Source organism: Stappia sediminis, from assembly GCF_009826895.1.
Classification (GTDB): domain Bacteria; phylum Pseudomonadota; class Alphaproteobacteria; order Rhizobiales; family Stappiaceae; genus Hongsoonwoonella; species Hongsoonwoonella sediminis.
The window spans coordinates 866,008-981,350 of the sequence record NZ_WUMV01000003.1 but is presented as its reverse complement, the minus strand read 5'-3'; the positions used below and the strand labels follow the sequence as shown (position 1 = coordinate 981,350).

General features: G+C 61.3%; 95 protein-coding genes, 1 tRNA gene, 2 pseudogenes and 1 riboswitch (2 of these 99 only partly in view). Of the genes and pseudogenes, 49 read left to right on the top strand and 49 right to left on the bottom strand.

The features are described 5' to 3' along the window. The 6 genes from GR183_RS11390 to GR183_RS11365 all read left to right on the top strand — a co-directional run. Positions 1–684 carry the final stretch of an ABC transporter substrate-binding protein gene (locus GR183_RS11390; RefSeq protein ID WP_244313669.1) on the top strand. It extends 1,227 nt beyond the left edge of the window, so the window shows 684 of its 1,911 coding nt (coding positions 1,228–1,911); its start codon lies off the left edge, out of view; the stop codon is at positions 682–684. Positions 685–777: 93 nt separating this feature from the next. Then, positions 778–1,845 (top strand): ABC transporter ATP-binding protein, encoded by a 1,068-nt coding sequence (locus GR183_RS11385; RefSeq protein ID WP_160775680.1) that lies wholly within the window; start codon positions 778–780, stop codon positions 1,843–1,845. Positions 1,846–1,862: 17 nt separating this feature from the next. After that, positions 1,863–2,930: an ABC transporter ATP-binding protein gene (locus GR183_RS11380; RefSeq protein WP_160775679.1), complete on the top strand. Its 1,068-nt coding sequence runs from the start codon at positions 1,863–1,865 to the stop codon at positions 2,928–2,930. 10 nt (positions 2,931–2,940) lie between these two features. Next, positions 2,941–3,807, top strand: coding sequence for a carbohydrate ABC transporter permease (locus GR183_RS11375; protein WP_160775678.1), 867 nt, complete (start codon positions 2,941–2,943; stop codon positions 3,805–3,807). After that, on the top strand, positions 3,807–4,607 hold the full coding sequence (locus tag GR183_RS11370) for a carbohydrate ABC transporter permease (RefSeq protein ID WP_160775677.1): 801 nt from the start codon (positions 3,807–3,809) through the stop codon (positions 4,605–4,607). Before GR183_RS11375 ends, GR183_RS11370 begins: the two co-directional genes overlap by 1 nt. A 21-nt stretch (positions 4,608–4,628) precedes the next feature. After that, on the top strand, positions 4,629–4,910 hold the full coding sequence (locus tag GR183_RS11365) for a DUF2160 domain-containing protein (RefSeq protein ID WP_160775676.1): 282 nt from the start codon (positions 4,629–4,631) through the stop codon (positions 4,908–4,910). 175 nt (positions 4,911–5,085) lie between these two features. Here GR183_RS11365 and GR183_RS11360 read toward each other — a convergent pair whose 3' ends face one another. Then, positions 5,086–6,072, bottom strand: coding sequence for a zinc ABC transporter substrate-binding protein (locus GR183_RS11360; protein WP_160775675.1), 987 nt, complete (start codon positions 6,070–6,072; stop codon positions 5,086–5,088). A 131-nt stretch (positions 6,073–6,203) separates the two neighbouring features. Between GR183_RS11360 and GR183_RS11355 the strand changes: the two genes are divergently transcribed. The 5 genes from GR183_RS11355 to GR183_RS11335 all read left to right on the top strand — a co-directional run bounded on the left by GR183_RS11355 (position 6,204) and on the right by GR183_RS11335 (position 10,966). Then, positions 6,204–7,034 (top strand): ATP-binding cassette domain-containing protein, encoded by an 831-nt coding sequence (locus GR183_RS11355; RefSeq protein WP_160775674.1) that lies wholly within the window; start codon positions 6,204–6,206, stop codon positions 7,032–7,034. 10 nt (positions 7,035–7,044) lie between these two features. After that, complete coding sequence (locus GR183_RS11350; RefSeq protein WP_160775673.1) at positions 7,045–7,875, top strand: metal ABC transporter permease; 831 nt, start codon at positions 7,045–7,047, stop codon at positions 7,873–7,875. Continuing rightward, on the top strand, positions 7,872–8,279 hold the full coding sequence (locus tag GR183_RS11345; RefSeq protein ID WP_160775672.1) for a Fur family transcriptional regulator: 408 nt from the start codon (positions 7,872–7,874) through the stop codon (positions 8,277–8,279). The genes GR183_RS11350 and GR183_RS11345 overlap by 4 nt, the downstream gene beginning before the upstream one ends. 394 nt (positions 8,280–8,673) lie before the next feature. Further along, positions 8,674–10,332: a glucose-6-phosphate isomerase gene (gene pgi / locus GR183_RS11340; RefSeq protein WP_260513640.1), complete on the top strand. Its 1,659-nt coding sequence runs from the start codon at positions 8,674–8,676 to the stop codon at positions 10,330–10,332. 4 nt (positions 10,333–10,336) lie between these two features. Next, positions 10,337–10,966, top strand: a complete 630-nt coding sequence (locus GR183_RS11335; protein WP_160775670.1) for a bifunctional 4-hydroxy-2-oxoglutarate aldolase/2-dehydro-3-deoxy-phosphogluconate aldolase — start codon at positions 10,337–10,339, stop codon at positions 10,964–10,966. 7 nt (positions 10,967–10,973) lie between these two features. On the opposite strand, the gene GR183_RS11330 is transcribed toward GR183_RS11335, so the two are convergent. From GR183_RS11330 to GR183_RS11310, 5 genes are all read right to left on the bottom strand, one after another. Then, positions 10,974–12,266 carry an amidohydrolase family protein gene (locus GR183_RS11330; protein WP_160775669.1) on the bottom strand — a complete coding sequence of 431 codons (1,293 nt, stop codon included), beginning with the start codon at positions 12,264–12,266 and terminating at the stop codon, positions 10,974–10,976. Between the two features lie 180 nt (positions 12,267–12,446). Beyond that, positions 12,447–12,980 carry a hypothetical protein gene (locus GR183_RS11325; RefSeq protein ID WP_160775668.1) on the bottom strand — a complete coding sequence of 178 codons (534 nt, stop codon included), beginning with the start codon at positions 12,978–12,980 and terminating at the stop codon, positions 12,447–12,449. 32 nt (positions 12,981–13,012) lie between these two features. Beyond that, on the bottom strand, positions 13,013–14,851 hold the full coding sequence (locus tag GR183_RS11320; RefSeq protein WP_160775667.1) for a DUF294 nucleotidyltransferase-like domain-containing protein: 1,839 nt from the start codon (positions 14,849–14,851) through the stop codon (positions 13,013–13,015). Between the two features lie 76 nt (positions 14,852–14,927). Then, positions 14,928–16,703, bottom strand: coding sequence for a sodium:solute symporter family protein (locus tag GR183_RS11315; protein ID WP_160775666.1), 1,776 nt, complete (start codon positions 16,701–16,703; stop codon positions 14,928–14,930). Positions 16,704–16,719: 16 nt separating this feature from the next. After that, on the bottom strand, positions 16,720–16,983 hold the full coding sequence (locus tag GR183_RS11310) for a DUF4212 domain-containing protein (RefSeq protein WP_160775665.1): 264 nt from the start codon (positions 16,981–16,983) through the stop codon (positions 16,720–16,722). A 468-nt stretch (positions 16,984–17,451) separates the two neighbouring features. Here GR183_RS11310 and hutC point away from each other — a divergent pair, with 468 nt between their 5' ends. From hutC to GR183_RS11265, 9 genes are all read left to right on the top strand, one after another. Further along, on the top strand, positions 17,452–18,213 hold the full coding sequence (gene hutC, locus GR183_RS11305) for a histidine utilization transcriptional repressor HutC (protein WP_160775664.1): 762 nt from the start codon (positions 17,452–17,454) through the stop codon (positions 18,211–18,213). Positions 18,214–18,369: 156 nt separating this feature from the next. Then, positions 18,370–20,481 carry a methyl-accepting chemotaxis protein gene (locus GR183_RS11300; protein WP_208999817.1) on the top strand — a complete coding sequence of 704 codons (2,112 nt, stop codon included), beginning with the start codon at positions 18,370–18,372 and terminating at the stop codon, positions 20,479–20,481. A gap of 251 nt (positions 20,482–20,732) precedes the next feature. Beyond that, positions 20,733–21,743 (top strand): BMP family protein, encoded by a 1,011-nt coding sequence (locus GR183_RS11295; RefSeq protein WP_160775663.1) that lies wholly within the window; start codon positions 20,733–20,735, stop codon positions 21,741–21,743. Positions 21,744–21,837: 94 nt separating this feature from the next. After that, positions 21,838–23,382 (top strand): ABC transporter ATP-binding protein, encoded by a 1,545-nt coding sequence (locus tag GR183_RS11290; RefSeq protein WP_160775662.1) that lies wholly within the window; start codon positions 21,838–21,840, stop codon positions 23,380–23,382. After that, on the top strand, positions 23,379–24,449 hold the full coding sequence (locus GR183_RS11285) for an ABC transporter permease (RefSeq protein ID WP_160775661.1): 1,071 nt from the start codon (positions 23,379–23,381) through the stop codon (positions 24,447–24,449). The genes GR183_RS11290 and GR183_RS11285 overlap by 4 nt, the downstream gene beginning before the upstream one ends. Before the next feature lie 14 nt (positions 24,450–24,463). Beyond that, positions 24,464–25,408, top strand: a complete 945-nt coding sequence (locus GR183_RS11280) for an ABC transporter permease (protein ID WP_202395994.1) — start codon at positions 24,464–24,466, stop codon at positions 25,406–25,408. A gap of 459 nt (positions 25,409–25,867) precedes the next feature. Beyond that, positions 25,868–26,263 carry a response regulator gene (locus GR183_RS11275; RefSeq protein WP_160775660.1) on the top strand — a complete coding sequence of 132 codons (396 nt, stop codon included), beginning with the start codon at positions 25,868–25,870 and terminating at the stop codon, positions 26,261–26,263. Next, positions 26,256–28,433, top strand: coding sequence for a 3'-5' exonuclease (locus GR183_RS11270; protein WP_160775659.1), 2,178 nt, complete (start codon positions 26,256–26,258; stop codon positions 28,431–28,433). Before GR183_RS11275 ends, GR183_RS11270 begins: the two co-directional genes overlap by 8 nt. 146 nt (positions 28,434–28,579) lie before the next feature. Continuing rightward, entirely contained in the window at positions 28,580–29,371 is a 792-nt protein-coding gene (locus tag GR183_RS11265; RefSeq protein WP_160775658.1) for a DeoR/GlpR family DNA-binding transcription regulator, read from the top strand. A 1-nt stretch (position 29,372) separates the two neighbouring features. Here the strand turns inward: GR183_RS11265 and GR183_RS11260 are convergent, their stop codons facing one another. After that, positions 29,373–29,813 carry a MarR family winged helix-turn-helix transcriptional regulator gene (locus GR183_RS11260; protein WP_160775657.1) on the bottom strand — a complete coding sequence of 147 codons (441 nt, stop codon included), beginning with the start codon at positions 29,811–29,813 and terminating at the stop codon, positions 29,373–29,375. A gap of 11 nt (positions 29,814–29,824) precedes the next feature. Then, positions 29,825–30,310, bottom strand: a complete 486-nt coding sequence (locus GR183_RS11255; RefSeq protein ID WP_202395992.1) for a flavin reductase family protein — start codon at positions 30,308–30,310, stop codon at positions 29,825–29,827. Positions 30,311–30,490: 180 nt separating this feature from the next. On the opposite strand from GR183_RS11255, the gene GR183_RS11250 reads away from it, so the two are divergent. The 7 genes from GR183_RS11250 (at position 30,491) to GR183_RS11220 (ending at position 38,055) form a co-directional block, all read left to right on the top strand. Next, on the top strand, positions 30,491–31,537 hold the full coding sequence (locus GR183_RS11250) for a 2,5-dihydroxypyridine 5,6-dioxygenase NicX family protein (RefSeq protein WP_160775655.1): 1,047 nt from the start codon (positions 30,491–30,493) through the stop codon (positions 31,535–31,537). Beyond that, on the top strand, positions 31,534–32,322 hold the full coding sequence (locus GR183_RS11245) for an alpha/beta fold hydrolase (RefSeq protein WP_160775654.1): 789 nt from the start codon (positions 31,534–31,536) through the stop codon (positions 32,320–32,322). The genes GR183_RS11250 and GR183_RS11245 overlap by 4 nt, the downstream gene beginning before the upstream one ends. Further along, entirely contained in the window at positions 32,319–33,590 is a 1,272-nt protein-coding gene (locus GR183_RS11240; RefSeq protein ID WP_160775653.1) for an acyl-CoA dehydrogenase family protein, read from the top strand. Before GR183_RS11245 ends, GR183_RS11240 begins: the two co-directional genes overlap by 4 nt. 26 nt (positions 33,591–33,616) lie before the next feature. Further along, positions 33,617–35,155, top strand: a complete 1,539-nt coding sequence (locus GR183_RS11235; protein WP_160775652.1) for a class I adenylate-forming enzyme family protein — start codon at positions 33,617–33,619, stop codon at positions 35,153–35,155. Positions 35,156–35,227: 72 nt separating this feature from the next. Then, entirely contained in the window at positions 35,228–36,250 is a 1,023-nt protein-coding gene (locus GR183_RS11230) for a TRAP transporter substrate-binding protein (protein ID WP_160775651.1), read from the top strand. Next, positions 36,250–36,747: a TRAP transporter small permease gene (locus GR183_RS11225; protein ID WP_160775650.1), complete on the top strand. Its 498-nt coding sequence runs from the start codon at positions 36,250–36,252 to the stop codon at positions 36,745–36,747. The genes GR183_RS11230 and GR183_RS11225 overlap by 1 nt, the downstream gene beginning before the upstream one ends. 15 nt (positions 36,748–36,762) lie before the next feature. After that, the gene (locus GR183_RS11220; protein ID WP_160775649.1) at positions 36,763–38,055 is read left to right on the top strand and encodes a TRAP transporter large permease; all 1,293 of its coding nucleotides are present in this window, start codon (positions 36,763–36,765) and stop codon (positions 38,053–38,055) included. A gap of 15 nt (positions 38,056–38,070) precedes the next feature. On the opposite strand, the gene GR183_RS11215 is transcribed toward GR183_RS11220, so the two are convergent. After that, a complete protein-coding gene (locus tag GR183_RS11215; RefSeq protein WP_160775648.1) occupies positions 38,071–39,087 on the bottom strand; it encodes a zinc-dependent alcohol dehydrogenase family protein in 1,017 nt (338 codons plus the stop codon). 230 nt (positions 39,088–39,317) lie between these two features. On the opposite strand from GR183_RS11215, the gene GR183_RS11210 reads away from it, so the two are divergent. Further along, complete coding sequence (locus GR183_RS11210; RefSeq protein ID WP_160775647.1) at positions 39,318–41,246, top strand: CHASE2 domain-containing protein; 1,929 nt, start codon at positions 39,318–39,320, stop codon at positions 41,244–41,246. 35 nt (positions 41,247–41,281) lie between these two features. Here GR183_RS11210 and GR183_RS11205 read toward each other — a convergent pair whose 3' ends face one another. The 7 genes from GR183_RS11205 to hutI all read right to left on the bottom strand — a co-directional run bounded on the left by GR183_RS11205 (position 41,282) and on the right by hutI (position 50,243). Beyond that, entirely contained in the window at positions 41,282–42,835 is a 1,554-nt protein-coding gene (locus tag GR183_RS11205; protein ID WP_160775646.1) for a TRAP transporter large permease, read from the bottom strand. Then, the gene (locus tag GR183_RS11200) at positions 42,832–43,341 is read right to left on the bottom strand and encodes a TRAP transporter small permease subunit (RefSeq protein ID WP_160775645.1); all 510 of its coding nucleotides are present in this window, start codon (positions 43,339–43,341) and stop codon (positions 42,832–42,834) included. The genes GR183_RS11205 and GR183_RS11200 overlap by 4 nt, the downstream gene beginning before the upstream one ends. A 549-nt stretch (positions 43,342–43,890) precedes the next feature. Further along, positions 43,891–44,991, bottom strand: coding sequence for a TRAP transporter substrate-binding protein (locus tag GR183_RS11195; RefSeq protein WP_160775644.1), 1,101 nt, complete (start codon positions 44,989–44,991; stop codon positions 43,891–43,893). Between the two features lie 46 nt (positions 44,992–45,037). Further along, positions 45,038–46,711: a urocanate hydratase gene (gene hutU / locus GR183_RS11190; RefSeq protein WP_160775643.1), complete on the bottom strand. Its 1,674-nt coding sequence runs from the start codon at positions 46,709–46,711 to the stop codon at positions 45,038–45,040. A 12-nt stretch (positions 46,712–46,723) separates the two neighbouring features. Beyond that, positions 46,724–47,530 carry an N-formylglutamate deformylase gene (gene hutG, locus GR183_RS11185; protein WP_160775642.1) on the bottom strand — a complete coding sequence of 269 codons (807 nt, stop codon included), beginning with the start codon at positions 47,528–47,530 and terminating at the stop codon, positions 46,724–46,726. Continuing rightward, the gene (gene hutH / locus GR183_RS11180; protein WP_160775641.1) at positions 47,527–49,074 is read right to left on the bottom strand and encodes a histidine ammonia-lyase; all 1,548 of its coding nucleotides are present in this window, start codon (positions 49,072–49,074) and stop codon (positions 47,527–47,529) included. Before hutH ends, hutG begins: the two co-directional genes overlap by 4 nt. After that, on the bottom strand, positions 49,074–50,243 hold the full coding sequence (gene hutI, locus GR183_RS11175; RefSeq protein WP_244313714.1) for an imidazolonepropionase: 1,170 nt from the start codon (positions 50,241–50,243) through the stop codon (positions 49,074–49,076). Before hutI ends, hutH begins: the two co-directional genes overlap by 1 nt. Before the next feature lie 156 nt (positions 50,244–50,399). Here hutI and GR183_RS11170 point away from each other — a divergent pair, with 156 nt between their 5' ends. Continuing rightward, entirely contained in the window at positions 50,400–51,764 is a 1,365-nt protein-coding gene (locus tag GR183_RS11170) for a formimidoylglutamate deiminase (RefSeq protein WP_160775639.1), read from the top strand. A 72-nt stretch (positions 51,765–51,836) separates the two neighbouring features. Further along, positions 51,837–53,084 (top strand): CaiB/BaiF CoA transferase family protein, encoded by a 1,248-nt coding sequence (locus GR183_RS11165; RefSeq protein WP_160775638.1) that lies wholly within the window; start codon positions 51,837–51,839, stop codon positions 53,082–53,084. 14 nt (positions 53,085–53,098) lie between these two features. Here GR183_RS11165 and GR183_RS11160 read toward each other — a convergent pair whose 3' ends face one another. The 15 genes from GR183_RS11160 to GR183_RS11090 all read right to left on the bottom strand — a co-directional run bounded on the left by GR183_RS11160 (position 53,099) and on the right by GR183_RS11090 (position 69,593). Further along, positions 53,099–53,440, bottom strand: coding sequence for a helix-turn-helix domain-containing protein (locus GR183_RS11160; protein WP_202395990.1), 342 nt, complete (start codon positions 53,438–53,440; stop codon positions 53,099–53,101). Beyond that, a complete protein-coding gene (locus tag GR183_RS11155; protein ID WP_202395989.1) occupies positions 53,437–53,817 on the bottom strand; it encodes a type II toxin-antitoxin system RelE/ParE family toxin in 381 nt (126 codons plus the stop codon). Before GR183_RS11155 ends, GR183_RS11160 begins: the two co-directional genes overlap by 4 nt. A 113-nt stretch (positions 53,818–53,930) precedes the next feature. Further along, positions 53,931–55,268, bottom strand: coding sequence for an aspartate aminotransferase family protein (locus tag GR183_RS11150; protein ID WP_160775637.1), 1,338 nt, complete (start codon positions 55,266–55,268; stop codon positions 53,931–53,933). 395 nt (positions 55,269–55,663) lie between these two features. Continuing rightward, positions 55,664–58,087, bottom strand: a complete 2,424-nt coding sequence (locus GR183_RS11145; RefSeq protein ID WP_160775636.1) for a Tex family protein — start codon at positions 58,085–58,087, stop codon at positions 55,664–55,666. A 126-nt stretch (positions 58,088–58,213) separates the two neighbouring features. Continuing rightward, a complete protein-coding gene (locus GR183_RS11140; protein WP_160775635.1) occupies positions 58,214–59,326 on the bottom strand; it encodes an ATP-dependent DNA helicase in 1,113 nt (370 codons plus the stop codon). An 82-nt stretch (positions 59,327–59,408) separates the two neighbouring features. Continuing rightward, positions 59,409–60,446, bottom strand: a complete 1,038-nt coding sequence (locus GR183_RS11135; RefSeq protein WP_160775634.1) for a 4-hydroxyproline epimerase — start codon at positions 60,444–60,446, stop codon at positions 59,409–59,411. A 16-nt stretch (positions 60,447–60,462) separates the two neighbouring features. Then, on the bottom strand, positions 60,463–61,704 hold the full coding sequence (locus tag GR183_RS11130; protein ID WP_160775633.1) for an NAD(P)/FAD-dependent oxidoreductase: 1,242 nt from the start codon (positions 61,702–61,704) through the stop codon (positions 60,463–60,465). A 315-nt stretch (positions 61,705–62,019) separates the two neighbouring features. Next, complete coding sequence (arsB, locus tag GR183_RS11125) at positions 62,020–63,063, bottom strand: ACR3 family arsenite efflux transporter (protein WP_160775632.1); 1,044 nt, start codon at positions 63,061–63,063, stop codon at positions 62,020–62,022. Positions 63,064–63,133: 70 nt separating this feature from the next. Then, positions 63,134–63,631, bottom strand: a complete 498-nt coding sequence (locus GR183_RS11120) for an arsenate reductase ArsC (protein WP_160775631.1) — start codon at positions 63,629–63,631, stop codon at positions 63,134–63,136. Further along, the gene (locus tag GR183_RS11115) at positions 63,628–63,984 is read right to left on the bottom strand and encodes an ArsR/SmtB family transcription factor (RefSeq protein WP_160775630.1); all 357 of its coding nucleotides are present in this window, start codon (positions 63,982–63,984) and stop codon (positions 63,628–63,630) included. Before GR183_RS11115 ends, GR183_RS11120 begins: the two co-directional genes overlap by 4 nt. A gap of 121 nt (positions 63,985–64,105) precedes the next feature. Continuing rightward, positions 64,106–64,936, bottom strand: coding sequence for a dipeptide ABC transporter ATP-binding protein (locus GR183_RS11110; protein ID WP_160775629.1), 831 nt, complete (start codon positions 64,934–64,936; stop codon positions 64,106–64,108). Beyond that, the gene (locus GR183_RS11105) at positions 64,933–65,790 is read right to left on the bottom strand and encodes an ABC transporter ATP-binding protein (RefSeq protein WP_160775628.1); all 858 of its coding nucleotides are present in this window, start codon (positions 65,788–65,790) and stop codon (positions 64,933–64,935) included. Before GR183_RS11105 ends, GR183_RS11110 begins: the two co-directional genes overlap by 4 nt. Positions 65,791–65,794: 4 nt before the next feature. Next, on the bottom strand, positions 65,795–66,649 hold the full coding sequence (locus GR183_RS11100) for an ABC transporter permease subunit (RefSeq protein ID WP_244313713.1): 855 nt from the start codon (positions 66,647–66,649) through the stop codon (positions 65,795–65,797). Positions 66,650–66,753: 104 nt separating this feature from the next. After that, the gene (locus tag GR183_RS11095; protein ID WP_160775626.1) at positions 66,754–67,761 is read right to left on the bottom strand and encodes an ABC transporter permease subunit; all 1,008 of its coding nucleotides are present in this window, start codon (positions 67,759–67,761) and stop codon (positions 66,754–66,756) included. 227 nt (positions 67,762–67,988) lie between these two features. Next, a complete protein-coding gene (locus tag GR183_RS11090; protein WP_160775625.1) occupies positions 67,989–69,593 on the bottom strand; it encodes an ABC transporter substrate-binding protein in 1,605 nt (534 codons plus the stop codon). Between the two features lie 395 nt (positions 69,594–69,988). On the opposite strand from GR183_RS11090, the gene GR183_RS11085 reads away from it, so the two are divergent. After that, positions 69,989–71,065, top strand: coding sequence for a DUF2336 domain-containing protein (locus GR183_RS11085; RefSeq protein WP_160775624.1), 1,077 nt, complete (start codon positions 69,989–69,991; stop codon positions 71,063–71,065). A gap of 16 nt (positions 71,066–71,081) precedes the next feature. Here GR183_RS11085 and GR183_RS11080 read toward each other — a convergent pair whose 3' ends face one another. The 3 genes from GR183_RS11080 to fliI form a co-directional block, all read right to left on the bottom strand. Then, positions 71,082–71,516, bottom strand: a complete 435-nt coding sequence (locus tag GR183_RS11080) for a paraquat-inducible protein A (protein ID WP_160775623.1) — start codon at positions 71,514–71,516, stop codon at positions 71,082–71,084. A 298-nt stretch (positions 71,517–71,814) separates the two neighbouring features. Beyond that, positions 71,815–72,228 carry a flagellar export protein FliJ gene (gene fliJ, locus GR183_RS11075; RefSeq protein WP_160775622.1) on the bottom strand — a complete coding sequence of 138 codons (414 nt, stop codon included), beginning with the start codon at positions 72,226–72,228 and terminating at the stop codon, positions 71,815–71,817. 29 nt (positions 72,229–72,257) lie between these two features. Then, positions 72,258–73,583, bottom strand: coding sequence for a flagellar protein export ATPase FliI (gene fliI / locus GR183_RS11070; RefSeq protein WP_160775621.1), 1,326 nt, complete (start codon positions 73,581–73,583; stop codon positions 72,258–72,260). A gap of 372 nt (positions 73,584–73,955) precedes the next feature. On the opposite strand from fliI, the gene ctrA reads away from it, so the two are divergent. After that, positions 73,956–74,645 carry a response regulator transcription factor CtrA gene (ctrA, locus tag GR183_RS11065; protein ID WP_160775620.1) on the top strand — a complete coding sequence of 230 codons (690 nt, stop codon included), beginning with the start codon at positions 73,956–73,958 and terminating at the stop codon, positions 74,643–74,645. A 185-nt stretch (positions 74,646–74,830) separates the two neighbouring features. Here the strand turns inward: ctrA and GR183_RS11060 are convergent, their stop codons facing one another. The 7 genes from GR183_RS11060 to GR183_RS11030 form a co-directional block, all read right to left on the bottom strand. Next, positions 74,831–75,703: a CheR family methyltransferase gene (locus tag GR183_RS11060; RefSeq protein WP_160775619.1), complete on the bottom strand. Its 873-nt coding sequence runs from the start codon at positions 75,701–75,703 to the stop codon at positions 74,831–74,833. Then, on the bottom strand, positions 75,700–76,905 hold the full coding sequence (locus GR183_RS11055; RefSeq protein WP_202395986.1) for a protein-glutamate methylesterase/protein-glutamine glutaminase: 1,206 nt from the start codon (positions 76,903–76,905) through the stop codon (positions 75,700–75,702). Before GR183_RS11055 ends, GR183_RS11060 begins: the two co-directional genes overlap by 4 nt. 14 nt (positions 76,906–76,919) lie before the next feature. After that, positions 76,920–77,285 carry a response regulator gene (locus tag GR183_RS11050; RefSeq protein ID WP_160775618.1) on the bottom strand — a complete coding sequence of 122 codons (366 nt, stop codon included), beginning with the start codon at positions 77,283–77,285 and terminating at the stop codon, positions 76,920–76,922. Positions 77,286–77,332: 47 nt separating this feature from the next. Beyond that, a complete protein-coding gene (locus GR183_RS11045; protein WP_160775617.1) occupies positions 77,333–77,806 on the bottom strand; it encodes a chemotaxis protein CheW in 474 nt (157 codons plus the stop codon). Beyond that, a complete protein-coding gene (locus tag GR183_RS11040; protein WP_160775616.1) occupies positions 77,803–80,571 on the bottom strand; it encodes a hybrid sensor histidine kinase/response regulator in 2,769 nt (922 codons plus the stop codon). The genes GR183_RS11045 and GR183_RS11040 overlap by 4 nt, the downstream gene beginning before the upstream one ends. A 129-nt stretch (positions 80,572–80,700) precedes the next feature. After that, entirely contained in the window at positions 80,701–81,345 is a 645-nt protein-coding gene (gene chpT, locus GR183_RS11035) for a histidine phosphotransferase ChpT (protein WP_160775615.1), read from the bottom strand. Positions 81,346–81,473: 128 nt separating this feature from the next. After that, positions 81,474–81,995 carry a YHS domain-containing (seleno)protein gene (locus tag GR183_RS11030; protein ID WP_208999816.1) on the bottom strand — a complete coding sequence of 174 codons (522 nt, stop codon included), beginning with the start codon at positions 81,993–81,995 and terminating at the stop codon, positions 81,474–81,476. A gap of 156 nt (positions 81,996–82,151) precedes the next feature. On the opposite strand from GR183_RS11030, the gene GR183_RS11025 reads away from it, so the two are divergent. From GR183_RS11025 to GR183_RS11015, 3 genes are all read left to right on the top strand, one after another. Then, entirely contained in the window at positions 82,152–82,742 is a 591-nt protein-coding gene (locus tag GR183_RS11025; protein ID WP_160775614.1) for a DUF1134 domain-containing protein, read from the top strand. Positions 82,743–82,884: 142 nt separating this feature from the next. Beyond that, entirely contained in the window at positions 82,885–84,030 is a 1,146-nt protein-coding gene (locus GR183_RS11020; RefSeq protein WP_160775613.1) for a coiled-coil domain-containing protein, read from the top strand. A gap of 214 nt (positions 84,031–84,244) precedes the next feature. Continuing rightward, positions 84,245–85,366 (top strand): HD-GYP domain-containing protein, encoded by a 1,122-nt coding sequence (locus GR183_RS11015; protein ID WP_160775612.1) that lies wholly within the window; start codon positions 84,245–84,247, stop codon positions 85,364–85,366. A 145-nt stretch (positions 85,367–85,511) separates the two neighbouring features. Here GR183_RS11015 and GR183_RS11010 read toward each other — a convergent pair whose 3' ends face one another. After that, complete coding sequence (locus GR183_RS11010) at positions 85,512–86,096, bottom strand: TetR/AcrR family transcriptional regulator (protein ID WP_160775611.1); 585 nt, start codon at positions 86,094–86,096, stop codon at positions 85,512–85,514. A 99-nt stretch (positions 86,097–86,195) separates the two neighbouring features. On the opposite strand from GR183_RS11010, the gene GR183_RS11005 reads away from it, so the two are divergent. The 9 genes and pseudogenes from GR183_RS11005 (at position 86,196) to GR183_RS10960 (ending at position 101,080) form a co-directional block, all read left to right on the top strand. After that, the gene (locus tag GR183_RS11005; protein ID WP_160775610.1) at positions 86,196–86,657 is read left to right on the top strand and encodes an MAPEG family protein; all 462 of its coding nucleotides are present in this window, start codon (positions 86,196–86,198) and stop codon (positions 86,655–86,657) included. A gap of 161 nt (positions 86,658–86,818) precedes the next feature. Beyond that, positions 86,819–87,657: pseudogene (locus tag GR183_RS11000) on the top strand (IS3 family transposase); the annotation flags it as partial. A 150-nt stretch (positions 87,658–87,807) separates the two neighbouring features. Then, positions 87,808–90,237, top strand: coding sequence for a glycogen/starch/alpha-glucan phosphorylase (locus GR183_RS10990; RefSeq protein WP_160775608.1), 2,430 nt, complete (start codon positions 87,808–87,810; stop codon positions 90,235–90,237). Then, complete coding sequence (gene glgB, locus GR183_RS10985) at positions 90,234–92,423, top strand: 1,4-alpha-glucan branching protein GlgB (protein WP_160775607.1); 2,190 nt, start codon at positions 90,234–90,236, stop codon at positions 92,421–92,423. Before GR183_RS10990 ends, glgB begins: the two co-directional genes overlap by 4 nt. Before the next feature lie 54 nt (positions 92,424–92,477). After that, entirely contained in the window at positions 92,478–93,737 is a 1,260-nt protein-coding gene (gene glgC, locus GR183_RS10980) for a glucose-1-phosphate adenylyltransferase (RefSeq protein WP_160775606.1), read from the top strand. Between the two features lie 3 nt (positions 93,738–93,740). Continuing rightward, the gene (gene glgA, locus GR183_RS10975; protein WP_160775605.1) at positions 93,741–95,189 is read left to right on the top strand and encodes a glycogen synthase GlgA; all 1,449 of its coding nucleotides are present in this window, start codon (positions 93,741–93,743) and stop codon (positions 95,187–95,189) included. Between the two features lie 4 nt (positions 95,190–95,193). Beyond that, positions 95,194–97,296, top strand: a complete 2,103-nt coding sequence (gene glgX, locus GR183_RS10970; protein WP_160775604.1) for a glycogen debranching protein GlgX — start codon at positions 95,194–95,196, stop codon at positions 97,294–97,296. Further along, a complete protein-coding gene (malQ, locus tag GR183_RS10965; RefSeq protein WP_160775603.1) occupies positions 97,293–99,377 on the top strand; it encodes a 4-alpha-glucanotransferase in 2,085 nt (694 codons plus the stop codon). Before glgX ends, malQ begins: the two co-directional genes overlap by 4 nt. 74 nt (positions 99,378–99,451) lie before the next feature. Further along, a complete protein-coding gene (locus GR183_RS10960; RefSeq protein WP_160775602.1) occupies positions 99,452–101,080 on the top strand; it encodes an alpha-D-glucose phosphate-specific phosphoglucomutase in 1,629 nt (542 codons plus the stop codon). Positions 101,081–101,809: 729 nt separating this feature from the next. On the opposite strand, the gene GR183_RS10955 is transcribed toward GR183_RS10960, so the two are convergent. Continuing rightward, positions 101,810–102,148: a transposase gene (locus tag GR183_RS10955; protein WP_160775601.1), complete on the bottom strand. Its 339-nt coding sequence runs from the start codon at positions 102,146–102,148 to the stop codon at positions 101,810–101,812. 439 nt (positions 102,149–102,587) lie between these two features. Here GR183_RS10955 and GR183_RS10950 point away from each other — a divergent pair, with 439 nt between their 5' ends. Both GR183_RS10950 and GR183_RS21960 read left to right on the top strand, forming a co-directional pair. Then, on the top strand, positions 102,588–103,796 hold the full coding sequence (locus tag GR183_RS10950; RefSeq protein WP_160775600.1) for a mandelate racemase/muconate lactonizing enzyme family protein: 1,209 nt from the start codon (positions 102,588–102,590) through the stop codon (positions 103,794–103,796). A gap of 224 nt (positions 103,797–104,020) precedes the next feature. After that, a pseudogene (locus GR183_RS21960) lies at positions 104,021–104,131 on the top strand (IS5/IS1182 family transposase); the annotation flags it as partial. A gap of 193 nt (positions 104,132–104,324) precedes the next feature. Here the strand turns inward: GR183_RS21960 and GR183_RS10945 are convergent. Beyond that, a tRNA-Glu gene (locus GR183_RS10945) sits at positions 104,325–104,400 on the bottom strand. 126 nt (positions 104,401–104,526) lie between these two features. After that, positions 104,527–104,883, bottom strand: coding sequence for a DUF6476 family protein (locus GR183_RS10940; RefSeq protein WP_160775599.1), 357 nt, complete (start codon positions 104,881–104,883; stop codon positions 104,527–104,529). A gap of 58 nt (positions 104,884–104,941) precedes the next feature. On the opposite strand from GR183_RS10940, the gene GR183_RS10935 reads away from it, so the two are divergent. The 3 genes from GR183_RS10935 (at position 104,942) to GR183_RS10925 (ending at position 109,324) form a co-directional block, all read left to right on the top strand. Continuing rightward, a complete protein-coding gene (locus GR183_RS10935; protein WP_202396056.1) occupies positions 104,942–105,928 on the top strand; it encodes an RluA family pseudouridine synthase in 987 nt (328 codons plus the stop codon). Positions 105,929–106,097: 169 nt separating this feature from the next. Then, the gene (gene rpoH, locus GR183_RS10930; protein WP_160775598.1) at positions 106,098–106,991 is read left to right on the top strand and encodes an RNA polymerase sigma factor RpoH; all 894 of its coding nucleotides are present in this window, start codon (positions 106,098–106,100) and stop codon (positions 106,989–106,991) included. A 122-nt stretch (positions 106,992–107,113) separates the two neighbouring features. Next, a complete protein-coding gene (locus GR183_RS10925) occupies positions 107,114–109,324 on the top strand; it encodes a CHASE2 domain-containing protein (protein ID WP_160775597.1) in 2,211 nt (736 codons plus the stop codon). Positions 109,325–109,358: 34 nt separating this feature from the next. Here GR183_RS10925 and GR183_RS10920 read toward each other — a convergent pair whose 3' ends face one another. The 4 genes from GR183_RS10920 to GR183_RS10905 all read right to left on the bottom strand — a co-directional run. Next, positions 109,359–110,297: an ABC transporter substrate-binding protein gene (locus GR183_RS10920; RefSeq protein ID WP_160775596.1), complete on the bottom strand. Its 939-nt coding sequence runs from the start codon at positions 110,295–110,297 to the stop codon at positions 109,359–109,361. Between the two features lie 300 nt (positions 110,298–110,597). After that, the gene (locus GR183_RS10915) at positions 110,598–111,314 is read right to left on the bottom strand and encodes an ABC transporter permease (protein WP_160775829.1); all 717 of its coding nucleotides are present in this window, start codon (positions 111,312–111,314) and stop codon (positions 110,598–110,600) included. Positions 111,315–111,482: 168 nt separating this feature from the next. Next, positions 111,483–111,638, bottom strand: a riboswitch (TPP riboswitch). Between the two features lie 442 nt (positions 111,639–112,080). Then, positions 112,081–113,229: an IS4 family transposase gene (locus GR183_RS10910; protein ID WP_160775595.1), complete on the bottom strand. Its 1,149-nt coding sequence runs from the start codon at positions 113,227–113,229 to the stop codon at positions 112,081–112,083. 362 nt (positions 113,230–113,591) lie between these two features. Then, a protein-coding gene (locus GR183_RS10905; protein ID WP_160775594.1) for a hypothetical protein crosses the window boundary here: on the bottom strand, positions 113,592–115,343 show its 3' portion. Its footprint extends 24 nt past the window's final position; the window shows 1,752 of its 1,776 coding nt (coding positions 25–1,776); its start codon lies beyond the right edge, outside the window — the gene reads right to left on this strand; it ends in the stop codon at positions 113,592–113,594.

Genomic DNA, 115,343 nt, shown 5'->3' with positions numbered 1-115,343 from the left:
GACCGCGCGAAGGCTGCCTGGCTCTACGCCCAGTTCGTCGTCTCCAAGACGGTTGACGTGAAAAAGAGCCATGTCGGTCTCACCTTCATCCGCGACAGCTCGATCCGTCACGAAAGCTTCACCGAGCGCGCTCCGAAGCTTGGCGGTCTCGTCGAATTCTACCGCTCGCCCGACCGCGTGCTGTGGACCCCGACGGGCGTCAACGTTCCGGATTATCCGAAGCTTGCCCAGCTGTGGTGGCAGAACATCGGTGACGTGAACTCCGGTGCCTTCACGCCACAGGAAGCCATGGACCGTCTCGCAGGTGAAATGGACAACGTCATGGCCCGCATGCAGCGCGCCGACGAGGCCAACAACACCTACGGCGGCTGCGGCCCGCGCCTGAACGAAGAAAAGGATGCTTCGGAATGGCTCGGCCACGGCGGCGCCAAGGCGAAGCTCGACAACGAGAAGCCGCGGGGCACACCCACCGCCTCCGACGACCCCGCCAAGGGTGGGCCACCCAACTGCCCTGAACCGACCACCGTTCCCCGGCGCCCCCGCCCCGCCGGGAAATTCCATTATGCCGCGGCTGAACGCGCGACCCGCTTTCCCCGAGACTTCAGGGCTGGTCGTCCGCCGCGATACGCGCCGGAGCGTGGCCGGACCGAACTTGGTCCCCGCCGGCATGAATTGTCCGAGTGAACCACTGGAAAGGCGACCGCCGCCGGGTTATGTCCGGCAGGCTGCGCTGGCCCGCAGGCGGACGAACGAAATACGACAGGCTGTGGCGACGTGATGACCCTCGAACTCAAAGATGTGTCGCTCCGTTTCGGCGCGGATACGCATATCTACCCGACGAGCCTGACGCTCGATCCGGGCTCCTTCAATATCCTGCTGGGCACCACGCTCGCCGGCAAAACCACGCTTATGAAGCTGATGGCGGGGCTTGAGAAGCCGACCAGGGGCGAAGTCTGGTTTTCAGGCAGGAACGTGACCGGCGTCTCCGTGCGCTCGCGCAACGTGTCCATGGTCTACCAGCAGTTCATCAACTACCCGAACCTGACCGTTTACGAGAACATCGCCTCGCCGCTGCGTGTGGCGCGCATTGCAGAAGCCGAAATCAGGAAAAAGGTCGAGTCCCTGGCCGAGCTCCTGAAGCTGTCGCCGATGCTTGAGCGCAGGCCCGGAGAACTTTCGGGCGGTCAGCAGCAGAGAACGGCGCTTGCCCGCGCGCTTGCCAAGGATTCCGACCTCGTTCTCCTCGATGAACCGCTCGCGAACCTCGATTTCAAGCTGCGCGAAGAGCTGCGCGACGAACTGCCCCGCCTTTTCGCCGACCGCGACTGCATCGTCGTCTATGCGACGACGGAGCCGACGGAAGCGCTTCTCTTCGGCGGAAATACCGCCTGCCTCCACGAAGGACGCATCGCGCAGTTCGGCCCGACGGGCGAGATTTACCGCGCGCCGAAGGATCTGGTGAGCGCGCAGGTTTTCTCCGATCCGCCGATCAACACGGTGACCGTCACCAAACGCGGGGGCGAATTCCGCCTCGCCGACATGGCGGCATGGGCAGCGATCGGCGAATTCGCGAATATCGCCGATGGCGACTACACGCTCGGCGTTCGCCCGCATCATGTCAGCCCGCTCGCCCGCGGAGAAAATCCGGTGGGTATCGACGGCAAGGTGCTGGTGGCGGAACTTTCGGGCTCCGAAAGCATCATCCACTTCACCATGCATGGCGCGACCTGGGTCTCGCAGTCGCACGGCATTCACCCCTTCGAGGTCGGAAGCCAGGCGAAACTCTATGCCGATATGTCGAGGGCGATGCTTTTCGACAAGAACGGCACACGCGTGGCGGCGTGAGCGGGAGGGGCTGAACAATGGCAAAGATCACACTTGAAAACCTCGGCCACTCCTACATGGAGAGCCCGCAGAGCGAGGCCGACTGGGCACTGAAAAAGCTCAACATCGACTGGGAAGACGGCGGCGCATATGCGCTCCTCGGCCCGTCCGGTTGCGGCAAGACCACGCTGCTGAGCATCATTTCCGGACTTCTGCACCCAAGCGCCGGCCGGGTACTGTTCGACGACAAGGACGTGACGGACCTGCCGCCGGACCAGCGCCACATCGCGCAGGTGTTCCAGTTTCCGGTCGTCTACGACACGATGACGGTCTACGACAACCTCGCCTTTCCCTTGCGCAACCGGCACGTTCCAGAGGCGGATGTCGACAAACGCGTGCGCGAAATCGCCGAAATGATCGACCTTACCGACACGCTCGGCAGCCGCGCCAAGGGGCTGACGGCGGACGGCAAGCAGAAGATCTCGCTCGGCCGCGGGCTCGTTCGTTCCGACGTGAACGTGATCATGTTCGACGAACCGCTTACCGTCATCGACCCGCACCTGAAGTGGCTTCTTCGCTCCAAGCTGAAGGAGCTGCACCAGCGGGTGAAGACGACGATGATCTACGTCACCCACGACCAGACGGAAGCACTCACCTTCGCCGACAAGGTGGTGGTGATGAACCTCGGCGAGGTGGTGCAGATCGGCACTCCGGTCGACCTGTTCGAGCGGCCGCAACACACATTCGTCGGCCATTTCATCGGCTCGCCAGGCATGAACGTTCTCCCTTGCGCGGTGGAAGACGGAAAACCGCATTTCGCCGGAACCGAAATCGACACCGCATCGGACAAAAACCTCAACGATATCAAGGGCACGCTGCAGATCGGCGTGCGCCCGGAGTTCGTGCAGTTCGCGGACAAGGGCGTGCCTGCAAAGGTCGTCAAGGTGAGCGATGCCGGCAGGTTCCGGATCGTCGAAACGCACGCCGACGACACCTCGATCAAGCTGCTGGTGCCGGAAGGCCAGGGCATCCCGGCGGACGACGCCTACCTCGCCTTCGACCGCAACCACACGCAGGTCTATCGCGACGGCTGGATCGTGGCCTGAGGGGGAAGCAATGAACAACAAGACGATCAATCACGCCGCCTGGATCTTCGTCCTTCCTGTCGTTGCGCTCGTGGCCTTCAACGCCATCATCCCGCTGATGACGGTGGTGAACTACTCCGTCCAGGAAACCTTCGGCGACAACACCTTCTTCTGGGCCGGCGTCATCTGGTTCGAGGAAGTGCTGCATTCCTCCCGCTTCCATGACGCGCTTTTACGCCAGCTCGCCTTCACCTTCACGATCCTGGCGATCGAGGTGCCGCTTGGTGTCGCGATCGCGCTCGCCATGCCGCGCAAGGGGGCCTGGGTTTCCGTGTGCCTGGTGACGATGGCGCTGCCGCTCCTGATCCCGTGGAACGTGGTTGGCGCGATGTGGAACATTTTCGCGCTGCCGGATATCGGCCTTCTCGGCCGCGGGCTCAACGCGCTCGGCTTCGACTACAACTTCACGCGCCAGCCGGGCGATGCCTGGTTCACGCTGATCCTCATGGACGTCTGGCACTGGACGTCTCTTGTGGTGCTGCTCGCCTATGCCGGTCTCGTGTCGATCCCCGACGCCTACTATCAGGCGGCGAAGATCGACGGCGCAGGCTCTTTCGCGATCTTCCGCTTCATCCAGCTTCCGAAGCTGAAGCGCGTGCTGACGATCGCCGTCCTGCTGCGGTTCATGGACAGCTTCATGATCTATACCGAGCCATTCGTCCTTACCGGCGGCGGGCCCGGCAACTCGACCACCCTTCTTTCCATCGACCTTGTGAAGATCGCGCTCGGCCAGTTCGACCTCGGCCCGGCGGCGGCGATGTCGCTGATCTACTTCCTGATCATCCTGCTTCTGAGCTGGGTCTTCTACACCTTGATGATGCGCAGCGAGGCCCAGTGATGCGACGCTATTCCTGGCTTGTGCCGACCCTTTACATCCTGTTCCTGATGCTGCCGATCTACTGGCTGTTGAACATGTCGTTCAAGACGACCAACGAGATCCTCGGCACCTTCACGCTGTGGCCTCAGGAATTCACGCTGGAGAATTACCGCGTCATCTTCACCGACCCGACGTGGTACAACGGCTATATCAACTCGCTCATCTACGTGACGCTGAACACGGTTCTGTCCGTGGCGGTGGCACTTCCCGCGGCCTACGCCTTTTCGCGCTACCGCTTCCTGGGCGACAAGCACCTGTTCTTCTGGCTCCTGACCAACCGCATGGCACCGCCCGCCGTTTTCGCGCTGCCCTTCTTCCAGCTTTATTCGGCGGTGGGGCTGTTCGACACGCATCTGGCCGTCGCGCTGGCCCATACGCTGTTCAACATTCCGCTTGCCGTCTGGATCCTGGAAGGCTTCATGTCCGGCGTGCCGAAGGAACTCGATGAAACCGCGTATGTGGACGGGCATTCCTTCTGGTCGTTCTTCCTGAAGATCTTCGTGCCGACGATCGCCGCCGGCATCGGCGTCGCCGCCTTCTTCTGCTTCATGTTCTCCTGGGTGGAACTGCTGCTAGCCAAGACGCTGACAGCAGTGGATGCAAAGCCGATCGCGGCTACGATGACGCGAACGGCCTCCACATCCGGCTATGAACTGGGGCTTCTGGCGGCGGCGGGTTCGCTTACGATCGTGCCGGGCGCCTTCGTCATCTACTTCGTGCGCAACTACATCGCCAAGGGCTTCGCCCTCGGCCGCGTGTAAGAACGATAAGGAGCTGAATCCATGGGTCTTACCTGGATGGCCTGGACGTGGCCGACCGCAGCCTTTTTCGCCTTCATCGCGCTATGCCTGGTGACGATGAGCGTGTGGGAATTCAAGTCCCCCGGCGGGGGACCGCGCCACGGAATCCTCGGCCTCGACACAACGCGCGGCGACCGGCTGTTCATCTCGCTGCTGGGCTCGGCGTTCATTTTCCTCGCCTGGCTCGCGCTCATGGGGCCGCCGCTCTGGGGGCCGCTTATCATCGCGCTCGTCTACGCCTTTTGCGTGTTCAAGTGGGTGTAAAAGCGCTTTTGAAACAAGCTGCTAGACAATACCGGGACGGCGGGGAAACATCTCCGCCGTCCTTTTTATTCTCGCTGCTTCCCCGCGTCCTAATATGTCCTCTACCACTTCAAGTACCGACAGGACGGAAACCAGCGATGAAAAAAGGCCCAGATTTCGAAGTCGTCACGAATTCTCAGCCTTCGCCGGCGAGGCATTCGGCAAGCGATTCCGCCAGATTTCGCATGAGTTCGAAATACTGGTCCGGCCCGTCGGCAAGACCGGCACCCAACGGATCGAGAACGCCGGATCGGGCGTCGCTTCCTTCTGCGATCACTGCGACCAGACGCGGTTCGAACTGCGGCTCGGAAAAGACGCAAACCGCGCCCAGTTCCTTCACTTTGCCTTGCATTTCCGTAACGCGCTGAGCGCCGGGGATCGCCTCGGGGCTCACCGAGATCGAGCCAATAGCATTCAAACCATAGTGTTTTTCAAAGTACTGATAGCCGTCGTGAAAGACGACGTAAGGCTTCCCGGCAACAGGGGCCAAAATGCCCCGAATTTCCGCATCGAGCTTGTAGAGTTCTTCTTCCAGCCGCTCCGCATTCTTCGCGTAAAGATCGGCATTTCCGGCATCGATTTTCGACAGAGCCTCCTCGATTTCGCGCACCATCGCCCTGGCATTCAGCGGATAAAGCCAGAAGTGCATGTCCGCGCCTTGATGTTCGAGATCGTGATCATCGTCTTCATGGTCATGCGCCTCGAATTCTCCGCCTTCGCGCGGGGGCAGCAGTTTCAGGCCGTGCGCCTCGCTTAGCGCGACAACTTTCGCGTTGCGGCCCAGAACGTCGATCGGGCTTTCGAGGAAAGCCTCAAGGTCCGGCCCGGCCCAGAAGACAAGATCCGCGCTTTCCAACTCCGCGGCATCCGAAGGCTTCAGGCTGTAGCTGTGCGGCGAACCGGCACCCTCGACAATCAGGCCGGGTGCGCCCACGCCCTGCATTACCCCGGCGACAAGCGAATGCAGCGGCTTGATCGATGCGACCACCTTCGGCGCACTCCCTGCCTGAACTGTTGCGGCGAGGAAAATTCCAAACGCGGCAAACACGAGGCTTTTGGAGGCAAACAAGGTTCTTCTCGCGGATTTCGCTTCCCAGACAAGCGGCAACAGCGGCGAGTTCATGAGGCGGATCTCCAGTGATCGGCTTCGGGAGAATATGTAACTTTATAACGTTTATTGCGTTATGCTATAACGTGTGCCATACCCCTTGCCAAGACCCCGCATCGGGAAAATTCGGAGCCGCCGGAGCGGACATGCTTCACGCCAGCCAAAGCTCGCCGAACCGCCTCATCGACATGAAGAACGTCGGCGTGCGCCGCGCCGGACGCTGGCTCGTGCGCGGGATCGACCTTTGCGTGAATGCCGGGGAAATCGTCACGCTGATCGGGCCGAACGGATCGGGAAAATCGACGACGGCGAGGGCAGCACTTGGCGTGTTGAAACCCGATGAAGGCAGCGTTTCGCGAAAGGCGGACCTCAAGGTCGGCTATGTTCCGCAGAAACTTGCGATCGACTGGACGTTGCCGCTCAACGTCGAGCGGCTGATGACGCTGACGGAAAACCATCCGGCAGGGAAGATCGACGAAGCGCTGGAGGCGGTCGGCATTTCGCATCTGAAACGCGCGGAAGTGCAGCATCTTTCGGGCGGCGAATTCCAGCGCGCGCTGCTGGCCCGCGCGATCATCCGCAAGCCCGACCTGCTGGTGCTGGACGAGCCGGTGCAGGGTGTGGACTTCACGGGGCAAGTGGCGCTCTACCGGCTGATCAAGGACATCCGCGACAAGACGGGCTGCGGTATCCTGCTGATTTCGCACGATCTTCACGTCGTGATGGCGGATACCGATACGGTCGTCTGCCTCAATGGTCACGTCTGCTGCCGGGGAACGCCGCAGTCGGTCGCCTCAAGTGCGGAATACCTGAAGCTTTTCGGCACGCGGGCGGCGGAAACGCTGGCACTTTACAGCCACCACCACGACCACACGCACCTGCCGGACGGGCGCGTGAAATTCGCCGATGGAACCATTGCCGAGACCTGTTCCGACCAGGATCACGATCATGTCGAGAGCGGAACGCACAGCCATTAAGGGCAATTGAATGTTCGACGATTTCTTCACCCGCGCAGTCGTTGCCGGCATCGGCCTTGCGCTGACGGCAGGCCCGCTCGGCTGTTTCATCATCTGGCGGCGGATGGCCTATTTCGGCGACACCATGGCGCATTCGGCATTGCTCGGCGTCGCGCTTGCGTTCCTCTTCGAGATCAACCTGACGGTCGGGGTCTTCATTGTCGCAGCCCTCGTTTCCGTCGCGCTGCTCGCCTTGCAGAAGAAGGGCGGACTTTCGACGGACGCGCTGCTTGGCATCCTGTCGCATTCGACCCTTGCCATCGGCCTCGTCATGGTCGCCTTCATGACGTGGATCCGCATCGACCTGTTGAGTTTCCTCTTCGGCGACATCCTTGCCGTGACGACGGGCGATATTGCGATCATCTATGCCGGGGGCGCATTGGTGCTCGGCTCGCTCTGTTTCCTCTGGCGCCCGCTTCTCGCCTCGACCGTCAGCACGGAACTGGCGGAATCCGAAGGCCTGAAGCCTGACCTTTCGCTATTCGCCTTCAAGCTCCTGATGGCTCTCGTCATCGCGATCGCCATGAAGCTCGTCGGCATCCTCCTTATCACCTCGCTCCTGATCATTCCGGCGGCAACGGCAAGGCGTTTCGCGGCAACGCCCGAACAGATGGCGCTGACGGCCTCGCTGCTCGGAGCCGGTGCCGTCACGCTCGGTCTCTTCGGCTCGCTTGAATATGATACGCCGTCGGGGCCATCCATCGTTGTCGCGGCCCTGATCCTGTTTATTCTCTCGCTCGCGCCCCTTCGCCTCAGAAAAAGCGATCAGCAGACAAGCGAAACCCGGGAACACGCCTCATGACCGCTGCCCCGAGCCTGACCCGCAACCAGTCGCTCGTCTTCGATGCGCTGTCGCGCGCGGACCAGCCCATGAGCGCCTATTCGATCCTCGACCAGCTTCGCGAGGATGGTTTCCGCGCGCCGCTTCAGGTCTACCGGGCGCTCGACAAGCTGATCGACTACGGGCTGATCCACCGGCTGGAATGCATGAACGCCTTCGTCGCCTGCGCTCATCCGCAGTGCCACAAGGCGGGCATCATCGCCTTCGCGATCTGCGAAACATGCGGCCAGGTGGACGAGTTTTCCGACGACGTGGTCAGCGAACGGCTTGCCGCCTGGGCGGACGGGCACCGCTTTTCGCCGTCGAAGACGACGATAGAAATCCGCGGGCATTGCGCGGGATGCGCGACGCAGGCGGGGGCGTGAGTGTGTTCGGGTGCTGCCGCAAGATATTTTAGCCCCCCTCACCCGGCGCGTTCCGCGCCGACCTCTCCCGCCGGGGGAGAGGTAACGGTGCGTGTGGCTAGTGCTCGGCAAAATCGCCAAGATCGCGCGGAACCGAACGGCGGCTGATTTACAGCGCGGCTCCCGCCCTTCCTCTGTTGTTACGGTAGGACAGCGCAGCAAGCTAACTGATATGCTGGAGCATCCAGCGATGTGGATTGGATCCCCGATCAACCCCGGCGATGACGACGGAGACAAAATCCCCGGAGGAACAGTTCGCGCAACCCTACACCGCTTTTTGAGGAACGTACATCAGGTCTTTTCCTCGTCACGGAATTTTGCGACAAGGACGCGATTTCAGAATAAGGAGGCGACGTTGGCCGGAACACCGCAAGACGCAAGGCAGGCCGCACTCAGCGATGCGTGGAGCCTTGTCCACGGGGAGGCAAGCCGCCTGCGTCCCATACATCTTTCCGGCCTTTTCGCCGAGGATGACAAACGTTTCGAGCGGTTGTCCGCCACGCTCGACGATCTCCTGATCGACTACTCGAAGGAGAAGCTCGACGAGGCCGCGCTCGACGCGCTCATCGCCCTCGCACAGGCCGCCGATGTCGAGGTGCGGCGCGAGGCGATGTTCTCAGGCGAACCCATCAACCTGACGGAAGGGCGCGCCGTCCTGCATACGGCACTGCGCGCCGGGGCGGATGCGAAGGTCATGGTCGACGGCGAAGACGTGATGCCCAAGGTGCGCGAAACGCTGGACCGGTTTCTCGCCTTCGCCGAGGACGTGCGCAGCGGCAAATATGCGGCGGCCGACGGAAAGCCCTTTACCGATGTCGTCAACATCGGCATTGGCGGATCGGACCTCGGACCCGCGATGGCGGTGCGCGCCCTTGCGCCCGATGCCGACGGCCCGCGCCTGCATTTCGTCTCCAACGTGGACGGCGCGCATCTGGCCGATACGGTGAAGACGCTGGACCCCGCCCGCACGCTCTTTATCGTCGCGTCCAAGACCTTCACCACGCTTGAGACCATGACCAACGCGCGCTCCGCGCGCGCCTGGGTGGAGGCGAAGCTCGGCCAGGATGCCGGCAAGCATTTCGCCGCCGTATCCACCAACCTTGATGCGACCGCCGATTTCGGCATCGACGAGGCCCGCGTCTTCGGCTTTTGGGACTGGGTCGGCGGGCGATATTCCATCTGGTCTTCGATCGGCCTGCCGCTTGCGATCGCCATCGGCGCGGAGGGATTCCGCAAGTTCCTTGCAGGCGCGGAAGCGATGGACCGGCACTTCCGTGAAGCGCCCTTGAGCGAAAACCTGCCCGTGCTGCTGGCGCTTGTCGGCATATGGCGGCGCAACGCGCTGGACCTTCCGACGGTGGCACTTATCCCCTACGACCAGCGGCTCGACCGTTTCGCGGCCTATGTCCAGCAGCTCGACATGGAAAGCAACGGCAAGCGGGTGACGCACGAGGGCGAGCCGCCGCATAGCGAGACCGGCCCGATCATCTGGGGCGAACCCGGCACCAACGCCCAGCATTCCTTCTTCCAGCTTCTGCACCAGGGAACGGACGTCATCCCCGTCGATTTTATGGCCGCCGTGAACGCACGAAACGGGATGGAGGGCCACCACAACCTGCTGCTCGCCAACTGCCTTGCACAGGCGCGCGCGCTCGCCTTCGGACGTTCGGAAGAAGACGTGCGCGCGGCAATGGCCAAGAAAGGCGCTAGCGCGGAAGAGATCGACAAGCTTGCGCCCCATCGCACCTTCCCCGGCGACCGGCCCTCGACCGTTATCCTCTACGACCGGCTGGACCCTTACACGCTTGGGCGGCTGATTGCGCTTTTCGAGCACAAGGTCTTCGTGCAGGGCGCGATCTGGAACGTGAACTCCTACGACCAGTGGGGCGTGGAACTGGGCAAGGAACTTGCCGGCCAGCTTGCGCCGCTCGTTTCCGGCGAGGCCACGAATACCGCCGGCCTCGACGCCTCCACGAAGGGACTTCTTTCCCGGCTAACCAAAGACAGGAAGTGATTTTATGACATCCGTTTCGGAAATCTGCGCCGCCGCCCCGATGATCCCCGTGATCGTGATCAAGCGGCTGGAAGATGCCGTACCGCTGGCGAAAGCGCTCGTGGAAGGCGGGTTGCCGGTGCTGGAGATCACATTGCGGACGCCGGTTGCGCTCGACGCGATCCGCGCGATCAAGGACGCCTGCCCGGACGCAATCGTCGGCGCGGGCACACTGCGCGGGGCTCACGATGTGGAAGCGACGATGGAGGCAGGCTCCGTCTTCGGCGTCAGCCCCGGTTCTCCGGCGGAGCTGATCGAAGCCGTGAAGCGGGCGAACCTGCCCTTCCTGCCCGGTTCCGCCACGCCAACGGAGGCGATGGAACTGGCCGATCAGGGCTTCGAGGTGCTGAAGTTCTTCCCCGCCGAGGCGGCGGGCGGCGTGCCGATGCTGAAATCCATGTCGAGCCCGCTTCCGGACGTGAAATTCTGCCCGACCGGCGGGGTCTCGCTCGACAATGCGCGCAACTATCTCGCACTTCCCAATGTGGTGACCGTCGGCGGGTCATGGGTTGCGCCCGACAAGCTGGTGGAGGCGGGCGACTTCGCCGCGATCACCAAGCTTGCCAAGGAAGCCGTCGCAGCGCTGAAAGGCTGATGAGAGATCAGCTTCCGGCGGGCGTATAGTCCGCCGGATCGACCGTTTCGGGCCGCCCCTCGAGCGAGAGCCTTGCGAGTTGCGCAGGCGTTTCGGAAATGACCCGGCCCGACTTCACCACCGCAAGGCGGCGGGCCTTGAGCCTTATCGCCTCTATCGGATCGGCCGCCTGCAGGAGTACCATATCGGCCTTACAGCCGACTTTGAGGCCGTAGCCCTCAAGCCCCATGATCTTCGCCGGATTTTTCGTCACGCAATCGAAGACGTAACGTATCGCCTCGCGCGAGGTCATATGGGCGACGTGCAGACCCATGGAGGCGACCTCCAGCATGTCCGCGGAGCCCAGCGAATACCAGGGATCCATTACGCAGTCGTGGCCGAAAGCGACGTTGATGCCCTGCGAGCGCATTTCCGGCACGCGCGTCTGGCCGCGCCGCTTCGGGTAGGTGTCGTGGCGGCCTTGTATCGTGATGTTGATCAGCGGATTGGCGATGGCCGAAACCCCGGCCTCGGCGATCAGCGGCAGCAGCTTCGAAACGTAATAATTGTCCATGGAATGCATGGACGTGAGATGCGAGCCGGCGACACGACCCTGAAGGCCCAAGCGCTGTGTCTCATAGGCCAGGGTCTCGATATGACGCGACATCGGATCGTCCGTCTCGTCGCAGTGCATATCGACCATCAGCCCACGCTCGGCGGCGATTTCGCAAAGGGCGGAAACACTTCTCGCTCCGTCAGCCATCGTGCGCTCGAAATGCGGGATGCCGCCGACGATATCGACGCCCATGTCAAGCGCGCGGATGAGGTTCTTTTCCGCGTTCGGCGAGCGGTAGAACCCGTCCTGCGGGAAGGCGACGAGCTGCAGGTCGATGTAGGGCGCGATCCGCTTTTTCACTTCCAGAAGCGCTTCGACCGCAAGAAGCCTGTCGTCGCAGATATCGACGTGGGTGCGGATCGCAAGGAGCCCCTGCGAGACGGCGAGATCGCAATATCTGAGCGCGCGCTCCATCACCGCTTCATGGGTGAGAAGCGGCTTCAATTCGCCCCAGAGCGCGATGCCTTCCAGAAGGGTGCCGCTCTCGTTCATGCGCGGCAGGCCGAGCGAAAGCGTCGCGTCCATGTGAAAATGGCTGTCGACGAAAGGCGGTGAGACGAGACGCCCGTTCGCCTCGATCATGCGGGCGGCTTCACCCGCGATGGCGCGCTCTACCGCCGCGATGCGCCCGCCCGCGCAGGCGATGTCCATGCCCTTTCGCCCGTCCGGCAGGGTGGCGTTTTTGATCAGGAGATCGAAGGTCATGGGTGCGGCTCCAAAATCGACTCAAATTCGGTGAGGGCGATATTGGCACTGATTCAATGGTTGCGTCATGCCCTCAATCGATGTCGATAAAGCGGCTGAATTCCGTGGATACTGGTTGCCCGCCTTCGCGGGCATGACAGGAAAGAGGTTTTGGCGCGCGCTCTCGGATCGAAACGCTTCTCAACCCGAGGCGAGCGGTGTGGTGCAGACCTTCTCAAGCAGCGGGTCGTTCGCCGGAAGCACCTGCCAGTTCGGGGTCTTCGGCAGGCCGTCCTCGTTGAACTCGGTATCCTCGCCAAGGACCATGCGGCGGGGCTCGTTACAGTCGAACAGCTGGCGCGTGGTGCCCGTGGGGGCAAAGCGCGTGACGAGATGGACCTGCGCGAGACGATAGCCCGGCGCTTTTTCATTCGTGCGCACCGAACCGAGATCCACCGCCGAGAAGCGGTCGATCCGGGGAAAGACGAGGGTCCACGGCTGGATTGCGTTCTTAACGGTGTAGGTCTGGCCGACCTGAACGTCGGGCGGCAATTGCGAGGCCGTGCGGGCGAACCACGTATATTCGTTCCAGGCGTGAAAGACGATCATGCCAAGACCGGCACCCACGGGGATGATCCATTTCGGCAACCGGCGGCCCGAAAGCCGGTAAAGCGCGGTAAGAACGCCGCCGATAGCGATGCCGAGGACGAGAGTGCCGACGAGACCAAGAAGCATGAAATGACCCAGTACTTTCGTGCGGCGAGCACTCAGGCCGCCCGCGAGGAAAGCGCCGACTGCATGGTCTTCACCACGCCGAAGGCATCCTTCAGGTGATTGCGTTCGAGCGCCGAAAGGGCATTCGGGGCCATGAAGTTATCCGGCTTTTTGCCTTCGCGCACCTGCCGCGCCTGATGTTCCAGGCGAATGCCGGCAATGAGATCGTAAGCGTCGATCAGATCGTCCGCTCCCGACGTGCTCAAGGAACCCGCCTCGCGCGCCGCGACCAGCCGCTCGCGCGTGTTCACCGGCTCTATCGCCGCATCGAGCGCGTAAACGCGGGCGAGATCGACGATCGGCACGACGCCGGAGTGCTTCAGGTCCACCGTATCCTTGTGCTCGCCGGAGCGGATCAGCGCAAAACCCCGGAAGAGCGACAAGGGGGGCGTGTGCTTCAGCGAATTGGCGATCAGATGCGCGCGGAAAATGGAGTTGGCCCGCGCCGTCTCCAGCGTTTCCCGGTGCATGCCGGCATAAAGAGTCTCGTCGCCCACGATGGGGCGAAGATCGAACATGACGGACGACAGCATCTGCGCCATCGGGTCTGGCCTGGCGATCCAGCCGCTGAAGTAGTTTCGCCAGACCTTGACCGGCTGGCGCCACTTCGGATTGGTCGCCATCATCTCGCCGGGGCAATAGTAATAGCCGCAGGCATCCAGCCCGTCGGAGACGAACTTCGCGAGATCCGTGAAATAGGCGCCGTGGTCGGCCTCCGAATAATCGTCATGCAGGATCAGGCAATTGTCCTGGTCCGAAACGCCGGTCTGTTCGCGCCGCCCTTGCGAGCCGCAGGCAAGCCAGAGATAGGGGACCGGCGGCGGGCCGAAACGATCCTCGCCGAGTTTCAAAAGCCTTCGCGTCAGCGCATCGGCAATGCTGGTGATCAAATGGCCGACCTTGTGCGCCTCGACGCCCGAGCCCACGAGCTGGGCGAGAAGTTGCGGGATTTGGGAGACGATACCCTTCAGATCCTCAAGCGCCGAAAGCCGGCCGATGTCGGAAATCATGAAGACTGCCGATACCGACTGACGGCGGATGAGGTCCGTCTTCGTAAGGATGCCGACGGGCCGCCCGCCGTCGACCACCGGAAGATGGCCGATGTGGCGCCCGCTCATCTCTATCATCGCGTCGAAGACGAGCGCGTCCGGTGCGAAGGAAAGCGGATCCTTCGTCATGACATCCGAGACGGGACGCGAGGGATCGAGCCCCTTCGCCAGAACGCGCGACGTCAGATCGCCCGTGGTCAGGATGCCGTCGAGGCGGTGATCGGAACCGACGAGGACGCAGGAAATGCCCTTTTGTCCCAGAACCTCCGCCGCTTCGCGGATCGTGGCGTCCGGCGCGATGACGATCGGGTCCGTCGTCATGACCTCGCGCAAGGGCGCGGAAATCAGGGCGTTCGTCGTGTCGACGGCCGCGCTCGGCCGCCTGCCCTGCTGCTTCAGCCGCTCGAAAAAGGCGCCGAAGGCGGGAAAGGCTTTCAGATAATCCTCAAAAAGCTTGCGCGGGAACGCAAGTGCCTGCGTATCGCGTACTGCGACGGCCCGCAGGGCGGCGATGCCGTCCCGCAGGAGCGTGCGCGCGCCGAAGGCCTCGCCCGGACGGAAATGGGAAATCACGTCGCCTTCCGGCGAAACAAGCTCGACCTCGCCCGCAAGCACGACGTAAAGCGCCTCCAGCCGGTGGCCGACGTCATAGAAGGCATCGCCCGCCTGCACATCTTCAAGACTGCCGGATTGGCCGAGGCGGTCCAGCGCGTCTTCGGGAAGAACGTCGAACGGGTGATAGCGGGCGAGAAAGGTGCGAACTTCCGTATGGTCCGGCGTCATGCGATGGTCCCCGACATCTCGGACAAAAAGGACCCCGCCGTGGCGGGGTCCGGTTGTTTTAGCACATCGCCAAGGATCAGTGGCCCGTGGCGGCACCCGCACCGCGCGGAATGCGGATGCTTTCGACAAGCTGCTGGATCTCTTCCGGCGGCTCTTCGGTCGCGTTCGACACGAAGTAGGCGACCGCGAAGTTCAGGATTGCGCCCACCGAACCGATGGAGAGCGGCGAAATGCCGAACACCCATGCATCCGGCGTATCCGGGGCGAAGTTGGTGCCCGGAATGAAGAGCCACCCCTTGTACCAGAAGATGTAGACGATGGTGAAGATGAGGCCCGAGAGCATGCCGGCGACCGCGCCCTTGTTGTTGATGCGCTTCACGAAGATGCCCATCATCAAGGCCGGGAAGATCGACGCCGCCGCAAGACCGAAGGCGAGCGCCACCGTCTGGGCCGCAAAGCCCGGAGGATTGAGCCCGAGATAGGTCGCAACGCCGATCGCCACCGCCATGGAGATACGGGCTGCGAGCAGCTCTCCCTTTTCCGATATGTTCGGATTGTAGGCCCCCTTGATCAGGTCGTGCGACACCGCCGAGGAGATGGCCAGCAGAAGGCCGGCCGCCGTCGACAATGCAGCCGCAAGACCGCCGGCGGCGACCAGCGCGATCACCCAGTTCGGAAGCTGCGCGATTTCCGGATTGGCAAGCACCAGGATGTCGCGGTTCACGTCCAGCTCGTTGCCCTTCCAGCCGAATTCCTCGGCCTTGGTGGCAAAGCTTTGCGAAGCGTCATTATAGTACTGGATGCGGCCGTCGCCATTCTTGTCCTCGAACGTGAGAAGACCCGTGGTCTCCCAGTTCTTGAACCAGTCCGGACGGTCGTCATAGGCAAGGTTGCCTTCCGGCGAACCGACTTCGCCGATCTGGATCGTATCGACGAGGTTGAGGCGAGCCATCGCGCCGACCGCAGGCGCAACCGTGTAGAGAAGCGCGATGAAGACGAGCGCCCAGCCCGCCGACCAGCGCGCGTCCGCAACCTTCGGCACCGTGAAGAAGCGGATGATGACGTGCGGAAGGCCCGCCGTACCGATCATCAGCGACAGGGTGAACAACACCATGTTGAGCGTGTTCGAATGGTGCCCGGTATAGGAGGCGAATCCGAGATCGCCGATCACCTCGTTCAGCTTGGTGAGAAGCGGGATGCCGTCCGCAAGCGTGTTGGAGAACAGGCCGATTTGCGGGAAGGCTGCGCCGGTAAGCTGCAGCGAGATGAAGATTGCGGGAATCGTGTAGGCCAGGATCAGCACGCAATACTGGGCCACCTGGGTATAGGTGATGCCTTTCATGCCGCCCAGAACCGCATAGGCGAAGACGATCGCCGCGCCAATGAACAGGCCGACGTCCGCCCGCACGTTGAGGAAGCGGGAGAAGGCGACGCCAACGCCCGTCATCTGGCCGATGACGTATGTCAGCGAAGCGACGATCAGGCAGACCACCGCGACGAAGCGCGCGGTCGGGCTGTAGAACCGGTCGCCGATGAACTCAGGCACCGTAAACTTGCCGAACTTGCGCAGATAAGGCGCAAGCAGCATGGCGAGCAGCACGTAGCCGCCGGTCCAGCCCATGAGGAACGTCGAGTTGTCATAACCGACGAAGGCAATGAGGCCCGCCATGGAGATGAAGGAGGCAGCCGACATCCAGTCCGCCGCCGTTGCCATGCCGTTGGTGACAGGATGAACGCCGCGGCCCGCGGCGTAGAACTCGCCCGTGGTGCCGGCCCGCGCCCAGATGGCGATACCGATGTAAAGCGCGAAGGTCGCGCCGACGACGAGATATGTAAGCGTTTGAAGATCCATCGTTATTTCCCCGCGCTCACTCTTCGTCGACGCCGAACTTCTTGTCCAGCGCGTTCATGCGCCAGGCATAGAAGAAGATCAGGATGAGAAAGACGTAGATCGATCCCTGCTGGGCAAACCAGAAGCCGAGATCGGTTCCCCCGATCTTGATGCCGGAAAGCAACGGCCGCAGCACGATACCGAAACCGAAAGAAACGATCGCCCAGATAACCAGGCTCCATTTGACGAGCGACAGGTTCGCCTTCCAGTAGGCGATGCCCGATTCCTTGTCGTTGTCCATTTAAGTCCTCCGCATAAGGCAAATCCGCCGGCCTCATACCCCCACCGGACGGACGATGCCGGACAACTCTAGCTGATTCCCTAGAGATATCTCAGCATTTCGGGCGCGAATATATGTTGAAGGCCGATGCTGACGAAGCGAGACAATGGATTAATACACTTTGGTCGAAAGGCATGCCCGAATGAGGCCTTTCAAAACACCTCCGATTGACATCATTGATGAATTCGCAACTACAGGATAGCCAAAATCACTTATATACGCAACGTAAGGTTGAATTTTTATGTATAGACATTTTACCTGCTATGACCGAGAAAGAAGACTAGGGTCTGGACCCTAGAGCATATCCCGCAAAATCCGAATTGGATTTCGCAACAAGGATATGCTCAACGTATTGATTCTGGAGCGATTTCTTATCACGAAAGCGATCCCGCTTTCAGGACAAGCGCTCTGGACGGCGACCCGCCCGCAATGCAAAGGGCAAAAGGGAGAAGACCTATTCGCGCGCGTACACTGAGTGCGGATGAAAACGGCGAGCCACTCTACAAGCGCATCAAGGCCGATATCCTGGCCCAGGTGCGCTCCGGCAAGCTGAGGCCCGGCACGACGATCCCCGGCGAGGTGGAGCTTGCCGAAAGCTACGGCTGCGCGCGCATGACAGTGAACCGCGCGGTGCGGGAACTTGCCGCCGAAGGCGTGCTGGAGCGCCGCAAGCGCGCGGGAACGCGCGTCACGCCCTTTTCCGGCCATTCCGCCCTGCTCGACATTCCACGCATCGACCAGGAAATCGCGAACCTTGGCTGCAAGGTCGGATACCGGCTGATCCGAAGGCGCGAGGAAGGCGCGCGCGGCGAAATCGCGAGCGCGCTCGAAGTTGCGGAAGGTGCGCGCGTGCTTGCCATCGTATGCCTGCATCTGGCCGACGGCACCCCGTTTCAGCTTGAAAAACGCTGGATCAACCTTGCCGCGGCGCCAGCGGCGCGCGGCGAGCCTTTCGAGCGGCAGGGGCCGAACCAGTGGCTTCTCGACAATGTTCCATGGTCGTCGGTCGAGCACGAGGTTGCCGCCATCGCCGCCGAAGCGGCGGACGCACGGGCGCTCGGCCTTTCCCCCGGCGCGCCCGTCTTGCAGATAACCCGCGTCACGCGCGACGGCGCCCGCGCTATCACGCTTGCCAAGCTCCTGCACCCCGGCGAAAGCTACCGCCTGCAGGCCCGCGCAAGCGCCGTCTGAAACTTCCCTTACGGCAACTATCCCGTTAATTAATCTTTGGAATTTTTCGGAAATACTCCCCCGCCAAACGAGCCGTGCCGCTTTCCAAACAGCGACTTCGATCGCGCAAACGACACAGGCAAAAAAAGCGGCAAAACGAGCTGGGGAACCATAAAAATGCTGCGGAACAAGCTTTCCACCAAACTGGCACTGATGTTCTTTGCGGGCGCGGCCCTTATGTGCGCCGCCATCGTCATCGCCACCTCGCAACTTGCCAGCGGTGTCGCCAACACCCAGGCCGACAAGGCGCTGACGAGCGCGACCCTGGGCAAGCGCAAGGCGATGGAACTGACACTGCAACAGGTCAACGACAGTGCACGTTTCTTCGCCACGCTCCCAAGCGCCAAGGACAGCATCATGAAGATGCGCGCCGGCTGGAAGAACCTGAAGGAAAACCAGACCGAGCAGCTTTTGCGCGTTTTCGTGGAGAACAACCCGAACGCCGCCGACCAGCGCCACCTCCTGGTGGAGCCGGGCGACGACAGCTACTACGCCACGAACCACAAGGTGATCCACACCGCATTCCAGGAAATGGTGGGACAGGGCGTCTTCTCCGACGTCGCGCTTTCCGACCCGGACGGCAATATCGTCTACAGCTACCGCAAGGGCGACGAGTTCGCCCGCAACGTCGATGCCGAAGAGCTTTCCGGCAACCCCGTGCAAATGGCGCTGAAGCCGCTGATCGACGCTTCCAGGGCCGAAAAGCTGAAGGCGGGCGACGTTTTCTTCTCCGGCTTCACGCTGAACGATCGGGGATCGGTCACAGCCGTCGTCTCGACGCCGGTATTCTATCTCGACTCCTTCTTCGGCGCGGTGGCCTTTACCATCGACATGCAAGGCACGGCGAGCGTGCTGAACGGCAAGACGGGCATCGGGAAAAGCGAGCTTTCCATGCTTGTTGCCAGCAACACGCTGGTGCGGCTGGCCGATGACGGCACAACGGCGGCATCCTTCCCCATGGACAAGGTCAAGACGTCCGACGACACGCTGACGCTCGGCGGCGAAGACTATCGCTTCAGCCAGGCGGCCGGCGAGTTCCTTTCAAGGCCCTTCCAGGTGGTGGAAGCGGTCGAGCAATCGGAACTTTCCGCCGCCGCCAGCACGATCATCCTCGGCGTGATCCTTGCCGGCGGGCTTTGCCTCATCCCCTTCGCCGGCGTCCAGTGGTGGCTGACGAACCGCATGTTCAAGCCGCTTGGCGCCCTGTCGGACACGTCCCGCACCATTGCCGACGGCAATCTGGACGTGACTGTGGAAGGCGCCGGCCGCGCCGACGAGATCGGCGAAATGGCGCGCTGCATCGAAGTCTTCAAGGAAAACGCCGTCGAGCGCGAGCGCCTCGCCGCCGAACGCAAGGTCGGCCATATCGCCCGCGAGAAGCGGCAGGAGGCGATCGACCGCATGATCGCTTCCTTCCGTAGCGAAATGCAGACCATGCTGGAAGCGGTGGAAAAGAACCTCGAGCACGTGGAGACACTGTCCGGCGGGCTGACGGACCTTTCCGCGACCGCCGCGGGCCGTGGCGGCGAGGCCGCAGAGCAGTCGAGCCGCGCCTCGGCCAATGTGCAGGCGGTGGCAAGCGCGACGGAGGAACTGAACGCCTCAATCGAGGAAATTGCCCGCCAGGTCGCCACCACGGCGCAGATCGTGGAACAGACCACGGCAAACGCCAATGCCTCCAACCAGAAGATCGGCGGACTGGCGGAAGCCGCCAACAGGATCGGCGATGTCGTCTCGCTGATTTCCGAGATCGCGGAGCAGACGAACCTTCTCGCGCTCAACGCCACGATCGAGGCCGCGCGCGCGGGCGAAGCCGGCAAGGGATTTGCCGTCGTCGCCAGCGAGGTGAAGTCGCTCGCCGGGCAGACCGCCAAGGCGACGGAAGAGATATCGGCGCAGATTTCGGCGATCCAGGCCTCGACGGCGGACGCCGTCGACCAGATCGCGACCGTCACGGGATCGGTCGAAGAGGTGAACCGCTACACGGCCTCCATCGCCGCGGCGGTCCGTCAGCAAGGCGGCGCGACCAGCGAAATCTCCTCGAACGTCGCCGAGGCGGCGGAAGGAACGCGCACGGTCTCCGAAGCGATATCGTCCTTGAGCGAAAGCGTCGGCGAAAGCTCCGAATCCGCGAGCGTCATGCGCGCCGCCACGCTGGAGATGAAGGACCACGCAACGCGGCTGCGCTCGGCAATCGACAGCTTCCTCGACGAGGTCGCGGCGGCCTGAGCGGCACCTGCCGGGGGAATCAGATGAAAAAAGGGCGGGGCCTGTGACCTGCCCTTTTTGTTTTCAATCGAACGCCCGTTCTCGGATCCCGCCCATTCCCGCGGCAGGCCCGAGCCCAAAGGAACGCTATTCGCCCAAATTTTTTCCATTCGTTGGAAATCCGGACGGGTGCCCCCTGCACAGATTGTGAGCGGGCCTGATCTATGCTCATATCCCCTTGCAGCACCAGAACAATTGACAAGGGGGTCCAGATGGCTATCGCAAGTGGGATTTCTTGGACACGGCGGACTATCCTGTCCGCCGCCGCGGGCATTCTTTGCGCCGCCGCCGTCCTCGGCGGGCCGGCCATGGCGCAGGAAGAGAAGCTCAAGGTCGCCGCGATCTATACCGTCCCGGTCGAGCAGCAGTGGGTGAGCCGCATCCACAAGGCGCTCAATGCCGCGCAGGAGCGCGGCGACATCACCTACACCTTCTCCGAAAACGTCGCCAATACCGACTATGAACGCGTCATGCGCGAATATGCCGAAGGCGGCATGGACCTGATCGTCGGCGAAGCCTTCGCGGTGGAGCGCGCCGCGCGCAACGTCGCCAAGGAATACCCAGACACCGCCTTCCTGATGGGTTCCTCCTTCGGCCCGGCGAAGCCCAATTTCGCCGTCTTCGACAACTGGATCCACGAGCCGAGCTACCTGACCGGCATGATCGCGGGCAAGGCGACGAAATCCAACGTGATCGGAATGGTCGGCGGCTATGCGATCCCCGAGGTCAACCGACTGATGAACGCCTTCATCGAGGGCGCGCGCGAGGTCAACCCGGATGTGAAGTTCCTCGTGACCTTCATCAACTCCTGGTACGACCCGCCCAAGGCCAAGGAAGCCGCCTTCGCCATGATCGACAAGGGGGCGGACATCCTCTACGCGGAGCGCTTCGGCGTGTCGGACGCCGCCAAGGAAAAGGGAATCCTCGCCATCGGCAACGTGATCGACACGGCCGGCGACTACCCCGGAACGATCCTTTCGAGCGCGCTCTGGCACATGGAGCCGACGATCGACAAGGTGATCGATGACGTGGCGAGCGGCAACTTCGAGCCGGCGGACTACGGCCCCTACAGCTATATGGCCCATGGCGGCGGCAGCTTCGTCGTCGACGAGACCCTGGCCGATCCCGAAGCCGTGAAGGCGGCGAAGGAAAAGGAACAGGAGATCCTCGACGGCCTCTTCCGCGTCAACGTCAACGACGAGGAGCCGAAGTCGACCCTTTGAGGCCGGGCCATGGGCCCGCATCCCGCGGCGGCCCTCCGCCGCGGGAAACCAGGGATCGATCAAACGTGCGACAAACGGGATTATCGGGGGCCCCATGTCCGATGCGCCGGCCGAACAGGCCGCTGTCCTGAAACTTACCGGCATCACCAAGCGCTTCGGCGCGCTGCTGGCCAATCACGCCATCAACCTCGAGCTTTATCCGGGCGAGATCGTCGCGCTTCTCGGCGAAAACGGCGCGGGCAAGACGACGCTCATGAACATTCTCTTCGGCCATTACGTCGCCGACGAGGGAACCGTGCAGATCGCAACGGCCGACGGGGGTCTGCGACCGCTTGCGCAAGGCTCGCCGCAGGCAGCGTTGAAGGCCGGCATCGGCATGGTGCACCAGCATTTCACGCTGGCCGAGAACCTGACGGGCATCGACAATATCCTGCTCGGCACGCGCTCGCTCTTGTCGCCCATTGCCTCGAAGCGCAGCGCGCGCACGCGGCTTGACAAGATCATGCGGGAGTCCGGCCTGACCGTCGATCTCGACACACGCGTCTCCCGCCTTTCCGTGGGCGAGCAGCAGCGCATCGAAATCCTCAAGGCGCTTTACCGCGACGCCCGCGTTCTCGTCCTCGACGAGCCGACGGCCGTTCTGACGCCGCAGGAATCGGAAAACCTCTTCCAGACCCTGCGCTCGTTAGCCGACGAAGGGCTTTCCATCGTCTTCATCTCCCACAAGATGGCGGAGGTGCTTTCAGCTTCCGACCGGATCGCGGTGCTGCGCCACGGCGAACTTGTCGCCGACCTGCCGAGCGAACTCTGCGACCGGAACATGCTGGCCGACATCATGGTGGGCCGGCATCTGGAGCCGGAAGCCCGCAGCGAAGTCGAGAAAGGCCCGGCGCTGCTTAAACTCTCCGGCATCTCGACCGGACACGGGCGCGACGCGCTGCACAACGTCTCGCTGCAGGTGCACGGGGGCGAGATCGTCGGCCTTGCGGGCGTTTCCGGCAACGGACAGGGAGCGCTGGCGCGCATCATCTCAGGCCTCGAACTGCCGCGCTCGGGGAGTATGGAAATCGACGGGCGGCGGCTGAAGCCCGCCCCGCGCGCCGTGATGCGCGAGGGACTGGTGCGCATTCCCGAAGACCGCCACCGCGACGGCATCGTCGGCGAAATGACGGTTGCCGAGAACCTAGTCATCGAGGATGTGCGCTCCAGGGCGTTTCAGTCGTTCGGTTTTCTCGACTTTGCCGCGATAGACAAGCGCGCCGGGGACGCCATCGATGCCTATGACATCCGCTGTCCGGGCGGAGATGCGGTGGCACGGCTGCTTTCGGGCGGGAATATCCAGAAGATCATCCTGGCGCGCACGCTCGACAAGGAGCCGAAGGTGGTGCTCGCCGCCCAGCCGACACGCGGGCTCGATATCGGCGCGACGGAAGACGTGCACCGGCGCCTGTTCGAGGCGCGCGCGAGGGGGGCCGCTATTCTTCTCATCTCGGAGGACCTCGACGAGTTGTTCCAGATGTCGGACCGCATCGCCGTCATCCATCGCGGCAAGGTGACGCTGCCGCAGGAGACGGCCACGCTCAACCGCTCGCAGGTCGGCCTGATGATGGCCGGGCAGGAGAGCGAGGACGCCGCATGATACGCTTCGAGCCGCGCGAAAACGTCTCCACCCGCCGCGCCGTCGGCGCGCCGGTCTTCGCCGCGCTGATCGCGCTGTCGCTTGCCGCCATTCCGATCTGGGCAGCGGGCGCCGATATCGCCACCGCCTACATCCTGATGGTGAACGGGGCGATGGGCTCCGTCTTCGCGATTTCCGAACTGCTGGCGCGCGCGACGCCGCTGATCCTCACCGGCCTTGCAGCCGCCGTCGCCTTTCGCGCGAAGCTCTGGAACATCGGCGGCGAAGGCCAGCTTTACGCAGGCGCACTCGCGGCGGTGGCGGTGGGGTCCGGCGGTTTCGCCCTGCCCCCTTACGCGCTGATCCCCGCCGTGCTCGTCGCAGGGGCGCTGGCCGGTGCGCTCGTCATGCTGGTGCCCACGCTGTTGAAGGTGAAACTCGGCGCGGACGAGGTCGTCACCACGCTTCTTTTGAACTTCGTCATCCTGCTTTTCGTGCAGATGATGCTGGAAGGGCCGATGCAGGACCCGATGGGCATGGGCTGGCCGCAATCCGAGCCGGTGCTGGAAGAGGCTATGCTGCCGCAGCTGATCGCGCGCATGCGCGTCCACGCCGGGCTGATCGTCGCACTCGTCGCGGCCATCTTCGCCGCGATCCTGATGCGGCGCACGGTCTGGGGCTTCGAAATCCGCGCGGTCGGCGCGAATCCATCCGCCGCGCGCCATGCCGGCATTCCCGTGACCGCGACCTTCGTGCGCGTCGGGCTTTTGTCAGGCGCCTTCGCAGGCCTTGCGGGTGTGGGCGAAGTGGCGGGGCTGAAGGGATATCTGACGGCCGATCTTTCGCCCGGCTTCGGGTATGCGGGCATCGTCGTCGCCATGCTCGCCGGCCTTTCGCCGCTCGGTGTCGTCATCGCCGCAATCTTCGTCGCCGGCGTCTTCGTGGGAGCAGATTCCATGAGCCGGGCGCTTGGCGTCTCAAGCTATCTTGCCGATCTGGTGGTCGCCATGTCGCTCCTTTGCGTTCTCATCTCCGGGCTTTTCGTGCGCTTTCATGTGCGCATCGGCGGCTCTCGGCTAACGGATTGACGGGATATGAGACCATGATCGAAATCCTCGACATCCTCGTCAATCCGAACTTCTGGGCCGCCGCGATCCGCATCGCCACGCCGCTCATCTTCGGCGTGCTTGGCGCGCTGATCTGCGAGCGGTCCGGCGTTCTCAACCTCGGCATCGAGGGCATTTTCACCGCAGGCGCCATGGCTGGCTGGATGGCGGTCTGGCTCGGCGCGGACCTTTGGACCGGTGTTGCGGTGGCGGCTGCCGTCGGCGGGGCCTTCGGCCTGTTGCACGCGGTCCTGACCGTACCCTTCGGCCTGTCGCAGCATGTTTCGGGCATCGGTGTCACGCTCTTTGCCACGAGCCTCAGCTATTTCGCCTATCGAACCGCCCTGCCTGACGTCTCTTCTCCGCCCCGTATCACGCCGTTCCAGCCGCTGAAGATCGAGGGATTGTCCGACCTGCCGTTCATCGGCACTGCTCTGTTCCAGCAAACGCCGCTGACGTTCCTTGCGCTTTTCCTCGTTCTTGCCGTCGCCTTCATCCTCAACCGCACACCGCTCGGCTTCGCGATACGCGCCGTCGGCGACAATCCGGCGGCGGTGGAAGCGCAAGGCCTTTCCGTCTTCGGCTTGCGGGTGGGAGCGGTGATCGTCGGCTCCGCGTTGATGGCCATCGGCGGGGCGTTCCTCACCATGTCGGCGTTCGACGCCTTCTTCTTCGGCATGGTGAACGGGCGCGGCTGGATCTGCATCGCGCTCGTCGTCTTCGCCTCATGGCGGCCGGGAAAGGCGCTGCTCGGCGCGCTCCTCTTCGGTGCGTTCGACGCATTCCAGGTGCGCCTGCAGACGGAAGTGGGCGCTTTCGTTCCCGGCCAGATCTTCCTGATGCTGCCGTACCTCCTGTCGATCTTCGCGCTCGTCGTCGCCGCCCGCAAGGCGGACTACCCAAGGGCGCTGCTGAAGCCCTATTTCAAGGGGCAGAGGTAGCAACGGGTTGCCGGGTCAAGCCACTGCTTTCGGGTTATCCGCAGGCATGGCGAATAAGCCGAGGCCAACCGGCTTGCACGACACCTCTCCCCAGCGAAGTCGGATGTTTCCGACTTCGCCATCTCTCTTCCAAACTCGGGAACACCCGAGTTTGATGGGAGAGGTCGGTGCGAAGCGCCGGGTGAGGGGGAAGTATCAACGGCCTGACATAGGGATCAGTTCACCCTCACCCTAACCCTCTCCCTTCAAGGGAGAGGGGACCAGCCCGTAGCGGACGCTCCAAATCGGAACAAACGTGGGACCATGCGGCCCGAGGATCGACGAAGAGCGTTGAAATTACCGGGCATAAGCAGGTAAAAGCGAAGAAAGGCCCCTCCTCCTCAAACCTTCGTCTTAAGCCGAAGTGCGTCTGGCGCGTATATGACCTCTCGGCGATACTTGTCGGCGGAGGAAACGGCCATGACCAACAAGAAGCTCATCGTCGCAGACGAACAACCCGTGATCGCGCGCTGCCTGAAGGGTCTTCTTACCCATGAGGGCTATGACGTCGAGACAACGGCGAATGCCGACAAGCTCCTTGAAATCGTGCGCGGCGGCGGAGCCGACCTCATCCTCATCGATGCCGACCTGCCACGGCAAAACGGCATTTCCGTCTGCCAGGCGCTGAAGGCGAACCCCGCGACGCGCGATCTTCCCGTGGTCGTCATGAGCGCTTCGGCGCGCGCGATCGAGGCGGAAAAGGCGAAGGCGCTGGGGGCCGACGCGGTGTTGCGCAAGCCGTTTACGCTCGACGATCTGAAAGGCGCGCTCGGCAAGCTTCGCACAAGCGAAGACCGCCCTCTCCTCCATGCTTGAAAAGGCCGCCGAGCGGTGGAGCCTGAGGCTCCGGATCTTCCTGTTCTTCGCCTTGATAGCGTCGGGAACAGCCGCGATCCTTTCCGCTGCGTTCATCCTGCTCGGCCGTGAACTTCCGCCATCCGCCATAAGCCACCTTGCGCTTTACGGCGGTGGCGCGGGATTTGCGATCATCGGCCTCGTGCTCTGGGTCTGGATCAAGTTCGACGATCACATCGCAAGGCCTGTCGAAACGCTTGCCCGGGATCTGCACGCCGCCGTGCACGCGGGTTCGGAGAAACTGCCCGACGCCGCGCGCGCGCGCTATCTCGGCCAGCTTGCCCCCGGCATCGCCGAAGCTTCGCAAGCGCTGCAGGAAGCGCGCGAGCGCATCGACACCGCGATTTCCAACGCCACGGCCCGCGCGGAACGGCAGAAGAAACGGCTTGAAACGGTGCTGCGCGACCTTCAGCAGGGCGTCATCATCTGCCGGCTCGACCATACGGTGCTGCTCTATAACCGCGCCGCCCAGCATTTCGTGGCCCATGCGGCGGCGGGTGCAGGCTCCGCCCCCGGCGGGGAACTGGGCCTGGGACGCAAGCTGACGAGCCTGATCGCGCGCCAGCCGCTGCGCCACACGCTGGACAGGCTGACCCGGCGCTTCGAAGGCGGGCGGCACCTTGCCCACCATGACGGGCTGATGGCCCCTTTCCTCGCCGCGACCGCCACGGGCCACGAGACGATGAAAGGGCGCATGTCGCTGGTGCTCGACGAGGACGACGCGAGCCCGATCGGCTATGTCGTCACCTTCGACCGGGTGACGGAAGAGCTGGCCGCGGGCATCTGGCGCGAGCGCCTGCTGCAGGACGTGGCGCAGGACGTGCGCAACCACATCACCAACCTGACGATGGCCGGCGAACTTCTGTTGAGCGGCCAGCCGCTGACGGACGAGGAAAAGGAACACACGCGCGCGACGATTCGCAACGAACCGCGCATCCTGGGCGAAAGGCTCGACCGGCTGGACCAGGTCGCGAACGACATCTTCGCCGCCGCATGGCCGGTAGCGCCCGTATTTTCGCCAACGCTTTTCGACAGTGCCGCGACACGCCGCTCAGAAGACCGGGCGCTTACTGTAGAGCAGCGCGGCACGCCGGTCTGGATCACCTGCGATTCGGCAAGCGTCAGCGAACTCATCGACCGGATCATGAACCGCGCGGCCGTATGGGACCACGTGCGGGACTTCCGACTGGAGACGGAGCGGAACGGCGAACGCGTCTATGTCGACATCGCCTGGAAGGGGCAGGTGGTGCCCGAAAGCCTTGTCGAGGAGTGGCTGCGCGAGCCGCTCGATGAATCTCTCGGCGCGATGACCGGGCGCGACGTGCTGACCCACCACAAGACGGACCTTTGGTGCGAGACGGTGCCCGAGAGCGACGGCGAAGTTCGTATTCGCCTTCCGCTGGCGATCTCCTCCGAGCTGGAGGACCGGCCCGCCAAATCGAGCGTGGCCATCCCCGAACGACCCGAGTTCTACGACTTCGACCTATTCACCCGCCACCCGCCGGGAGCCCTCGACGACATGCCGCTGAAGGCGCTTTCCTATGTCGTCTTCGACACCGAGACGACGGGGCTTGAGCCTTCGCGCGGCGACGAAATGGTGTCGATAGCAGGGGTGAGGATCGTCAACGGACGGGTGCTGAGGGGCGAGATTTTCTCGACTTTCATCAACCCGGGCCGACGCATTCCCGCAGGTGCCGCCAAGATCCACGGCATTACCGACGCCATGGTCGCCGAGGCGCCGGCAGCCGATGCCGTGCTGCCCCGCTTCCACGACTTCGTCGGCGACGGCGTGCTTGTCGCCCACAATGCGCCGTTCGACATGGCCTTCCTGAAGAAACGCCAGGCCGATGCAGGGCTTGCCTTCGACCAGCCGGTGCTCGACACGGTCCTGCTTGCCGCCCATGTCTTCGGGCGCGCCGACAGCCTGACGCTCGACGCGCTTTGCGAGCGCTTCAACATCGTCATTCCGCCCGAAGACCGGCATACCGCGCTGGGAGACGCGCTGGCGACCGCCGACGTTCTCATGAAGCTTTTCGACCTACTGGAGCCGCTCGGCGTTTCGACGCTCGGGGACGCCATCCGCGCGGCGGACCGACAAGCCGCGATCCGGCGCAAGCAATCCGCCTATTGAACGCCGTAAGCTTGTCAAAGCGATGCGATTGCTGAATTTTTGAGTCGACATTCTTCCCCAAACGCACTGTCATGTCGCTTTCATATGAACGTCGCGCAGTGTTCATGTGAGCATGCTATGCTGCGATCAGGAGGAATTCGGGAGGGATGCGCGCGTCGATGGACATTTCCGAACGACAGGCGGAAATCGCCGAACTGGTTCAGGCACAAGGATTCCTGTCCGTGGAATCGCTTGCCGAACGCTTCGGCGTAACGACGCAAACGATCCGCCGCGACGTGAACGGGCTTTGCGAACTCGGCATCCTGCGCCGCACCCACGGCGGCGTCGAGCCGCCGCCCGCCATGCACAACATCCACTACCGCACGCGGCAGATCCTGAACCTGCCGGCCAAGCAGCTTATCGCCGCCACCGTTGCCGAATATGTGCCGAACGACGTGTCGCTCGCCTTTTCCATCGGCACCACGCCCGAGATCGTCATGCAGGCGCTGATGAACCATGAAGCGCTGCGCGTCTACACGAACAACCTGAATGTCGCCATGGCGGCCTCGGCCAACCCGGGCTTCGACGTCACGATCGTCGGCGGAAGGCTGCGCCACGGCGACCGCGATATCCTTGGGCCGGCGACACAGTCTTTCTTCGACAGCTACAAGTTCGACATCGGCATATTCGGCGTGGCCGGCGTAGACGAGGACGGCACGCTGCTCGACTTTCACGAGGACGAGGTGCTGTCGCGCCAGGCGATCCGCGAAAACAGCCGCCGGTCCTTCCTCGTGCTCGACCACACGAAGTTCACCCGCCCCGCGCATGTGCGCGGCGGGCATATCGGCGACGTCAGCCACGTCTTCTGCGACCGCAGGCCGCCGGAGGCGATCCTGAAAATGCTGAAGTCGAGCAATACGACAGTGGTCATTTGCGGCGAGGAAGGGGAAGCGGATTAGATCACCCCTCGCCCGAGCGCTCGATGACCCTGTGAAGCGCGGCTATCAGCGTTTCGGTTTCATGCGCGCCGATCGCCTCGACCAGCCGTTGCTGATGCGCTCTTGCCGCCTCGATCAGTTCATCGACGGCGCGCTCGCCGTCTTCGGAAAGATTGACGTTGACACGGCGGCGATCGTTACTGTCCGCCCGCCTTTCAACGAGGCCCTGGCGCACCAGCCGCTCGACCGTCTTGCTCATCGCCGGCTGGTTGGCAAGGCATATGGTGGCAAGCTCCCCGACCGTCTGCCCGCCCGATCCCTTGAGCGCCGCAAGCACGCGCCAGTTCGACACGTTGTAGCCGCGGCGGCGAACCTCCTCGTGAAACTCCGCGCTCGCGACGCTTGAAGCGCGTGCAAGAAGGTAAAGCAGGTAACCGTCGATAAAACGCGGGCTGTCGGCCATTTGCTGAAACATTATCCCGAGAGCCCGGCACGGGGAATGGTGTAACGCCCGGCGTGAAAGATCAGCGGCTCCTTCTCGTCATGCGCGAAGGAGACCACCTTGCCGAGAAAGACCACGTGATCGCCGGCGGGAACGCGGGTGTCGTTCTCGCACTCGAAAACCGCCGTCGTGCCTGAAATCAGCGGGACGCCGCCGATCCCCTCTTCCCACTCGACATCGGCGAAGCGATCCTCCACGGGCCTGGCGAACCGGTCCGACAGGTGGCGCTGGTCGGCGGCGAGAATGTTGATCGCATAATGGCTGGCGTCGCAAAAGGCGCCGAGATTGCGCGAGCGCGTGGCAAGGCTCCACAAAACCATCGGCGGATCAAGGGAAACGGAGTTGAACGAATTGGCGGTAAGCCCCACCGGCCTGCCGGCACCATCGAGCGCGGTGACGATCGTAACGCCCGTCGCGAAACGTCCCAAAGCTTCGCAAAACTGGTGAGGGTCTATCATCATCGCTCCCGTCCCCATTCATTCAGGCCTAAAAATATTCCTTTTCATATAATAACAAAATTGCTACGATCCACCAAGTTGTTTTCATTCCTTGCGCGACGCCGGCAAAATAACACAAGAAGAGCCGGAGCTTAGACGCACGAGAGGGACACGGACCGGCCGGGTCAGGGAGGAAGAAGCATGCTGGCGGACCGCATCGAGGGGAAATGGATCGATGCCTTCGAGGCAGTCTTCAGGCTCTGCAAGGTCGCGACCGGCGAAACGGTGGCGATCCTTTCCGAAACGCAGTCGCGGACGCTGAACGTCCATATCGCCGAACTCGCGCTCGACCGGATGGCGGCCAACTGGTTCCACGTCACCGTGCCAACCCCGCGCCAGGACGCACCGGTACCGGTGCGCTCCACCGGAGCTTCCGCAGCGCTGACCGGGCAGAATGCAGCCGTTGCGGCACTTAAAGAAAGCGGGCTCGTCGTCGACCTTACCGTCGAAGGCCTGCTGCACGCGCCGGAACTGCCCGAAATCATCTCCGGCGGTGCGCGCATCCTGATGATTTCCAACGAACACCCGGAGGCACTGGAACGCCTGCTGCCGCAAACCCGCGACGAACCGCGCGTGAAGGCCGCCGTCAAACGCTGCCGGGCGGCAAAACGCATGACGGTGACATCGACTGCGGGCACCGACCTGACGGTCGACATGGAAGGCGCATCCAGCGTCGGGGTCTGGGGCTGGTGCGACAGGCCGGGCACCGTCGCCCATTGGCCGGCGGGCCTTGTCGTCAGCTTTCCGAAGGCGGGTTCGGTCAACGGAACCCTGGTGCTGGACGCGGGCGACGTGAACCTCACCTTCAAGCGCTACCTCGAGCGCCCGGTCACGCTCACCATCGTCGACGACTTTGTGACGGAGATCGAGGGCGAAGGCACGGATGCGGAACTCATGCGCCGCTATCTTGCCGCATGGGGCGACAAGGAGGCCTATGCGGTCGCTCACGTCGGCTTCGGCATGAACGAGGGCGCGCGCTACGAAGCGCTTGCCATGTACGACCAGCGCGAGACGAACGGAACGGAAGTGCGCGCCTTCGCCGGCAATTTCCTTTTCTCCACCGGTGCGAATGAATTCGCCGGGCGCTACACCAAGGGCCATTTCGACATTCCGGTGCGCGGCTGCACCATCTCGCTCGACGGCGAGGCGGTGGTAACGGACGGCGAACTGGCGGAGGCCTTCAAATGAGGGTTCCGACTTATCAAAAGCGCGGCGATGCTCGGGAAACCCTGATCCTGCTTCACGGCATGGGCGCGGGCGCAGAAATGTTCGCCCCCCAGATCGACGGACTTTCGGATCGTTTCACCGTGATCGCCTGGAACATGCCGGGATACGGCGAAACGCCGCTTGACGGAGAGATGACCTTCGAAGGGCTCTCCGACGCCCTGTTGACGCTGGTCGACCATCTCGGCATCGACAAGGCGAACCTTCTTGGCCATTCGATCGGCGGCATGGTGGCGCAGGAGTTTTACGCCAGACATCCGAAACGCGTGCGCTCGCTCATCCTTTCGGGCACCACATCGGCATTCGGCAGCCAGGACGGGGAGTTTCAGAAGAAGTTCGTTTCCGACCGGCTGGCCCCGCTCGATGCGGGAAAGACGATCCCCGAACTTGCGGCGGCCTTCGTGCCGGGCCTCGTCGGCTCCGCCTCCAAACCGTCGGCGATAGAAATCGCGCGCGCGGGCATGAGCAAGCTTCCGCCCGAGACCTATCGCGCGGCGATCCGCTGTCTCGCGACCTTCGACCGGCGCGAGGAACTTTCACAAATTTCCGTGCCCACGCTGCTGATCGCGGGCGAGGAAGACACGAACGCTCCGCTGAAATCCATGAAAAGAATCGCGGAGCAAATAGAAGGCGCAAGGTTCGAGACGATGGCCGGCATCGGCCACCTCGCCCCCCTTGAAGCGCCCGACGCCTACAACGGCCTCATCAAATCCTTCCACGCGACCACATTCGGAGGTTTGAGCCCATGAACGCGGCAGATCTCGACATCATCGGCACGGACCAGCCGATTTTCGACCCCTCCGCCTTTCGCCTCACCGAGCAGGAAGCCGAACTCACCGCGCTTGCGCGGCGCATCGGCAAGTCGCGCTTCGCACCGCGCGCGGAAGAATTCGACCGCGAGGCGAGCTTTCCGACCGAAAACTACAACGACATGCATGAGGCGGGGCTGCTTGGCATCTGCGTGCCTAAGGAAAACGGCGGCCACGGCGCGCCTTTCCGCACCTATATGATGACGGCTGCCGAAATCGGCCGCTACTGCGGGGCAACCGCGCTGACGTGGAACATGCATGTATGTTCATGCCTGTGGACCGGCGCGCTGACCGACGACCTGGAAATGTCGCACGACCAGCGCGAGAAACACCTGAGCCGCAGGGCGAAGCACTACAACCGCATCCTGAAGGACGGCGCGATCTATTCGCAGCCCTTCTCCGAAGGCGGAGCGGCGGCGGCCGGCGTCGTGCCCTTTTCCACCAGCGCCAAACGCGCCGACGGCGGCTGGATCATCAACGGCAAGAAGATCTTCGCCTCGCTGTCCGGCCACGCCGACTATTACGGCATCCTCTGCGGCGAGATGAAGGAGGGCGAACGCCCGAGCCGCCGCGACACGATGTATATCGCCGTTCCCGCCAATGCCGACGGCGTCAAGGTCGTCGGCCCATGGGATCCGCTCGGCATGCGGGGTACGGTTTCGCGCACGCTGATCTTTGAGGATGTCTTCGTCCCCGACGAGGAACAGCTCATGCCGCGCGGCATCTACTATCAGGCGGCGACGCGTTGGCCGCATATGTTCATGACGCTGTCGCCAACCTATATGGGCATCGCGCAGGCGGCCTTCGATTTCACGATCCAGTACCTTCGCGGCGAGGTGCCGGGCCTGCCACCGGTCAAGCGGCGCATGTATCCGACCAAGCAGATGGGCGTTGCCCAGATGCACCTGATGCTGGAGCAGACCAAGGCGCTCTGGTTCCAGGCGATCACGGAAGCCGCGCCCGATCCGACGCGCGAGCAGGTGATGCGCGCCTGGGCCGCGCACTACACCGTCATGGAAAACGCCAACGAGATCTGCCAGCTTGCCATCCGCACATGCGGCGGCCAGTCCATGCTGAAATCTCTGCCGCTGGAACGGCTTTACCGCGACAGCCGCTGCGGCTCCTTGATGCTGCCGTGGACGGCGGAAATCTGCCTTGACCGGATCGGACGCGAGAGCCTCTATCTTCCAGGCGAGAGCGACGATTGAGCGAGAGCGGCAAACGGAGCGCGGGCATGACGATCGACCGCTGGATCGCGGCGCACGCCGGCTTTTCGCCCGACAAGCCGGCGATCCGCTTCCACGCGGGCGATCTCACCTATGCGGAATTCGACCGGGCGATCGGCAAGGCGGCGCATTGGATCACCTATGAGCGCGGGATCAAGCGCGGCGAACGCATTGCCTATCTCGGCACAAACGCACCCGACATGCTGGTCCTGCTGTTCGCCGCCGCGCGGACGGGCGTAATCCTCGTGCCGCTGAACTGGCGGCTCGCTCCGCCCGAACTTGCCCATGCGGTTTCAGACAGCGGTACGAAACTGCTGATCCACCAGCCCGCTTTCGCAGATACGGTATTAGCCATTCTCGCGGATCCGCTGCTCGGCGGCGATGCGAGCGTCGAGGCTTGCGAAATCGATCCGACAAAGGGTGGATTTGCAGCGCTTCTTGCCGAAAACGAAAGCCTTGAGGCCGGCGACGGCGACGAAAACGACCCGCTTCTGATCGTCTACACATCCGGCACGACGGGACGGCCGAAAGGCGCGGTGCTGACCCAGCGCGCGATCCTGCTCAACGCGCTCAATGCGCGGCATATGCACGACATGCGCGGCGAAGACCTGGTGCTCACCGTCCTGCCCATGTTCCATGTCGGCGGGCTCAACATCCAGACGACGCCGGCACTTTACCTCGGCGCGACAGTGATCCTGCACGAGCGCTTCCACCCGCGCGAAACGCTGGCGGCGATTTCAGCCGAAGGGCCGACGCTGACGGTGCTCGTACCCGCAACCTTGGCCGCGATGATTTCCCACCCCGAATGGGGAAAGCACGATCTCGCTTCCTTGCGCGCGATCGCCACGGGATCGTCGGACGTGCCGCTCGAGCTGATGACGCCTTTCATCGAGCGCGGCGTGCCCGTGATCCAGATCTACGGCTCTTCGGAAACGGCGCCCGTTGCGATCTACCAGCGGGTCGGGGACATCCCGGCGGAGCTTGGCGCCATCGGCAGGCCGGGCCTGCATTCGCGCGCGAGAATCATGCTCTCCGAGGGGAACGAGGCACCTGCCGGCGAAGTGGGCGAGATCGAAATCCTCGGCGATCACGTTACCACCGGTTACTGGAACCGCACCGAGGAGACCGAAAAGACGTTCCGGGGCGGCTGGTTCCGCACCGGCGACCTCGGCCTCGTCGATGAGAACGGGCTCTTTTGGTTCAAGGACCGGCTGAAGAACGTCATCATCTCCGGCGGGGAAAACATCTACCCCGCCGAACTGGAGCGCGTGCTGCGCGAGCTCGACTTCGTGAAGGAGGCGACCGTGGTCGGCAGGCCCGATCCGCGCTGGGGCGAGGTGCCGGTCGCCGTCGTCGTCCCGAAAGAAGGCGAGAACTGTGACGAGACAAGCGTGCTGCAGGCGTTCGAAGGAAGGATCGCGCGCTACAAGCACCCGAAAACGGTTGTTTTCGCGGGAGAATTGCCGCGAAATGCGCTTGGCAAGATCCGGGTCGACCAAGTCAGGGAATTGGCAATGGGGAAGGTTCTGGACGGGCGGGAGCGATAGGACTTCGAACATTGCTCCTGTACGCGGCAAAGTCCAAAGGCAGCAATGCCGTTGAAAAACGAGGGGATCATTATGCGTCGTATCTTGGGAACATTCGCTTTGACGGTGGCACTCGGGTTTGGGCTGAGCGCACCTTCCGCCGCCGAGACCACTTTACGCGTTTCCAACTGGCTGCCGCCGTCGCACCCGATCGTGCGCGACATCCTGGAGCCCTGGGGCAAACAGGTGGAGGAAGCGACCGGCGGCAACGTCAAGGTGGAGATAATGTCCTCGCCGATCGGCAAGCCGCCGGCGCAGTTCGACCTGATCAAGAGCGGTGCCGCCGACGTCGGCTACGGCGTGCACGGCTATACGCCCGGCCGCTTCAAGCTGACGCCGATCGTGGAAGGCCCGTTCCTTTCCGACAGCGCGGAAGCGCTTTCCGTCGCCTATTGGAAGGTGCACGAGCAGATGCTTTCCAAGGCGGACGAGCACCAGGGCGTGAAGGTGCTGACCGTCTTCACACATGGGCCGGGCGCGATCTTCACCACCAGCAAGCCGGTGAAAACGGTTGCCGACGCGAACGGCCTGAAAATGCGTATCGGCGGCGGCGTCGTCGCCCAGATCGCCGAGCGCCTCGGCATGGTGGGCGTGCAGGCGCCCTCCCCGCAGGTCTATGAAATCCTGTCGAACGGCGTTGCCGACGGCATCCTGTTTCCTGCTGAATCCGTACCCTTCTTCCGCATCGACGAGGTGCTGAAATACGGCACCACCGTACCGGGCGGGCTTTACAACACTTCCTTCTTCGTCGTCATGAACGAGGGCACATGGAACGGGCTTTCGGACAAGGACAAGGCTGCGATCGACAAGGTTTCGGGCGAAGCGATGGCCCGCCTTGCCGGCCAGGCGTGGGACGCGGCGGATGCCGCCGGCACCAAGATCATGGCCGAAAAGGGCCTTGAAATCACACAGGCCGACGATGCGATGACCGCGGAGCTTGCCGAAAAACTCGAAGGCATCAACCAGGGCTTCCTCGATGCCGCGAAAGCCGCCGGCATCGATGGCGAAGCAGCCCTTGAAATGCTGCAGGGCGAAATCGCCGCGCAATCCAAATAATGAGCGAATCCAATAACGCACGCCCGGCGGAAACCGCCACCGGGCGCGCGGGCCGCGCCTTCCTCGGCGGGCTTCGCATAATCGCCGGACTGCTGATCCTCATCATGATGGCCGTGACGTTCGTGGACGTCATCGGCCGTTATGTATTTTCCTCGCCGCTGCCGGGCGCCTTCGAGCTTACCGAAGTGCTGCTCGGCCTTGTGATCTTCGCAGGCCTTCCCCTCGTCACGCTGCGCGAAGAGCACGTCACCGTCGACCTCGTGACGAGCCGCGTTCCGAATTTCATCCGCCAGTGGCTCCTGAAGTTCGCGCATGTGGTAACCGCAGCCGTCCTCATCGTGCTTGCCTGGCGGCTTGGCATCATCGCACGCGATCTTTCCGCCTATGGGGATGCGACCGTTTTCCTGCGCCTTCCGCTCGGCCCGGTCGCAGGCATCATGGCGGCCCTTTGCGCCTTCGGCGCCGCCGCTTCCCTCGTCGTCTTCTTCCGCAGATAACGGATCCGCTGATTTATGGAAACCTGGCTTCCCGGCCTCGTCATACTCTTGATCGTCATGATGGCAGGCGTGCCCATCGCCATGGCAATGGCCGCCATCGGCGCGCTGGGGCTGACGGCCATCCTCGGCTTCGGACCGGCCATGGCGATCGTCGGGCAGACGACGTTCGACACCGGCATGTCCTATACGCTGTCGGTCGTGCCGCTGTTCGTGCTGATGGGAAATCTCGTCACGCGCGGCGGGCTTTCGGACGAGCTTTACGCCGCCTGCAACGCCTGGCTCGGCCACAAGCCGGGCGGCCTTGCGCTTGCCACCGCCGTTGCCTGCGGCGGCTTTTCCGCCGTCTGCGGGTCGTCGCTCGCGACAGCGGCGACCATGGGCAAGGTGGCGCTGCCGCAGATGCGGCGCTTCAAATACGACGATTCCCTTGCAAGCGGCGTGATCGCGGCGGGTGGCACGCTCGGCATCCTCATTCCGCCGAGCGTCATCCTCGTGCTTTACGGGGTGACGACGCAGCAGGATATCGCAAGGCTCTTCATCGCTGGTGTCGTGCCCGGCATCCTCGGAATCCTTGGCTACATGGCCGCCGTGCGCGTCGTCTGCCACTTCCACCCCGAAGCGGGCCCGCGCGGGCCGAAGCTGCCTTACGGCGAACGCTTCGCGGCACTCAAGGGCGTCATCGGTATCCTGGGTCTCTTCATGCTCGTCATCGGAGGCATTTATCTCGGCGTCTTCACGGCGACGGAAGCAGCAGGAATCGGTGCGGCGGGCGCCTTCTTCATCGCGCTGTTCCGCCGCAAGCTCTCGGTAAAAATCCTCATCGACGTACTGGCGGAAACGGCAGCGACGACGACCATGATGTTCATGGTGCTGATTGGTGCGCTGATCTTCTCCAACTTCGTCAATATCGCGGGTCTGCCTTCCGCGCTCAGCGATCTCGCCCGCTCCTCCGGCCTCCCGGCGCCTGCGATCCTCGCCACGATCCTTGTCGTCTATCTCGTGCTCGGCATGGTGCTGGAGAGCCTTTCCATGGTGCTTCTGACCGTGCCGATCTTCGCACCCGTGATGGCCGCGCTCGGCTACGATCTCGTCTGGTTCGGCATTCTCGTGGTGGTGGTCACGGAAATCAGCCTGATCACGCCGCCGGTGGGGCTCAACGTCTTCGTGCTCAAGACCGTCCTGCCGGATGTTCCCATCGGAACGATCTTCCGGGGCATCTTCCCGTTCCTCGCGGCGGACATAGTACGCCTCGTGCTGATCGCGGCCTTTCCGGCGATCGTCCTTTTCCTGCCGCGGGCGATGGGATAGCAGGTCGAAGCCCGCTCAATCGAGCGTCATGACGATCTTGCCGAAGACACGATTATCGCGCATCGCCTGAAAGGCGTCGCGATAACGCTCCAGCGGGAAAGTCTCGCCGATCACCGGCTTCAGCCCCGCATCGCCGACCGCTTCCACCATCCTTCGCGTCGAGGCGACGGAAGCCACCGTCACACCTTGAAGCCGAACGCGGCGCATCACCACCAGCGGAAGCAGAATGGAGGCGGAAGCGCCCGAAAGCACACCGACAAGAAAAGCGGTTCCGTTCGGTTTGAGCATGCGGATGGAGGCATCCAGCGTTTCCGTTCCGCCGACATCGATAACCGCGTCCACCGGCCCGCCGGCAAGAGAACGCGCGGCCTGTGCCCAGCCGGCATCCGTCCTGTAGTTGACGAGGCCGTCCGCACCGAGCGCCCTCGCAGTTTCGAGCTTTTCATCCGACGAGGACGTTATGACGACGGAAAGCCCGAGCATGCGGGCGAATTGCAGGGCGAACACGGAAACGCCACCCGTCCCCTGCACCAGCAGGCGGTCTCCGGGCTTGAACGTCTCGAAATCCGTCAGTGCCGACCATGCGGTCGCGCCCGCGCAGGGCAGCGTCGCGGCCTCCTCGAAGGTGAGATATTCCGGGAGCGGAATGAGCGCTTCCGCCGGAACCGTTATGTGGTCGCGAAAAACGCCGTCGCCGCAAATGCCATCGCCATAGACCGGCCACATGGCCTCGCGCGTCAGATCGCCGTTCGACCACTGCGGGAAGAAGGGAACCAGGACCCGCGTTCCGGGCACGATATCAACGCCCTCTCCCGCGCTCACAACTTCGCCCGCCGCATCCGAACCGACCACGACCGGGAAAGGCTGCCTCGGCGCATAGGTGCCCTCCACCAGAAGGAGGTCGCGGCGGTTGAGGCTGACGGCGTGGACCTTCACCAGCGCTTCGCCGGGTCCGGGTTCCGGAACGGGCCGATCTTCGAGCGCAAGCCCCTCAAGCCCGAAACGGTTCAGCACCAATGCGCGCGATCTCAAATGCGCCTCCATTTTTCAATCGCAAAAACAATCGCCGTTCCGGCGGATTGATGCAAGATCGCCGGCCCGCATTGACCTTCCGTTCGCCATTGGCTCGTATAACGTTAGGGAAATGGAATGAGCGCGGAGCACGATGAAGCGGACCACCCAGGACTTCACGGTCGCCGACAAAGGCAAGGACGGCACGCGGTCGGAGCTGAAACGCTTCGACGTGCCGAATTGACCGGGTCATGGACAGCGACCGCCTGAGCCTGCTCTCGCGATGGCCGGGTGTGGTTGCAATCGCACTAGCGGCAACACTCGTCGCCGTTATTGCCGGGCACCGGCTGGAGCCTGTCGCGGGCGATATCCTGCTCACGAAACTCCTGCCCGCGAAACTTGCGCGCGACGATATCGTCATCGTCGCAATCGACGAGGAAACGCTTGAGGGCCTCACCTACCGCTCGCCGATAGACCGCGGCCTCCTCGCCGATATCGTGGCGCATGTCGACAAGGCGGGCGCCAGGGCAATCGGCCTCGACATATTGATCGATCAGGCGAGCGAGCCGGAGAAGGACGCCCTGCTGCTCACCACCCTTGAACAAGCCCACACCCCGCTCATCGCCGGGAGGGCCGGAACGAGGGAAGGTCTGACGCAAGCGCAGGAACGCTTCGCCGAGGAATTCCTCGCGCCCCTGAAAACCGCGAGCGTCGCGCTCGCCCGTGATGAAATCGACGGGACGATCCGCCGCCTGCCTCAATCCGGTGAGAGCGGAGAAACTTTCTCCCGCACGCTGGCGATATCGGGTGGCGAAATGCCTGAAAACCTTTCCGACAGGATCGTCTATTTCACGGGCAATGACGGCCGCCCGCATGCCTTCCCGACATATCCGGCGCATGCCGCCGCCCTGCTTCCGCCGGACTGGTTTGCCGGCAAATATGTGCTGATCGGAACGAAGCTTGCGACAAGCGACCGGCACAAGACGCCCTTTTCGGCGGCTTTGGGCGCTGAGGCCGGACTGTTGAACGGCATCGAGATCCACGCGCATATGCTGGCGCAATATCTCGAAGGCCGGCATATCGCCATTCTTCCCCGCCTCGCCGAAACGCTGATCGCCGCCGCGATGGCGCTTTTGGGTGCCGCCCTCGTTGCCCTTCGAGCGTCGCCGGCTTTGCGCGTTGCAGGCGTCGCCGGGCTCGTCGCCCTCTATTTCGGCGCATGTTTCGCGGCCCTTCAATGGGGAGAAACTTTGCTCCCCCTCGTCATGCCGCCGCTTGCCGCCGTTATCGCCGGAGCGGCAATGGGCGGGGTCCACTGGTTCCAGGACCGCGCGGAGCGAAAGTTCGTGGAACAGGCGTTCTCGCGATACGTGAGCCCTGCACTCGTCAAACGGCTCGTTTCCGACCGCAAGGCCCTTTCCCTTGGAGGGGAGAAGCGCGAGGTCACTTTCGTCTTCACCGATCTGGAAGGCTTCACGAGCGTTTCGGAGAAACTGGCGCCCGCCGAGGTCGCGGATCTTCTGAACGGTTATCTCGACAAGGTGTGCGAGCGTTTCATCGCCCATGGCGCGACGATCGACAAGATCGTCGGCGATTCCGTCGTCGGCTTCTTCGGCGCGCCGGAACCGCAGGACGACCAGGCCTGCCGCGCCGTCGATCTGGTGCTGGAACTCGACCGGCTTTGCGAGAAGCTGAAAGAAGAAGCATCCGCCAAGGGCGTCGCCCTCGGCCTGACCCGCATCGGCGTTCACAAGGGCGAGGCGATCGTCGGCAATTTCGGCGGCTCGCGGTTTTTCGACTATACCGGCATCGGCGACACGGTGAACACGGCCTCGCGGCTGGAGGCGGCCAACAAGCATCTCGGCACGCGCGTCCTCGTCAGCCGCGCCGTTGCCGACGCCTGCCCGGAGCATGCTTTCCGGCCCGCGGCGACGCTTGTCCTGAAGGGCAAGAGCGAAGGTGTCGACTGCTTCGTACCGCTCATGTCTTCGCAGGCGAACAGCGAGGCGATAACCGCCTATCGTGAGGCCTATCGTGCCATGTCCGAAAACAGTGGCGAGGCGGAAACGCTGCTCGCAAAGGCCCTTGAAATTTGCCCCGGCGATCCGCTGGCGCGATATCACCTCGCCCGCTTGCGGCGCGGCAAGCAGGGCACGACAATCGAACTTGCCGACGAGTGACGGACATCACGGAAGGCTGCCGGCGGCATCCATGATCAATAGACGAGCTTCGGCAGCACGGTCGCGATCTGCGGCAGGAACCAGAGCAGCGCCATGCCGACGACCTGCAGCACGATGAAGGGCATGACGCCACGATAGATCATGCCGGTCGTCACCTCTTCCGGCGCAGCCCCCCTCAGGTAGAACAGCGAGAAACCGAACGGCGGCGTCAGGAAAGACGTTTGCAGATTGATCGCGATCAGCATGGAAAGCCAGACCGGATCGTGGCCCATGAGGATCAGCACGGGCGCCACCAGCGGCAGCACAATGACGGAGATTTCCACGAAGTCGAGGAAGAAGCCGAGCACGAAGATGAGCGCCATGACGAAAACAAGCGCGCCCTGCGGCCCGCCCGGCATGGCGGATAGAATTTCTTCGATGCGGTGATCGCCACCAAGCCCCCGGAAGACGAGGGAAAAGACGCTGGCCGTCAGGATCGTCGCGAAGATCATCGCCGTAACCGTCATCGTCGAGGTCATGACGGGTTTCAGTATCTCCTTCGCCGCCGCCTGCCGCAGCGCCTTGGCGACCGCGTAGAAGGCGATCAAAACCAGCAGCGTCGCGAAAGCGCCCAGCAGCCAGCTTCCGAGCCCGGCATCCTCGCGCTGCAGGCGGATCGGCGAAATGCCCGCCACGACCGCAAGAATGCCGAGCGCGGCCGCGCCCGCGATGAATACCCTTGTCGAGCCGCCGTTCATCTTGGCACCTGCCAGAAGCAACGCACCGACAGCGCCGACGGATGCCGCCTCGCCGGGCGTTGCGACACCGCCCAGGATCGAGCCGAGAACGGCGATGATGAGGAAGATCGGCGGCAGGATGGCCCGTGCGATCTCCGCCCGCGACGGGGCTTCGGCCAGTTCCTCAAGTGCGGGTGCCGCCGCCGGGTTCGCCCAGGCCTTTACGAGCAAATAAACGATATAGACGCCGACCAGCATCAGCCCGGGAAGGAGGGCGGCGGCGAAAACCTGGCCGACCGAAATCGTCTCGATGGTGAACTTGCCCTCTTCGAACTGCGCCTGCTGATAGGCGTTCGACATGACGTCGGAAAGGATGATCAACAGCGTCGACGGAGGGATGATCTGGCCGAGCGTGCCCGAAGTGCAAACAATGCCGGAGGCCAGCTTCGGGTCATAACCGTTCCTCAGCATCGTCGGCAGCGCGATAAGCCCCATGGCGACGACCGTCGCCCCGACGATGCCGGTGGAGGCGGCGAGCAGCGCGCCGACAAGCACGACCGATATGCCGAGCCCGCCGCGAAGCCCGCCGAAAAGCCGGCCCATGGTTTCCAGAAGCTCCTCGGCGATGCGGCTTTTTTCCAGCACGACGCCCATGAAGACGAAAAGCGGAATGGCGATCAGCACGTCGTTCGTCAGCAGGCCGAAGACGCGCTGGCCGAGCGCGCCGAGCAAGCTCATGTCGAACTGGCCGGTCGTCCAGCCGAGCAACGCGAAAATCGTCGCGACACCCGCAAGCGTGAAGGAAACGGGATAGCCGATCAGGATGGCTGCGATCAGCCCGGCGAACATCAGAAGATCGAGCGGCAGGCTCATACGGCGGCGTCTTTCGTATTCAGGCGGACAAGATCGCGCAGGAAGCAGGCGGCCCCCTGCACGATGAGAAGCACGCAGAAAGCGGGAATGAGCGATTTGAGCAGGAAGGACGCGGGAATGCCGCCGACGGAGATCGGCCCTTCGAGCACGGCCCATGAATTGCGCACCGAGGGAAATGAAAACCACAAGAGCAGGATCATCGACGGAAGCAGCAAAAGGGCGGCGCCCAGCGCATCGATGCGCGCTTTTCCCCGTGCTTCGAGCTTGCTGTAGAAGATGTCGACACGCACGTGACCGTCGACCAGCAGCGTATAGCCCGCACCCAGCATGAAGAGCGCGCCATGCATATAGAGCACGCCTTCGGTCAGGAACACGAAGCTGACGCCGTAGACATAACGAAGCAGCACCACCGCGAACTGCAAAAGCACCATGAGAAGCGCCAGCCAGCGCACGGCGGAACCCACCGCGCGGTTCACGGCGTCTAGCCTGTCTGCCAGTTTTTCCATGAATGCCCCTTTAACCCGCATCTGTCCGCGTTACTCAAAGCAAAAAATTTGCGAAGCACCCTAACCCCACCCCTCTCCCTTCAAGGGAGAGGGGGCGCGAGCGGCATCGCCTGGGCAAAAACTTCAATGCTTCGATACTGCGAAACCAAGGTCTCGTTGCAGAGCGCCATCCCCGCGCTCCCTCAACCTCTCCCTTGAAGGGAGAGGTCGGTGCGAAAGCACCGGGTGAGGGTGAAGCACTCTGAGTATTTTTCCGCTTTTCCGGTAACTGAAATGTGGTCACCCTCACCCCACCCCTCTCCCTTCGAGGGCGAGGGGGCGACAATCGCACCGTCTGCTCCGGAATGCGCCCATCCAAGTACGCCGCTCTCCTCAATTGATCTCGGCCGCCTGCCACATGCTCCCTCACCCTAGCCCTCTCCCTTCAAGGGAGAGGGGATTCGCCCGTTTCAAACGCTCGAAACTCAAAGATGGCCCATCATCTGATTCGACACCGAGTCCAATTCCCAACCGGCCGCGCTTCCGCGGCCGGTCCACATGAACGGGCGATCAGCCGTAGTTATAGTCCAGCGCACGGGCGTTCATCTGCCCGTTATCGGCATAGACCATGTAGTCGGCGATCGAATTGCGGTAGGCGAGGAAGCTTTCCGTGATGCGGCGCACCAGTTCGTCCTCGTCGCCGCGAAGATCGGCGATCACCTCGCCAGCGGCATTGCCCATCGCCACGATGACGTCGTCGGGAAGCTTCTTCACCTGCACGCCCTGCTCGGCGACGAGCTTCTGAAGCGCAAGCGCGTGCTTCGTCGAATATTCCGTCCAGACGGGGTTGTAGAGCGACTGGGCGGCCATCGCGACCGCTTCCTTCAGGTCGTCGGGAAGCGCGTCGTAGGCGGCCTTGTTGACGGCGCATTCCTCAGCCGACGAAGGCTCGCCGACGCCCGGCCAATAGTAGTTCTTGGCGACCTGATAGAAGCCCAGCGCGGAATCCGTCCACGGGCCGATGAACTCGCCCGCGTCCAGCGCGCCGGATTGCAGCGCCTGGAACATGTCGCGCCCGCCCATCGCCTGAACGGCCATGCCGAGCTTGGAGCACATTTCCGAAGCAAGGCCGGTGGTGCGGAAACGCAGGCCCTTGAGGTCGTCGACGGAGTTGATTTCCGTGCGGAACCAGCCCTGCCACTGCGGGCCGGAATTGCCGCAAAGGAAAGGCTTCAGGCCGAAGCGTCCGTACATCTCGTCGTAAAGCTCCTGCCCGCCACCATGAGCGAGCCAGCCCACCTGCTCGTCGGCGCGAAGGCCGAAGGGCTGCGAGCCGAACAGCAGGATGCCCTTGGACTTGGAGCCCCAATAGGCGGGAACCGCGTGGTAAAGCTCGGCGGTACCTTCCGAAACGGCGTCGAACACGCCGTTGCCCGGCACGAGTTCGCCGGCGGCATAAAGCTCGACGACGATGCGGCCGCCGGAAAGAGCGGTAATGCGGTCCGCCAGCATCTGCGCGGCAACACCCGGGCCCGGCAGGTTCTTCGGCCATGCCGTCACCATCTTCCAGCGGCGTACGTCCTGGGCGACCGCGGGCGCGGCCAGCGTGGAGGCGGCGGCGGCAGCCGCGGTGCCGACAGCGGCTGATTTCAGGAACTCACGTCTCTTCATTGCAGGTCTCTCCTCTGGTTTTTCGAGACTTCGGGTTTTGTTAAAATCAATTGCCCAGGATCGCGGGCAGGCGAAGGCCCTTCTCGCGGGCGCAGTCGAGCGCGATGTCGTAACCGGCGTCCGCATGGCGCATGACGCCGGTCGCCGGGTCGTTCCACAAGACACGCTCGACGCGCCGCGCGGCATCTTCCGTGCCGTCGCAGCAGATCACCATGCCGGAGTGCTGGGAAAAGCCCATGCCGACGCCGCCACCGTGGTGCAGGCTGACCCATGTGGCGCCCGAGGCGCAGTTCAGCAGCGCATTCAGGAGCGGCCAGTCGGAAACGGCGTCAGACCCGTCCTTCATGGCTTCCGTTTCGCGGTTCGGCGAGGCGACGGAGCCTGAATCGAGATGGTCGCGGCCGATGACGACCGGCGCCTTCAATTCGCCCTTCGCCACCATCTCGTTGAAGGCAAGGCCGAGGCGATGCCTGTCGCCGAGACCGACCCAGCAGATGCGCGCCGGCAGACCCTGGAAGGAGATGCGCTCGCGCGCCATGTCGAGCCAGTTGTGCAGGTGCTTGTTGTCGGGCAGCAGCTCCTTCACCTTCTCGTCCGTCCGGTAGATATCCTCCGGATCGCCGGAAAGGGCGGCCCAGCGGAACGGGCCGATGCCCCGGCAGAAAAGCGGGCGGATATAGGCCGGCACGAAGCCGGGGAAGGCGAAGGCGCGCTCGAAGCCCTCTTCCTGCGCGACCTGGCGGATGTTGTTGCCGTAGTCGAGGGTCGGAACGCCGGCGTCCCAGAAGGCCACCATCGCCTCCACATGCTCGCGCATGGAGGCGCGCGCCGCCTTTTCGACGGCCTTCGGATCGCTCTCGCGCTTCTCGTTCCACTGGGCGAGCGTCCAGCCCTTCGGAAGATAGCCGTTCAGCGGATCGTGAGCCGAGGTCTGGTCGGTGACGATATCCGGATGCACGCCGCGCCTGACGAGTTCGGGGAAAATCTCGGCTGCATTGCCGAGCAGGCCGACGGACTTTGCCTCGCCCGCGCTTGTCCAGCGCTCGATCATCTCCAGCGCCTCGTCGAGCGTTTCCGCCTTGTCGTCGAGGTAGCGTGTGCGCAGGCGGAAATCGATGGAATCCGGATTGCATTCCACCGCCAGGCAGCAGGCGCCGGCCATGACGGCCGCAAGCGGCTGCGCCCCGCCCATACCGCCGAGGCCGGCTGTCAGTATCCATTTGCCCTTGAGGTTGCCGTCGTAATGCTGGCGCCCGGCCTCCACGAAGGTCTCGTAAGTGCCCTGCACGATGCCTTGCGAGCCGATGTAGATCCAGGACCCCGCCGTCATCTGGCCGTACATCATCAGCCCGACCTTATCGAGCTTGTTGAAGTGGTCCCAGTTCGCCCAATGCGGCACGAGGTTGGAATTGGCGATGAGAACGCGCGGCGCGTCCTTGTGCGTGCGGAAAACGCCGACGGGCTTGCCGGACTGCACCAGCAGCGTCTCGTCTTCCTCAAGCGATTTCAGCGTCGCGGCGATCCGGTCGAAATCGTCCCAGGTGCGCGCGGCACGCCCGATGCCACCGTAGACGACAAGCTCATGCGGCTTTTCGGCAACCTCCGGGTCGAGGTTGTTCATGAGCATGCGCAGCGGCGCTTCGGTCATCCAGGATTTGGCTGAAATTTCCGATCCCCGGTCGGCGCGAACGGTGCGAATGTTGTGACGCGGGTTGGTCATGGCGAATGTCCTTCAGTTTCCAAGCTTGCCGTCGAGCGCCAGACGCTCCAGACGGTGCAGGATTTCGGAGAGATGCGGGCGCAGGCGGTGCGCCTTGTCGTTCGAGTAGTGAAAGGGCGTATCCTCGGTTTCGAGGTAGGTGGACTGGGCAAGCTCCATCTGGATGGCGTGAACGCCCTCGTCGGGCCGGCCATAGTGGCGCGTCGTCCAGCCACCCTTGAAGCGTCCGTTCAGCACGCTCGTGTAGGCATGCGCCTTGCTGCAAATCTCGGCAACGGTTTCCTCGACGATCGGCGCGCAGGTCTTTCCCTCGTTGGTGCCGATGTTGAAGTCGGGCAGCGTTCCCTCGAACAGGAAGGGGATGTTCGAACGAATGGAGTGGCAATCGTAGAGGATCGCCACGCCGTGCATTTCCTTCACCCTGTCGATCTGGCTTTTCAGCGCCTTGTGGTAAGGCTCGTGAAACAGGCGCAGGCGTTCTTCGGTTTCCGCCGGGCCCGGCACCTCGCCTTCCGTCCAGATCGGCTCGCCGTCGAAATCGGTGACGGGAACGAGACCGGTGGTATTCTGCCCCGGATAAAGGCTTGCGCCTTCCGGATCGCGGTTCGCATCGATCACATAGCGGTGGAAGGTGGCGCGCACCGTCGTCGCCTCCGGCAGGAGGCCGGCATAGAGGCGGTCGATATGCCAGTCGGTATCGGCCATCGTGTGCCCGCGAAGGTTCAGCCGCCTCATCAGCGAACGCGGAATATCGATGCCCGTGTGCGGCAGGGCCAGGACGACCGGCGAAGAACCCTCGACGACTTCGACTGCACTCATGCCCTTCCCTCCCCTTCGTCGAGCGCCGGCAGGATGCCCGGCGAAATGCATGCCGCAAGCCGCCCGCTGGCGACGAGTTCGCCCGCGCGCTCCAGGTCTCCTGCAAGATAGCGGTCCTTTTCGAGGCGCGGCACCGCCTTGCGGATTTCAAAGAGCGCGTTCAAAAGCTCCGGGCTCGTCCTGAGCGGCGCGCGAAACTCCACGCCTTGAGCCGCCGTCAGCGCCTCGATGCCGATGATACGCGCCAGATTATCGGTCATGGCGAGAAGCCGGCGCGCGCCATGGCAGGCCATGGAGACATGGTCTTCCTGGTTGGCGGACGTCGGCGTGGAATCGATGGAGGCGGGAGCCGCACGCTGCTTGTTTTCCGACATGAGCGCCGCCGAGGTGACCTCCGCGATCATGAGGCCGGAGTTCAACCCCGGTTCGGGCGTCAGGAACGCCGGCAGGCCGAAGCTCAGGGCCGGATCGACCAGCAGTGCGATACGCCGCTGCGAGATCGAGCCGATTTCGGCGACCGCCAGCGCGATCTGGTCGGCGGCGAAGGCAACCGGTTCCGCGTGAAAGTTGCCGCCCGAGACCACCGAACCGTCGGAAAGGACCAGAGGGTTGTCCGTTACCGCATTCGCCTCGCGCCGAAGCGTGCCCGCCGCCTGTCGCAGAAGGTCGAGACAGGCCCCGTCCACCTGCGGCTGGCAGCGGATGCAGTAAGGGTCCTGCACGCGCTCGTCGCCCTCGCGGTGGCTTTCGCGGATTTCGGAACCTTCCATCAGCGCGCGAAGCGCCTGCGCCGCCTCGATCTGGCCGGGCTGGCCGCGAAGCTCGTGGATTTCCGGACGGAAGGGCGCGGCGGACCCCATCGCCGCATCGGTGGAGAGCGATCCGGTGACGAGCGCCGAAGTTGCGGCACGAAACGCCTTGAATAGTCCCGCCAGCGCAAGTGCGGTCGAGACCTGCGTCCCGTTGATGAGCGCAAGGCCTTCCTTCGCCAGAAGCACGATCGGCTTGAGCCCCGCGCGTTCGAGAGCGGCTGCACCCGGCATACGCTCTCCGGCGAAGAAGGCCTCGCCCTCGCCGATCATCACCGCCGTCATATGGGCAAGCGGGGCGAGATCGCCCGACGCCCCCACCGAGCCCTGCGCCGGGATCATCGGCGTGATGCCCTTTTCCAGCAGCGCCTCGATCTGTTCGACGACCGTCCAGCGCACGCCGGATGCGCCGTGGCCAAGCGACAGGAGCTTCAGCGCCATCGTCAGGCGCACGATTTCCGGTGCAAGCGGATCGCCCACGCCCGAGCAATGCGACAGGATGAGATTTCGCTGCAGCGTCTCGACATCCTTTGCCGGAATGCGCACGCTCGCAAGCTTGCCGAAGCCGGTGTTGACGCCATAAACGGGCTCGTCGCCCGCCGCGACTTCGGCGATGCGCCGCGCACCTGCGTCGACCGCCGCCCGGCATGCCGCATCGAACTTCACAGGACCCGCTTCGCGGTAGATCCGTTCAAGCTGGGCAAGTCCTGTCTTTCCGGGTTGAAGCGTTTCCATCACGCCGTGCCTCCGAAATAACGCCGATAGAGCGGATTGAAGCCGATCCGGTAGGAAAGTTCCGCCGGCTCGCGAATGTTCCAGATGGCGAGATCGGCGCGCTTTCCCGCCTCGATGGTGCCGATCTCGTCGGAAAGTCCAAGCGCCTTCGCCCCGTTTCGCGTAACGCCGGCCAGCGCCTCCTCCGGCGTCATGTGAAAGAGCGTCGCGGCCATGTTCATGGCGAGAAGCAGCGACGTCATCGGCGAGGAGCCGGGGTTGCTGTCGGTCGCGACGGCGATTGGAACGCCCGCCTCGCGCAACGCCTCCACCGGGGGAAGCTGCGTCTCGCGCAGCGTGTAGAACGCGCCGGGAAGAAGCACTGCGACGGTTCCGGCCCCGGCCATCGCCTCGATGTCGCCCCGGTCGAGATACTCGAGATGATCGGCGGAGAGCGCGCCGTAGGAAGCGGCAAGCTTCGCCCCGCCGAGGTTCGAAAGCTGCTCGGCATGCAGCTTTACCGGCAGGCCAAGCATCACCGCACGGTCGAAGACATGGGCGATTTCTGCCGGAGAAAAGGCAATCCCCTCGCAAAAGCCGTCGACGGCGTCGATCAGCCCTTCGTTCCTGCCCCGGTCCATGCCGGGCAGAACGACCTCATCGAGATATTCATGCGGCCGGTCCCTGTATTCCGCAGGCACGGCATGGGCTGCGAGATAGGTCGTTTTCAGCCTGAAGTCGCGTGCATCCCCAAGCCGCTTCGCCGCACGAAGCATCTTGATCTCGTCATCGATCGAAAGGCCGTAGCCGGATTTGATCTCGACGGTGGTGACGCCCTCGGCGATCAGCGCGTCCAACCTCGGCAAGCTCTGGGCGACCAGATCGTCTTCGCTTGCGGCGCGCGTTGCCGAAACGGTGGAGACGATGCCGCCACCGGCCCTTGCGATCTCTTCGTAGGACGCGCCTTCAAGGCGCATCTCGAATTCCTTCGCCCGGTCGCCGCCATGGACGAGATGCGTGTGGCAATCGACGAGACCGGGCGTCACGACGCGACCTTCCAGCGTTTCACCGGGCCAATCGGCAAACCGCGCCGGCAGGTCGGCGCGGGCGCCTGCCCAGGCGATGCGCTCGCCTTCCAGCGCGATCGCGGCATCCTCGACAAGGCCATAGGGGCTGGTCCCCTCGACCATCGTGGCGGCGCGGCAATCGACTAAGAGACGCTGAGTCACTTTCCCCTCCCGGCAAACCCTAATGGGTGGTGCCCTGACTAAAATATGTATATACATAATTGTCAATCACAAAGAATAGGCGCACAATCGTGGGACCGTGTTGAGGGACGAAAAGCCATGAAGATTCACGCCGACCACGCGCTGCTGCCATCCGGCTGGGCCCGCGACTGCATGGTCGAAATCGCCTCCGATGGGCGCATTTCCAGGATCGGCGACGGTCCGGACAGGGCGCCCGCACGCCGCGTGGGCGTGCTTTTGCCGGCACCGGCCAACCTTCACAGTCACGCCTTCCAGCGTGCGCTGGCAGGCCTGACGGAGCGGCGCGGCGAAGGCGCGCGCGACAGCTTCTGGACGTGGCGCGAGCTCATGTACCGCTTTCTGGAACATCTGACGCCCGACGACATGGAGGCGATCGCCGCCCTCGTTCAGATGGAGATGCTGGAGGCAGGCTACGCATCCGTCGGCGAATTCCACTACGTCCACAATGCGCCGGGCGGCGGCACGTACGACAATCCGGCCGAGACCTCGCTCAGGATCATGGCGGCGACTATCGAAACGGGCATCGGCCTCACTCACCTGCCGGTTCTTTACGAGCGCGGCGGCGTCGACGGGCGCCCCCTTGAAGGCGGCCAGCTTCGTTTTCGCAATTCTCTCGACGGTTTCGACGGACTGATCGGCATTTGCGGCGAAATGCTCTCCAGCCTGCCCGCCGACGCCCGCCTCGGCGTCGCCCCGCACTCGCTGCGCGCTGTTTCCCGGCAAGATCTCGCCGCCGTCTGCGGCCTCCTCGACGGTGGCCCGGTACATATTCATATCGCCGAACAGACGGCGGAGGTCGAGGCGGTGGAAGCTGCCTACGGTGCGCGCCCCGTCGCCTGGCTTCTTGAAAACATGCCGGTCGACGAGCGCTGGTGCCTGATCCACGCAACCCACATGAGCGACAATGAAACCCGCGCCATGGCGGAAAGCGGCGCGGTAACGGGGCTCTGCCCGATAACCGAATCCAACCTCGGCGACGGCATATTCAACGGCAGGACCTTCCTCGAATCCGGAGGCGCATTCGGCATAGGATCGGATTCAAACGTGCGCATCAGCTTGGCCGAAGAACTCAGAACGCTCGAATATTCGCAGCGCCTTGGCGAACGCGCCCGCGCCGTTCTGGCGGAAAGCGGAAAGTCCGTGGGCCGCACTCTGCTGGAGCGCGTTGCCAAAGGTGGCGCGCAGGCTCTGGCGCGCGATTCCGGTGAGATCGCTGAAGGAAAGCTTGCCGATCTCGTAGCGCTCGATGCCACCGATCTCGCACTCGACGGGCTTTCTGGCGATGCGATCGTCGATGCCTTCATCTTCGCCGCCGACGATAGCCTCATCACCGATGTCTGGTCCGCCGGACGCCACATGGTGCAGGGAGGGCGGCACATCCGCCGCGAGGCGATAGAGGGGCGCGCGCGCGTCGTGCTGAAGCGGCTGCGCGAGAGCCTTTGAGGCTCTGGCATTGCGCACCGGGGCCGGATAGAAATTCGGAACGAACAATCTGTTTCCGCATAAGGACCTGAAATGCCCGGCCCGCTCTCGCATATCCGCGTTCTCGATCTTTCCCGCGTGCTCGCCGGCCCCTGGGCGACCCAGACATTCGCCGACATGGGCGCGCAGGTCATCAAGATAGAGCGGCCGAAAACGGGCGACGATACCCGTAACTGGGGTCCCTATTTCCTGCATGACCCGGCCGGTGACCGCACCGGCGAAAGCGCCTATTTCCTCTCCGCCAACCGGGGCAAGAAGTCGATTGCAGTCGATATCGCCAGCGAGGAAGGCCGCAGGCTCGTCGTCGAGCTTGCGAAGAATTGCGACGTTCTCGTCGAGAACTACAAGGTCGGGGGCCTGAAGAAATACGGCCTCGACTATGAAAGCCTGAAATCCGTCAATCCGGGCCTCATCTATTGCTCGATCACCGGTTTCGGCCAGAACGGGCCATACGCCAACCGGGCCGGCTACGATTTCATGATCCAGGCCATGGGCGGGCTGATGTCGGTCACGGGCGAGGCCGACGACAAGCCGGGCGGCGGCCCGCAAAAGGCGGGCGTCGCGCTCTCCGACATCATGACCGGGCTTTATTCGGCGATCGCCGTGATCGGTGCCCTCGTGCACCGGGAGCGTACCGGCGAAGGCCAGTATATCGACATGGCGCTCTTGGACGTTCAGGTCGCCACGCTCGCCAACCAGGCGACAAGCTATCTCGTCTCGCGCGAAGTGCCGAAGCGCTACGGCAACGCTCATATGAGCATCGTACCCTATCAAGCCTTCGCCACGAAGGACGGGCACATGATCCTTGCCGTCGGCAACGATACGCAGTTCGACCGTTTCTGCGACGTGGCGGGCTGCCCGGAAATCGCGAAGGACGAGCGCTATTGCACAAACCTGAAGCGTCTCGACCACCGCGAGGAACTCGTGCCGATGCTTTCCGAAATTATCGAGAGTCGCACGACGGACGACTGGATTTCAGCGCTTGAAGCGGTCGGCGTTCCCTGTGGGCCGATCAACACCATCGACCAGGTTTTCGAAAACCCGCAGGTGAAGGCGCGGCAGCTTGAACTCAACTTGCCGCATATCGACGGCGGCACGGCACCGGGTGTGAGAAACCCGATCCGCTATTCGAAGACGCCCGTTTCCTGCGACACCGCCCCGCCCGCGCTCGGCCAGCACACGCAAGAGGTTCTCAAGAGCGTGCTCGGGCTTTCGGATGAGGAAATCATCGCGCTGGAAGCCTCGGGTGCGATTGAGCAGAGGAAAGCGAAGGGCGGTTAGGCGATCGCTTGATATTATGCACCGATGCGGATCTTGCCGCGAGCATGGTCTTTCGTTTCGGATATCCGGATATCGAGATCAGCTCCCAGTTCGACCAATATCCTCACCAGCCGATCGATCGAAAAGCCTTTCAGGCTCCCGCGCAGGATAGCGGACATTTTCGCCTGATCCGTTCCGACCAAACGCGCAGCCTGCATTTGGGTCAAACCACGCTCATGAACGATACGCGCGATGGCTGAAGCAATACCGATCTTAAGCTCATCCTGCGCAGAGAGCTCAACCCCAATATCGGCAAACACGTCACCGCTGCCGACGGTGAATTCTTCAGTCATGCTGTCTTCCGGTTTCGCGCTCATATGCCCTCTTCCTTGTCAGCAGCATTATTCAAGGAGTTTCGATAATGGTTTTCAGCCTTCCTTAAACGAGCTTTGATGAGATCGAGTTCTTTCTTTGGCGTGCTGATGCCGCTCTTCGACTTTTTCTGAAACGCGTGGAGCACATAAACGATGTCCCCGAATTTCACGGTATAGACGGAACGGTAAGTGTCCGTCCTGTAGTCGGCGACGATCTCCAATACTCCCGCCCCTCCGAATCCAACCATAGGGGTAGCGGATATCGCCTTTCCTCCTTCTTGGGACTGATGAGCAAATCCTATCTCACGCTTCACATCCTCGGGAAATGCTCTGATCGTTTTCTGGCTCTCCCCCACCCAGATAACCGGCTTACGCCTCAATAACTTGGCCCTCGAAATTCTTTATCTTCCAATGTTAAAGACTATGCCATATCTGGCTTAGAAAATCAAGCCAGATATGGCATATTTCATATTTCCCCTTAGCGAAAGCCCGCTCAGGCCGCGATTCCCTGCGCACCAAGCGCATCCTTGATAGCGCCGTCGAGCGTGTCGACGATTTCATCAACGTGGGAATCCTCGATGATGAAGGGCGGCGCGACGAGGATATGATCGCCACGCTTTCCATCGATCGTTCCGCCGAACGGGTAGCACATGAGGCCGCGCGCGAACGCCGCTTTCTTGATCGCGGCGTTGATCTTGAGCGAGGGGTCGAAGGGTTCCTTCGTCTCTCGGTCGGCGACCAGTTCGATACCCCGGAAAAGCCCGCGCCCGCGCAGATCGCCGACGTGCGGATTCTGGCCGAAGCGCTCTTGAAGGGCAGTTTCCAGCTTGCCGCCCATCTCGCGGCACCGCTCCAGAAGCCCGTCATCGACAAGGCGCGAGAGCACCGCCCCACCGGCGGCGGCAGCCGTCGGGTGCCCGATATAGCTGTGGCCGTGCTGGAAGAAGCCCGTACCTTCCTCGATCGTCTCGTAGATCTGTTTCGTGCAGAGCATTGCGCCGATCGGCTGATAACCGGCACCCAATCCCTTGGCGATGCAAAGAATATCCGGCGCGATCCCGTCCGCCTCGCAGGCATAGAGATAGCCCGTGCGGCCCATGCCGCACATCACTTCGTCGAGAATCAGCAGCACGCCGTATTTGTCGCAGATCTCACGGATGCGCTTGAAATACCCCGGAACGGCGGTAACCGCGCCCATGGTCGCGCCAACCACAGGTTCGGCAATGAAGGCCGCGACCGTATCCGGCCCCTGTTTCAGGATTTCAGCTTCCAGCGCATTGGCGACGCGCAGGCCGTAGTCCTCCAGGCTTTCACCATCCCGCTGGCCGCGATAGGCGTAGCATGGGTCGATGTGCGACATCTCCACCAGAAGCGGGCCGAAGGGCTCGCGCCGCCACATGTTTCCCCCGGCGGACAAAGCGCCGAGCGTATTGCCATGATAGCTCTGCAGGCGGGCGATGATGCGCGCGCGTTTTCCCTCGCCCCGCTCCAGGTGATACTGGCGGGCAAGCTTGATCGCCGCTTCCGTCGCTTCCGAGCCGCCGGAGACGAGATAGACCCTGTCGAGATCGCCCGGCGCGAATTCCGCCAACCTGTCGGCCAGCGCTTCCGCGGAATCGCTCGTGAAGAAACCGGTATGGGCGAAGGCGATCTTGTCGAGCTGATCCTTGATCGCTTTCGTCACCTTCTCGTCGGAATGCCCGAGACAGTCGATCGCCGCCCCGCCGGCATCGAAATAGCGCTTTCCGGTCTCGTCGACGATGTAGCAACCGTCGCCCTTTTTGGCGCGCGGCGGGCGCATGGCGGTGTGGCGGGGGAAGATATGGGACATAAGACAGGCTCCTGGATCGACCGATCCAATTATGGCCGACGCGGCATCATCCGCACCGTAATTTTCGTGAGGTTCGCATGGAAGCAACTGCGGGGGGATAATTTCAAGGGGTAATCGAACTCTGTCATGTCACTAAAAGTGGAGCTGAATGGAAAAACCCCGTTTACAACCGACTTGGGCACACTCTTCACCCTCACCCGGCGCATGCGCGCCTTCCCTCTCCCTTCGAGGGAGAGGTGATGAGAGATGTGGCATATACTTGGCGGATCTCAAGGCATTCCTTGATTGCCAAAACGTTTGGTATCCGGTGCTGAACGTGCCGTATTCGCCCCCTCTCCCTCGAAGGGAGAGGGCTGGGGTGAGGGTGATAACCGAATTTGGTTTGCGCCCTCGCTCTACTTCTTCCGTTTCATCGCCGCTGCAAGGGCGGCTGCCATCGCGCCGTCGCCCTGCGGCGTATCGCGCCGGTTGCCCCCGCCTTGAGACTTGGCGCCCTGCGGTTTGCCGCCCTGCGGTTTGCCACGCGGGGCGTTGTTTCTGGGCGGTGGCGTTTCGCCCCGCTCGCGTCCGCGCGCCTCGCCGCCGTCCTTTTTCATGGAAAGGCCGATGCGCTTGCGTTTGATGTCGACCTCCATCACCCGTACGCGCACGATATCGCCCGCCTTCACGACCGTATGCGGGTCGGAGATGAAACGGTCGGCAAGCTGCGAGACATGGACCAGCCCGTCCTGATGGACGCCGATATCGACGAATGCGCCGAAGTTGGTGACATTGGTGACCGTCCCTTCCAGCGCCATGCCGGGCTTCAGATCCGCCATCGTCTCCACGCCTTCCTGGAAGGTCGCGGTCTTGAATTCGGGCCTCGGGTCGCGGCCCGGTTTTTCCAGTTCCGTCAGAATGTCCTTCACCGTCGGCAGGCCGAATTTGTCGTCGGTGAATTCTTGCGGATCAAGCGCCTTCAGAACAGATGCATTGCCCATCACGTCCTTCAGCGGTCGCCCGCAAGCCTTCACGATCCGCTCGGCAACAGGGTAGGCCTCCGGGTGAACGGATGATTGATCGAGCGGGTTGTCGCCGCCCACGATCCGCAGGAAGCCGGCGCATTGCTCGAACGCCTTGGGCCCAAGGCGCGGCACCGCCAGAAGCTCTTTACGCGAGCGGAACGCGCCCACCTCGTCGCGGCGGGTGACGATGGCGCCGGCAAGCGTTTCCGACAGCCCTGAAATCCGCGACAGAAGCGCTGCGGATGCCGTGTTGAGATCGACGCCGACGGCATTCACCGCGTCTTCGACGACGGCATCGAGCGAACGGGCGAGCTTCGTCTGGTTGACGTCGTGCTGGTATTGGCCGACGCCGATGGACTTCGGCTCGATCTTCACGAGTTCGGCAAGCGGATCCTGAAGCCGCCGCGCGATCGACGCCGCGCCCCTCAGCGAAACGTCGACATCCGGCATTTCCTTTGCCGCCAAGGCACTTGCCGAATAGACGGAAGCGCCCGCCTCGTTGACGATGACCTTGACGGGGCGTTGATCCGCCGGGATTTCCTTCAAAAGGTCGGCGGCGAGCTTGTCCGTCTCGCGGCTTGCCGTGCCGTTGCCGATGGCAATCAGCCCGACCCTGTGCTTCGCCACCAGCGCCTTCAGCACGGCGAGCGAACCCATGACGTCGTTCTTCGGCTGGAAAGGATAGATCGTCGCGGTATCGACAAGCTTGCCGGTGGCGTCGACGGCTGCGACCTTCACGCCCGTCCTGACACCCGGATCGAGGCCGAGCACTGCCTTGGCGCCGGCAGGTGCGGCAAGCAGCAAATCCTTCAGATTTCGCGCGAAAACCTTGATCGCCTCTTCTTCAGAGCGCTCGCGCAGCATGTTCATGAGTTCGAGTTCGAGATGCAGCGCGATCTTCACCCGCCAGGCGAAACGGGCGACATCGCCGAGCCATTTGTCGGCCGCCCGGCCCCGATCCTCGATCCCGGTCGCCTCCATCACCATGCGCTCGGCCGGCTTGACCGGCGACGGATCGTCGGCATCGGCCACGAGCTCAAGCGCCAGCATGCCCTCGTTCCGCCCCCTCAGGAGCGCCAGCGCCCGGTGCGAGGGGATATCCGACCATTTTTCTTCGTAAGCGAAGTAGTCGGAGAATTTCGCACCCGCCTCCTCCTGGCCTTCGACCACGCGGGAACGGACCACCGCTTTCTTCAGAAGATATTCCCGCAAGCGGCCGACAAGGGCGGCATCTTCGGCAAAACGCTCCATGAGGATCTGGCGCGCGCCGTCGAGGGAACTTTTGGCGTCCGGAAATCCCTTTTCCGCGTCGAGAAATGCCTCCGCGGATTTCTCAGGATTAATCGACGGATCGGCGAGGAGCATATCGGCGAGCGGCTCCAGCCCGGCCTCGCGCGCAATCTGCGCTTTCGTGCGCCGCTTCTTGCGGAAGGGCAGATAGAGGTCCTCAAGTGCGGCCTTCGTGTCGGCGGAAGCGATCTTTCCCGCAAGATCGTCGTCGAGCTTGCCCTGCTCCTCGATGGATTTGAGGATCGCGGTCCGGCGATCCTCCATCTCGCGAAGATAGATCAGCCGCTCTTCCAGCATCCGGAGTTGCGTGTCATCGAGCCCGCCTGTCGCTTCCTTCCGGTAGCGCGCGACGAAGGGCACGGTCGAGCCTTCGTCGAGAAGCTGAACTGTGGCGGAAACCTGTGCCGGTTTGCAGCCGATTTCATCCGCGATGCGCCTTGCGATGCGAAGCGCCACCTCGGGCGGAAGAGCGGAAGCCTTGGGCGAGGGCGAAGGCTGGGAGGCGAAACTATCGATATCGGTCATCTGAGGCTCTGAAATTCGGCGGATGGCAGCATAAACCGTTCTTGAAGAGCGGGAAGATACGCCTGCCGGCGCGGCGGAAAAAGGGCGAAAGGAAAGATGCTCACAACACGATGAAACGACTGCGCTTCACCGCACGACGACGATGCTTTCCGCCGCCCGCGTCACCGCCGTATAGAGCCAGCGCTCGCGATGCTCACGGAAGGCGTAGCTTTCATCGAACAGCACCACCTGATCCCATTGCGAACCTTGCGCCTTGTGGACGGTGAGCGCGTATCCATAGTCGAACTCATCCGCCCGGCGGCGGATGGCATAGGGAATCTGGTCGCCGCCTTCCTCGAACATCGCCGGCAGAACCTTGACCTTGGTGTCCGACTTTGAGCCCGTATCGTCTTCCGGCTTGATGTCGAAGCGCAGGGTATTGCCCTTGGAGGCGCGAAGGCGCGTAACCGTCCACAAGCCGCCGTTCAGCAAGCCCTTGGCCTTGTCGTTTCTCAGGCACACCAACTTGTCGCCGACCGCGGGCATAGGCGTCGTGAAGCCCTTCAACTGACGGATGCGGGCATTATAGAGCCTGCGCGTGCGGTTCGTTCCGACGAGAACCTGGTCGGACGCAAGGATCGTCTCTGCGTCGATCTCCTTGCGCGGAATGATGCGGCTTTCGCCGTAAGCTCCGTAATCGAGCGTGCCGCCCTCGCGGATGGTCATGGACATTCGCACGATCGGATTATCACGCGCCTGTCGGTGAACTTCCGTCAGCATCACGTCGGGTTCCGCTTCGGTAAAATAACCGCCGCCCTTGACCGGGGGGAGCTGCGCCGGATCGCCCAGAACCAGTACCGGCTTGCCGAACGACAGCAGATCGCGGCCAAGGTCCTCATCCACCATGGAGCATTCGTCGATGACGATGAGATCGGACTTCGCGGCAACGCTTTCCCGGTTCAGGGAAAAGGTCGGCCCGGAATCCTCGTCGTCGTCATCTTCCTTTCGACCACGCGGACGATAGATCATCGCGTGGATGGTCGAGGCATCCGTGCAACCCTTCTGGCGCAGCACATGCGCGGCCTTGCCGGTGAAGGCGCCGAAAGCCACGCTCCCATCCATGCCTTCGGCCAGGTGGCGGGCGAGCGTCGTCTTGCCCGTTCCGGCATAGCCGAAGAGGCGGAAAACCTGCGTGTCACCCCGTTTCAGCCAGCGCGCGGTCTCATCCAGGGCTTCTTCCTGCTGGCGCGACCAATCCATTTCTGTTCCTAATCCGTTCCGGTCAATGGATTGATAGCTGATTCCGCGCTTAAGCGAAGCCCCTGCCGAAAATTTGAGTGCATCACGAGGAAGGTCGGGGAAAGTGCGTGACGCCGGTGCCGGCAACCTGAAAGCCGGTCATATAGGGGTCGCGCTCGTCAAGCGTGATCGTGCTGGTGCCAGTCTTGTAGGCACTGCCCGTCACGGTCGGCACGATTGCGCGCCTATTGCCGACCGTGATTTCGGATTTCACCCCACCAACGAAAAGGGAATTGATGATGCTTTCATGCACGAAGGTATCGCCGACCTTGAGCCTGCCCTTCGCGTGAAGCTGCGCCATGCGGGCGGACGTTCCCGTGCCGCAGGGGCTGCGGTCGATCGCCTTGTCGCCGTAGAAGACGGCGTTTCTGGCGTCCGCCCCGTTCACCGTCGCAGGGCCCGTCCACATGATGTGGGAGATACCGCGAATGCGCTCGTTCTCCGGGTGAACGATTTCATAAGCCGCATTGAGCGCCGAACGCAGTTTCGGGCTTGCGGCCAGAAGGTCGCCGACATCGACCGAACCGACACCCGCAAATTCGCCCTGCGGTTCGACGATCGCATAGAAATTTCCGCCATAGGCGACATCGACCGTCAACGGACCGAAGGTTTCGCATTCGATTTCGAGGTTTTCCGCAGCCAGAAACGAGGCGACGTTTGTGAGCGTCACCGAGGTTACGGTGTCGCCGTCCTGCTCGTAGTCGGCGATGACGAGGCCTGCAGGCGTCTCCAGCCTCAGGCTTCCGGGCACCTTGGGTGTAACGAGCCCCTCCTCCACCGCCATGGTGACGGTGCCGATGGTCCCGTGCCCGCACATGGGCAAACAGCCGGAAGTCTCGATATAGAGCACGCCTGTGTCGCAATCCTCCCGCGTCGGCGAATAAAGAAGCGCGCCCGACATCATGTCGTGACCGCGCGGCTCATACATGAGGCCCGTGCGGATCCAGTCGAAATTCTCCAGGAAATGCTGGCGACGCTCGAACATCGACGCGCCTTCGAGACGCGGACCGCCGCCCGCGACAAGGCGCACCGGATTGCCGCAGGTGTGACCGTCGATGCAGAAGAATGTGTGACGCGCCATCAATTCGACCTCGGTTTCAAAAACGGTTTGCCCGATAGGGCGCGATATCGACCGGCGGCTCCTCGCCCGCGATCAGACTTGCGAGGATTTCGGCGGTCGCGGCGGCCTGCGTCAAGCCATGATGGGCGTGGCCGAAGGCGTAAAACACATTGGAGCCCCCGCTTGCCCGCGAAATGACCGGCAGACTGTCAGGGATCGACGGGCGAAAGCCCATCCAGCGCTCGCCGTGATCGGCATTGAGGTTCGGCGCGATGCGTTTGGCTCGCGCAACGAGCGCATCGACGCGCTGCCAGTTCGGCGCGGCTTTCAACCCGCCGAATTCCACAGCGCCGCCGATGCGAAGACCGCGTGCGATCGGCGACATGACGAAGCCATATCCGGGCAGCATGATGAAACGGCGAAAGGAAACGCCCGGCACCGGCACGGTGATATTGTAGCCGCGCTCCGTATCGAGGGGGATATCGTCGCCGAACTCGGCAGCCAACCACTTCGACCATGCCCCGCAGGCAATCACCAGGGCTTCCGTTTTTATGATGTGCCCTTCCTCAAGGCGGACAATCGCCCCTGTCTCCGTTCTTGCAACGGACACCGCCTCCCCCTTCATGATGCTGCCGCCGCGCGCCATCACGTAAGCCGCCAGATCCCGACAGAGTTCATAAGGGTCATCTACATGGAGCCAGCCCGGCAGATAGGCCCCGCCGACGACATCGGAGGAAAGATCCGGCTCCATCTCGCGCAGTTCATCGCCTGAAAGCTCACGCACATCCATCCCGTGATTGCGCTGGCTCTGCCACCCTCCACGGGCTTCGGCGAGCTGGGAAGGCTTGTCGAAAACGTCGAGGCAGCCTTCGTGCCTGACGTGATTGCTCCAGGCCATGCGCTCCCATATCCGCTCCCACGCAGGAAGCGCGAGGCCGTTCAGCGCCGCGATGGCTTGCGTCGATCGCTTCATGGCCGAAGGAGTTGCGGCCTGCATGAAGCGCAGCATCCAGGGCAGAATGTTGAACGCATAGGAAGGGCGTACGGTAAGCGGGCCCAGCGGATCGAGCAGCCAGCCGGGCGCCTTCTTCCAGATGCCGGGTGAGGCAAGCGGGGCAACATCCGTCCAGGCGATTGCGGCGGCATTGCCGCGCGAAGTACCCTCGCCCGGGCCTTCCCGGTCGATCACCGTGACGTCGAACCCGCGATCGATCAGGACGGCCGCGGTTGCAAGGCCGATGATGCCGGCTCCCAGAATGTGAACGGATTGAGGCTTCATGCTTCACACGAACCGGAGAAAACTCGTCTCAAAGGTCGGGCAAAGCGGGACATTCCGCAAGTGCCTTTGAAACAAGGCTTTCGACACATGCATGCTCCACGCCCTTGAGGCTTCGTTCGCGTTGCTTCCGGCCCCGATAATTCGCCGAAAGCAACATCAACAGCGCTGCCTTGCAACACATGGATCCGATCACGGCAATCGCTTCCAGCAAGCCGGAGGCGGCCAGCGAAAAAGCCGATGAACCGATGCGTTTTCTGCACCGGCGGGTGGCTTCCTTATTGGCCACCGCCTGATCGTGGAAGAGAGTCAGAAACGCTACGTCGCAAACATGTGGCGCGTGCGGTTCGCGAATGCGACAAGGGACAGCATCACCGGAACCTCGACCAGAACGCCGACCACGGTCGCGAGCGCAGCCCCGGAGTTCAGGCCGAAAAGGCTGATCGCCACGGCCACCGCCAATTCGAAAAAGTTGGACGTGCCGATAAGGGCTGCGGGTGCGGCGGTCGCGAATGGCACCCGCCACACATACCCCCAGAAATAGGCGATGATGAAGATACCGTAGCTTTGCACCAGGAGCGGTGCCGCGATCAGGGCGATGACGCTCGGCTTGTCGATAATCGTTTGCGCCTGGAAACCGAACAGCAACACCACTGTCGCCAGCAAGCCCATGACCGAGAAGGGTTTCACCTTCGCGGTGAACTCGGCGATACGCTCATGATCGTCCGCCCGGTCCAACGCCCTGCGCGTGAGATAACCGAACGCGAGCGGTATAATGACGTAGAGGACAACAGAGAGGAACAAGGTCTCCCATGGCACAACGATATCGGTCACGCCCAAAAGCAGGGCCGCAATTGGCGCGAAGGCGAAAACCATGATGATATCGTTGATGGAAACCTGTACCAGAGTGTAGTTAGCGTCGCCGCGCACCAACTGGCTCCACACGAACACCATCGCCGTGCAGGGCGCCACGCCGAGAAGGATCATCCCGGCGATGTATTCCTTGGCGCTCTGCGGGTCGACGAACCCCGCGAAAAGATGCTCAAAAAACAGGATGCCGAGGGCAGCCATGGTGAAGGGCTTTACCAGCCAGTTGACGACCAGCGTGATGCACAGCCCCTTGGGTTTCTTGCCGACATCCTTGATCGAGGCGAAATCGACATTGACCATCATCGGGTAAATCATCACCCAGATGAAAACCGCGACGACTAGGTTGACATTGGCGTATTCCAATATGGCGATCGCGGAAAAGACGCGGGGCAAAATAAGGCCCAAACCGACGCCGGCAGCGATGCACAAGGCCACCCACAGGGAGAGGTAGCGCTCGAAAAAACCAAGTGGGGAGTGTTCCGCAGATGCCACGCTTTAACCTCCTGGAATTCTGTCAATATCGCCACCCGCCGGAAACGGCGCCGTAAGAAGACATCGTCAACTAGTCGTCGATCCGGCCGATGATCGACAGTTGCGTCCTGGCATCGTCCGCCGTGAAGACATTGCCGCCCAGAGCAAGCAAGGCCGCGATGCGCCGCTCAAGCCGGTCATAGGCGAGGTTAAAGGCCGCCTCGCCGCCTTCCGCCCCGTCCGCGCCCGCGGGATCGGGAATGCCCCAATGAACGGTGAGCGGATGACCCGGCCAGAACGGGCAGGCCTCACCCGCAGCGGCATCGCAGACGGTGACGATCAAATCCATTTGCGGCGCATCGGGGCTGGAGAAAACCTCCCAGCTCTTCGAGTTCAACCCTGCGACCTCATGACCGCGGCGTTTCAGGCATTCCAGCGCATCCGGATTGACCTGCCCGCGCGGGTGCGAGCCTGCGGAAAATGCCTTGAAACGTCCTTCGCCGAGCCTGTTCAGGATCGCCTCGGCAAGGATCGAACGGGCGGAATTGGCCGTGCAGAGGAAGAGTACGTTTCGAGTTTGCAGGCTCATGCGGTTTTCGTCTTTTCCTCATGTTCGGAGCAACCGGGGCCCTCCATGAACGGTGCGCAGATTTCCGGCCTTCCGCCACAGCAATCAGCCATCAGATAATCGAGCAGGCCACGCATGCGTGCGAAATCCGCCGTGTAACGCAGAACGCGCCCCTCGCGCGTCTGGCGGACCAGGCCGGCGCGTGAAAGGTTCGCAAGATGATTCGAGAGCGTATTCGGCAGAACGCCTAGTTCTTCAGCGACTTCACCCGCAGCAAGCCCAGCCCTGCCCGCCTTTACGAGAAGGCGATAGACATCGAGCCGCGTCTCCTGCCCGAGCGCTGAAAGCGCCGCCAATGCATCGATCTTTTCCATATTTCGCGAATAGCCGAAATATATGACGGTTTCGAGACAGGCGCTTAAATGGATAGCGATACAGAAAAGCCTCCGCCGATAAGGCGGAGGCTTATGCTGGAAATACACGAATCGAACAGAGCTATGCCGCCTTATTCGCAAGCCTTTCACGGATGCTTTCGATATCCGCGCGCGGCGTCGCGGCGAAGAGCGTCTTCGTGTAGCTGTGCTTCGGGTCGGAGAAGACTTCGTCGCGCGTGCCGTATTCCACCGCCTCGCCGAAATACATCACCATCACCTTGTCGGCGATGTAGCGCACGACCGAAAGATCGTGGCTAATAAAGACGTAGGTGAGGTCGAACTCGTCCTGCAGGTCGGCCAGCAGATTCAGGATCTGCGCCTGCACGGAAAGATCCAGCGCGGAAACCGGCTCGTCGAGGACGAGCAGCTTCGGCTGCAGCATAATCGCACGGGCGATGGCAATACGCTGACGTTGGCCACCGGAGAACATGTGCGGATAGCGCCCGTAATGCTCCGGCTTCAGGCCGACCTTTTCCAGCATGGAAAGCGCGAGATCGCGGCGTTCGGCGGCAGGTTTGTCGGAATTGAGCAGAAGCGGCTCTTCCAGAACCGCGCCGATCTTCTGGCGCGGATTGAGCGAACCGTACGGGTTCTGGAAGACGATCTGCACCTTCTGGCGCATCTCCCTGGAGATGTTTCCCTTCGAAATATCGATCGCGGTTCCGTCGATCTCGACAGTGCCCGCGGTCGCGGGATCTATCATGGTCAGAATGCGCGCAAGCGTGGATTTGCCGCAGCCGCTTTCCCCGACGACGGCAAGCGTGGAACCGCGTTCGACATCGAAGCTAACGCCTTTCAAGGCGGAAAGCGTGCTTTCCTTCTTGAACAGGCCGCCTTTGGTTACGTAATCGCGCTTCAGATCGCGGACCTTGAGGATGATGTCGCCGCTCATGCGCTCACCTTTTTGGCTTCGCTTTCAAGGAATTCACGAAAATCGCTCACCGTCGGCAAACGATCGCCGGTGGCGTTTTCGGGAAGCGCGGACAAAAGCGCCTTCGTGTAAGGATGCTTCGGGCTTTCGAAAAGGGTGAGCACGTCGGATTCTTCCATCTGGCGGCCCTGATATTGCACGACCACGCGGTCAGCCGTTTCCGCGACCACGCCCATGTCGTGCGTGATCATGATCAGGCCCATGCCGCTTTCTTCCTGAAGCTTCAACAGAAGATCGAGGATCTGTTTCTGGATCGTAACGTCGAGTGCGGTCGTCGGTTCGTCAGCGATCAGAAGCTTCGGCTGGCAGGCGATGGCCATGGCGATCATCACGCGCTGGCACTGGCCGCCCGACATCTGGTGCGGGAAGCTCGACAGCCTTCCCTTCGGCTCGGGGATGCCGACCGCCTCCAAAAGTTCGATCACGCGCCTGGAACGATCGGATGAAGAAAGGTCCGTGTGAACCTTCAAAGCCTCGCCGATCTGGAAGCCGACCGTGAAGCAAGGATTGAGGCTTGCGATCGGCTCCTGGAAGATCATCGAAATGTCCTTGCCGATCACCTGACGGCGGTCGGTGGCGGACAGCTTCGTGATATCCCGGCCCTCGAATTCCATCTTGTCGACGGTCACGGTCGCCGTATCGGGCAGGAGCCCCATGAGCGCCAGCATGGCAACCGACTTGCCCGAGCCGCTCTCTCCGACGATCGCCAGCACCTCACCGGAATCGACCGTGTAGTCCACACCGTCGAGCGCCTTGAAGGGACCGGACGCCGTTTCGAACTCGACCTTAAGATTGCGAATTTCAAGAAGAGGCATGGGCTCAGCTCCGCTTCAGCTTCGGGTCGAGCGCGTCGCGCAAACCGTCGCCGACGAGATTGATCGCCAGGACCGTTACGAGGATGGCAAGGCCGGGGAAGGTAACCACCCACCATGCACGCAGGATGAACTCGCGCGCCTCGGCCAGCATGGTGCCCCATTCGGGCGTCGGCGGCTGAGCACCCATGCCGAGGAAGCCGAGGGCTGCGGCATCGAGGATCGCATTGGAGAAGGAAAGCGTGGCCTGAACGATCAGCGGCGAAAGACAGTTCGGCAGGATCGTCTTGAACATGAGCCGCAAATTCCCCGCACCGGCAACGCGCGCGGCGACCACATAGTCGCGGTTGCGCTCCGAAAGGACTGCTGCGCGGGTAAGGCGGACAAAGTGCGGCTGCAGGACGATGGCGATCGCGATCATCGCGTTGGTGAGCCCCGGCCCCAGGATGGCGACAAGCACGAGCGCCAGCAGCAGAGAGGGGAAGGCCAGGATGATATCCATCACCCGCATGATGAAAGTATCGACGCTCCCGCGGAAATAACCGGCAATGACGCCGAGCACGATGCCGCCCGAAAGCGCGATCGTCACCACGACGACGCCGATGAAGAGCGAATAGCGCGAGCCGTAGATCAGGCGCGAAAGAATATCGCGACCGACGGCGTCCGTACCGAGCAGGAATGTCGCGCTACCGCCCTCTTCCCATGCCGGAGGCTGAAGGAAGTTTTCGCGATACTGCATATCGGGCGAATGGGGAGCGACATACGGTGCCAGAAGGGCGACCACGACCAGGATCAGGAAGACCGCAAGACCGATGACCGCGCCGCGGTTCTGCTTGAAGTAGTACCAGAACTCGACCAGCATCGCCTTCGTCGCATTGCGGCTTTCGCTGGCAAGTTTTTCTGCGACGGCGCCCTTTGCCCGGGTTTCGGTTGTCGAAACGTTCGTCATATTTTCCGTTCCCCGGCTCAGTTGTGGCGAATGCGCGGATTGATGAGACCGTAGAGCACATCGACGATGAGGTTCACCAGCATCACCACTCCGGCAATCATCAAAAGTGCGCCCTGGACGACGAAATAGTCGCGGCGCGAAATGCTGTCCACGAGCCATTTTCCGATGCCGGGCCACGAGAAGATCGTCTCCGTCAGGATCGCGCCGGCAAGAAGCACGCCGACCTGAAGGCCGATCGTCGTGATCACCGGGATGAGCGCGTTGCGCAGCGCATGCAGGCCGATGACCCGGAAGGGGGCAAGACCCTTCGCGCGCGCCGTGCGGACGTAGTCTTCGCCGAGCACCTCAAGCATTGCCGAACGCGTCTGGCGCGCGATCACCGCAAGCGGGATCGTGGCAAGCACCACCGACGGCAGGATCAGGTGACTGACAGCGGATTTGAACGCGCCCTCCTGTCCCGAGAGCAGGCTGTCGATCAGCATGAAGCCCGTCACTTGCGGAAAGAAGTAGATAAGCGAGATACGCCCCGAAACCGGCGTCCACTGCAGGATGCCGGAGAAAAAGATGATGAGCAGCAGGCCCCACCAGAAGATCGGCATGGAATAGCCGACGAGCGCCGTGCCCATGATCGTCTGGTCGAAGAAGGAGCCGCGTTTGACGGCGGCGAAGATGCCTGCCGGAATTCCGATCGCGACAGCGATGAAAATCGCGCAGAGCGACAGCTCGACGGTCGCCGGGAACAGCGTGAAGAATTCCTCCAGGACAGGCTTCTTAGAGACGAAAGACGTGCCGAGGTCGCCCTGCAGAATATCTCCGAGATACATGAGGTATTGGTGCCACAATGGCCTGTCGAAGCCCATCTGATGCAGCAGCTCCGCCTTGCGCGCCGGATCTATGCCGCGCTCGCCTGCGAGCAGGTCGAGCGGATCGCCCGGCAGCAGACGGATGAACGAAAAAGCGACGAGCGTAACGCCAAGGAATGTCGGGATCAGCAGTCCGATGCGACCGACCAGGAAACGTAACATTTCAGGTGCCTGTTCTAGTTGTCAGCCGATTGTAATGCGGATCGGCCGGTGCGCCATTCACAACCCGACATACGAAGCAGGAAATTGCCTCGATATCTTGGGAAGAACGAATGCCGGCTTGACGAACCGGCCGTCTCGATACGGAAAGCCTTTTTCCGGCAAACCGCCGGTCAGACAAATAACGAACGCCGGCGAACTGTTTCGCCGGCGTTCGAATGGTCACACCATTATTCGGCGATGTCGACGCCGTCGAACCAGTGACCGCCGAGCGGGTCCATCACGTAGCCGCTTACCTTGGCGGACATGGGCATGAACACCACGGAGTGAGCGATCGTGGCCCACGGAGCCTGCTCCTTGAAGACCACCTGGGCCTGCTCGTAGAGCTTGGTGCGCTCTGCCCTGTCGGTGGCGACCTTGGCCTTCTGGATCAGGTCCTCGAAGTCCTTGTCGCACCACTGGGCGCGGTTGGCACCGCCAACGGCATCGCAACCAAGCAGTACGGCGAGGAAGTTATCCGGGTCGCCATTATCGCCCGTCCAACCGAGCAGCACCGCTCCGTCGCGGTCTTCGGCCTTGGAACGGCTCAGGTATTCGCCCCACTCGTAAGAAACGATCTCGACCCCCACACCCACTTTAGCGAAGTCGGCCTGGATGAGCTCCGCCATGCGGCGGGCATTCGGGTTATAGGGACGCTGCACCGGCATCGCCCAGACCTTCATCTGAAGATCCTTGACGCCAGCTTCCTCGAGCATCTTCTTCGACGCTTCCGGATCGTACGGATCGTCCTGGATCGCGTCGTTGTAGGACCACATCGTCGGCGGAATCGGGTTCTTGGCCGCCTGGCCGGCGCCCTGGAACACCGCGTCGAGGATCGCCTGCTTGTTGATCGCCATGTTCAACGCCTTGCGGACCTTCGGATTGTCGAAGGGGGCTTGCTTGGTGTTATAGGCGAGGTAGCCGACGTTCAGGCCCTGCTGCTCCTGGAGTTGCAGGTTGCCATCCGCCTTGATGTCTTCGATGTCGGCAGGCGCGGGATAGGGCATCACGTGGCACTCACCCGCCTTCAGCTTCTGAAGGCGCACCGAAGCATCCGTGGTGATGGCGAAGATCAGGTTGTCGATCGGCTGCTTGCCGCCGAAGTAATCCGGATTCGCGGCATAGCGGATCACGGCATCCTTCTGATAGCCGACGAACTGGAAGGGGCCAGTACCGACCGGCTGCTGATTGAGGAGGTCGCGGGTGCCGTCGGCTTCAAGCTTGTCGGCATATTCCTTGGACTGGATCGAGGCAAAGTCCATGGCAAGGTTCGCGATCATCGGCGCTTCCGGCCGGTTCAGCACGAATTTCACGGTATAGTCGTCAACCTTCACGATCTCCTTGATGAGATCGGGCATGGACATGCCGTCGAAATATTCCCAAGCGGCGCCTGCGGTGTAGGTGTTCCAGGGGTTGTCCTTCTTGAGCTGACGCTCGAAGGAGAAGATCACGTCGTCGGCATTGAAGTCGCGGGTCGGCGTGAAGTAGTCGGTGGAATGGAACTTGACGCCTTTGCGCAGGTTGAACGTATATTCCGTGCCGTCGTCGGAAACCGACCAGCTCTCTGCAAGGCCAGGCAGCACTTCCGTGGTACCACGCTTGAACTCGACAAGACGGTTGAAGACCGGCTTGGACGAAGCGTCGAAGGTGGTGCCGGCCGTATAGAGCGCCGGGTCGAACCCCTCCGGAGACCCTTCCGAGCAATAAACGAGCGTCTTTGCCGAGGCGGCCGACGCCATGACTGCGGCAAAGCTGACACCCAAGAGCGTCGCCTTGGTGATGCGGCGAATATTCATTGATTTTCTCTCCCGTTATTCAAAGGCGCCCCCGGCGTCTCCGGCCCACCCGCACTTCCCGCGGGCCCGGCCGATCCGCCACGATCACCTTGTGCGCAATCTAAGGCCGGAAAATAATCGAAAATCAACAGTGAAACCCTTCTCATTTTTCACGTGTTCGAGGAATTTGATCCCGCCTCTCACATCGTTAACGTTACGTCATAATGATTTTCTTCCCCCCGATTGGAAATGTCATGCTCCGTGCGAACGAGTGGAATCCCTGACGGCAGGCCTGCCCGGAAGCGGCATGGGCCGCGCCGTATAAAGCCCTTACGTAAATTTTCAATCCGAGATCCGCCGCTAACCGATTGATAAGGCGCCCGCGATACGGTCGGCATCAACCCAAGAGGCAATTGATGCTGAGCGACCTTCTCAGACTCGCAAAGGATGCGACGCCTGAATCCCGCGGCAAGCTGCTGCAGCGGGTTGCCGATGTCTTTCTGGACGGCATCGGCGGGCACAGTCAGGCCGAACTCGAACTGTTCTGCGATGTGATTCTGAGGCTGCTCGACACGACCGGCCTGGAAGACCGCGCCAGCCTTTCCCGCCGAATCGCCCCGATCGCCGCCACCCCGCAGGCCGTGGCGATTCGCCTAGCCAAGGACGATATCGCAGTCGCCGCGCCCATCCTGGAAATGAGCCCGGCACTATCCCAGGCCGACCTGATGAAGCTTGCCCGGCGCATGCCCGAGCCGCATCTGGAAGCGATCGCCAAGCGGATGGACATGAGCCCGAGGCTTTCGGATACGCTGATCGAAAGAGGCAAGACGCGCGTCTGGCGCACGATCGCATCGAACAAGAATATCTCTATGAGCGACTGGGGCTTGCGTACGCTCACCAAACACTCGCTTACGGACGCCATTCTTTGCGACCGGATAGCTGAGCGCGGCGACCTGACACCGCTGATCTGCGAATGGTTGCTGCCCTACGTGAATACAACAAAACGCCTGAGACTGCAGGCGATCGTCGCCGGCAGCGAGCCACATGAAACGACCGACGTAAACCTGATCCGCCAGGACCTCAGGCGACGTCTCGGCGTTTATCTGGATACCTGCGACGCCGCACGCCTTTGGCAACTGATCGACAGCGGCGACAGCAATCTCAACGATCTCGTGATCGTTCTCATCGACGACAAGCGTATCAACGACGCAATCAGTCTCCTTTCGAAAATCGCACGGCGGCCGATCGCCAATATTCAAACGGCGGTCTTCAAGAGCGCTATCGACGATCTCATCCAGCTTTGCGTCGCAGCCGACCTCTCCGACCACGCGTTCCTTGCTCTCGCACATGCAAGATGCCGGCGTTTGCGTATTCCCGAAGCACAAACGATACGATGGCTTGAGGCCTATCAGGATTTCCAGCGCAGCATAGAGGCCGGTTCACGAGACGATAAAGAGCGCTCCCACCCCGGCGAAATCGCGCTCGACGCATGAGGAACCGGCAAAGGCGTCAAACCCGCCGGGCGATAACGGCTGAAATTGCCGTCAGCAACGTGGCGGAAGCGTAGAGCCAAAGGCCGGGCAGCGACGTCGCGGACGCAAGACCGCTCGTTTTTGCCGCAAATATCACGAGCGCGACCAACATCACATCCATCATCGACCATTTGCCGAGCGCCGCAAACATCGAAAGCGGAACGCGCGCCGATGTGCCGAGCGCCGCCAGATGAAGACCGAGAAGCTTCAAGGCCGGAAACAAAATGGAAAAAACCGCGACGGCAGCAGCGAGAATCGCATCGCCATCGGCCCAGAGGCCGGACACGATTTCCACGAGTGACGGCTTGTCCTCCAGGAAATAGAGCCGCTCCATTTTCATAAGCGGCAAGACGAGGCCCAGGACGAAACATCCCGTCGCCATTGGCAAGAGAACAGCCAGAACGAATCGCAAATTGGCTCCTGTCAGTCAGCCGCTTTCCCGATTCTTATAGTTCGGCCATTCGGCCATACTCAATTCATAAGATGAACAAACCGGATTTACCGCCCCGTTCCGAGCCGGTTTCGGCCGCATCGGGGGCCGCTTTTTAGGATATTTCAATGTGACCGAAGGCCGGTTGCAAGTTACAGCATCCCTTAGCCGGCCACGAGCCCGCGACAAGCATCCGAGCGTCATTTGCCGAAGACACCTTGGCCGGCACCCCACACCCCGGCAACTCGGACAACGCCGCCGTAGACGCCCTTAGAAACCCTTAGAAGCCCTGAGCGCGCCCGCGTTGAGCGATTTCGTCGAGCTGATCCTGCTCCGCCAACTCGGCCTCCGATCTTTCACGCAGGAGATCGCGCTCCTCCATGAGTTCGAATTTCTTCAGATCCTCGACCGCCTCGGCAAGCTCGTCCTGGGCGCGCTCAAGCTGTTCCTTCAGCTCATCGGCCGAATTGACCAGATTGTCGCGGCGCTGCGCGGCAGCCTTGGCGAAGGTGGGATAGGCGAAATGAGTCACGTCGGAAATTCCGACGCGCTTCTGCTCCGCCTTGATCTGCTCGTCGAGTTCTTCCGCCATGCGCATGAACTCGGCGATCATCGATTCGATCTGCGTCACCTGGCGGCGCTTCTCGTCGACCTGAAATTTCTTAAGCCTGATAAGGCTTCCACGGGATTTCATGACTCGATACTCCCCTTTCCAGGGTTACTCTAACCGGGAGTCATTTCCAAAAGGTTCGCAAGCATCCGATATCCTTCATCAAGAGTGGTTGCATCATCCTTACCTTGCGAAAGAAAATTTTCGAAAGGCTCATGCCGCATGATCGCTTCATCCACCGTCGGCTCGGTTCCCTTTCGGTATGCGCCAAGGCGTATCAACTCTTCCATGTCGGTGTAGGTGGACATCAGTTGCCGGGCCTTGCGCAGGATCGGAAGCATATCTGACGGGACGCAGCGCGGCATGGTGCGCGAAACAGACTTCAGCACGTTGATGGCCGGATAGCGCCCGCGTTCGGCAATCGCCCGCTCCATGACGATGTGCCCGTCGAGGATACCGCGCACGGCGTCGGCAACCGGCTCGTTGTGATTGTCGCCTTCAACGAGAACGGTGAAGAGCCCGGTAATCGAGCCAGTCCCCTGCTTGCCGGGCCCGGCACGCTCGAGAAGCTTGGGAAGTTCGGTAAACACAGTCGGCGTGTAGCCCTTGGATGTCGGCGGCTCACCGATCGACAGTCCGATTTCCCGCTGTGCCATGGCAAAGCGCGTGACGGAATCCATCATGCAAAGGACGTTGCGGCCGGAATCGCGAAAATATTCGGCGACCGTCATCGTCATATACGCGGCCTGCCGGCGCATGAGCACGCTTTCATCCGACGTCGCCACCACGACAACGGTACGCTCCAGCCCCTCGGGGCCAAGGTCGTCTTCGATGAACTCCTGAACCTCGCGTCCCCGCTCGCCAATGAGCCCGATAACCGCCACATCCGTCGACATGTTCCGCGCGATCATCGACATCAAAACGGATTTGCCGACGCCGGACCCGGCGAAAATGCCCATGCGCTGCCCCAGGCAGCAGGTTACGAAGCTGTTGAGCGCGCGCACACCAAGGTCGACCGGCGCGCCGACCCGCGTGCGTTCGTTCGCCGCCGGCGGCACCGCGCGCAGCTTGCGCGGTTCTCCGCCACGCGGCAGCGGCCCCTTGCCATCGATCGGCTGGCCCATTGCGTTGATCACGCGGCCCAGCCATCCCGAGGTCGGACGGACGATGCTTTCACGCGCCGCAAGAATGGCGCGGCAGCCCATGCGTACCCCTTCGAGCCCGGCAAAAGGCATGCATAGCGCCCGTGCATCGCGAAAACCGACGACTTCGGCGAAAACCGGCTCAACCCCCTCACCCACTTCAATCTTGAGCAATCCACCCACACGCATTTCGTGGACCGGCCCGGCAACCTCGACGAGAAGCCCCTGGACCGAGACCACACGACCGTAGATCTCGCTCGTCATGAGTGATTCGAGTTCTGCGAAAAGCGGTTCCATGCTTGCCGACTCGTGTCCGAATTTGCGAATCACCGGTAACCTATCATTTACGAGTCTGATTAATCTTAATTCGAGAGGGCTTTTTAGGATGGTGAACTGAAATATGGGTCGTCTGGGCGTGGAGGATGAGTCGCGAGAATCGGTTAGGCCGATTCTTTAATGTAAGATAAGAGAAATCTTCGGAAGCGATTCCTGAAGGCTTTTCAAAATCTTGGGAATAATTCCCGATCTCTTCCAACATGCCCTTGCGGGTGCGAATTAGGATTTGTTAACCATTTCATCGGAAGATGACCGTGGTTAATCGCAGTCCTTTGCACCGGCGGCGCCGAGACCGGCGCGGCCTGCCCAGGATAGGCAGTAAAGGGGATTGGTATGCGTGTGCTGTTGATTGAGGACGATGGCGCCACGGCGCAGAGCATCGAACTGATGCTGAAGTCCGAAAACTTCAACGTCTACACGACGGATCTTGGCGAGGAAGGCATAGACCTCGGCAAGCTTTACGACTACGACATCATCATGCTGGATCTCAATCTGCCGGACATGTCCGGGTACGAGGTCCTGAGGACGCTGCGCGTTTCCAAGGTCAAGACTCCGATCCTGATCCTCTCAGGCCTTGCGGGCATAGAGGATAAGGTTCGCGGCCTAGGCTTCGGCGCCGACGACTATATGACGAAGCCTTTCCACAAGGATGAGCTTGTCGCCCGCATACACGCGATCGTGCGCAGGTCGAAAGGCCACGCCCAGTCCGTGATCAACACCGGCGACCTTACGGTCAATCTCGACACGAAAACCGTCGAAGTGGCCGGACAGCGGGTGCATCTGACCGGCAAGGAATATCAGATGCTCGAATTGCTCTCGCTGCGCAAGGGCACGACGCTGACCAAGGAGATGTTCCTCAACCATCTCTATGGCGGCATGGATGAGCCGGAACTCAAGATCATCGATGTGTTCATCTGCAAGCTGCGCAAGAAACTTGCTGCTGCGACAGATGGCAAGAATTACATCGAGACCGTCTGGGGCAGAGGCTATGTGTTGCGCGAGCCGGAAGAAAAGGCCGCCTGACAGGCAAGCAGCCAGCCGGCAGACAAAAACCTAGCAGTTGGAAAAGCCGTTGTGCCAGGGCACAACGGTTTTTTTGTTCTGCAGGTTCGCGAACAGCCGAATGTCAAAGGCCGGAAAGATCCGTTTCCTTCCGGCCTCAACATTAAGTCGTGACGAGCGTTCATTCAGGCAGGCTCGCCCGCAAATCAACGACTGGTCAATCCTCCCACGGCAGCGAGGCGCGGACCTGAAGGCTTGGCCGCGGCAGCGGCTTTCGGCTGGTAGAGACCGCGCCTGCCCGGTACGGGTTGGAACGCATCCGTAAGACCGACCACCGTTTCCGCTGCGCCGAGCACAAGATAGCCGTCGCTTGGCATCAGCCGTGCAATCTTGTGAAGGATATCGATCTTCGTCTGCTGGTCGAAATAGATCAGAACGTTGCGGCAGAAAACGATATCCTGCTCGCCGATTGTGGAAAAGCTGTCCAGAAGGTTGAATTTGCGCCACTTTATCATTGCGCGAATATCCGGATTGATTTGCCAGAGTTCGCCCTTCTGCGCGAAGAATTTCACGAGCATCTGGATCGGCAGGCCGCGTTGGACTTCGAACTGGCTGTATATGCCGTTTCGTGCCTTTTCCAAAATCTCGTTGGAAAGATCGGTGCCGAGGATGTCGATCGACCAACCTGCGACCTTGGCCCCCATTTCCTTCAGGCTGATGGCAAGCGAATAAGGTTCCTGGCCCGAGGACGCGGCAGCACACCAAATCCTGACGCGCCGCCTGCCGGCACGCGCGGATAGCAAGTCCGGGATCATCACTTCCTTGAAGTGATCGAAAGGCGTCTTGTCACGAAAGAAGAACGACTCATTAGTCGTCATCGCTTCGACGACGCTGTCGGACAGCTGTTTCCCGGCCGGTTTCTGGATCGCCGCCACGAGCTCGCTCAGGCTGCCAAGCCCGGCCCCGCGCGCAACCGGCAGCAACCTGCTTTCCACGAGATACTGTTTCTCGTCGGACAGGACCAGACCCGATTGCGTCTTCAGCAGGCGCCTCAGAAAGTCATACTCAAACGGTGTCACCGTACGCCTCCACCAAGTATTTTTGCAATTTTTGGCCCGATCTCCTGAAGGGGCAGAATATCGTTGCATTGCCCGGTCTGCACCGCAGCACCCGGCATTCCCCAGACGACGCTGCTCGCCTCGTCCTGAGCGATGATCGCACCGCCGCCTGCGGCTATCGTCTTGACGCCGTCGGCGCCGTCATGGCCCATTCCGGTCAACACGACCGCCAGGACCGAGGAACCGAACACTTTCGCCGCGCTGTCGAACAGCGGATCGACTGCCGGCTTGCAGAAGTTCACCGGCGGATCGTCGGTAAGGCGCGCAACCGCCTGTCCGTGATCCTTTTCGAGGACAAGATGGCGTCCTCCCGGAGCCACATAGATATGGCCGGGCTGGAGCACATCGCCATCAGCGGCTTCCTTGGCCGGGCGCATGGCTGCCTTGCCAAGGTGTTCGGCAAGGATCGCCGTGAACGTCGGCGGCATATGCTGTGTCACGACCACCGGAACCTGGCGAATCGCCATTCCGATATCGCGCATGACCTGCTGAAGCGCCTGCGGTCCACCCGTGGAGGAACCGATCACCACCACGCGAGGGCGAACAGACGGATATGACCGCGCCGCATGCTGCGGCCTTGCGGATTTCGTGGCCACCGCCCGGAAATTCGGCGCACGCGTGGACGCGGGCGATCCGGCATCGTGCAAAGGTACAGCCTGCACGGCGGTCGCCCTGACCCGCAACTGCCGGCCGGCCTGGTGCCTGCCGCGCACACGCACACCGAGCGTTTTCACCTTTTCGATGATCTCACGCCGGAAATTGACCGACGTCGTGACTTCGCTCTTGCTTTCCGGCTTGGGAATGTAGTCCTGCGCGCCGAGGGACAAGGCACGAAGGCTGATCTCCGCGTTTCTGCGCGTCAGTGTCGATGCCATGAGCACGACGAGATCGCGCTTCTTGCGCAACATGAGAGGCAGGGCCGTCAACCCATCCATCTCCGGCATCTCGATATCCAGGATTACGACATCGGGGTTGCTTCGTTCGATATCATCGAGCGCTACCTTGCCGTTCCTGTGCGATGCGACCAGGGCGAGAGAAGGATCCCCATTTACCCAGCGGCCAAGAAGTCCACGAATGACGACCGAGTCGTCAACGACCATGACCCGGATCGGATCGGCGGAAGCGCCCGCCGCCTGATCCCTGGCCTCACTAGCAACCGTCATGCGATTTGCCCGCCCTAGATCAAGCCGACTTCCTGGAACTTCGCTTCCACGATCTCCTTGTCGAACGGTTTCATGATGTATTCATTCGCACCCGCACGAATGGCCCGCGTGATGTGAGCCACATCGTTTTCCGTCGTGCAGAATACGACCACCGGCTTGTCGCCACCGGCCTCCCGGCGAAGCGTCGTCAGAAACTCAAGGCCGTCCATGACCGGCATGTTCCAGTCCAGAAGGATCGCGTCGGGCATCTGGTCCCGGCAGGCTTCAAGCGCCTGCTTGCCGTCCTCAGCCTCCACTATGGCGAAATCCAGATCCTCCAGAATACGCCGGGCGACTTTGCGAATGACGCTGGAATCGTCAACAACCAAACAGTGCTTCATCTACATATGCTCCCGAGAGCCGGCGCCCCGCCCCGACCTACTGTTCCTCAAGCCGCCATCGGCTCGATCATCGAGCCGAGAAGCCGTTCCACGTCGAGAATCACCATGAGCTTGCCCTCCAGACGATGAACGCCACCGGCGATTTCTGCCCAGCGCTTATCGAGGTTCGAGGGATTCGCCTCGCGCGTGTCCGCGCTCAGCGTGAGGACTTCGCCAACCGAATCGATCACAAGGCCATAGGATTCGCCCTTGTGTTCGATCCCGACCGCCATCATCTGCCCCATCTCGCGCGGTTCCAGATGGAGCCGTTTGCGCATATCGATAGCGGTGACGATGCGTCCGCGCAGGTTGAGAACCCCGGCCACCTCCCGCGCTGCCAAGGGCACGCGGGTGACGGTTTCCGGCATGAACACGTCATGCACCTGGGAAATCGGCAAGCCGAAGAGCTGACCTCCGATCACGACCGTGACGTATTGGACCGTATCGTCGGCTGCGGTTGAAAGAACATCCTGTGTCGTCATGCTGCAATTCCCAGTTCACCGGAGAAGACATCCTTGAGCGCTGCGATCAGGCCCGGACGGTCGAACTTCGCCACATAGTCGTCGAAGCCCGCCTGGCGCCCACGCTCTATCGAGGCGGGCGTAACGACCGCCGAAAGCGCAAGGATGGGCATTTGACGGAACCGCTGGTCGCGCCTCAATGCCTCGCACAGTTCGAAGCCGTTGATCTCCGGCATTTCGATATCACTTACGATGGCGTTGAAAGTGTCGCCGTTTTCAAGCTGCTCGAAGGCGGCTTGCGCGCTACCGCAGGCGGTGACGTCGTAGCCGGCGGCTTTCAGGACCGGCGTCAGCATGTTGCGGAAGAACGCGCTGTCGTCGACCAGGAGGACCTTCTTGGTCAACGCCGAGGATTCCATTTCCTTGCGCATGAACCAGTCGTCAAAGGCCTGCGGCAGATAGAAGCCGAGGTCGATGATTTCCGTCGCACGATCCTTGATTATGGCAGAGCCGAGAATGCCCGCACGCTCGGAGCCGACTTCTATGTTCATGCGATCTTCGACGATGTCCACGATCTCGTCGACGACGAGCCCCATGGAACGGCCGGAGTCGGAGAAGACGAGCATCGGCTGGGTACCCTCGCCGCGATGCGTGTGGCTCGCATCGACATAAACGAGCGGCATGAGCGCCCCGCGATACTGGACAAGATCTCGCCCGTTCGAACGTTCGATCTTGGAGACCTCGAACTCCTCCAGTCGCGTGACGAGGGAAAGCGGTACGGCTTTCGGTTCGGGAGAGCCGGCGCGGAAAAGCAGCATGGAAATCGTCGCCTGACCGTCGATCGCCTCCTGCAGCAGGTCCGCCTGTTCGGCCGCGTTTTCCTCCGCAACCGCGCTCGAGGCGTGGCTTGCCATGGCGCTTGCCACCCCGTTCGGGTCGATGATCATGATGACCGATCCATCGCCCAGGATCGTGTTGCCGGAGAACATCGTCAGATTGCGAAGCATTGTGGACATGGGCTTCACAACGATTTCCTCGGTGTGGAAAACCCCGTCCACCACGACGCCGAAAGTCTGGCTTCCAACCTGCATGACGACGATGAAGCCATTGTCCTGCTCGATCGCGTCCTCATCCACCGGCTCTTCGGCGACGCCGAGCAGATGCGAAAGATGAACGAGCGGCAGGAGCTTGTTGCGCAAGCGAAGAACAGGCGTGTCCTTGATACGCTCGATCTTGTGTTCCGAGTTGGTCTGGACGCGGACAAGTTCCACCACCGAGAGCTGCGGGATCGCGAAACGGTCCCCGGAAGCCTCGACGATGAGCGTGGAAACGATCGCAAGCGTCAGCGGGATCTTGATGATGAAGCTGGTGCCCTTTCCAGGCGCCGAGCGGAGATCGACCGATCCGCCGATGAGTTCGATGTTGTTGCGCACGACGTCCATGCCGACGCCGCGGCCGGAGACGCTCGTAACCTGAGCTGCGGTGGAAAAGCCTGCGTGGAAGATAAAGCGATGGACCTGCTGATCCGTCATCTTCTCCAATTCGGCCTCGCTCGCCAGGCCGTTGCTGAGAGCCTTCGCCTTGATCTTCTCGACATCGAGACCGCGCCCGTCATCACGCACCTCGATGATGATGTGGCCGCCTTCGTGATAAGCGGCAAGGGTGATCGTACCCTTGTCCGACTTGCCGGCCGTGCGCCTGTCGGCGGGCATCTCCAGGCCGTGATCGGCCGAGTTGCGCACCATGTGGGTCAGCGGATCCTTGATGAGCTCCAGAACCTGGCGATCAAGCTCGGTATCCGCGCCGATCATCTCAAGCTCGATCGGCTTCTCGAGTTCCTGGCTCAAGTCGCGCACGATCCGCGGCAGCTTCTGCCAGGCATTGCCGATCGGCTGCATACGCGTCTTCATGACGCCTTCCTGCAGCTCCGCCGTCACATTCGAAAGACGCTGGAGCGGAACCTTGAATTCCGAATCTTCGTGGCGCCGAACGATTTCCAGCAACTGATTTCGCGTCAGGACCAGTTCGGACACCATCGTCATCAGGTGTTCCAGCGTTTCCACCGAAACGCGAATGGTCTGGTTCGAAACGCTTCCGCTCTTGCCGGACTTGTTTTCCTTCTTCTTTTCCGCCGCCGGCTTGTTTCCGTCGGCCCTGACCGGTTCCGCCCCCGCCAGACTTTCGCCCGGCTGCGCCTCTTCCGGCAGGTCTTCAAGGTCGTCATCGCCATCCCGCGTATCGGGCAGCTCGATTTCCATCTCCGTTTCCTGGAAGGCCTTCTCCAGATCGTCGAGAGACACTTCGCCTGGGCGCAAAGGACGTTCGAGCACCTGATAGACGAGTTCGCCTTCCGCGTTATCGTCCGCGTCTTCCTCGCCTTCGGCCTCATCCTGAACAGGTCCGGATTCCGCGCTCAGCGACAGATGCTCCAGTTGCGAAATCAGATCGTCGTCGGATCCATCCGGCTCCGCGCCGCCGGCAGCTTCGAGTTCCGCGAGGATTTCCTTGATGCGGTCGATGGAATTGAGGATCAGGGACACGGCCTCCTGCGTAACCGGCGAGCCGTCGCGGAATTTGCCCATCAGCGTTTCGGCCGCATGGGCCAGCGCTTCCAGCCGCGGCAGCCCCAGGAAGCCGCAGGTGCCCTTGATCGTGTGGACCAGGCGAAAAATATTGTCGAGAATAGTCGCGTTATTCGGTTCTTGCTCAAATTTGACAAGCTCGACGTCGACAACATCGAGGCTTTCATTCGTCTCTGTAAGAAACTCGCTAAGGAGATCGTCCATGGCCACACTCACCCGACTGGTTACTTATGGGAGCATCCGGGAGGCCACCCGGCGCCTTATGACTGTCGAGGAGTGTGACGTTCAACTGTTAAGATAGACTGAAACGAAAGAGCTTCGTTTAGGCACCGGCTATTCTCTCGTTGCGGAAGTAATCAAAACAGCTTCATCTTGCTTAATGATCTGTAAATTCATACCGGAATCTTCAGCAAGCATAAGGGTATAAGCCGGCTGAACCGAATGGGCATCGATCCGTTCGACTTCTTCACCGGAGAGGATTTCCGTCATCACAGCCGGGATCTTGGCATAGTCTCCGGTGGCACGCAGCGTGAAATGCGGACGCTCCTCGTCACCGTCCATCTTGACAAGGATCAGGCCGCCGCGCGGAACGCACTGATTGGCGATCAGAATCAGATTGAGCAGCAGCTTTACCTTGTTCTTTGCCATCAGAAGGCGCGGCACATCCCATTGCAGGTCGGCCTTCTCGTTTTCCATGAACCCTTCGGCGACCTTGTGCGCATCGCCGAGGTCGATCGCCGCACCGGCCGACCCCGCAGCGCCGAAGGCAAGGCGCGCGAACTGAAGCTTTGCGGAGGCGCGGCGCGAACTGCTGCGGATCAGGTCCATCGCGAATTCCCGCATGTCCTCGTTGCCCTCCTCGTCGAGGACTTCAAGACCGCTCGTGATGGCTCCGACAGGGGAAATGATGTCGTGGCACACACGACTGGCGACCAGAGCTGCAAGATCGAGCGCGGAAAGATCGTTAATCGTCGTCATGAGCCTACCTCTTGAGCAATGCTTACCCCTAAACGCGGCATTGACCGGGCCGATGCACGATGATTCGGCCGACCGAGACAGGGTTACACTTGCCACCAGTGGATGCCAAGCCAGCCTTTGGGCATGCATCAGCCGCGCCAGCAATTGAATGTCCGGGCATTGGCCCTCGCATCTTCAAGCAGCAAGGATGGATTGGACAGAAAAAGGAACCGGTTCACTTCGGAATGAAAAAGGTACAGGCGACTGTCGATGATCGCGAAAATCATCGGATTTCCCGTCGTCGCATAGCCTTCTGCCAGGGCTTGCGGGTCGCAGCCGGTAAATTGCGGAGCGTAGACGTCCGGATCGGTGACAAAGGCGTCACGGTTTCCCTCATTGACAAAAACCCACACGGCTCCATCCCAGCGATACTCTATCGAAGGGTCGCCCGAACGTGGCCTGCCGCCGATGAAATAGGAAAGAGGGTCGTGTCCGCTCAGCGCATACCCCGTCGACGGCTCCACCGCGTAGTCAAGCCCCTCGGCCATAAGGGTCGAGGCCAGCAAAAGCGACAAAGCATGGGATAGTCCGGCGGCAGACCATAATCTGATCCGATTTCGTCTACACTGTTTCATTGATTCGGTTCCGTGATTCGCACCGGGAAGAATCATGCGATTCTCGGCCAACGGGCAAGATGCACGGCACCGGATACCAGGTCGATGTCACTCCCGGAAAGAATTGCCGCTTTCCGCGAAGACGGCCGGAGCCGGGCCTGGTTCGACCAATCGAGCCGCCGGACGACCGGCCGCGGATAGAAGGATTGAAGCATGATCAAGCGGACCGCGGGCCGCCCACACCGCCTGCCGACCCTTGTCGCCCTTTCGCTCGCTGCCCTGTTGACCCTTTTCGCGGCGCCGGCGAATTCCCAACAACCCCAAACCTATAGCCAAAGCGAACTGGTGGATGCCGGCCACCGCTTCTTCGGGCAGATCTCGGGCGGCCTCGCATCCGTCGTTGAGCATGCCGTGAAGCAATACGGCGAACCGAACGGATACGTTCTCGGCGAGGAGGGATCCGGCGCGATCGTTGCCGGCGCCCGTTACGGCGAGGGCGACCTCTACACGCGCAACGCCGGAATTCACAAGGTTTTCTGGCAAGGGCCTTCGATAGGCTGGGATTTCGGCGGAGACGGCGCGCGCGTCATGATGTTGGTCTACAACCTGCCTGCTACGGATGCGATCTATCGGCGCTATGTCGGGGTGAACGGTTCGGCCTATCTCGTAGGCGGCTTCGGAATGACCGTGCTTTCCAATCATGACATATTCGTCGTGCCCGTTCGCGCCGGCGTCGGTGCCCGCCTTGGCATCAATGTCGGATATCTGAAGTTTACCCAGTCGCCGACATGGAATCCGTTCTAGGGCCCGGATCCCAGGGCTTCCAAGGCTTTACATTTCACCGTGTTACCGGGTTTGACTTGGCCGGCCTGCCTTTCTCGGTTAAGGAGAAATGTAAGTAGAGCATGCCGAAGGGACGCGGTGCACGGTCTTGATTGAAGTCTTAATGTACGGAGCGCTCGGTTTCTTCGTTGCCGGGCTAATTTCGGTAGCAATCATACCGGGCGTCTGGAGACGCGCCGTACGGCTGACGCATCAGGCGATCGAGGCGACCAGCCCGCTGTCGGCCAGCGACGCCAGGGCGGAAATGAGCGCACTGCGGGCCGAACATGCCATCGCCTACTGCAAGCTGGAAAAGCGCCTGGAAGGCGTCCATGCCGAACTTGCCGAAAACCGCATCGAACGGGATCTGGCGGAAGCCCATTCAACGGCGATGAAGCAGGAGCGTGACGCCAGCGCTCGAATGCTCGGCGAGGCAACGGCGCGAAACGAGGAACTTCATCAAAAGATAGCCTCGCTGGAATCCGATATCGCAAGCGCGAATGGCATCGCCCGGAAACTTCAGCGTGAACTCGATCAGAAAACCAAGCAGGAATCCGGCAGGATTTCCCCGTCCGGGGCGACGGGCGAAGGCGATAGTTCCCTTCCGACGCTCCCGCCGGAAGACATTCGCGACGGTGTGCCCGCCGGAGTTTTGAGCGAGGATGTCGTCGCATCCGCGAATGCCGCCTCCATTGCGAAGATTGCCACGCTTGAACTGGAAAACGGAGCTCTGTCCGACAAATTGCAGAAAGCGGAGGCGAAGCTGCGCGAGGCCGAGGCGCAAGCGCGCGGCAACGGGGAAAGCATCCCGGTCGACAAGGCCGCTCGCGACAGGCAAAAGGCACTTGAAAACAAGATCTTCGACATGGAAACCCGCTATATCGCCGCGCAAGCTGAAATTACAAGGCTCAACCTGCAACTGGAACGTCTGGAAGATAACGCGTCGGGGCTGTCATACGACCTGGAGGACGGAGACCTCAATACTCGCATAGCATTGCTTGAGGAAGAGAATGAGAGCCTTCGCCAGGTCCTCGGCAGCGGTGATGAGACAACCGGGCTACGGGACGCGCTGAAGGATATCGCGGCGCGAATCACGGCACAGCTCGCGGACGAGACAGACATGGCTGCGCTGAAAAAAGAAGAAGAGAACGATGCCGCAAATGCGCGTTTAGGCACGCTTGCCCGAAAAATCCTCGCTGCTCGCAAGGAAATTCCAGAAAAATCGGCAGAAAAACCCGGCGATACATCCAATATCGCGGCACACCGCTAACTGAAAGTTTTACGAGTACTAGGCCTTCCGGCTTTACTCTTGCATCGTACTTACCTGGAAATGCAGCTATACAAAAAGAATGGAAAAGAATATTTTTATTTTTCTCTAAGTCACATTCCCCTAAGATATAACGTAATTTTACGTGCAATTAACGCGCATGCATGAATATTTCCCAGTGAAATTCATTAATTCATGTATGAGGGGCATTTTTGTTATGAATGACGCTCTAATAGTATTGGATGACGGCCATACCCCTCGCGGCGTGGTGAAGACGATTCCCTTTCTCTGCCGCGCAAGGCTCCAGCCAGTTTCGGGCTTCACGGTCGCGCAGGGCGAAGATGCGCGAATGCTTGTGCTCGACCTCAGCCTCAGCGTCGAATCGAATGTCTCGTTCATCCGCAAGCTCTTCAGGGCGCTGCCGGACAAGCCGAAGATCGTTTTTGCCTCAAAGAGCGATCGGCAGGAAATAGTTCAGGCCTGCGCCATCGGCGGTGCGACCGTCCTCGGTCGCGCGGATCCCAAGAGCGTAATCAACCTTTCGTTACGGAAGATATTCCGCGACCTGGGCGATCCCTTCTATCAGGATCACCCGAATACGACTGCAGCCGCAGCCAGGCGCGTGGACACCCTGTTTGCCGACATGACACAGGCGGCGCTGGCCGAGGAACCACTTCCCAGGAGCGGCATCACCTCCTGCGCCCGCAATGTGATCGATGCGATACAGAGCGAAGGGGTCGATAGCTGGTTGAACGCCGTGCACAAGCACCACAGCCATACCTATTGCCATTCCATGATGGTGAGCGGATACGCAGCCGCCTTTGGGGAGGCGTTGGGACTGGATGATGAAACGATAAACATCCTGGTGCATGCAGGCCTCCTGCATGACATCGGAAAAGTCCGGATTCCCTTGGCAATTCTCGACAAGCCCGGCGAACTCGAGACAGAGGAATACGAGCTGGTCAAACGCCATCCCGAGTTCGGCAGGGAAATTCTCTCCACCCAGGCAAACATGGACGAGCGGATCATCGAGGCGACTTTGTCGCATCATGAGCTTCTGGACGGCTCCGGCTACCCCCAGGGGCTGAAGGGCGGACAGATTTCGCAGCTGGTCCGGATCATAACCATTTGCGACATTTTCGCCGCTCTCACCGAAGAACGCTCCTACAAGGAGCATTACTCGCGGCGCGTGGCCTATGCGATCCTGCTCGAGATGGGATCGAAACTCGACAGGGAACTTCTGAAGAAGTTCCGGCCAGTGGCGTTTCGAAGCGAATTCGGCGAACTGCGCCGAGCGGCCAAAGACGCCAACGCACCCAAGCTGGCCGCATCCGCCTGACTGGAGATTTAACCCAAGAGAAGAGATCGGAATCTCGAAGGTGCGAGAACGAAACTTCCGTTTTCGCCCGCTCTACATCCCGACGGCACAACGGGACTTGCGCATCGCTTCTTCGCAAGGAACCAGGAGCAATTACGAGGACCGGTTATCTCTCGACTGCAGCGATCCGCATCATCGCCTCGATCGCCTGTTCATCCGTCAGGCCTTGCTCCCGAACGAGCAGCCGCCACGTCTCGAAACTCAACGCCAGTGCCAAAACCGCGTGTAGTTTTTCATCCTGACGAGGCGCAACCGGCATAACTTCGGCCAGCACACTCACGGCATGACGCCAATGCTCGAAATACGGCGCCATCACCGGGTGGTCGCGCGCCTCCGGCATCACGCGTGCAATCATCGCTTCGGTTTCGCGATGATAGGCATAGGATTGACTCAGTCCCAGGTTCATCCGGTCGCGAGGGTCTGACGCGACCCGCCAACGCTCCGGGTCGGGAAGCGGATGCATCTCGAAATATTTTCCGCTACATGCTCCAAGCAATGCCTCATCATCGGGAAAGTGGCGGTATACGGTCACTTTCCCAACGTTTGCACGTTCGGCGATCTCGCTTACCGTCGTTGCCGAAAGCCCCCTTTCCTGGTGCAGCGCGATCGTCGCGTCGACAATCTTCTGCCGGGTTCGTGCCTGGCTTTCGGCACGGCGTTTGAGTTTGTACGGCCGATTCATGAAAATCATGATACAGTAAGTTTCACGAAACTTGACAAGAAAATATTTTGACGTACCGTCACTTTGGTGAAACGTACCGTTTCGCGATTGTTCCCGAAGAGTGACGCTATGACCTCATTAACGCCCGAGAATCCCGTATTCGCGACCTACATGATCGCAGCCTCGCTGATGGTTCTCAAAATCATGGGCCAAGGTTGGATGACGGTCTATCGCATGCTGAAGTCCGATGCAGGGCTCGTGAGCCCCGAAGACTTGCAAGTGGGGATCATCAACAAGAATCCGCGACCGGAGCAGCTTGAAATAATCGATTATGTCGACCGGTCGCGCCGGATGCACCGCAACGATCTGGAGAACATACCGGCATTCCTGGCAAGCGGGCTGCTGTTCGTACTCGCCGGCCCACCGCTCTGGCTCGCCAATACCCTGATGTACGGCTTCGTCGCCGCACGGCTGCTGCACACGCTCGCCTATGCGACCAAACAGTCGCATGAAATGCGAGCAACGCTCTACACAGTCGGTTCGCTGATCGTGATTTTCATGGCTCTCTACACGCTGGCGGCAGCGCTTTGAAAACGCAAAAGAGCCAAAATCTCTCGTTAAAAGCATTTCTCGACCTGCCGGATTGAACGTCCATCAAATGCGTTTGCGATAAACGGCCACATCCCTGCCCCAGGATCTGTTGAGTAGCAGGATTTGGAGCCTGGTATGAGCGAAGATCGTTCAGCTTCAGGAGGAGGACCGCCGGAAGGGCCGTCCATCGTCGCGAAGTCGTCCGGCATTACCAGGCGGTCTTCGCGCTGCCCGAACGCAGAGCGTGCCGTGCCATGAGCTTCGGACGGGCTTCGCACAGATACCAGTTGCGGCGCGATCCGGCCATCGAACTGCGGATGCGGTTGAAAGAGCCGGCTGGAAGCCGGGTTCGCTACGGCCATCGGCGCCTCCATGTCCTGCTGCGACGCGATGGCTGGCAGGTCAACCACAAGCGCACCTACCGTCTCTACAGCGAAGAAGGCCTGTCGATCCGCACCCGGAGCCCAAGATGGCAGCGGGCCTGCCGCTATCGGTCCGGGCGCCCCGATGCCAATGCCATGAACGATGTCTGGGCGATGGACTTCATGTCAAACAAGATTTTCGACGGCCAGCCGTTCCGGATCCTGACCATCGTGGACTGCCATACGAGAGAGGCTCTCGCGACATCTGCGAGGATAAACTTCCGCGCCTACCAGGTCGCCGACGAGCTGGACGGGATCGCTCGGATCAGGGGTAAGCCGCGGAGCATTCGAGTCGACAACGGCCCAGAGTTTGCCGGGCGCCTGCTCGACCAGTGGGCATATCTGAACAGAGTTGAACTCGACTTCTCGCGGCCGGGAAAACCAAGCGACAACGCCTACATCGAAGCATTCAACAGCCGGGTCATACAGGGATACCTCAATGCCTCACGGTTCCAGTAGATGGCAGACGCCCCCAACAGATCAACGAATGGAGGAATGACTACAACGAAAACCGGCAGCACTCAGCGTACGGAAACTTGACGCCTAACGCCTTTACGGCCCAACCTCAACCAACCTGAGAAGTCGTACGAAGCCCGGACTGGAAACAGGGTGAAGTCCTGGCCAGTGATGCACTAACAATCAAACCGGACCAATAGGATTGTGCTGCTCAAAGGAGTGCCAATGTTGAAGTCCGTGACTATATCGGAAGCCAACTGCAAAGTCTTAAGATGCTGAACGAAAGGCGTAACCTGTTGACAGCCGAACAGTTCGCAGAAGTGATTTTGAATCATCTCACGTCGTCTCAGGGCAAGGACCCGGAACACGCCTCTATTTATGATTGGCGCATGGCGCTCTCGTTGGCGTTGCGGGATCAAGTTATCAGACCCTGGTTCGCTTCGACCCGGACAACCTATGAGGCCGAGGCCAAGCGAGTTTACTATCTTTCCATGGAGTTTCTGGTTGGGCGCCTGATCGAGGACGTTGCAACCAATCTGCGTGCAGAAGACGTGGCGGCCGCGGCGATGAGGTCTTTGGGTCAAGATTACGGGCAAGTTGTCAGAGATGAGCCGGATGCGGCTTTAGGCAATGGAGGGCTCGGCCGCCTTGCTGCCTGTTTCATGGATTCGCTCGCTACCCTTGGTATCCCAGCCTATGGGTACGGTATCCGCTATGAACACGGACTTTTCGAGCAGCATTTTAAGGATGGTCAGCAGATTGAAACGGCTGAGAACTGGCTCACGCAGCGCTATGCGTGGGAGTTCGAAAGACCTGAGGTGCGCTACGAAATAGGGTTCGGCGGCACTGTGGAGAAATCAGGCCAGACGTCCAAATGGATTCCAGCCGAGACGATCATCGCCTCCGCATACGATACTCCGGTCGTCGGATGGAACGGCCTTTGGGCAAACACGCTCCGTTTGTGGGCTGCCAAGCCTGTCAAGGTCTTCGACCTCGACAGCTTCAATCGCGGCGAATACCTCGCCGCAAGCGAACTCGAAGCGCTTGCCCGGACGATTTCCCGTGTACTTTATCCCGACGACACCTCCGAAGCGGGCAAGGAACTCCGGCTCAAACAGGAATATTTTTTCACCGCCGCCTCGATCAAGGACATTCTGCGACGCCTCGATTCCGAAGGCAGAGTCGTTCGGGATCTGCCGCAACGCGTCGCTATCCAGCTCAACGATACGCACCCGGCAATAGCCGGACCGGAACTGGTGCGCCTTTTGGTGGACGAGCGAAAGCTGGAGATGGAAAATGCCATCGACATTGCACGCGGCTGCTTGGGCTACACAAACCACACGCTTCTGCCCGAGGCATTGGAGAGGTGGCCGGAGCCGATCTTCAAGCGTGTACTTCCAAGGCATCTGGAAATTGTCCGCGAGATCGAATCCGCACACCTGAAGGCGAGCGGCAGCCCCGTGCGCATATTGGAAGACGGCGACGTCAAGATGGGCGAACTCTCGTTCATAATGGCGCACAAGGTGAACGGGGTTTCGGCACTTCACAGCGACCTCGTCAGGGAAACCGTCTTTGAGCAGCTCAACCGGGATTATCCGGACCGCATTCTCAACCAGACAAACGGCATCACGCCACGGCGCTGGCTTCATAACTGCAATCCGGATCTGCGGATACTGATCAACGATACGATCGGAACTGGCTGGCCCGCAGATCTGGAACAACTTGAGAAGTTGGTCCCACACGCCCAGGACGCAGGCTTCCTGGAAGCCTTCAAGGCGGTCAAGGCAAAGAACAAGGTCCGCGTCGCCAACTGGCTGAAAAGCCATCACTATATTGCGGTGGACCCGGATGCGATGTTCGACGCCCAGATCAAGCGGATCCACGAATACAAGCGCCAGCTTATGAACCTGCTGGAAACTGTGGCGCTTTGGAACGAGATCCGGGACAATCCAAATGCAGATTGGGTGCCGAGGGTCAAGATCTTCGGGGGCAAGGCCGCGCCCGGCTATGTTGTCGCCAAGCAGATCATTCACCTCATCAACGACGTGGCGGCGGTGATCAACGCCGACCCGCAGGTGAAAGGTCTCCTGAAGATCGTGTATCCGGAGAACTATAACGTCTCCATGGCGGAACTCCTGATCCCGGCCACCAACCTCTCCGAACAGATTTCGACCGCCGGCAATGAAGCATCCGGCACCGGAAACATGAAATTTGCGCTCAACGGCGCCCCGACCATCGGCACGCTCGACGGGGCCAATGTCGAAATCCGCGAGCGGGTCGGTGCTGAGAACTTCTTCCTGTTTGGACTGACAGCGGCTGAAGTGGTGGAGCGCCGGAAACAGCAGAACTATTCCGCAGCTGCCATCGCCGTCAGCCAGAGACTGTCCCGCGCCCTCGAGCAGATCGAAAACGGCGTCTTTTCGCCCGGCGACCCGGACCGGTACCAAGGCCTGGTGCAGGACCTGCGGCAAAAGGATTATTTCCTCGTTACCTGCGACTTCGATGATTATTTCGCGGCACAACGCCGTGTCGACTCGGCCTATGCGGACCAGGACAGCTGGACAAGGATGGCGGTTTTGAACACCGCCCGCGTAGGTTGGTTTTCATCTGACAGGACAATTGCGGACTATGCGAAGGACATCTGGAATGCGCATAGTCTGATCGGCGGAGCCCGGCAGCCGAAGGGAGAGGTGCCACGATGACAACCTCCTCCGACATCGAAGCACTCGAAAGAGGAACCCATCAGGATCCATTCGCCGTACTGGGTTTGCACGAGGCCGGGGGAAAGCTGACTGTCCGTGCCTTTTTGCCCAACGCCGACAAGGTTGAGGCAATCGATCCTCAGTCAGGCAAGACTATTGCAGAGCTGAAAACTCTCAGCGGAGGGCTTTTCGAAGGCACGTTGTCCCGCCGTAAAAAGCGTTGCGCATATCTTCTGCGTGTCGAGCAGGACGGAAGGGTATGGACTTCGGACGATCCTTACAGGTTCGGCCCGGTAATGGGAGAGCTGGACGAGTACCTGATCGGCGAGGGAACACATAGGCACCTTTGGAAGGTGCTCGGCGCCCATGCGATCACGCATGAAGGCGCCACCGGAGTTCATTTCGCCGTATGGGCACCGAATGCGAGTCGGGTCTCCGTCATCGGCGACTTCAATGGCTGGGACGGCCGCAGAACACTGATGCGCCGCCGCGGGGCAACAGGGGTCTGGGAAGTCTTCGTACCCGGTCTGGCCGAAGGCGCAGTCTACAAATACGAACTCTTGAGCTCAGACGGCACATTGTTGCCGCACAAGGCGGACCCGGTCGGGTTCGGCGCGGAACATCCGCCGCTCACCGGGTCGGTCTTCCGCAATATTACCGGCCATGAATGGTCGGATGAAGCCTGGATGAGCAAGCGGGCAGACCTTCACCGGATTGACAGGCCGATCTCCATTTACGAGGTGCACCTGGGAAGCTGGCGCCGTGTTCCGGAAGACGGCAACCGTCCGCTCTCCTATCTCGAACATGCCGCACAGCTCGTTCCCTATGCGGTGGATCTGGGCTTCACTCATCTGGAGCTCATGCCTGTTTCGGAATATCCGTTCGACGGCTCCTGGGGCTATCAGCCGGTCGGTCTCTTTGCGCCGACTATCCGCTTCGGTACACCGGCAGAATTCCGTGAACTGGTCGAAACCTGCCACAATGCCGGCCTCGGCGTGATCATGGACTGGGTTCCCGGCCACTTCCCGGAAGACGCGCACGGGCTCGGCAATTTCGACGGCACTGCACTTTATGAGCACGCGGATCGCCGCGAAGGGTTCCACCCGGACTGGAACACGCTCGTCTACAATTACGGACGGCGCGAGGTGATGAACTTTCTGGTCGCCAACGCGCTTTACTGGCTGCAGGAATATCATGTGGACGGTCTCAGGGTCGATGCCGTGGCATCCATGCTCTACCGCGATTACTCGCGCAAGGAAGGCGAGTGGGTGCCAAACATCCATGGCGGGCGGGAAAACCTCGAGGCGATCGCCTTCCTGAAGGCCATGAACACGGCGGTTTACGGCGAAGTGCCGGGTATATTGACTGCCGCCGAGGAATCGACCGCCTTTCCCGGTGTGACGACCCCCGTCGACGCGAACGGTCTCGGATTTGGTTTCAAATGGAACATGGGCTGGATGAACGATACGTTGAGCTATCTGGCGGAGGATCCCATCCACCGGAAATACCATCACTCGAAGATCACGTTCGGCCTTCACTATGCGTTTTCGGAAAATTTCATTCTTCCGCTGAGCCACGACGAGGTCGTCCACGGCAAGGGTTCGCTGCTCCAGAAAATGCAGGGCGGAGAGCATGAAAAATTCGCGAACCTCCGTGCCTACTACGGTTTCATGTGGGGGCATCCCGGCAAGAAGCTGCTCTTCATGGGGGGCGAATTCGCGCAGGACCGTGAATGGAACCACGATTCAAGCCTTGACTGGCATCTGCTGGAGCGCGGACCGCATCGCGGAATCCAGTCCCTCATTCGCGACCTCAACAGGTTCTATAGGAACACGCCTGCCCTTTATGAACTCGATTCCAGGCACGAGGGTTTCGAGTGGGTCGAGGAGACGAGCAACGAAGAAAGCGTCTTTGTGTGGGTGCGCCGGGGAACCGGACATTCGCCGCCGGTGCTGGCAGTCTCGAATTTCACACCCGTTGAGCGAAGCAGGCGCCGTGTCGGCGTGCCCGCGCCCGGCTACTGGGCAGAACGGATCAACACTAACGCGGAAATCTACGGCGGCGACGGACGCGGCAATTTGGGCGGGGTCCATAGCGACCAGGTGGCAGCCTCAGGGCGGGTACATTCGATCGAGATCACACTGCCGCCGCTGACTACGTTGTTTTTTGAACTCACCCAAGGCTGAGGAGGCCTGACAAACCGAGAAAAGAGAATAATGAGCCGGGGAGGAGCGACGGAAATGAACATCGAATCCCAAAGACTGGCACAACAGGCCATGGCGTTCGTGCTCGCCGGAGGCCGCGGCAGCCGATTGATGGAACTGACGGACCGCCGGGCCAAGCCAGCGGTCTATTTCGGCGGGAAGACAAGGATTATCGACTTTGCCCTGTCCAACGCAGTCAATTCGGGGATCCGCCGCATAGGCGTCGCTACCCAATACAAGGCTCACAGCCTTATCCGACATCTGCAGCGCGGTTGGTCCTTCTTCCGGGCCGAGCGAAATGAATCGCTCGATATTTTGCCGGCTTCCCAGCGTCTTGATGAGGAAAACTGGTACCGCGGCACCGCCGATGCCATTACCCAGAATATCGACATCATCATGAGTCTTGAACCGAAATACATTCTGGTTCTGGCCGGCGATCACATCTACAAGCAGGATTATTCGCTTATGATCCAGCAGCATGTGGAATCGGGCGCCGATGTCACGGTAGGCTGCATCGAGGTTCCGCGCGAAGAAGCCAAGGGCTTCGGCGTCATGCACGTCGACGAGAAGGACAATATCGTCGCTTTTGTAGAAAAACCGGCCGACCCGCCTCCCATGCCGGGACATCCGGATCTCTCCCTCGCCTCGATGGGCATCTATGTGTTCGAAACCGATTTTCTGCTCCAGGTGCTGACGGAGGACAGCGCGGATTCCAATTCCTCGCATGATTTCGGCAAGGACATCATTCCGGAGATTGTGAAGAACGGCAAAGCCATAGCGCACCCGTTTTCGCGCTCCTGCGTCATGACAGGGTTGGAGTCCGAACCGTATTGGCGGGATGTGGGTACCGTCGATGCTTTCTGGCAAGCAAACATCGACCTTACGGACTTCACCCCAGAACTCGATATCTACTCCCACGACTGGCCCATCTGGACTTACTCGGAACTGATGCCACCGGCGAAATTCATTCACAACGAAGAAGGCCGGCGCGGCATTGCGACATCGTCCATGGTTTCGGGCGGCTGCATCATTTCAGGCTCGATGCTGGATCAGTGCCTGCTGTTCACCGGCGTGAAGACACACTCGTATTCAATCCTGCAGGGCGTGGTCGCCCTGCCGCATGTTGAGATCGGCCGGAACGCGCACCTGACGAATGTCGTACTCGACCGGGGTGTGAAAATTCCGGAGGGCCTCGTCGTCGGAGAAGATCCGGCACTTGACGCGAAACGTTTCCGGCGCAGTCCGGGCGGGGTCTGCCTCATTACAAAGGCCATGATTGATCGACTGGATTCTTAGAAAATGGAAGTATTGTTCGTTGGGTCCGAATGTGCACCTTTCGTCAAAACCGGAGGTCTGGCCGATGTGATCGGCGTGGTGCCCAAGGCACTCACCGGGCGGGGTGTTCGGATACGCGTTCTGTTGCCCGCCTATCAAACCCTTGCGGATCTGGCCGCAAACGGGCGGGAGGTAACCCGCTACGATAGTCTGATGGGTGGTTCCGCCCGTGTAGTGGAGGTCAAGGCGAATGGCCTTGACCTTTTGCTGCTGGAGGCAAGACATCTCTTCGACCGGCCCGGTAACATCTATCTCGGACCCGACGGGAACGACTGGGGCGACAATGCCATCCGTTTCGGGGCGCTTTGTCAGGTCGGGGCGGATCTGGCTGAAAAAGGTGCAGGGAAATGGAAACCGGATATCGTGCATGTCCATGACTGGCAGGCAGGCCTCGTCCCGCTCTACCTGCGTCAGCGTGGCTGCAACGTGCCTTGCGTGGTCTCTATTCACAACGTCGCCTTCCAGGGCCTCTTCGACGCCGGTCTTCTGGAGAAACTCGGTATCTCCAAAAGCTATTTCACGTCCGAGGGGATCGAATATTACGGTCGTATCAGCTTTCTGAAAGCTGCTCTGGTCTGTTGCGAAAAGATTGCCACGGTCAGTCCGACATACGCGCGCGAACTGATGAGCCCGGAATTCGGCATGGGCCTTGAGGGAGTTCTTCAGGCGCGGCGGGCGGATCTGTCCGGTATCCTCAACGGGATCGACCTCGATGTGTGGAATCCGGAAACCGATCCAATGCTTCCGGCAGGCTACAATGCGCGCTCGCTTAAGAAAAAGGGACTGGCCCGCGCGGAACTTGCGGAGCGCTTCGGTCTTGAGCCGCCACGGGACGCGCCGCTTTTTTGCGTGATCAGCAGGCTGACGTCGCAAAAAGGATTGGACCTGCTCGTCCAGACACTGCCGGCTTTGACGGGGCGCGGTGCAGCGCTTGCGCTTTTAGGTACCGGCGAGAAGCAGCTGGAAGATAGCTTTCTGGCTGCAACGCGCCGGTATCCGCGACAGGTCGGCGCGGTAATCGGCTATGATGAAGCGCTGTCGCATCTGATGCAGGGCGGGGCCGATGCCATTTTGATCCCGTCCCGTTTCGAGCCCTGCGGCCTGACGCAATTATATGGCCTTCGGTATGGAACCATTCCAGTTGTCTCACGCACCGGCGGGCTTGCGGATACGGTGATCGATGCCAATGAAGCCGCGCTGATAGCGAATTGCGCAACCGGCCTTCAGTTCTCTCCCGTAACGGCTTTCGCGCTGGAAAACGCCATTCACAGAACGTGCGACCTGTTCGCACAGCCGCAAATCTGGTCGGCAATGATCCGCCGGGCGATGAAGCATCCTGTCGGCTGGGAAAATTCCGCAAAATCATATGCCGCGCTTTATGCTGAACTGACAATGATGTCGGGGAAGGCCTGAATTGATGTCGCTTAAAATGCTTTCCGGCACGCCGCAAAAGCTCGGTGCGCAGCCAGACGAGGGCGGAGTCAATTTCGGGGTATTTTCGGAAAATTCTTCCAAGATCGAGGTCTGCCTGTTTTCCCGCGAGGATCGTTCGGAGATCGCAAGGTTCAGCTTGCCAGAACGAACCGGGCCAATCTGGCATGGCTATCTGGCGGGATTGCCCGTCGGCGCGCTATACGGCTACCGCGCCCATGGGACATATGCGCCGGAAAACGGACACCGGTTCAATCCGAACAAGCTGCTCCTCGACCCCTATACAAGGGAAATTGAAGGAACGTGGTCCAATGCGCTGCAGGTGTTCGGTTACGACCCGGCATCGAGCGCCCTGGACTTGAGTTTCGATTCGCACGATTCCGCACCGTTCGTGCCGAAGTCTGTCGTCTCTGACCCGTCGCGCTTCGCGCCGGTGGGAAATCATCCCGGCCATCCCTGGGAAGAGACATTCATCTACGAAACCCACGTGAAAGGCATGACGAAAGAGCATCCCGGGATCCAAGAGGCCTTGCGCGGCACATACGAGGCCCTGGCGTCGGAACCGGTCCTGGAGCATCTGCAGGCGCTGGGGGTGACCGCAGTCGAGATCATGCCCGTGCATGCCTTCGTCGATGACAGTTTTCTTCTCGATAAAGGTCTGTCGAATTACTGGGGCTACAATACGGTCGGGTTCTTTGCCGCCGAGCCCCGCTATTTCGGACCTCAGGGAATTGCCGGCTTCCGGGAAATGGTGCGGCGTTTTCATTCCGCCGGCATCGAGGTTCTGCTCGACGTGGTTTTCAACCACACTGCCGAAGGGGATCATCGCGGTCCGACGCTCTGCTTCCGCGGGTTGGACAATGCGTCCTACTACCGGCTGATCAACGGCCAACGGCGCTACTATGTAAACGATACCGGCTGCGGCAACACCGTGAATGTCTCGCATCCGCAGGTGCTGCGCCTTGTCATGGACAGCCTTCGCTATTGGGTCACGGTCATGGGAATCGACGGTTTCCGGTTCGATCTGGCGACTACGCTCGGGCGCGAGAATCACGGGTTCGATCCCGGCGGCAGCTTTTTCGACGTGCTGAGGCAGGATCCGGTGCTGGCCGGTGTTAAGCTGATTGCCGAGCCGTGGGATATCGGCCCGGGCGGATACCGGCTGGGTGAATTCACACCGGAATTTGCCGAATGGAACGACACGGCACGCGACACGATCCGGCGTTTCTGGCGCGGCGACGCGCATTCCGCTCAGGAATTGGGAGCCCGATTGCTGGGGTCGGCCGAAACGTTCGACCGAAATGGCCGCCGGGCCTGGTCGTCGATCAATTTTGTTTCCTCCCACGACGGCTTCACCCTGAACGATGTCACGTCCTATGCAAAGCGTCACAACGAGCCCAATCTTGAAAACAATCAGGATGGTCACGGGGCAAACTATTCCGACAATTGTGGTGTTGAAGGCAGAACCGACGATCCGGACATCTTGGCGCGGCGCAAGCGCCGTCAGCGAAACCTGCTTGCTACCGTGTTTCTGTGCCAGGGTACGCCAATGCTTCTTGCCGGCGATGAGATCGGCAATAGCCAACACGGCAACAACAACGCCTATTGCCAGGACAACCCGATCGGCTGGATCAACTGGAACGAAGCGGACGCTGATCTTCTGGCCTTCGTTCAAAAACTCTCGGCGTTCCGGGCCGCGCATTGCGCCGTAAGGCAGGCTTATTTTCTGCACGCCGCCCGTCGGCCGTCGGACGGACTGCCCGACGTGGAATGGTGGGATCTGGAAGGCAAACCGCTGAACTGGCGGGATCCCGGGCTGTCGAGCCTTTGCCTTCTGGTCCGCTATGCCGCCGAAGCGCCCTCCTTCAAGGACGAATGCGACACGGTCTTTGTCGTGTTCAATCGCGACACCCAGCGCGCCCATGTCAGCCTGCCGCCGAAACCGGAGGGAATGGTCTGGATCCACAGTCTCGATACCGCCAATCCATCAGGGGGGGATGCGTTGCCTTTGGCCGACGGTCATCTGTGGGTGGAAGGAAAAAGCGTCAACGCGCTCATTCTTGGCAAAGCGCAAAGTTCGATGCTGTGACCGCGCCCGGCGTTCTCGAAACCCTGTCGGCGAAAGCCGGTATATTCGGCGAATTCCGGGATCTTCAGAATGTTGTGCGGCCGACGGCCCCGGAAACACGCCGGGCGCTCCTGGCAGCCTGCGGTCTTCCTGCGGGCACGGATACGGAAGCGCGCGAAACCCTCGCCGCTCTTGAGGCGGAAGAAGCCTCTCAGATTATCCGGCATGAAATAGTCCTGTCTTGCGATAGGTCCTGCGAAGTGGTCGTGCCCAAAGGCACGGAATGGGAGCTCGTCCTTGAAACAGGGGAACGATTCGATGCTGGGCGCAGTTCCGGCCGGATCGGCCTGCCGCCGCTTCCTCCTGGCGTGCACGATCTTCATCTTAAACAGGCGCAGTCCGCCCAGTCGGTTCTGCTCATTGCGGCGCCCGATGTACTTCCAACGCTTGCCGGGCGTGGGATGGAGCGTATCTGGGGCGTGGTTGGGACGGTCTACGGCCTTCGCTCCAGTCGCAATTTCGGCCTGGGAGACTTTGCCGATCTCGGTATGATGGCAGAGGCCCTTGCAGCTTCGGACGCGTCTTTCTACGGGATCAATCCCGTCCATGCGCCGGGCTGGAGTGATAGGGACACCATCAGCCCCTACTCCCCAACGCACCGGGGTTTCCTGAACATATGGCATATCGCGCCTGACAAGACGGCGGACCTGTGCGCATGCCCATCGATGACCGCATTAGTTGCTGAAGCCGCCTCGCAATTCCTAGCCGTCAGGGAATCGGAAAGAATAGATTACGCTGGCCATCGCGCACTCCTGCGCCCTTTGTTCGAAAGGTCTTATAAGGCTTTCCAGGCGGAGGCGCCCGATTCCGTCCGCGCCGACCTCGCTGTGTTCCGGCATGAAGGAGGCGCTGCTCTTGAGGACTTCGCGCTGTTCGAGACGCTGAGCGAACGTCACGGCGCCGATTGGAATCGCTGGCCGGCTGAATTACATTGCCGGGAAAGCGTGACCCGGACGAAAAAGCTGCAGGCGCGCATGGACTTCCATATCTGGCTCCAGTGGCTGGCGGACCGTCAGCTCTCTGCCGCCCAGGCCAAGGCTTGCAGCGCCGGCATGCCAGTGGGGCTCTACCTTGACTTGGCCGTCGGCTCCCGGCTGGGCGGTGCGGAAAGCTGGTGTGAGCGGGCGAGCCTCGCCGAAGAAGTTTCCATCGGCGCACCGCCCGACGATCTCAGCCCTGCTGGCCAGAACTGGAACCTTGCCGCCTATGCCCCGCGAAAGCTTGCACGGGACCGCTACGTCGCGCTGCGCCGTCTGCTGCGGCGGATCATGCGCCATTGCGGACTATTGCGTATCGATCACGTGCTCGGGCTCAAACGGAGCTTCTGGTTACCTCGGGACGGCAGCCCGGGCGGCTACATCAGCCAGCCGTTCAGGACGCTCGCCGCAATCGTCGCCATTGAAGCGCACCGGTCGAATACGATTGTCGTCGGCGAGGACCTCGGCCTGGTTCCTGACGGTTTTCGCGACGAACTTTGCCAGCTCGGCTTTTACGGCTACTCGGTTCTGCAATACGAAAAAGCCGACGGCGTCCTTCATGATCCTTCCAGATTACGCAAACGCTCGCTCGCCTGCTTTGCCACCCACGACACGCCAACCCTGCGCGGCTATTGGGAGGGGGCTGACATCGACTGGTGGGAAAGGCTTGGCTGGATCGCACCGGCCGAAAAGTCCGGGAAGCGGCTGGAGCGCGATAAGGAGGCCGCCGGTCTGTTGGCGAACGCTCCGGCAGGATATCGGAATGCGGACGATGCGGAAGGTTTCCGGGACGCAATGCATGCAACGCTTGCGCAATCCCCCGCCGAACTTGTCGCCGTGCAACTTGACGATATTCTAGGTGAGCGGGAAGCGCAGAACCTGCCGAGTACGATCGGCGAGCATCCCAACTGGCTGCGGCGCTGTCCGGTCCCGATCGAGGAACTGGCGGGCTTTCCGCAACTGGAAGGGCTTCGGACTATCATGCAGAAGGGCGGGCGAACCGCTGAAAGGAAACAGGTTGAGGGATCACAGGACGTCCGGCCGGATACAGCCGAACGCCAATAAGTGGATCGTTTTTAAGAGGTAAATTTATCTCGTCTACGTTCATCCGACCGCGATCGTTCCAGGGAGAAGCAATGATGACCGTTCGGACTCTTCAAGCGGGACCATTCGAAGGCCAGAAGCCGGGAACCTCCGGTTTGCGCAAGAAAACCCGCGTTTTCATGGAGCCCGGTTATTTAGAATGTTTCGTACAGGCGATCTTCAACAGTATTGGCGGCGCGAAAGACAAAACCTTTGTCGTCGGCGGCGATGGCAGGTATTTCAATCGCGAGGCGGTCCAGATCATCCTGAAGATCGCGGCTGCCAATGGAGCTGCAAAGGTTATCGTCGGCCAGGATGGCCTGCTTTCAACACCGGCCGTATCGAACCTCATCCGCCAGCGCAATGCAGATGGCGGACTGGTGCTCTCGGCAAGCCACAATCCCGGCGGGATCGATGAGGATTTCGGCCTGAAATACAATGTTTCCAATGGCGGTCCCGCACCGGAGGCCATTACCGAAGAGATTTTTTCCCAGACCAAAACCATAGACAGCTACCGGATCTTCGAAGCGTCGGATCTTGACCTGTCAACGCTCGGCATGAAGGGAATTGGAAGCACGACCGTCGAAATCGTCGATCCGGTTGCCGACTATGCCGCTTTGATGGAACAGCTTTTCGACTTTGCCAAGGTTCGGGATCTCTTTGAAAGCGGGTTCACCATGCGATTTGACGCGATGCACGCCGTCACGGGCCCATATGCCAAAGCCATCCTCGAAGGTGAACTGGGCGCAGCGGCAGGCACCGTCCTCAACGCGCAGCCTTCGGTGGATTTCGGCGGTGGACATCCGGATCCGAACCCTGTCTGGGCCAAGCAGCTCGTGGATCTCGTCATGTCCGCCGACGCGCCCGATTTTGCAGCGGCATCCGACGGTGACGGTGACCGGAACATGATTTTGGGCAAGGGCATATACGTGACCCCGTCAGATAGCTTGGCTGTGCTTGCCGCGAATGCCCATCTTGCGCCCGGTTATGCAAAAGGCCTTGCTGGCGTGGCGCGGTCGATGCCGACAAGCACGGCCGCCGACAGGGTGGCGGAAGCCCTGGGCATAGACCATTACGAAACACCGACCGGCTGGAAGTTTTTCGGCAATCTTCTGGATGCAGGGATGGTAACGCTTTGTGGAGAAGAGAGTGCGGGGACCGGGTCCAATCATGTGCGGGAAAAGGACGGGCTATGGGCGGTGCTCCTGTGGCTCAACATTCTTGCTGAAACGCGCCAAAGCGTTAAGGACATCATGGCAAGTCACTGGAAGCGTTTCGGCCGGAACTACTATTCACGCCATGACTACGAAGCCATTCCCGCTGAAGACGCCAATGCGCTCATGGATGGGTTGCGAGGCAAACTTCCCGACCTTCCGGGCAAAAGCTTCTCCGGGTTGACCATTTCAAGCTGTGACGATTTCGCCTATCTCGATCCGGTCGACGGATCTCGGAGCCTGCGGCAGGGCATACGTATTCTCTTTGAGGGTGGCGCACGCGCCGTTTTCCGTTTGTCCGGAACCGGAACTGTCGGCGCTACGCTCCGCATTTATCTTGAAAACCTGGAAACGGAAGAAAGCAAGCTGTTCCGGGATACGCAGGACGCCCTGGCATCTGTCATCCAGGCTGCACGGGAAATTTCGGAACTGGAACGCCTCGGGCGGTCGGAGCCAAATGTCATCACCTGAGTAGACCACATGCTGGATTCCAACTCTCGAACAGGAGCACCAAAGGGAACCCGGTCAGTCGGAACGAATGTGTTCAGGCGGGCCATGGCGCAAAAACAGCTTATGCAGAATATGCAGCACGTCCTAGCTGTTCAGCTTACGCTTCACAGGGATGGCCAAGCTTTCATGGCTGTACTGGTCGATCAACGTGATCATGCGGAATGCCTTGCCGACGTGGGTGCGATCCATGACGAAGTCGTCGCTCTATGTACGGAGGCGCATATGACCAGCATTGATTGTCCGCTAGCGAATGGATCGATTGCAGTCATGTATCCGGCCTATCATAGAGATCGAGCGGCCTCTAGCCTACATGGACATACGCGAAATGGTTCCGCAATCGGACGTTCGAGCATTGCAGGCTCGTTGGGCTACCCGGAGTGAACTGGCCCCGGTGCGGCCGTTGCGCCATGACAATCTTCAGCTTCAGCAATCCTGGGTGGGAACTCTCAGATCATTTGATGCGCTCGCCTTTTGACATCACGACCCGGATCATGCGGTCAAGTTTATTGGCGAGCGCCACTGTCGCAACATTCGTGTACCGCCGTTCTTTCAGGTCTGAGATCTAGAGCGCTTTCCACGAAAGCGGGAGCGCATTCGTGACAAGAATTCGCTCCAGAATCAATATCTTGAGCATGTCCTTGTCGCGAGATCCGATCCGGATTTCGCGGGATATGCTCTAGGGTCTGGACCCTAGGCACGCAGCGCCGGCGAGCACGACGCGTTCGATCGCAATAGAGACCGCTCACCATGAATGAGGAGCGGTCTGAGATAAACGTCGCCGCGTTTCAAAATCGCGAGGAGTTTTTCCTTACCGCCGCTTGAATTCTGGCGCGGAGTGAAGCCCAGCCACGAGGCAAAGCGCCGCGCGTTCTTAAAGGCGCCTGCGCCTTCGACGCTCGCGGCAAACGCGCTCGCCATAAGCGGGCCGACGCCGGGGGTTTCGATCAGCCGCGACGCGACCTCATCGATTTGCTGCGCGGTGGCATCAGCTTCAAATCGTGTCCGGAGCGCTTGATCGTTCTCGCCCAATGGTGGGCTGCGCAACCGGCTTCCATACCGAAGAGGCAAGGCGGCAGGTTCGCAAAGAACGCTGCAACCTGGGAACGTCGCAAACGGCGACTGAAGACCTGACGCACGGCTTAATCTGACCCGTGTACGTGAAAGACGTGCTTGGCGATATCGATGCCAACAATGACGATTTGGCTCATTGCAACCGGTGCGTAATTTGCCAGGCACTTGAGTGCCGTGCTCTTCGAGAGCCGATCAACAAACGTTCCCCTGTAAAGGCACCACATTCTGTGCCACGTTTTTTCGGTTATCTAGGGTCTGGCAGGGCCGTGCGCCTTGCTTGCGAAGGCGGAACTTTTTTGAATGTCACTTCTGCGACACCAATGGCCCAATCATCATGCTCGCCATCCACGCTGCCGGGGTTGACGTGCATAACGCCTGACGGGAAAAGTTCCATCCCATGAAACTCGACAAGATCGAAACCTTCGTCGTCGGCAACCCGCCGCCGCGCCACGGCGGGCGCTACTTCATCTTCGCACGGCTGACCACAGCCTGCGGGATCAGCGGTGTCGGCGAGATCTACAACGCCACATTCGGGCCGGACCTTTGCGCGCAAATGGCGGTGGAGGTCTTCACCCGCCAGTTCGAAGGCGAAGACCCGCATCACATCGAAAAGCTTTGGCGCAAGACCTATGGCGCGGGCTTCACCATGCGCCCGGATGTGACGGTGATGGGCGTTCTTTCCGGGCTGGAAATGGCGTGTTGGGACATAATCGGCAAGGCTGCCGATCAGCCGGTCTACCAGCTTCTGGGCGGCAAGGTGCATGAGCGGTTGCGCAGCTATACCTACCTCTACCCGCCCACGGGCGATGTCTACCCCGACCCGGAAGCGCCCAACGTCTACAACGACCCGGACCTTGCGGCGGAAGCGGCTGTGAAGGCGGTTGAGCAGGGCTTCACGGCAGTGAAATTCGACCCCGCGGGCCCTTATACGATCTATGACGGCCACCAGCCTCTCCTGAGCGACCTTGATCGGTCCGAGCGGTTTTGCAAGCGCATTCGAGAGGCGGTCGGCACCCGCGCCGACCTTTTGTTCGGAACGCATGGGCAGTTTACCGTTTCCGGCGCGAAACGCATGGCGCGGCGCCTTGAAGCCTATGATCCTCTGTGGTTCGAAGAGCCGTTGCCTCCGGAAAACCCTGCCGACATGGCCGAGGTCGCGCGCTACACCTCGATCCCGATTGCAACGGGAGAGCGGCTGACGACAAAGCATGAATTTGCTCGCCTCCTGGAGGCGGGAGCCGCTTCGATCCTGCAGATGAACCTCGGGCGGGTCGGCGGAATTCTGGAGGCCAAGAAGATCGCCTCGATGGCCGAAACCCGCGCAGCACAGATCGCACCGCATCTCTACTGTGGGCCGGTCGTGGCGGCCGCGAATATACAGATCGCCACCTGCAGCCCGAACTTTCTGATCCTAGAATCCATCGGGCGGTTCGACGGACCGTTCATGCAGTTTCTGTCCACTTCGATCAGATGGGAGGATGGCTATGTCATCCCGCCCACTGCGTCGGGGCTTGGTGTCGAATTGAACGACGCTGCGATTGCCGCCCATCCCTACACCGGCAGCGAGCTTCACCTGAATCTTGCCACAGATCCGGTCGTTCCGTGACCCATTCTCCAGGGACTGACGGAGCCATTGAGAAGCTGGACAAATTCTATATCGTTGGTGCTTGGGTTGCCGTAATGTCTGTCGTGCTGATGAATCGCGCAGATGTGATGCAGTTGCCCTGAGCCCAAATCCCCGGAAAATCTCCAGCCGCGTGGTCCAAGCCGCAGTAGCAACTCAAGCCCTCTGATCCCTAACCATAACGGTGGACCTGCTCAGCAGGCAAGATCAGGCGATTGGTTGCACCAATCCTTCCTTGCAAGCCGCAAAGCGCACCACATGAGGATGACAGGCGTGTCCTGAAGGGCATTTTCTGGATCTTGAGGTCTGGAATGCCATGACGAGAGCTTCGCCGGCGCGGCCAAATCCCACACGCGTAGCTCCGGCCCCTTTTGCATCAGTCGATAACTCAATGCGCGCCGCATCGAAAACGCGGCGGTTTTTTCGTCAACGTTCACCGTCGTTCGTCAATGCTTATTCGTCGGTTATTCGATGAAATAGAGAATTTTCAAGCTAAGTTCTTGATTTAATTGGCACCCCCAAGGGGACTCGAACCCCTGTTTCCGCCGTGAGAGGGCGGCGTCCTAGACCGCTAGACGATGGGGGCAGCGGTCGTGTCCTTCGGACAGAGGCGGTTATCTAACCGCTCGCCCGGCTTATTGCAAGTCTTCTTTCCGGCAAAAATTCCACTGTGGGGAAAAACGACATGGCCCGGCCGGAACCTTTTTTCCCTTTAGCGTGCAACGAACTCCGTCCTGCCTGTCTCACGACCGGTCGCGGGGTCTATATAGACGAGCGAAGTGCCATTTTCCTTTCGCAGCAGGACGATAACGCGGCCATCGGCAATCTCTACATCGGCGACTTCCGCACCTGCCTCTATTGCAACGGTTGCGGCGATCGCATCGAGGTCGGCTTGCGCATCGTTCGATGTGACGCGATATACGATTGCGGCAAATACGGCGATGAAGCCCAAAACCATGACGAGACTGGAGACGGCGAGCAGGCGCTTCAGTTTTCGTTGCAGGCGCTCGGCGGCGGGATCGAGCGGCGGCTCCTTGTCCGGATCATCATCGAAGGCGGATTGGCTCATGCAGAATAGGTCTCCGGACGAAATGGAAATCGGCGAAGAGAGCGCCGAAAACCTGGAAATGGTGGCAACGATAGCAGTGACGGCCCCCGAAGCCGGTATCCGTCTCGACCAGCTGATAGCCCGCAAGACGCCGGATATCAGCCGGAACCGGATCCAGACACTTATCAGGCAAGGACAGGTCTGCGTTGGCGGCGAGACCATAGTGGAGCCCAAATACAGGGTCAACGAAGGTGATACCATCGTTATGGCTATCCCGGAAGCGGAACCGGCTGAACCGCAGCCGGAGGACATCCCGCTCGATGTTGTTTACGAAGACGAGCACCTCATCGTCATCGACAAGCCCGCGGGGCTGGTGGTTCATCCGGGCGCCGGCAACTGGACCGGCACCCTCGTCAACGCGCTGATCCATCACTGCGGCGATACGCTGTCCGGGATCGGCGGCGTGAAACGGCCCGGCATCGTCCACCGGCTCGACAAGGATACGAGCGGTCTGCTCGTCGTCGCCAAGACCGACAAGGCGCATCAAGGCCTGGCGGCGCAATTTGCCGATCACGGGCGATCGGGCCCGCTGGAACGCAGCTACACGGCGCTGGTTTGGGGAGCGCCCGGCACCTTCAGGGGAACGATCGATGCGCCGCTCGCCCGTTCGGTCACAAATCGGCAGAAAATCACGGTTACACGGTCGGGCGGGCGCCGGGCCATCACCCATTGGCAGATGATAAAGCGGTACGGAAGCGGAGATGGCGATGCGCCGGCAAGCTTGATCGCCTGCAGGTTGGAGACCGGCCGCACGCATCAGATTCGCGTTCACATGGCGCACATCGGCCATCCGTTGATCGGCGATGCAGATTATGGTGCGGGATTTCGCACGAAAGCAGCTCGCCTCGCCGAGCCCGCAAGGTCCGCGGCCGCCCGGTTCCCGCGCCAGGCGTTGCATGCGGGGCTGCTGGCATTCGCGCATCCTGAAACCGGTGATCTGATGCGTTTCAAATCCGAGATTCCTGATGATTTTCAGGCCCTTCTCGATGCGTTTGATACACTTTGACAAACATTTTCCGGGTCAAGGCCGTGGTTTTGACTCATTGCGTTCTATATATTCTTCGTCGGTGCGCCGGAACGGGCACCGTAAATCAAGCGTTTGCCAAGTCATCGGCTGGTCCATCGCAAGGGGAGCCGGAGCGGAAGCGCGAGGAGGATGAAAGGGGGCGCATACAATGGCCCAGAACATACCTGCACTCACCTCGGCGGAAGGTGGGTTATCCCGATATCTGGATGAAATCCGGCGGTTTCCCATGCTGGAGCCGCAGGAAGAATACATGCTCGCCAAGCGCTACAAGGAGCATGACGATACGGAAGCGGCGGAAAAGCTCGTTACGTCGCATCTGCGCCTCGTGGCTAAGATCGCGATGGGCTACCGCGGCTATGGTCTTCCGATAGCCGAGGTCGTATCGGAGGGGAATGTCGGCCTGATGCAGGCCGTCAAGCGTTTTGAGCCCGACAAGGGATTCCGCCTTGCCACATACGCGATGTGGTGGATCAAGGCTTCGATCCAGGAGTATATCCTGCGGTCCTGGAGCCTTGTGAAGATGGGCACGACCGCAAGCCAGAAGCGCCTTTTCTTCAACCTTCGCCGCCTGAAGGGCCGCATCCAGGCGCTGGACGACGGCGACCTCAAGCCTGAACACGTGCAGGAGATCGCGACGAAGCTCGGCGTCAGCGAAGATGACGTCGTCTCCATGAACCGGCGCCTGGGCGGCGATGCCTCACTCAATGCGCCGATCCGTCAGGAAGCCGACGGAGGCGAGTGGCAGGACTGGCTGGTGGACGATTCCGAATCCCAGGAAGAAATCCTTGCCGACCAGGAAGAGCACGATCATCGCATCAAGCTGCTGAAAGACGCGATGAGCGTCCTGAACGACCGTGAGCGGCGGATTTTCGAGGCCCGACGGCTTTCGGAGGATCCGATAACGCTGGAGGAGCTTTCCGGCGAGTTCGGAGTAAGCCGCGAACGTGTGCGCCAGATCGAGGTTCGAGCGTTCGAGAAGGTGCAAAAAGCCGTCAAGAAAAGCGCCCGCGCGCTTGAGCAACGCCCAGCGGAATTGACATAACGCCGGGCTCCGACCGTAAGCTCGGGCAGGCCACGCTTCTTGCACGATCTTTTCTCATTACCTAACGTGACCAACAAAAGTCCGCGATTTTTCGCGGACTTTTCTAAACGTTGGGATAGTGCATGGGCCTTTTTCGGCGCAAAGAGCTTCTTGTCCCGGTTGTAGCAGGCATGGTCCTGGCAACCGTCACCGGACTTCGCGGTTTTGACCCGTTTTTCCTGTCTTCCGTGCGCGAATTGACGTTCGATGCATTCCAGAGAATCTGGCCGCGGGCGTATGAATCGGCGCCGGTGGTGATTGTAGATATTGATGAAAGTTCGCTTGGCGAATACGGACAATGGCCCTGGCCGAGGGACCTCCTCGCCAAACTGACGCAGCGATTATCGGAGCTTGGCGCAGCTTCCATCGCCTATGACATCATCTTCGCCGAACCGGACCGCAATTCGCCGCGCCGTATTTTGCGAAATCTCGGCCTCGAGGAAAATTCCAACACGGCGGAGCTCGAGGCAATTGCGGGAAAACTGCCCGACACTGATAGCCTTTTCGCCTCCGCGATCGAGAACCGGTCCGTGGTGGTCGGGTTCGCGACCTTGCCCTCCCCCGGCAACAAGCGGCCGGCAGCAAAAGCGGGCTTCGCCTACGGCGGACACGACCCGGCGAAACTCGTGCCGACGTTCCTGGATTCGCTGACGAGCCTTCCGTTGCTGGAGGATGCCGCAGCCGGCGTCGGCAGCGTGAGCCTGTCGCTTCACGATACGGCAGGCGTGGTCCGCCGCCTACCACTGGTCTTCAGCGACGGGGAGAAGCTCTATCCCGGCCTTTCCGTCGAGGCGCTCAGGGTAGCGCAAGGCGCTTCCGGGATCCTGATACGCACGACAGCATCAAGCGGCGAGATAGACAGCGGCGCGCCGGCAATTACGGCGATCAAGGTGGGCGCATTCGAAATTCCGACCACGGCGACGGGCGAAATCTGGCTACACTTCGACCGGGACAGGAGCGAGCGCTACATCTCCGCAGCCGATATCCTTGAGCCCGAAAAGGAAGCCAAGGCCGCTGCAGCGGTCGAAGGCAGGATCGCGCTCATCGGCACGTCTTCGGTCGGTCTGTCCGATATTCGCGTCACGCCGCTCGGCGAGCTGGTGCCGGGCGTTTCGGTTCACGCGCAAGCACTGGAGCAGATAACGACGGGCCGGTTCCTCACGCGTCCCGACTGGGCCTACGGCCTTGAATTGATCGTCACCTTCATGCTCGGCCTGTTCATCATTTCGGCGCTTCCCTGGCTCGGCGCCGGCTGGACGGCGGCGTTCGGCGGTATCTCCGCCGCGATCATCCTTGGCGGAGCCGCCTATCTCTTCAAGGAGCAAAGCCTGCTCATAGACCCCGTCTATCCGGCGCTGGCGAATCTCCTCGTCTATGCGACCGCTACGGCGCTTCTCTACCTGCTCACCGAGCGGGAGAAGAAATTCGTGCGCACCGCCTTCGGGCAATATCTTTCGCCCGAACTCGTCAGGAGGCTGGAAACGGCACCCGAACACCTCAAGCTCGGCGGCCAAATGCGCGAGATGACGATCCTTTTCATGGACGTGCGCGGTTTCACGCCGATTTCCGAGCAACTCTCGCCGACGGACCTGGTCGGCTTCCTCAACACGCTGTTCTCTCCCCTGTCGGAAGCCATCCAGGCCGAGGGCGGTACGATCGACAAATATATCGGCGACAGCATCATGGCGTTCTGGAATGCGCCTCTGGCGATCGAGGATCATGCCGCGCACGCCTGCCGGGCGGCCCTGGCACTTGCCGAAACCGTCAACCGGCTGAACGAGGAGGATGCCTTCGGCTTCAAGACGCGGGGTCTGCCGTCACAAGATGTCCGCATCGGCGTGGGGATCAACAGCGGGCCGGCCTGCGTGGGCAACATGGGCTCGACCCGGCGATTCAACTATTCGGTGATCGGAGATGTGGTGAACATCGCCGCGCGTATCGAATCAAGCTGCAAGGCCATAGGCGCGACCTGCCTCGTCTCCGAAGATACGATGCAGGCGGCACCCGAATTCGCCTATCTGGAGGCAGGCTCGATCCCGCTAAAAGGCAAATCCCACCCGGTGAAGCTGCACGCCCTCATCGGCCCGCCGGACTACGCCGAAAGCGATGCGTTCAAGGAGCTGTGCGAGGTTCACGGCAGGCTCATTTCGGCAATCGACGCCGAAAGTGCAGATGCAGCCCGGATGTGCCTGGCAGAATGCCGGCGCCTTGCCCGGGACAACCTGTCCGATTTCTATGCCAGTCTCGAAGCGAGGATCGCGGCCCTGCCACGCATGCGAACGGCCGGCGGCTGATAAAATTCCTGGCTCAGCCGCCGCTCCCGGGGCTCTATCTGATCTCAACAGCATAGGATTCCACCGGCGGCACCTCACGAATAAGATCGGCCTCCTTCAGGAACTCGGCAAAACGCTGGTATCTGCCGCTATCAAGAGCCGCCGGGCGCTTGGCAAAGCGGGGAAGCGTATCGAACCAGGCGCGGCGGTTCAGCTCGTCATCAAGGCTCGGATAAGCCTCGATAAATGCTTCCCACGCCTTTTGCGGATGATTGGTGAGGAAAATGGTGGCCGCTTCTACCGCTTCGAGAAAGCGCGGGAAACGATCGTCCCCCGTCTTTTCCCGCTGCGCGATGAAGATCAACTCGTCGAATACGGGAACGCCGTTTTCCTCCGGATAGAAGGCCTTGCCCTTCTTGCCTTCCAGTTCGATCTGCGTCAGCTCGAAATTGCGGTACCCGCCGATGACGGCATCGACCTGCCCAGACAGAAGGGCCGGCGACAGGGCAAAATTGACGTTGATAAGCTCCACGTCCTCCACCGTCAGCCCCTGCGATTTCAGCATGGCATTGAGCATCGCGTCCTCGAAGCCCGACACCGAAAAGCCGATCTTCCTGCCCTTCAGATCGGCAAGCGTGTCGATCGGCCCCTCTTCGAGCACGATCAGCGAGTTGAGCGGCGTTGCGACCAGTGTGCCTATGCGCGCGACCGGCAAACCTTCATCCACCTGCGCATGCAGGGTCTGCTGATAGGAGATGGCGATATCCCCCTTCCCGGCCGCGACGAGCTTGGGCGGCAGCGCGGGATCGGCAGGCTCTATCAGCTCCACATCCAGCCCGACATCGGCGAAATAACCGTTCGCCTGCGCGATGATGATCGGCGCGTGATCGGGATTCGTGAACCAGTCCAGCAGAACCGTGAGCTTGTCGGCGGCTTTCGCCGGGGCCGCAAGGGCCAGCGCCATTACAAGCGATATCGCGAAATTGCGGAGCATATCTTTCTCCTGAGGTGGGGATGGGGACGGGTGTCCAGGTCACGGACTCATAAATAAGACTGAAATGGTATGAGCTGATTTGTTCGGATACGAGGCGCAAGCCTGCGGGAAACCGTCCGGTTTTCAAAGGCTTGCAACGATGTCGTCGGGCAAATCCGCCATATCCTGAAAGGACGCGCAAACGGCTTCGAGCTGCCACGTCGAAGCGCTTGACCGGGTGGCAGACCCGCTCCGCGCCCTTCTCCTTGCATCTCTTTGCCGTTTGTAGCGCCATTCCTGCCTTAATTATGGGTCCGTGACCTAGTCTTCCGGCTGCCAGTGCACAAGGTGCCGGGTTGCGCCTTCCACGATCGCGCGCAGCAAAAGCACCATGACCGCAAGCAGGATGAGGGCTGCGAACATCACGTCCGCCTGCATGCGCGCGTTGCTTTGGAGCATGATGAAGGCAAGCCCACCCTTCGCACCGACCCATTCGCCGATAACCGCCCCTATGGGCGCGAAGACGGCGGCGATGCGAACGCCGGACGAAAGGGCCGGCAGGGCAGCGGGAATGCGAAAGTGCAGGAGTTCCTGAAATTTCGAAACCCGATAAAGGCCCGCCAGATCGAGAAGTCCCGTCTCCGTGCGCCTGAGGCCGTCATAAAAGGTGGAGGTGACGGAAAAGAAGATCACCAGCATGGCCATGACGACCTTGGACGCGAGCCCGAAGCCGAGCCACAAAACCAGGATCGGCGCGATGGCGAAGACGGGCAAGGCCTGGGTTACCAGGATCGGCGGCAGCAGGACCCGCCGAAGAAGCGGAGAAAGCGTCATCAGCAGTGCGAAGATCACGCCTCCGGCAACGCCGCAAATAAAGCCGATGACCGTTTCCACCGCCGTGATGCGTGCATGGTCGAGGAGAAACCACCAACGCTCGACGAAGGCGTGAAAGACGCGTTCGGGACCGGGAAGCAGGTAAGGCGGAATGGCGAACCAGCGCACCAATGCAGCCCAAAGGACAATGAATGCGGCGGTCATTATCGCGACACGTGAAAGCGGGCGCGCGATACGGCCAAGAGCACGGGACAGGCCGGCGCCGTTCAGCGCAACTTCGTTCGGACCGGCAATCGCCGCAGTTCGGCGTAGTAACGACATCAAAGGATCTCCGTTCTCCGCATCGGGTGATGCGACAGTGGAGATCCGGGAAAGAGGCTCGGGTTCCAGTCCCTTCGCCGGCATGACCCGGATCAGGTTCTAAGGGTCCGGCAAGTCTGCCATCTCAGCCCCCGCCACGAAGCGACCGCCGCCTTGCCCGGTAGGGGCGCAAGCGACAATCCGGCGGGAACACCCCTCGGAATACCGAAGAAACTATAGAGTAACGCCGTTTTTGCAAGAGGCTTGCCGAACTATTCGGCCCGCAGGCGAATGGGCAGATGTGCGGTTTTCGATATGATCGGGGGCGACGGCGAAGAGAGGCACTGACTGATTTATCGTTATGCCTGGGCTGGAACTACCGTTGTGCGGCCACGATTTCACTGACGTTTTTTTTTGCACGGCGCCTATCCACTCTCCGCCGTCGTCCCGGGCTTGACCCGGGATCCAATCACGCTTCCACATACGAGGGTGGCAATGATTTCTGCGTGTCGATGCTGCGAGTAGTTCGATCTTTCGAAGCATTTGGCGACGTGGAATAGGCCCCGGGTCAAGCCCGGGGTGACCTCGGAGAGGAGGTGATGGCGGAGAGAGACGCTGACCCTCTTTGTCGTCATCGCCGGGCTTGACCCACTGCTGTCCGGTTTAGGTTTCATATTCCGCAGAACTCGATTTGGCGGTGGTCAAGTTTTGGATTTCGTGGAGGCTTGTCGAGAGCATCGATGTCCTTTCGATGCATGAGGTTTGCGCGGATGAGGCGCAACAGAGTGAGTGGCGAGGCGATTGCGGTCTGCGCGCGATGGGCCATGCGGATGAGCACGAAGGCGATCAGGGCCACGTAGAGCTGGATTCGGATGGCGTTTTGCGATGTGCCGAGGAAGCGCTTTATTTTGAGGTTCTGCTTGATCCACTTGAAGAACAGTTCGATCTGCCAGCGGGTCTTGTAGAGTTCGGCGATTTCGTCGGCCGGTGCGTCGAGGTCGTTGGTGAGAAGGCGCAGTGTCTTGCCGGTTTTGATCCGCACGACGATCTCTCGCACGGGATCGCTCATCGGATTTTTGCGGGCGTAAGCCAGTCGGCGGGGCAACAGGCCGATGCGGTCGGACAGAACGTTGGAGCCGGGTGCGGTCGCAAGGCGAGCGGTCTCTTCAAGCCGGGTGTTGGTCTTGAACCGGGTGACAAAACGGCAGCCAGCGGCATGCAAGCCGGCCCACCATGCATAATCGTAGTAGGCAAGATCGAATATGTAGGTGGCCCCCGGCTCGCAGGTCAGTTGCTTGGCGGGGGTGATGTCGTTGACGGTGACGGCTGTAGTGCGGGCCGAAAGCGGCAGGCCCGCGTCGGGATCGTAGATCACATGCAGTTTGGCGGCGGTCAGCTGGTCGGAGAAGCGGGCCCATCCATCGCTGAGACCGGTTAGTTTGATCTTGGTGGCATCAAGGATGCGCACGGCATTGCGCATCTTGCGCCGCAGGCCGGCGCCGGCCTGGGCAACCATCAGCGCGAACAGGTCGCCGTAAAGATCGGCCGGGCGCCTGGCATTGGCGTCGGCCAGGGTGGAGCGCGAGGGCGCGCGCGCACCGACGTGATAGAGACCGGTTTGATGAGAGGCGAGCACGCTCTCGAGTTCACGCAGCGACGCGGCGCCGGAAAGCTGGCCATAAAGCAGCGCCAGAAACTGGCTTTTCGTCGAAAGCCGCCTCACCCGCCGGTCAGCACCGTAGCGCTCCACAAGCGCATTAAACCGCGCCCAGGGAATGTGCTTTTGCAGGCCGTGAAAAACGCTATTGTGATGTCGCACGGTGTTGCTCCCAATTCGTGTCCGAGGTCGTCGCCAAACGCTCGAACATGAGTAGAATCAACACCGTGCACTTTGTCCAACAATTCTTAACCGGACAGCAGTGGGCTTGACTCGGGCAACCACAATCTCCGGAACGGCCTTACAGTATGGGTCGCCGTGTCAAGCCCGGCGATGACGAAGGAGTAGATACGGCATGTGGCGTGACGGCAAGACACGGCGCATGGATGGAGACCCTCCGATCAGGTCGGGGGAGAAGCTCGCTCTTTTCAAGGAAGGGCGCTAACGCGCGGGCTAAACGTTGGTTCCCGGCTCTCGCGATCCGCTAACACGGGCCGGGACGTCTCAACCGGACAGCCTTGCACTCACTGCCAGGATGCCAATGCCTGTTCGACGGCGCGCGTACCCGGCGTTCCCTTCTCAAGCGTCAGGATCGCGCGCTTGCCATCCTCGTAAAGGATCGGGATGTCTATCCAGCCCCGTTCGCGCAGCAACGACATGTTGCGGTCACGCTCGCTCGGAACATTGGAAAGCGCCACCCAGAACAGATTGTCCGCGACCTTGACCGAAGCACCGATCAGGGCATCGCCACGAGCCTCTTCGGTTCTCTTCATGACGAGGCCCGGCACGTTCGCGACGCCATTTCCCGCAAGTTCCTGAGGAAATTCGAACTGAACCTCCACAAGATGGCTCGCGGGCAGGGAATCGTCCGTATTGGGCTTGATCGTCACTTCGGCGCTGATGTTGCGGTCGGTGATATTCGCATCGATCCGCAAAACCGCATCCTCGCCATTCGATCCGCCTTCGATCGACCATACCGCCTGCCCCGGCGAAGCGGACCCCGATCCGTTGCTGTCCGGCCCCTCCTCGTAGAGGATCGAGCGCTGAGCCACGGCAGCACCCGCAGGGGCATTGCCGCCAGAGTCGGCGTTGGAACCGGTATCCGGCGAGATCGAGGCTGTTTCGACCTTGCGCACCGAATCATCCGATGCCGCATCGCTTCCGTTCCCCGCACTTTGAGACTGAGTGGCGGGTCCGGCCGAGGTATCGGCGGCGGGCGCGTTTACCTGGGGCGCGGCCGCATCGGCCCCATCATCCGCCGCAGAAGGAGCCGGGCTTGCCGTCTGCCCGGAGGGCGCAGATGCGATTCCAGGGCCCACCTGGCGCGGTTCCACGCTTCTCACATCTTCCTGGCGCGCCGCGCTTGTGCCGCCGTTCGACGTGGCGGGTGAAATTCGAGTGGTCGTTACCGTACGCGCATCGGGCGCCGCCGCGGACTCGCCGTTGCCGCCCGCCGTCGGCAGGCGGGCATCGATCTTGCCGTTCGACGCCGGGGAGCCTGCGTTTTCCCCGCTCTTGTCGTCGGTGGAAGCCGGTGTGACATCCGCGATGGACGATGCTTCCTTACCGGTATCCTCCAGCAAGGCGAGCAGAGCATCACGCTGCGAATAGCCTATGGCTCCAATCCCGACCAGAACAAGCAGGGCCACAATGATCGACACGACCACGGGAATGCGCGAAGGGCGGTCATGCGCGGGCGGACGGGCGGCGGCCGGCTTTTTCTCTTTCGCGCGCCGGCCCGAGCGTTTGTCGCGCCCGCCCTTCTTTTCCGCTTTGACAGCGCTTTCACTTGACGGCGCAACGGGGGGCGTCTCTTCGAAGCCCGGCTCCGCGCGAGGCGCGGTATCCGCCACACCGCCTTCGAAAGCGGGCTCCTTGCGTCCGTTTTCGGCACCGCCCCCGGCATCCGCGGGCCTTTTCGCCGAAGGAGGTTCGCCAACCGGCGGGGTTTCGAGCGGCGGCGCATCCCCCGCGCTGTCCCGGCCCGGTCCCGGCGTCTCGACCGCGGCGGCGGCGCCTTTTTCTTCCGGCTTGCGCGCAAAACCGGGCGCGGCAGGTTCTTCGGGCGGCCTGTTCAGGCCAAGGGTTTCACGCGCGGCTTCCGCCTCGACCTTGCGAATGGCCTCTTCGAGACGCAGCTGCTCGTTTGTGATCTCCGAAGGTGACAGCGGCGGATCATACGCCTTCAACTGACCGACGATCGCGGTACGGGCGCGCTGATAAATGTTACGCCGTGCGGCACCGGTATTTTCAGGAAGTGCTGCAACGGTTTTCTT

What these genes read in the sequence shown, in the direction of transcription:
- GR183_RS11385 (WP_160775680.1), top strand. Translation starts at nt 778, where the DNA reads ATGACCCTCGAACTCAAAGATGTGTCGCTCCGTTTCGGCGCGGATACG.
- GR183_RS11380 (WP_160775679.1), top strand. Translation starts at nt 1,863, where the DNA reads ATGGCAAAGATCACACTTGAAAACCTCGGCCACTCCTACATGGAGAGC.
- GR183_RS11375 (WP_160775678.1), top strand. Translation starts at nt 2,941, where the DNA reads ATGAACAACAAGACGATCAATCACGCCGCCTGGATCTTCGTCCTTCCT.
- GR183_RS11370 (WP_160775677.1), top strand. Translation starts at nt 3,807, where the DNA reads ATGCGACGCTATTCCTGGCTTGTGCCGACCCTTTACATCCTGTTCCTG.
- GR183_RS11365 (WP_160775676.1), top strand. Translation starts at nt 4,629, where the DNA reads ATGGGTCTTACCTGGATGGCCTGGACGTGGCCGACCGCAGCCTTTTTC.
- GR183_RS11360 (WP_160775675.1), bottom strand. Translation starts at nt 6,072, where the DNA reads ATGAACTCGCCGCTGTTGCCGCTTGTCTGGGAAGCGAAATCCGCGAGA.
- GR183_RS11355 (WP_160775674.1), top strand. Translation starts at nt 6,204, where the DNA reads ATGCTTCACGCCAGCCAAAGCTCGCCGAACCGCCTCATCGACATGAAG.
- GR183_RS11350 (WP_160775673.1), top strand. Translation starts at nt 7,045, where the DNA reads ATGTTCGACGATTTCTTCACCCGCGCAGTCGTTGCCGGCATCGGCCTT.
- GR183_RS11345 (WP_160775672.1), top strand. Translation starts at nt 7,872, where the DNA reads ATGACCGCTGCCCCGAGCCTGACCCGCAACCAGTCGCTCGTCTTCGAT.
- GR183_RS11335 (WP_160775670.1), top strand. Translation starts at nt 10,337, where the DNA reads ATGACATCCGTTTCGGAAATCTGCGCCGCCGCCCCGATGATCCCCGTG.
- GR183_RS11330 (WP_160775669.1), bottom strand. Translation starts at nt 12,266, where the DNA reads ATGACCTTCGATCTCCTGATCAAAAACGCCACCCTGCCGGACGGGCGA.
- GR183_RS11325 (WP_160775668.1), bottom strand. Translation starts at nt 12,980, where the DNA reads ATGCTTCTTGGTCTCGTCGGCACTCTCGTCCTCGGCATCGCTATCGGC.
- GR183_RS11320 (WP_160775667.1), bottom strand. Translation starts at nt 14,851, where the DNA reads ATGACGCCGGACCATACGGAAGTTCGCACCTTTCTCGCCCGCTATCAC.
- GR183_RS11315 (WP_160775666.1), bottom strand. Translation starts at nt 16,703, where the DNA reads ATGGATCTTCAAACGCTTACATATCTCGTCGTCGGCGCGACCTTCGCG.
- GR183_RS11310 (WP_160775665.1), bottom strand. Translation starts at nt 16,983, where the DNA reads ATGGACAACGACAAGGAATCGGGCATCGCCTACTGGAAGGCGAACCTG.
- hutC (WP_160775664.1), top strand. Translation starts at nt 17,452, where the DNA reads ATGCAAAGGGCAAAAGGGAGAAGACCTATTCGCGCGCGTACACTGAGT.
- GR183_RS11300 (WP_208999817.1), top strand. Translation starts at nt 18,370, where the DNA reads ATGCTGCGGAACAAGCTTTCCACCAAACTGGCACTGATGTTCTTTGCG.
- GR183_RS11295 (WP_160775663.1), top strand. Translation starts at nt 20,733, where the DNA reads ATGGCTATCGCAAGTGGGATTTCTTGGACACGGCGGACTATCCTGTCC.
- GR183_RS11290 (WP_160775662.1), top strand. Translation starts at nt 21,838, where the DNA reads ATGTCCGATGCGCCGGCCGAACAGGCCGCTGTCCTGAAACTTACCGGC.
- GR183_RS11285 (WP_160775661.1), top strand. Translation starts at nt 23,379, where the DNA reads ATGATACGCTTCGAGCCGCGCGAAAACGTCTCCACCCGCCGCGCCGTC.
- GR183_RS11280 (WP_202395994.1), top strand. Translation starts at nt 24,464, where the DNA reads ATGATCGAAATCCTCGACATCCTCGTCAATCCGAACTTCTGGGCCGCC.
- GR183_RS11275 (WP_160775660.1), top strand. Translation starts at nt 25,868, where the DNA reads ATGACCAACAAGAAGCTCATCGTCGCAGACGAACAACCCGTGATCGCG.
- GR183_RS11270 (WP_160775659.1), top strand. Translation starts at nt 26,256, where the DNA reads ATGCTTGAAAAGGCCGCCGAGCGGTGGAGCCTGAGGCTCCGGATCTTC.
- GR183_RS11265 (WP_160775658.1), top strand. Translation starts at nt 28,580, where the DNA reads ATGCGCGCGTCGATGGACATTTCCGAACGACAGGCGGAAATCGCCGAA.
- GR183_RS11260 (WP_160775657.1), bottom strand. Translation starts at nt 29,813, where the DNA reads ATGGCCGACAGCCCGCGTTTTATCGACGGTTACCTGCTTTACCTTCTT.
- GR183_RS11255 (WP_202395992.1), bottom strand. Translation starts at nt 30,310, where the DNA reads ATGATAGACCCTCACCAGTTTTGCGAAGCTTTGGGACGTTTCGCGACG.
- GR183_RS11250 (WP_160775655.1), top strand. Translation starts at nt 30,491, where the DNA reads ATGCTGGCGGACCGCATCGAGGGGAAATGGATCGATGCCTTCGAGGCA.
- GR183_RS11245 (WP_160775654.1), top strand. Translation starts at nt 31,534, where the DNA reads ATGAGGGTTCCGACTTATCAAAAGCGCGGCGATGCTCGGGAAACCCTG.
- GR183_RS11240 (WP_160775653.1), top strand. Translation starts at nt 32,319, where the DNA reads ATGAACGCGGCAGATCTCGACATCATCGGCACGGACCAGCCGATTTTC.
- GR183_RS11235 (WP_160775652.1), top strand. Translation starts at nt 33,617, where the DNA reads ATGACGATCGACCGCTGGATCGCGGCGCACGCCGGCTTTTCGCCCGAC.
- GR183_RS11230 (WP_160775651.1), top strand. Translation starts at nt 35,228, where the DNA reads ATGCGTCGTATCTTGGGAACATTCGCTTTGACGGTGGCACTCGGGTTT.
- GR183_RS11225 (WP_160775650.1), top strand. Translation starts at nt 36,250, where the DNA reads ATGAGCGAATCCAATAACGCACGCCCGGCGGAAACCGCCACCGGGCGC.
- GR183_RS11220 (WP_160775649.1), top strand. Translation starts at nt 36,763, where the DNA reads ATGGAAACCTGGCTTCCCGGCCTCGTCATACTCTTGATCGTCATGATG.
- GR183_RS11210 (WP_160775647.1), top strand. Translation starts at nt 39,318, where the DNA reads ATGGACAGCGACCGCCTGAGCCTGCTCTCGCGATGGCCGGGTGTGGTT.
- GR183_RS11205 (WP_160775646.1), bottom strand. Translation starts at nt 42,835, where the DNA reads ATGAGCCTGCCGCTCGATCTTCTGATGTTCGCCGGGCTGATCGCAGCC.
- GR183_RS11200 (WP_160775645.1), bottom strand. Translation starts at nt 43,341, where the DNA reads ATGGAAAAACTGGCAGACAGGCTAGACGCCGTGAACCGCGCGGTGGGT.
- GR183_RS11195 (WP_160775644.1), bottom strand. Translation starts at nt 44,991, where the DNA reads ATGAAGAGACGTGAGTTCCTGAAATCAGCCGCTGTCGGCACCGCGGCT.
- hutU (WP_160775643.1), bottom strand. Translation starts at nt 46,711, where the DNA reads ATGACCAACCCGCGTCACAACATTCGCACCGTTCGCGCCGACCGGGGA.
- hutG (WP_160775642.1), bottom strand. Translation starts at nt 47,530, where the DNA reads ATGAGTGCAGTCGAAGTCGTCGAGGGTTCTTCGCCGGTCGTCCTGGCC.
- hutH (WP_160775641.1), bottom strand. Translation starts at nt 49,074, where the DNA reads ATGGAAACGCTTCAACCCGGAAAGACAGGACTTGCCCAGCTTGAACGG.
- hutI (WP_244313714.1), bottom strand. Translation starts at nt 50,243, where the DNA reads ATGGTCGAGGGGACCAGCCCCTATGGCCTTGTCGAGGATGCCGCGATC.
- GR183_RS11170 (WP_160775639.1), top strand. Translation starts at nt 50,400, where the DNA reads ATGAAGATTCACGCCGACCACGCGCTGCTGCCATCCGGCTGGGCCCGC.
- GR183_RS11165 (WP_160775638.1), top strand. Translation starts at nt 51,837, where the DNA reads ATGCCCGGCCCGCTCTCGCATATCCGCGTTCTCGATCTTTCCCGCGTG.
- GR183_RS11160 (WP_202395990.1), bottom strand. Translation starts at nt 53,440, where the DNA reads ATGAGCGCGAAACCGGAAGACAGCATGACTGAAGAATTCACCGTCGGC.
- GR183_RS11150 (WP_160775637.1), bottom strand. Translation starts at nt 55,268, where the DNA reads ATGTCCCATATCTTCCCCCGCCACACCGCCATGCGCCCGCCGCGCGCC.
- GR183_RS11145 (WP_160775636.1), bottom strand. Translation starts at nt 58,087, where the DNA reads ATGACCGATATCGATAGTTTCGCCTCCCAGCCTTCGCCCTCGCCCAAG.
- GR183_RS11140 (WP_160775635.1), bottom strand. Translation starts at nt 59,326, where the DNA reads ATGGATTGGTCGCGCCAGCAGGAAGAAGCCCTGGATGAGACCGCGCGC.
- GR183_RS11135 (WP_160775634.1), bottom strand. Translation starts at nt 60,446, where the DNA reads ATGGCGCGTCACACATTCTTCTGCATCGACGGTCACACCTGCGGCAAT.
- GR183_RS11130 (WP_160775633.1), bottom strand. Translation starts at nt 61,704, where the DNA reads ATGAAGCCTCAATCCGTTCACATTCTGGGAGCCGGCATCATCGGCCTT.
- GR183_RS11120 (WP_160775631.1), bottom strand. Translation starts at nt 63,631, where the DNA reads ATGAGCCTGCAAACTCGAAACGTACTCTTCCTCTGCACGGCCAATTCC.
- GR183_RS11115 (WP_160775630.1), bottom strand. Translation starts at nt 63,984, where the DNA reads ATGGAAAAGATCGATGCATTGGCGGCGCTTTCAGCGCTCGGGCAGGAG.
- GR183_RS11110 (WP_160775629.1), bottom strand. Translation starts at nt 64,936, where the DNA reads ATGAGCGGCGACATCATCCTCAAGGTCCGCGATCTGAAGCGCGATTAC.
- GR183_RS11105 (WP_160775628.1), bottom strand. Translation starts at nt 65,790, where the DNA reads ATGCCTCTTCTTGAAATTCGCAATCTTAAGGTCGAGTTCGAAACGGCG.
- GR183_RS11100 (WP_244313713.1), bottom strand. Translation starts at nt 66,649, where the DNA reads ATGCTGGTCGAGTTCTGGTACTACTTCAAGCAGAACCGCGGCGCGGTC.
- GR183_RS11095 (WP_160775626.1), bottom strand. Translation starts at nt 67,761, where the DNA reads ATGTTACGTTTCCTGGTCGGTCGCATCGGACTGCTGATCCCGACATTC.
- GR183_RS11090 (WP_160775625.1), bottom strand. Translation starts at nt 69,593, where the DNA reads ATGAATATTCGCCGCATCACCAAGGCGACGCTCTTGGGTGTCAGCTTT.
- GR183_RS11085 (WP_160775624.1), top strand. Translation starts at nt 69,989, where the DNA reads ATGCTGAGCGACCTTCTCAGACTCGCAAAGGATGCGACGCCTGAATCC.
- fliJ (WP_160775622.1), bottom strand. Translation starts at nt 72,228, where the DNA reads ATGAAATCCCGTGGAAGCCTTATCAGGCTTAAGAAATTTCAGGTCGAC.
- fliI (WP_160775621.1), bottom strand. Translation starts at nt 73,583, where the DNA reads ATGGAACCGCTTTTCGCAGAACTCGAATCACTCATGACGAGCGAGATC.
- ctrA (WP_160775620.1), top strand. Translation starts at nt 73,956, where the DNA reads ATGCGTGTGCTGTTGATTGAGGACGATGGCGCCACGGCGCAGAGCATC.
- GR183_RS11055 (WP_202395986.1), bottom strand. Translation starts at nt 76,905, where the DNA reads ATGACGGTTGCTAGTGAGGCCAGGGATCAGGCGGCGGGCGCTTCCGCC.
- GR183_RS11050 (WP_160775618.1), bottom strand. Translation starts at nt 77,285, where the DNA reads ATGAAGCACTGTTTGGTTGTTGACGATTCCAGCGTCATTCGCAAAGTC.
- GR183_RS11045 (WP_160775617.1), bottom strand. Translation starts at nt 77,806, where the DNA reads ATGACGACACAGGATGTTCTTTCAACCGCAGCCGACGATACGGTCCAA.
- GR183_RS11040 (WP_160775616.1), bottom strand. Translation starts at nt 80,571, where the DNA reads ATGGACGATCTCCTTAGCGAGTTTCTTACAGAGACGAATGAAAGCCTC.
- chpT (WP_160775615.1), bottom strand. Translation starts at nt 81,345, where the DNA reads ATGACGACGATTAACGATCTTTCCGCGCTCGATCTTGCAGCTCTGGTC.
- GR183_RS11030 (WP_208999816.1), bottom strand. Translation starts at nt 81,995, where the DNA reads ATGATTCTTCCCGGTGCGAATCACGGAACCGAATCAATGAAACAGTGT.
- GR183_RS11025 (WP_160775614.1), top strand. Translation starts at nt 82,152, where the DNA reads ATGATCAAGCGGACCGCGGGCCGCCCACACCGCCTGCCGACCCTTGTC.
- GR183_RS11020 (WP_160775613.1), top strand. Translation starts at nt 82,885, where the DNA reads ATGTACGGAGCGCTCGGTTTCTTCGTTGCCGGGCTAATTTCGGTAGCA.
- GR183_RS11015 (WP_160775612.1), top strand. Translation starts at nt 84,245, where the DNA reads ATGAATGACGCTCTAATAGTATTGGATGACGGCCATACCCCTCGCGGC.
- GR183_RS11010 (WP_160775611.1), bottom strand. Translation starts at nt 86,096, where the DNA reads ATGATTTTCATGAATCGGCCGTACAAACTCAAACGCCGTGCCGAAAGC.
- GR183_RS11005 (WP_160775610.1), top strand. Translation starts at nt 86,196, where the DNA reads ATGACCTCATTAACGCCCGAGAATCCCGTATTCGCGACCTACATGATC.
- GR183_RS10990 (WP_160775608.1), top strand. Translation starts at nt 87,808, where the DNA reads ATGCTGAACGAAAGGCGTAACCTGTTGACAGCCGAACAGTTCGCAGAA.
- glgB (WP_160775607.1), top strand. Translation starts at nt 90,234, where the DNA reads ATGACAACCTCCTCCGACATCGAAGCACTCGAAAGAGGAACCCATCAG.
- glgC (WP_160775606.1), top strand. Translation starts at nt 92,478, where the DNA reads ATGAACATCGAATCCCAAAGACTGGCACAACAGGCCATGGCGTTCGTG.
- glgA (WP_160775605.1), top strand. Translation starts at nt 93,741, where the DNA reads ATGGAAGTATTGTTCGTTGGGTCCGAATGTGCACCTTTCGTCAAAACC.
- glgX (WP_160775604.1), top strand. Translation starts at nt 95,194, where the DNA reads ATGTCGCTTAAAATGCTTTCCGGCACGCCGCAAAAGCTCGGTGCGCAG.
- GR183_RS10960 (WP_160775602.1), top strand. Translation starts at nt 99,452, where the DNA reads ATGACCGTTCGGACTCTTCAAGCGGGACCATTCGAAGGCCAGAAGCCG.
- GR183_RS10950 (WP_160775600.1), top strand. Translation starts at nt 102,588, where the DNA reads ATGAAACTCGACAAGATCGAAACCTTCGTCGTCGGCAACCCGCCGCCG.
- GR183_RS10940 (WP_160775599.1), bottom strand. Translation starts at nt 104,883, where the DNA reads ATGAGCCAATCCGCCTTCGATGATGATCCGGACAAGGAGCCGCCGCTC.
- GR183_RS10935 (WP_202396056.1), top strand. Translation starts at nt 104,942, where the DNA reads ATGGTGGCAACGATAGCAGTGACGGCCCCCGAAGCCGGTATCCGTCTC.
- rpoH (WP_160775598.1), top strand. Translation starts at nt 106,098, where the DNA reads ATGGCCCAGAACATACCTGCACTCACCTCGGCGGAAGGTGGGTTATCC.
- GR183_RS10925 (WP_160775597.1), top strand. Translation starts at nt 107,114, where the DNA reads ATGGGCCTTTTTCGGCGCAAAGAGCTTCTTGTCCCGGTTGTAGCAGGC.
- GR183_RS10920 (WP_160775596.1), bottom strand. Translation starts at nt 110,297, where the DNA reads ATGCTCCGCAATTTCGCGATATCGCTTGTAATGGCGCTGGCCCTTGCG.
- GR183_RS10915 (WP_160775829.1), bottom strand. Translation starts at nt 111,314, where the DNA reads ATGACCGCCGCATTCATTGTCCTTTGGGCTGCATTGGTGCGCTGGTTC.